The 113,413-nt window shown below is 70.3% G+C and carries 102 protein-coding genes, 2 tRNA genes and 3 pseudogenes (1 of these 107 cut by a window edge); 57 read left to right on the forward strand and 50 right to left on the reverse strand.

Annotation, left to right across the window (positions count from 1 at the left end; translation table 11 throughout):
* Positions 1-865 precede the first annotated feature (865 nt).
* The 3 genes and pseudogenes from ABZ532_RS11315 to ABZ532_RS11325 all read right to left on the reverse strand — a co-directional run.
* A pseudogene (locus ABZ532_RS11315) lies at positions 866-1,013 on the reverse strand (transposase); the annotation flags it as partial.
* Between the two features lie 151 nt (positions 1,014-1,164).
* Positions 1,165-1,554 carry a hypothetical protein gene (locus ABZ532_RS11320; RefSeq protein WP_361281186.1) on the reverse strand — a complete coding sequence of 130 codons (390 nt, stop codon included), beginning with the start codon at positions 1,552-1,554 and terminating at the stop codon, positions 1,165-1,167.
* 135 nt (positions 1,555-1,689) lie between these two features.
* Entirely contained in the window at positions 1,690-2,319 is a 630-nt protein-coding gene (locus ABZ532_RS11325; RefSeq protein ID WP_361281188.1) for a winged helix-turn-helix transcriptional regulator, read from the reverse strand.
* Positions 2,320-2,400: 81 nt separating this feature from the next.
* Between ABZ532_RS11325 and ABZ532_RS11330 the strand changes: the two genes are divergently transcribed.
* Genes ABZ532_RS11330 through ABZ532_RS11340 form a run of 3 tightly spaced genes read left to right on the forward strand, consistent with a single transcriptional unit; the run spans position 2,401 to position 5,090 of the window.
* Positions 2,401-3,153 carry an MBL fold metallo-hydrolase gene (locus ABZ532_RS11330; protein WP_361281190.1) on the forward strand — a complete coding sequence of 251 codons (753 nt, stop codon included), beginning with the start codon at positions 2,401-2,403 and terminating at the stop codon, positions 3,151-3,153.
* A gap of 23 nt (positions 3,154-3,176) precedes the next feature.
* Positions 3,177-3,821: an NAD(P)H-binding protein gene (locus ABZ532_RS11335; RefSeq protein ID WP_244416035.1), complete on the forward strand. Its 645-nt coding sequence runs from the start codon at positions 3,177-3,179 to the stop codon at positions 3,819-3,821.
* A 3-nt stretch (positions 3,822-3,824) separates the two neighbouring features.
* Positions 3,825-5,090 (forward strand): multidrug effflux MFS transporter, encoded by a 1,266-nt coding sequence (locus ABZ532_RS11340; protein ID WP_361281193.1) that lies wholly within the window; start codon positions 3,825-3,827, stop codon positions 5,088-5,090.
* Here the strand turns inward: ABZ532_RS11340 and ABZ532_RS11345 are convergent.
* Both ABZ532_RS11345 and ABZ532_RS11350 read right to left on the reverse strand, forming a co-directional pair.
* Entirely contained in the window at positions 4,981-5,469 is a 489-nt protein-coding gene (locus tag ABZ532_RS11345) for a hypothetical protein (protein WP_361281195.1), read from the reverse strand. The genes ABZ532_RS11340 and ABZ532_RS11345 overlap by 110 nt on opposite strands.
* Positions 5,470-5,684: 215 nt before the next feature.
* Positions 5,685-5,757, reverse strand: a tRNA-Arg gene (locus ABZ532_RS11350).
* 473 nt (positions 5,758-6,230) lie between these two features.
* On the opposite strand from ABZ532_RS11350, the gene ABZ532_RS11355 reads away from it, so the two are divergent.
* Positions 6,231-6,704 (forward strand): redoxin domain-containing protein, encoded by a 474-nt coding sequence (locus tag ABZ532_RS11355; protein WP_361281197.1) that lies wholly within the window; start codon positions 6,231-6,233, stop codon positions 6,702-6,704.
* A gap of 97 nt (positions 6,705-6,801) precedes the next feature.
* A complete protein-coding gene (locus ABZ532_RS11360; protein ID WP_361281199.1) occupies positions 6,802-8,484 on the forward strand; it encodes a class I adenylate-forming enzyme family protein in 1,683 nt (560 codons plus the stop codon).
* Here the strand turns inward: ABZ532_RS11360 and ABZ532_RS11365 are convergent.
* Positions 8,473-9,744 carry a M6 family metalloprotease domain-containing protein gene (locus ABZ532_RS11365; protein ID WP_361281201.1) on the reverse strand — a complete coding sequence of 424 codons (1,272 nt, stop codon included), beginning with the start codon at positions 9,742-9,744 and terminating at the stop codon, positions 8,473-8,475. The genes ABZ532_RS11360 and ABZ532_RS11365 overlap by 12 nt on opposite strands.
* Positions 9,745-10,067: 323 nt before the next feature.
* Between ABZ532_RS11365 and ABZ532_RS11370 the strand changes: the two genes are divergently transcribed.
* Together ABZ532_RS11370 and ABZ532_RS11375 are read left to right on the forward strand one after the other, a co-directional pair.
* Positions 10,068-10,712 (forward strand): helix-turn-helix domain-containing protein, encoded by a 645-nt coding sequence (locus ABZ532_RS11370; RefSeq protein WP_361281203.1) that lies wholly within the window; start codon positions 10,068-10,070, stop codon positions 10,710-10,712.
* A 138-nt stretch (positions 10,713-10,850) separates the two neighbouring features.
* Positions 10,851-12,380 carry an MFS transporter gene (locus ABZ532_RS11375; protein ID WP_361281205.1) on the forward strand — a complete coding sequence of 510 codons (1,530 nt, stop codon included), beginning with the start codon at positions 10,851-10,853 and terminating at the stop codon, positions 12,378-12,380.
* A 226-nt stretch (positions 12,381-12,606) separates the two neighbouring features.
* Here the strand turns inward: ABZ532_RS11375 and ABZ532_RS11380 are convergent, their stop codons facing one another.
* Positions 12,607-13,113, reverse strand: coding sequence for a MarR family transcriptional regulator (locus ABZ532_RS11380; protein WP_361281208.1), 507 nt, complete (start codon positions 13,111-13,113; stop codon positions 12,607-12,609).
* Positions 13,114-13,531: 418 nt separating this feature from the next.
* Here ABZ532_RS11380 and ABZ532_RS11385 point away from each other — a divergent pair, with 418 nt between their 5' ends.
* Complete coding sequence (locus tag ABZ532_RS11385) at positions 13,532-14,536, forward strand: sigma-70 family RNA polymerase sigma factor (RefSeq protein WP_361281210.1); 1,005 nt, start codon at positions 13,532-13,534, stop codon at positions 14,534-14,536.
* 200 nt (positions 14,537-14,736) lie between these two features.
* On the opposite strand, the gene ABZ532_RS11390 is transcribed toward ABZ532_RS11385, so the two are convergent.
* Complete coding sequence (locus ABZ532_RS11390) at positions 14,737-15,723, reverse strand: YafY family protein (protein WP_361281668.1); 987 nt, start codon at positions 15,721-15,723, stop codon at positions 14,737-14,739.
* 63 nt (positions 15,724-15,786) lie between these two features.
* Here ABZ532_RS11390 and ABZ532_RS11395 point away from each other — a divergent pair, with 63 nt between their 5' ends.
* Positions 15,787-17,376, forward strand: coding sequence for an MFS transporter (locus ABZ532_RS11395; RefSeq protein WP_361281212.1), 1,590 nt, complete (start codon positions 15,787-15,789; stop codon positions 17,374-17,376).
* A 116-nt stretch (positions 17,377-17,492) separates the two neighbouring features.
* Here the strand turns inward: ABZ532_RS11395 and ABZ532_RS11400 are convergent, their stop codons facing one another.
* The 3 genes from ABZ532_RS11400 to ABZ532_RS11410 all read right to left on the reverse strand — a co-directional run bounded on the left by ABZ532_RS11400 (position 17,493) and on the right by ABZ532_RS11410 (position 20,946).
* On the reverse strand, positions 17,493-18,371 hold the full coding sequence (locus ABZ532_RS11400; RefSeq protein WP_361281214.1) for a DUF6227 family protein: 879 nt from the start codon (positions 18,369-18,371) through the stop codon (positions 17,493-17,495).
* A 157-nt stretch (positions 18,372-18,528) separates the two neighbouring features.
* A complete protein-coding gene (locus tag ABZ532_RS11405) occupies positions 18,529-19,557 on the reverse strand; it encodes a P1 family peptidase (RefSeq protein ID WP_361281216.1) in 1,029 nt (342 codons plus the stop codon).
* Between the two features lie 162 nt (positions 19,558-19,719).
* Entirely contained in the window at positions 19,720-20,946 is a 1,227-nt protein-coding gene (locus ABZ532_RS11410) for a low temperature requirement protein A (protein ID WP_361281218.1), read from the reverse strand.
* Positions 20,947-21,084: 138 nt separating this feature from the next.
* On the opposite strand from ABZ532_RS11410, the gene ABZ532_RS11415 reads away from it, so the two are divergent.
* Positions 21,085-21,297, forward strand: a complete 213-nt coding sequence (locus ABZ532_RS11415) for a hypothetical protein (RefSeq protein WP_361281220.1) — start codon at positions 21,085-21,087, stop codon at positions 21,295-21,297.
* Positions 21,298-21,301: 4 nt separating this feature from the next.
* Here ABZ532_RS11415 and ABZ532_RS11420 read toward each other — a convergent pair whose 3' ends face one another.
* The 5 genes from ABZ532_RS11420 to ABZ532_RS11440 form a co-directional block, all read right to left on the reverse strand.
* The gene (locus tag ABZ532_RS11420) at positions 21,302-21,811 is read right to left on the reverse strand and encodes an RcpC/CpaB family pilus assembly protein (RefSeq protein WP_361281223.1); all 510 of its coding nucleotides are present in this window, start codon (positions 21,809-21,811) and stop codon (positions 21,302-21,304) included.
* Positions 21,812-22,116: 305 nt separating this feature from the next.
* Positions 22,117-22,995, reverse strand: coding sequence for an S-methyl-5'-thioadenosine phosphorylase (locus tag ABZ532_RS11425; protein WP_361281225.1), 879 nt, complete (start codon positions 22,993-22,995; stop codon positions 22,117-22,119).
* 105 nt (positions 22,996-23,100) lie between these two features.
* Positions 23,101-23,427, reverse strand: coding sequence for an FmdB family zinc ribbon protein (locus tag ABZ532_RS11430; RefSeq protein ID WP_361281227.1), 327 nt, complete (start codon positions 23,425-23,427; stop codon positions 23,101-23,103).
* A 68-nt stretch (positions 23,428-23,495) separates the two neighbouring features.
* Positions 23,496-24,767, reverse strand: a complete 1,272-nt coding sequence (locus ABZ532_RS11435; protein ID WP_361281230.1) for an MFS transporter — start codon at positions 24,765-24,767, stop codon at positions 23,496-23,498.
* A gap of 382 nt (positions 24,768-25,149) precedes the next feature.
* Complete coding sequence (locus ABZ532_RS11440) at positions 25,150-26,664, reverse strand: potassium/proton antiporter (RefSeq protein WP_361281670.1); 1,515 nt, start codon at positions 26,662-26,664, stop codon at positions 25,150-25,152.
* 256 nt (positions 26,665-26,920) lie between these two features.
* Here ABZ532_RS11440 and ABZ532_RS11445 point away from each other — a divergent pair, with 256 nt between their 5' ends.
* Positions 26,921-29,758, forward strand: coding sequence for a penicillin acylase family protein (locus ABZ532_RS11445; protein WP_361281232.1), 2,838 nt, complete (start codon positions 26,921-26,923; stop codon positions 29,756-29,758).
* Between the two features lie 45 nt (positions 29,759-29,803).
* Here the strand turns inward: ABZ532_RS11445 and ABZ532_RS11450 are convergent, their stop codons facing one another.
* Positions 29,804-30,415, reverse strand: coding sequence for a 5-formyltetrahydrofolate cyclo-ligase (locus tag ABZ532_RS11450; protein ID WP_361281234.1), 612 nt, complete (start codon positions 30,413-30,415; stop codon positions 29,804-29,806).
* 95 nt (positions 30,416-30,510) lie between these two features.
* Between ABZ532_RS11450 and galU the strand changes: the two genes are divergently transcribed.
* The 7 genes from galU (at position 30,511) to ABZ532_RS11485 (ending at position 35,894) form a co-directional block, all read left to right on the forward strand.
* Positions 30,511-31,422, forward strand: coding sequence for a UTP--glucose-1-phosphate uridylyltransferase GalU (galU, locus tag ABZ532_RS11455; protein ID WP_361281236.1), 912 nt, complete (start codon positions 30,511-30,513; stop codon positions 31,420-31,422).
* A gap of 79 nt (positions 31,423-31,501) precedes the next feature.
* Positions 31,502-32,845, forward strand: a complete 1,344-nt coding sequence (gene glp, locus ABZ532_RS11460; protein ID WP_361281672.1) for a gephyrin-like molybdotransferase Glp — start codon at positions 31,502-31,504, stop codon at positions 32,843-32,845.
* 55 nt (positions 32,846-32,900) lie between these two features.
* On the forward strand, positions 32,901-33,404 hold the full coding sequence (moaC, locus tag ABZ532_RS11465; protein WP_361281238.1) for a cyclic pyranopterin monophosphate synthase MoaC: 504 nt from the start codon (positions 32,901-32,903) through the stop codon (positions 33,402-33,404).
* Positions 33,401-33,925 carry a MogA/MoaB family molybdenum cofactor biosynthesis protein gene (locus ABZ532_RS11470; protein WP_361281240.1) on the forward strand — a complete coding sequence of 175 codons (525 nt, stop codon included), beginning with the start codon at positions 33,401-33,403 and terminating at the stop codon, positions 33,923-33,925. The genes moaC and ABZ532_RS11470 overlap by 4 nt, the downstream gene beginning before the upstream one ends.
* Positions 33,926-33,942: 17 nt before the next feature.
* Positions 33,943-34,548 (forward strand): GNAT family protein, encoded by a 606-nt coding sequence (locus tag ABZ532_RS11475; protein ID WP_361281243.1) that lies wholly within the window; start codon positions 33,943-33,945, stop codon positions 34,546-34,548.
* Between the two features lie 142 nt (positions 34,549-34,690).
* The gene (gene glpR, locus ABZ532_RS11480) at positions 34,691-35,713 is read left to right on the forward strand and encodes a gephyrin-like molybdotransferase receptor GlpR (protein ID WP_361281246.1); all 1,023 of its coding nucleotides are present in this window, start codon (positions 34,691-34,693) and stop codon (positions 35,711-35,713) included.
* A gap of 107 nt (positions 35,714-35,820) precedes the next feature.
* Positions 35,821-35,894, forward strand: a tRNA-Ala gene (locus ABZ532_RS11485).
* A gap of 170 nt (positions 35,895-36,064) precedes the next feature.
* On the opposite strand, the gene ABZ532_RS11490 is transcribed toward ABZ532_RS11485, so the two are convergent.
* Complete coding sequence (locus tag ABZ532_RS11490; protein ID WP_361281248.1) at positions 36,065-37,003, reverse strand: LysR family transcriptional regulator; 939 nt, start codon at positions 37,001-37,003, stop codon at positions 36,065-36,067.
* 95 nt (positions 37,004-37,098) lie between these two features.
* On the opposite strand from ABZ532_RS11490, the gene ABZ532_RS11495 reads away from it, so the two are divergent.
* From ABZ532_RS11495 to ABZ532_RS11505, 3 genes are all read left to right on the forward strand, one after another.
* Positions 37,099-38,262 (forward strand): nuclear transport factor 2 family protein, encoded by a 1,164-nt coding sequence (locus ABZ532_RS11495; RefSeq protein WP_361281250.1) that lies wholly within the window; start codon positions 37,099-37,101, stop codon positions 38,260-38,262.
* A 282-nt stretch (positions 38,263-38,544) separates the two neighbouring features.
* Entirely contained in the window at positions 38,545-38,949 is a 405-nt protein-coding gene (locus ABZ532_RS11500; protein WP_361281252.1) for a TIGR03618 family F420-dependent PPOX class oxidoreductase, read from the forward strand.
* A 26-nt stretch (positions 38,950-38,975) separates the two neighbouring features.
* Positions 38,976-39,932, forward strand: a complete 957-nt coding sequence (locus ABZ532_RS11505) for an aldo/keto reductase (RefSeq protein WP_361281254.1) — start codon at positions 38,976-38,978, stop codon at positions 39,930-39,932.
* 178 nt (positions 39,933-40,110) lie between these two features.
* On the opposite strand, the gene ABZ532_RS11510 is transcribed toward ABZ532_RS11505, so the two are convergent.
* Positions 40,111-41,097: an NAD(P)-dependent oxidoreductase gene (locus tag ABZ532_RS11510; protein ID WP_361281256.1), complete on the reverse strand. Its 987-nt coding sequence runs from the start codon at positions 41,095-41,097 to the stop codon at positions 40,111-40,113.
* Positions 41,094-42,278, reverse strand: a complete 1,185-nt coding sequence (locus ABZ532_RS11515; protein WP_361281259.1) for a lactate 2-monooxygenase — start codon at positions 42,276-42,278, stop codon at positions 41,094-41,096. The genes ABZ532_RS11510 and ABZ532_RS11515 overlap by 4 nt, the downstream gene beginning before the upstream one ends.
* Before the next feature lie 135 nt (positions 42,279-42,413).
* Between ABZ532_RS11515 and ABZ532_RS11520 the strand changes: the two genes are divergently transcribed.
* Complete coding sequence (locus ABZ532_RS11520; RefSeq protein ID WP_361281261.1) at positions 42,414-43,613, forward strand: helix-turn-helix domain-containing protein; 1,200 nt, start codon at positions 42,414-42,416, stop codon at positions 43,611-43,613.
* A gap of 75 nt (positions 43,614-43,688) precedes the next feature.
* On the opposite strand, the gene ABZ532_RS11525 is transcribed toward ABZ532_RS11520, so the two are convergent.
* The gene (locus ABZ532_RS11525) at positions 43,689-44,666 is read right to left on the reverse strand and encodes a peptidase (protein WP_361281263.1); all 978 of its coding nucleotides are present in this window, start codon (positions 44,664-44,666) and stop codon (positions 43,689-43,691) included.
* Positions 44,667-44,796: 130 nt separating this feature from the next.
* On the reverse strand, positions 44,797-45,273 hold the full coding sequence (locus ABZ532_RS11530; RefSeq protein WP_361281265.1) for a GNAT family N-acetyltransferase: 477 nt from the start codon (positions 45,271-45,273) through the stop codon (positions 44,797-44,799).
* Positions 45,274-45,322: 49 nt separating this feature from the next.
* Here ABZ532_RS11530 and ABZ532_RS11535 point away from each other — a divergent pair, with 49 nt between their 5' ends.
* Positions 45,323-46,132, forward strand: a complete 810-nt coding sequence (locus ABZ532_RS11535; protein WP_361281267.1) for an exodeoxyribonuclease III — start codon at positions 45,323-45,325, stop codon at positions 46,130-46,132.
* A gap of 148 nt (positions 46,133-46,280) precedes the next feature.
* On the opposite strand, the gene ABZ532_RS11540 is transcribed toward ABZ532_RS11535, so the two are convergent.
* Entirely contained in the window at positions 46,281-46,931 is a 651-nt protein-coding gene (locus tag ABZ532_RS11540; RefSeq protein WP_361281674.1) for a MerR family transcriptional regulator, read from the reverse strand.
* Between the two features lie 198 nt (positions 46,932-47,129).
* On the opposite strand from ABZ532_RS11540, the gene ABZ532_RS11545 reads away from it, so the two are divergent.
* The 4 genes from ABZ532_RS11545 (at position 47,130) to ABZ532_RS11560 (ending at position 50,927) form a co-directional block, all read left to right on the forward strand.
* On the forward strand, positions 47,130-48,737 hold the full coding sequence (locus tag ABZ532_RS11545) for an NAD(P)/FAD-dependent oxidoreductase (RefSeq protein ID WP_361281269.1): 1,608 nt from the start codon (positions 47,130-47,132) through the stop codon (positions 48,735-48,737).
* Positions 48,738-48,745: 8 nt separating this feature from the next.
* On the forward strand, positions 48,746-49,684 hold the full coding sequence (locus ABZ532_RS11550; RefSeq protein ID WP_361281677.1) for an alpha/beta hydrolase: 939 nt from the start codon (positions 48,746-48,748) through the stop codon (positions 49,682-49,684).
* Entirely contained in the window at positions 49,681-50,562 is an 882-nt protein-coding gene (locus ABZ532_RS11555) for an SDR family oxidoreductase (protein ID WP_361281271.1), read from the forward strand. The genes ABZ532_RS11550 and ABZ532_RS11555 overlap by 4 nt, the downstream gene beginning before the upstream one ends.
* 128 nt (positions 50,563-50,690) lie before the next feature.
* Complete coding sequence (locus ABZ532_RS11560; RefSeq protein WP_361281274.1) at positions 50,691-50,927, forward strand: hypothetical protein; 237 nt, start codon at positions 50,691-50,693, stop codon at positions 50,925-50,927.
* A gap of 87 nt (positions 50,928-51,014) precedes the next feature.
* Here the strand turns inward: ABZ532_RS11560 and ABZ532_RS11565 are convergent, their stop codons facing one another.
* Positions 51,015-54,296 (reverse strand): S41 family peptidase, encoded by a 3,282-nt coding sequence (locus tag ABZ532_RS11565; RefSeq protein WP_361281276.1) that lies wholly within the window; start codon positions 54,294-54,296, stop codon positions 51,015-51,017.
* 195 nt (positions 54,297-54,491) lie between these two features.
* On the opposite strand from ABZ532_RS11565, the gene ABZ532_RS11570 reads away from it, so the two are divergent.
* Together ABZ532_RS11570 and ABZ532_RS11575 are read left to right on the forward strand one after the other, a co-directional pair.
* Entirely contained in the window at positions 54,492-55,085 is a 594-nt protein-coding gene (locus ABZ532_RS11570) for a TetR/AcrR family transcriptional regulator (protein WP_361281278.1), read from the forward strand.
* A gap of 111 nt (positions 55,086-55,196) precedes the next feature.
* The gene (locus ABZ532_RS11575; RefSeq protein ID WP_361281280.1) at positions 55,197-57,485 is read left to right on the forward strand and encodes an MMPL family transporter; all 2,289 of its coding nucleotides are present in this window, start codon (positions 55,197-55,199) and stop codon (positions 57,483-57,485) included.
* Positions 57,486-57,564: 79 nt separating this feature from the next.
* Here ABZ532_RS11575 and ABZ532_RS11580 read toward each other — a convergent pair whose 3' ends face one another.
* On the reverse strand, positions 57,565-57,930 hold the full coding sequence (locus ABZ532_RS11580; RefSeq protein ID WP_361281282.1) for an SsgA family sporulation/cell division regulator: 366 nt from the start codon (positions 57,928-57,930) through the stop codon (positions 57,565-57,567).
* A gap of 184 nt (positions 57,931-58,114) precedes the next feature.
* Between ABZ532_RS11580 and ABZ532_RS11585 the strand changes: the two genes are divergently transcribed.
* From ABZ532_RS11585 to ABZ532_RS11600, 4 genes are all read left to right on the forward strand, one after another.
* Positions 58,115-59,212 carry an energy-coupling factor ABC transporter permease gene (locus tag ABZ532_RS11585; RefSeq protein ID WP_361281284.1) on the forward strand — a complete coding sequence of 366 codons (1,098 nt, stop codon included), beginning with the start codon at positions 58,115-58,117 and terminating at the stop codon, positions 59,210-59,212.
* A 1-nt stretch (position 59,213) separates the two neighbouring features.
* Positions 59,214-59,975 (forward strand): cobalt ECF transporter T component CbiQ, encoded by a 762-nt coding sequence (gene cbiQ, locus ABZ532_RS11590; RefSeq protein WP_361281287.1) that lies wholly within the window; start codon positions 59,214-59,216, stop codon positions 59,973-59,975.
* Positions 59,972-60,757, forward strand: coding sequence for an ABC transporter ATP-binding protein (locus ABZ532_RS11595; RefSeq protein WP_361281289.1), 786 nt, complete (start codon positions 59,972-59,974; stop codon positions 60,755-60,757). The genes cbiQ and ABZ532_RS11595 overlap by 4 nt, the downstream gene beginning before the upstream one ends.
* An 80-nt stretch (positions 60,758-60,837) precedes the next feature.
* A complete protein-coding gene (locus ABZ532_RS11600) occupies positions 60,838-62,001 on the forward strand; it encodes a serine hydrolase domain-containing protein (RefSeq protein ID WP_361281291.1) in 1,164 nt (387 codons plus the stop codon).
* Between the two features lie 101 nt (positions 62,002-62,102).
* Here ABZ532_RS11600 and ABZ532_RS11605 read toward each other — a convergent pair whose 3' ends face one another.
* The 21 genes and pseudogenes from ABZ532_RS11605 to ABZ532_RS11705 form a co-directional block, all read right to left on the reverse strand.
* Positions 62,103-62,954 carry a DMT family transporter gene (locus ABZ532_RS11605; RefSeq protein ID WP_361281293.1) on the reverse strand — a complete coding sequence of 284 codons (852 nt, stop codon included), beginning with the start codon at positions 62,952-62,954 and terminating at the stop codon, positions 62,103-62,105.
* A 553-nt stretch (positions 62,955-63,507) separates the two neighbouring features.
* The gene (locus tag ABZ532_RS11610) at positions 63,508-65,136 is read right to left on the reverse strand and encodes a penicillin-binding transpeptidase domain-containing protein (protein ID WP_361281295.1); all 1,629 of its coding nucleotides are present in this window, start codon (positions 65,134-65,136) and stop codon (positions 63,508-63,510) included.
* A gap of 225 nt (positions 65,137-65,361) precedes the next feature.
* On the reverse strand, positions 65,362-66,273 hold the full coding sequence (locus tag ABZ532_RS11615) for an LPXTG cell wall anchor domain-containing protein (protein ID WP_361281297.1): 912 nt from the start codon (positions 66,271-66,273) through the stop codon (positions 65,362-65,364).
* A gap of 429 nt (positions 66,274-66,702) precedes the next feature.
* The gene (locus tag ABZ532_RS11620; RefSeq protein WP_361281299.1) at positions 66,703-67,962 is read right to left on the reverse strand and encodes a site-specific integrase; all 1,260 of its coding nucleotides are present in this window, start codon (positions 67,960-67,962) and stop codon (positions 66,703-66,705) included.
* A gap of 68 nt (positions 67,963-68,030) precedes the next feature.
* On the reverse strand, positions 68,031-68,267 hold the full coding sequence (locus ABZ532_RS11625) for a helix-turn-helix domain-containing protein (protein WP_361281301.1): 237 nt from the start codon (positions 68,265-68,267) through the stop codon (positions 68,031-68,033).
* A 238-nt stretch (positions 68,268-68,505) separates the two neighbouring features.
* Positions 68,506-68,592: pseudogene (locus ABZ532_RS11630) on the reverse strand (excisionase); the annotation flags it as partial.
* 308 nt (positions 68,593-68,900) lie between these two features.
* Positions 68,901-70,442 carry a YfjI family protein gene (locus tag ABZ532_RS11635; RefSeq protein ID WP_361281303.1) on the reverse strand — a complete coding sequence of 514 codons (1,542 nt, stop codon included), beginning with the start codon at positions 70,440-70,442 and terminating at the stop codon, positions 68,901-68,903.
* Positions 70,439-70,750, reverse strand: coding sequence for a hypothetical protein (locus tag ABZ532_RS11640; RefSeq protein ID WP_361281305.1), 312 nt, complete (start codon positions 70,748-70,750; stop codon positions 70,439-70,441). The genes ABZ532_RS11635 and ABZ532_RS11640 overlap by 4 nt, the downstream gene beginning before the upstream one ends.
* Positions 70,747-71,646, reverse strand: a complete 900-nt coding sequence (locus tag ABZ532_RS11645; RefSeq protein ID WP_361281308.1) for a bifunctional DNA primase/polymerase — start codon at positions 71,644-71,646, stop codon at positions 70,747-70,749. The genes ABZ532_RS11640 and ABZ532_RS11645 overlap by 4 nt, the downstream gene beginning before the upstream one ends.
* Positions 71,643-71,786, reverse strand: a pseudogene (locus ABZ532_RS11650) (DNA methylase); the annotation flags it as partial. The gene ABZ532_RS11645 and the pseudogene ABZ532_RS11650, both read right to left, overlap by 4 nt.
* 137 nt (positions 71,787-71,923) lie before the next feature.
* Complete coding sequence (locus ABZ532_RS11655; RefSeq protein ID WP_361281310.1) at positions 71,924-72,085, reverse strand: hypothetical protein; 162 nt, start codon at positions 72,083-72,085, stop codon at positions 71,924-71,926.
* Positions 72,086-72,102: 17 nt separating this feature from the next.
* Positions 72,103-72,528 (reverse strand): hypothetical protein, encoded by a 426-nt coding sequence (locus ABZ532_RS11660; RefSeq protein WP_361281312.1) that lies wholly within the window; start codon positions 72,526-72,528, stop codon positions 72,103-72,105.
* Positions 72,525-74,693: a hypothetical protein gene (locus tag ABZ532_RS11665; protein WP_361281314.1), complete on the reverse strand. Its 2,169-nt coding sequence runs from the start codon at positions 74,691-74,693 to the stop codon at positions 72,525-72,527. Before ABZ532_RS11665 ends, ABZ532_RS11660 begins: the two co-directional genes overlap by 4 nt.
* Before the next feature lie 13 nt (positions 74,694-74,706).
* Positions 74,707-75,099 (reverse strand): hypothetical protein, encoded by a 393-nt coding sequence (locus tag ABZ532_RS11670; RefSeq protein WP_361281316.1) that lies wholly within the window; start codon positions 75,097-75,099, stop codon positions 74,707-74,709.
* Positions 75,100-75,116: 17 nt separating this feature from the next.
* Positions 75,117-75,587: a hypothetical protein gene (locus tag ABZ532_RS11675; RefSeq protein ID WP_361281318.1), complete on the reverse strand. Its 471-nt coding sequence runs from the start codon at positions 75,585-75,587 to the stop codon at positions 75,117-75,119.
* Between the two features lie 658 nt (positions 75,588-76,245).
* Positions 76,246-76,461 carry a hypothetical protein gene (locus tag ABZ532_RS11680; RefSeq protein WP_361281321.1) on the reverse strand — a complete coding sequence of 72 codons (216 nt, stop codon included), beginning with the start codon at positions 76,459-76,461 and terminating at the stop codon, positions 76,246-76,248.
* A 2-nt stretch (positions 76,462-76,463) separates the two neighbouring features.
* Positions 76,464-77,072, reverse strand: a complete 609-nt coding sequence (locus ABZ532_RS11685) for a hypothetical protein (protein ID WP_361281323.1) — start codon at positions 77,070-77,072, stop codon at positions 76,464-76,466.
* 35 nt (positions 77,073-77,107) lie between these two features.
* Positions 77,108-77,446 carry an RRQRL motif-containing zinc-binding protein gene (locus ABZ532_RS11690; RefSeq protein WP_361281325.1) on the reverse strand — a complete coding sequence of 113 codons (339 nt, stop codon included), beginning with the start codon at positions 77,444-77,446 and terminating at the stop codon, positions 77,108-77,110.
* Entirely contained in the window at positions 77,443-78,447 is a 1,005-nt protein-coding gene (locus ABZ532_RS11695; RefSeq protein ID WP_361281679.1) for a hypothetical protein, read from the reverse strand. Before ABZ532_RS11695 ends, ABZ532_RS11690 begins: the two co-directional genes overlap by 4 nt.
* A 56-nt stretch (positions 78,448-78,503) precedes the next feature.
* Complete coding sequence (locus tag ABZ532_RS11700; RefSeq protein WP_361281327.1) at positions 78,504-78,776, reverse strand: hypothetical protein; 273 nt, start codon at positions 78,774-78,776, stop codon at positions 78,504-78,506.
* Positions 78,773-79,042 (reverse strand): DUF6284 family protein, encoded by a 270-nt coding sequence (locus ABZ532_RS11705; protein ID WP_361281330.1) that lies wholly within the window; start codon positions 79,040-79,042, stop codon positions 78,773-78,775. The genes ABZ532_RS11700 and ABZ532_RS11705 overlap by 4 nt, the downstream gene beginning before the upstream one ends.
* A 562-nt stretch (positions 79,043-79,604) precedes the next feature.
* On the opposite strand from ABZ532_RS11705, the gene ABZ532_RS11710 reads away from it, so the two are divergent.
* The 5 genes from ABZ532_RS11710 (at position 79,605) to ABZ532_RS11730 (ending at position 84,782) form a co-directional block, all read left to right on the forward strand.
* Entirely contained in the window at positions 79,605-80,438 is an 834-nt protein-coding gene (locus ABZ532_RS11710) for a sigma-70 family RNA polymerase sigma factor (protein ID WP_361281332.1), read from the forward strand.
* A gap of 1 nt (position 80,439) precedes the next feature.
* A complete protein-coding gene (locus tag ABZ532_RS11715; protein WP_361281334.1) occupies positions 80,440-81,270 on the forward strand; it encodes a protein phosphatase 2C domain-containing protein in 831 nt (276 codons plus the stop codon).
* A 1,133-nt stretch (positions 81,271-82,403) separates the two neighbouring features.
* Positions 82,404-82,721 carry a hypothetical protein gene (locus ABZ532_RS11720; RefSeq protein WP_361281337.1) on the forward strand — a complete coding sequence of 106 codons (318 nt, stop codon included), beginning with the start codon at positions 82,404-82,406 and terminating at the stop codon, positions 82,719-82,721.
* 1,018 nt (positions 82,722-83,739) lie between these two features.
* On the forward strand, positions 83,740-83,967 hold the full coding sequence (locus tag ABZ532_RS11725) for a hypothetical protein (RefSeq protein WP_361281339.1): 228 nt from the start codon (positions 83,740-83,742) through the stop codon (positions 83,965-83,967).
* The gene (locus tag ABZ532_RS11730; RefSeq protein ID WP_361281341.1) at positions 83,964-84,782 is read left to right on the forward strand and encodes a Crp/Fnr family transcriptional regulator; all 819 of its coding nucleotides are present in this window, start codon (positions 83,964-83,966) and stop codon (positions 84,780-84,782) included. The genes ABZ532_RS11725 and ABZ532_RS11730 overlap by 4 nt, the downstream gene beginning before the upstream one ends.
* Before the next feature lie 172 nt (positions 84,783-84,954).
* Here ABZ532_RS11730 and ABZ532_RS11735 read toward each other — a convergent pair whose 3' ends face one another.
* Positions 84,955-86,685 carry a phospholipid carrier-dependent glycosyltransferase gene (locus ABZ532_RS11735; RefSeq protein ID WP_361281343.1) on the reverse strand — a complete coding sequence of 577 codons (1,731 nt, stop codon included), beginning with the start codon at positions 86,683-86,685 and terminating at the stop codon, positions 84,955-84,957.
* Positions 86,686-86,787: 102 nt separating this feature from the next.
* Here ABZ532_RS11735 and rsmI point away from each other — a divergent pair, with 102 nt between their 5' ends.
* The 16 genes from rsmI (at position 86,788) to ABZ532_RS11815 (ending at position 107,335) form a co-directional block, all read left to right on the forward strand.
* Complete coding sequence (gene rsmI / locus ABZ532_RS11740) at positions 86,788-87,645, forward strand: 16S rRNA (cytidine(1402)-2'-O)-methyltransferase (RefSeq protein WP_361281346.1); 858 nt, start codon at positions 86,788-86,790, stop codon at positions 87,643-87,645.
* Positions 87,646-87,863: 218 nt separating this feature from the next.
* The gene (locus ABZ532_RS11745) at positions 87,864-88,337 is read left to right on the forward strand and encodes a hypothetical protein (RefSeq protein ID WP_361281348.1); all 474 of its coding nucleotides are present in this window, start codon (positions 87,864-87,866) and stop codon (positions 88,335-88,337) included.
* A gap of 91 nt (positions 88,338-88,428) precedes the next feature.
* Positions 88,429-89,310 carry a TatD family hydrolase gene (locus tag ABZ532_RS11750; protein WP_361281350.1) on the forward strand — a complete coding sequence of 294 codons (882 nt, stop codon included), beginning with the start codon at positions 88,429-88,431 and terminating at the stop codon, positions 89,308-89,310.
* A gap of 111 nt (positions 89,311-89,421) precedes the next feature.
* Entirely contained in the window at positions 89,422-90,747 is a 1,326-nt protein-coding gene (locus ABZ532_RS11755) for a ubiquitin-like domain-containing protein (protein WP_361281352.1), read from the forward strand.
* Positions 90,744-91,610 carry a 16S rRNA (adenine(1518)-N(6)/adenine(1519)-N(6))-dimethyltransferase RsmA gene (gene rsmA / locus ABZ532_RS11760; RefSeq protein WP_361281354.1) on the forward strand — a complete coding sequence of 289 codons (867 nt, stop codon included), beginning with the start codon at positions 90,744-90,746 and terminating at the stop codon, positions 91,608-91,610. The genes ABZ532_RS11755 and rsmA overlap by 4 nt, the downstream gene beginning before the upstream one ends.
* A gap of 2 nt (positions 91,611-91,612) precedes the next feature.
* Positions 91,613-92,512 carry a 4-(cytidine 5'-diphospho)-2-C-methyl-D-erythritol kinase gene (locus tag ABZ532_RS11765; RefSeq protein ID WP_361281356.1) on the forward strand — a complete coding sequence of 300 codons (900 nt, stop codon included), beginning with the start codon at positions 91,613-91,615 and terminating at the stop codon, positions 92,510-92,512.
* Between the two features lie 338 nt (positions 92,513-92,850).
* Complete coding sequence (locus ABZ532_RS11770) at positions 92,851-94,173, forward strand: acyltransferase (protein WP_361281359.1); 1,323 nt, start codon at positions 92,851-92,853, stop codon at positions 94,171-94,173.
* 91 nt (positions 94,174-94,264) lie between these two features.
* Positions 94,265-96,073 (forward strand): ABC-F family ATP-binding cassette domain-containing protein, encoded by a 1,809-nt coding sequence (locus tag ABZ532_RS11775; protein ID WP_361281361.1) that lies wholly within the window; start codon positions 94,265-94,267, stop codon positions 96,071-96,073.
* A gap of 244 nt (positions 96,074-96,317) precedes the next feature.
* Positions 96,318-98,207 (forward strand): PQQ-binding-like beta-propeller repeat protein, encoded by a 1,890-nt coding sequence (locus ABZ532_RS11780; protein ID WP_361281363.1) that lies wholly within the window; start codon positions 96,318-96,320, stop codon positions 98,205-98,207.
* Positions 98,204-99,985: a PQQ-binding-like beta-propeller repeat protein gene (locus ABZ532_RS11785; RefSeq protein ID WP_361281365.1), complete on the forward strand. Its 1,782-nt coding sequence runs from the start codon at positions 98,204-98,206 to the stop codon at positions 99,983-99,985. The genes ABZ532_RS11780 and ABZ532_RS11785 overlap by 4 nt, the downstream gene beginning before the upstream one ends.
* Before the next feature lie 60 nt (positions 99,986-100,045).
* Positions 100,046-101,914 (forward strand): PQQ-binding-like beta-propeller repeat protein, encoded by a 1,869-nt coding sequence (locus tag ABZ532_RS11790; protein ID WP_361281368.1) that lies wholly within the window; start codon positions 100,046-100,048, stop codon positions 101,912-101,914.
* Positions 101,915-102,113: 199 nt separating this feature from the next.
* A complete protein-coding gene (locus ABZ532_RS11795) occupies positions 102,114-102,809 on the forward strand; it encodes a response regulator transcription factor (RefSeq protein WP_361281370.1) in 696 nt (231 codons plus the stop codon).
* A gap of 82 nt (positions 102,810-102,891) precedes the next feature.
* Complete coding sequence (gene galT / locus ABZ532_RS11800) at positions 102,892-103,974, forward strand: galactose-1-phosphate uridylyltransferase (protein WP_361281372.1); 1,083 nt, start codon at positions 102,892-102,894, stop codon at positions 103,972-103,974.
* On the forward strand, positions 103,971-104,936 hold the full coding sequence (gene galE, locus ABZ532_RS11805; protein ID WP_361281374.1) for a UDP-glucose 4-epimerase GalE: 966 nt from the start codon (positions 103,971-103,973) through the stop codon (positions 104,934-104,936). The genes galT and galE overlap by 4 nt, the downstream gene beginning before the upstream one ends.
* 7 nt (positions 104,937-104,943) lie before the next feature.
* Positions 104,944-106,167, forward strand: coding sequence for a galactokinase (galK, locus tag ABZ532_RS11810; protein WP_361281377.1), 1,224 nt, complete (start codon positions 104,944-104,946; stop codon positions 106,165-106,167).
* Positions 106,168-106,543: 376 nt separating this feature from the next.
* Positions 106,544-107,335, forward strand: coding sequence for a response regulator transcription factor (locus ABZ532_RS11815; protein ID WP_361281379.1), 792 nt, complete (start codon positions 106,544-106,546; stop codon positions 107,333-107,335).
* Here the strand turns inward: ABZ532_RS11815 and ABZ532_RS11820 are convergent.
* Positions 107,294-107,791, reverse strand: a complete 498-nt coding sequence (locus ABZ532_RS11820) for a MarR family transcriptional regulator (protein WP_361281382.1) — start codon at positions 107,789-107,791, stop codon at positions 107,294-107,296. The genes ABZ532_RS11815 and ABZ532_RS11820 overlap by 42 nt on opposite strands.
* A gap of 131 nt (positions 107,792-107,922) precedes the next feature.
* On the opposite strand from ABZ532_RS11820, the gene ABZ532_RS11825 reads away from it, so the two are divergent.
* Complete coding sequence (locus ABZ532_RS11825) at positions 107,923-108,750, forward strand: trans-aconitate 2-methyltransferase (RefSeq protein WP_361281384.1); 828 nt, start codon at positions 107,923-107,925, stop codon at positions 108,748-108,750.
* Positions 108,751-108,764: 14 nt separating this feature from the next.
* Positions 108,765-109,127, forward strand: a complete 363-nt coding sequence (locus ABZ532_RS11830; protein ID WP_361281681.1) for a VOC family protein — start codon at positions 108,765-108,767, stop codon at positions 109,125-109,127.
* 124 nt (positions 109,128-109,251) lie between these two features.
* Here the strand turns inward: ABZ532_RS11830 and ABZ532_RS11835 are convergent, their stop codons facing one another.
* Positions 109,252-109,923 (reverse strand): TetR/AcrR family transcriptional regulator, encoded by a 672-nt coding sequence (locus ABZ532_RS11835; protein WP_361281386.1) that lies wholly within the window; start codon positions 109,921-109,923, stop codon positions 109,252-109,254.
* A complete protein-coding gene (locus ABZ532_RS11840; protein ID WP_361281388.1) occupies positions 109,920-110,900 on the reverse strand; it encodes a fatty acid desaturase in 981 nt (326 codons plus the stop codon). The genes ABZ532_RS11835 and ABZ532_RS11840 overlap by 4 nt, the downstream gene beginning before the upstream one ends.
* Before the next feature lie 322 nt (positions 110,901-111,222).
* Between ABZ532_RS11840 and ppc the strand changes: the two genes are divergently transcribed.
* On the forward strand, positions 111,223-113,413 hold the 5' portion of the coding sequence (gene ppc, locus ABZ532_RS11845; RefSeq protein ID WP_361281390.1) for a phosphoenolpyruvate carboxylase. It continues 539 nt past the right edge of the window; the window shows 2,191 of its 2,730 coding nt (coding positions 1-2,191); the start codon lies at positions 111,223-111,225; the stop codon falls past the right edge of the window.

Here is a 113,413-nt window from a genome sequence, read left to right on the forward strand (position 1 = left end):
CCGCCGCGACATCCCCGCGAGTCCGGCCCGCCACCAACGCGGCCACCGCCCGCAGCCGAAGGGCCTCCTGCGCCGACGGCGACAACTGCCGTGCATCCCACACCAGTTCACTCACGCAGAGATCAACGACCCAGAACACCTACCGTTTCGGATCAATAGCAGCGGAAGACGTCTTCCATCTCCCATAATGTGGACGAGATCTTGGCCGCGTCCTCGCCTGCGCTGAGCGCTGCGTTGTTCACTGCCAACAGGGCGTACACGATGGCGCGTTGCCCAGGATCTGTAATCTCTTCCAATTTTCTCGGATGGCGCCCGTAGTCAGGTTGGTGACGGATCAGCCAGTCGAGAGCTTCCGTGACCTTGTGGGCGATCCCGTAGAAGCCCGGGTCTCTGTCGCCCTTGTCGAGCTGTTGCCCGTACGGCGTGCACGAACAGGCCGCCTAAGATCCCTGGATGGCAATCACCAGTTAACTCCTGCAAGGGCCGCGAGTGGTCATACGCCGTGTCCGCCGCCAAGACTACGACGAGCTTACAGCGCTGGCCCAGGAGAGCGCCAAGATGCTTCGCCGCTGGCTGGGCGCCCGTGGGAACACAGTGGAAGCGTTCGAGAGCTACGCGAGGGCTACTCAACTGCCTTCCAATACATCAACGGCGAGTGGAAGGACCACGAGCGATGGGCCATCACTGCAGAGATGGCACGAACAGCAACACAGCTCACGAAATAACCTTCGCGGACACGACGAACTGAGACACAGCCTCAAGTCCGAACCCGGCGGGCACGATGAACTGAGACACCGGCCCCGGTCCGTCTCACCGCACAATGCGTCATGCCTGCTCAGAGAGCTGACCGAGAGCTAGTGCCACATCAGGGAATGTTCGCCCTGTTCACGACCTCGCGGAGCCGTTCATCGGCAACGTATTTGTTCCGACAGATGATGTCGGCGGATGATGCTCCCCTGCTCCTTGTGGCTGGCGTGGTCGGTGCCGTCCAGCGCGGAGTAGCGCAGGGCGGTGACTGGGCCTCGATGCGGTTCAGCTACGAACGATCCGCAGCAAGCGCCGGCCCGCATCGTCATCGTTGTCACGAACGCGTACTTGTCAGCCACTGGCACGGCTTGACGGACACGCGCTCCCAGGACAGGACCGGTGCGCGTCAATCACTACTCAAACCTGCCACTGCCGGTCTGTCAGTGCTCGGGTTAGCTCGGCGTCGTACTGATCGGCCTCGAAATGGAACGCTGGGGGCCGCACCTCGCCAATAGGCACCTGCCAGTCGGACCACTCCACGACCCCACCATGGCGCTGCACCCACACGGACAGGTAGCCACAGCATCCGCCTGTGCACTCAGGCTCGCCCAGCACCACACGTCGACCCTCGCTGGTCGCCCAGAGGGGACCGTAGCCGTCGGCAGGCAGCGCCTCCTCCGCAAACGGGCCGTGGCCTCCCTCTCCGACCGCCTCTGCCACCACTTCCTCGCCGTCGATCCGGAACTGCAACTGGGCACCCCATCGGGCGCCCGGTGGCAACACACTGACCTCAAGCCGATTGAACACTTGAGCACCCTACGTGGTGCTGGCCGCCACAGGCCCTTTCGCACGCCCGACTGCGGACATATGGCCGACTACCAGTCGACGTCGCACGAGGCGAACGTTGCTTGATGCGGCACTAGATCCAATGAGACGGGACAATCAGCGGGGCAGGATGCGCATTACTGCCTCGCGTTCGCCGCTGAGCCGCAGGCCTTGCTGTACTGCGGCGCTCAGATCGAGGTCGCCGAGCAGGGTGGCGGTCAGCAGGTGCGGCGGTCCGGTCAGTGACGCGGTGGGGTGGTCGACCCGGCCGGCGTGTGTGTGCACCGAGCCGTCCTTGACTTCGATGACCAGGTCTTCGTTGCCGTCGGCGTGCAGTTGCAGGGCGATTGCCGGCTGGTCGGGACGGTGGTCGGTCAGTGCCCGGGCGGGCATGTCCAGCCAGTGGGTGCGGAAGGTGTCGTTGCCGCCCGGCTCACGCAACAGCGGCACGCCCCACCGGCTCAGTTCCTGCAGCACCGGCTCGAGCGCGCGGCCACGCTCGGTGAGGGAGAACAGGGTGGTGGCCACCGGCGGCGGGGCGGCCTCGCGGTGGATCAGGCCGGCTTCCTCGAGTTCGCGGAGCCGGTCGACCAGCAGGTTGCTGGCGATCCCGGGCAGCCCGTTGCGCAGGTCGGTGTGCCGGCAAGGACCCAGGGCGAGCAGTTCGCGGACGATCAGTAGGGACCACCGGTCGCCGATGGTGTCCAGTGCTTTCGCGATGCCGCAGTACTGCCCGTAGGTGCGCATGCCACCATCCTACATCGTGGTGTTGAGATTCAAAACTCTCTTGTTGACTTTATCAACAACGTCGGTCTAGCGTCGCTGCCCATGACCCCCACCCTTTCCGTGCGTCGGCTGGCCTGGGCCGGCGTCGAGATCCGTCTTGGCGACACCCGCCTGCTGATCGATCCGCTCGAGAACGTCGCTCCGCTGGCGCCGGTGATGGGGCCGCCGCACTGGCCGGTCGACCCGGTCGATCCCCCGCCCGGCACCCACGCCCTTATCACCCACCTGCACCCCGACCACTACGACCATGACCTGATCGCCCGGATCGCGGCCACCGGCACGATCGGCTGCCACACCCCCAGCGCGGCCGGGCTGCGCGAGGCGGGCATCACCCCCGTTGCCCAGGACCTGGGTCAGTCACGGCGTATCGGAGAGCTGTCCGTCACCCCGGTGACCTCGCTGGACTGGCGCGGCAACGACTGTGACCAGGTCGCCTGGGTCGTCGAAGGCGCCGGCCGGCGGGTCATCCACTGCGGCGACACCCAGTGGCACGGCAGCTGGTGGCAGATCGCCCGCGACCACGGCCCGTTCGACGTCGCGTTCGTCCCGGTCAACGGTGTCATCGCCCACTTCGAGGGCTACGCGGCCAACGTCCCGGCGACCATGACCCCTGAGCAGGGCGTCGAGGCCGCCGTCGCACTCGGCGCCGGCACCGTCTGCGCCATGCACTACGGCCTGTTCCACAACCCGCCGTTCTACACCGAACAACCCGACATCGAGCAGCGCTTCCAGCACGCCGCCGACGAGCGCGGCATCACCGCGGCCATCATCGCCGACGGCCAGCCCGTCCTCTGACCATCAGAAACAAGGAGCAACACATGAAGATCGTCCTGTTCGGTGCCAGCGGCAACATCGGCCGGCCCACCACCGAGGAACTACTGCGTCGCGGCCACACCGTCACCGCGGTCACCCGAGCCGGCCACATCGACGGACTCAAGCACAAGGCCCTGACCGTGACCACCGGTGACGTCACCGACCCCGCGGCGGTCGCCGGCCTCGCCGCCTCCCACGACGCCGTGCTCTCGGCCGTCGGCCCCCGGATCGGCCAGGAAAGCGACCGCGCCACGATCGTCGGTGCCGCCCGTGCGCTGATCGACGGACTCCGCCGAGCCGGCGTCACCCGCCTGGTCACCATCGGCGGTGCCGGTAGCCTACGCACGCCGACCGGCGCCCGGGTCATGGACGACCCGGACTTCCCCGCGCTGTGGAAGGCCAACGCCGAGGCCCAGTCCGAAGCGCTCGACCTCTACCGCGGCGTGCACGACCTCGACTGGACGTACGTGTCGCCCGCCGCAGTCATCGGAGCGGGCGAGCGGACCGGGGCCTACCGCAGCGCCGGGGACACCCTGCTCACCGACGACGACGGCAACAGCCGCATCTCGTACGCCGACTACGCGATCGCCTTGGCCGACACGATCGAGAGCGGCACCGCGATCCGCCGCCGCATCACCGTGGCGTACTGAGCCATGAGCAACGACGCAGCCGGCCGGCAGACCCGATTCATCGTCCTGCTCGCAGCGCTCGTGGCCCTGGGACCACTGTCCATCGACGGCTACCTGCCCGGACTGCCGGACCTCGCCGGCGACCTGCGCGCCAGCGCCGCGGCCACCCAGCTCACCATCACCGCCTGCCTGGCCGGGCTGGCCATCGGGCAGCTGATCGCCGGGCCGCTGAGCGACACCTACGGCCGGCGGCGTCCGTTGCTGGCGGGCCTCGCCCTCTACACGATCGCCAGCGCGCTCTGCGCGGTGGCGCCCGACGTCCGGACCTTCGTCGGCCTACGCCTGGTCCAGGGCATCGGCGGGGCGTTCGGCATCGTCATCGCCAACGCCATGGTCCGTGACCGCAGCTCCGGAACCCGTACCGCACGTCTCTTCTCCGCACTGACCTTGATCACCGGCCTGGCACCGGTGTTCGCGCCGGTCCTCGGCGGCCAGCTACTGCGCGTCACGGCCTGGCCTGGAATCTTCGTGGCCCTGGCCGTACTCGGCGCCGTGATGCTGGCGGCCTCCGCCGCAGGACTGCCGGAGACCCGGTCCTCCGCGTCACGCCAGCCGCTGCTGGCTGTCGTCGGGCAGCTGCTCAGCGACCGGGTCTTCACCGGGTACGTCCTGGCCAACGGCCTGGTCTTCGCGGCGATGTTCGCCTACATCTCCGGCTCGCCGTTCGTCCTGCAGGAAATCCACGGCCTGTCACCGCAGCAGTACAGCGCCGTGTTCGCCGTCAACGCCGCCGGACTCATTGCGGCCGCCCAGATCAGCGGCCGGCTGGTGGCCCGGGCCGGCGCCCGCGTGCTGCTGCTCGCCGGTCTGCTGGGCGCGACAGCCGGTGGCACCACGGTTCTGGCCGCGGTGCTGACACGGGCACCCCTGCCCGCGCTCCTGCTCGGCCTGTTCGTCCTGGTCGCCAGCGTGGGCCTCGTCATGCCGAACGCCGCGGCCCAGGCGCTGGCCGACCACGGCGGACACGCCGGGTCGGCCGCCGCTCTGCTCGGCTTCAGCCAGTTCATGATCGGCGGGGCACTTGCTCCGCTGGCCGGCGCGGGTGGCGCCACCGACGCCTTGCCGATGGGAATCATCGTCGCCGTGCTGCCGGCGCTCGCTCTGCTCACACTCGGCGTCCTCACCCGGTCGATGCCCGGTGAGCGCACTCGCAGGCCGGCTCGCCAAGGACCTGCCGGGCACCGGCGACCGCGCCGGCACATCGATCGCAGACGAGCCGGCATCCAGTGAATATGGTGACCGGCTCACGCCACGGCGAGATGTGCGCCCTGCGCTGGTCGGACATCACGCACGTGTGCCTCTGCTTGGTCTTCGGGTCGGTCTTCCCATTGCGGCGGCCCTCGCACTGCTTTCGGCACTTCCGCAGCCGGGAGTAGAAGAGCTCGAGCATCTCGGCGGTGACCTTGCCAGCCTTCATGTCACCGAAGGTCGGCTTGAGGTAGTTGCGGATGATGCCCTCGGCCCGCTCGTACGAGGTGTCCTCATCGAGCTCGGCGACGCCATGCCAGCGGTCGAGGAGGAACGCCATGGTGACCGCGCGCTTGGGGTGGCGCTGCTCGTCGACCTGGTGGAGGAGTTTTGTGCGGGCCTTCTCCGCTTCGGGGAGCATCGCGACCTGCTCGTAGACGTAGATCTTCTTCTTCGTGAGCGGATCGCGTCCGACGTAGACGCTCGCCTGATAGCCGGATCCGTTGCGCCGGATGCGGCCTCGCTGGGGGCTCGACCTCGGTGTTCGCCATGACTTGGAACCTACTGACGGCTAATGCCACGGCTACGACGAACAGCGCGCCTACCTCTCAGAGGTAAACGCGCTGGTCAGACCTGTGCCCCCGGCAGGATTCGAACCTGCGACACCCGCTTTAGGAGAGCGGTGCTCTATCCCCTGAGCTACGGAGGCGTGGATCTTCAGCCAGGAGGCCGAGCCCACTGGTCAGCACTGCTGCCCGAGAAGAACCCCGCCAACGGCTGACCAGGGAACAGGGTAGCGGATGACCATCCACTAGGAGGCCCGGGTTTCCTTGGCCAGCCGGCGCGGAGGCTTCTACCAGCATGTTTGCCGTCGAGAGGTGTGGACGGTCGTCGTTTGCCGGGGTGGGCCCGTTCGCTTCGTCTCGTCGGCAACGGGTGGCGGTCAGGGGCGGTGTGCGTGAGGTGGCCGGTCGCGGAGGCGCCTCGGGGGGTTGGTGATCTCTTCCGGCATCAGGTCCCGGCCGTGGCGGGGAGGTTGGCGCGACGCGGCGGTCGGTGGGGGTGGGGGCGATGCCGAGGCTGAGGGTCCGGCGGAGGCCTCGTACGAGATTTTGGATCAAGGGGGCAGCTGACCGATGCTGGTGGCCGCCCGAGAGCCGGGCATGAATGAGGGGGGCTTTTGTGCGACGCACCGTTGAGACCACCGAGGGACCTGTCAGCGTTCCCTCGGCCGAGCACCCGTGGACGGTGCTGTTCTTCATCACCGAACCGGGGATCGGAGAGGTGCTTCCGGAGCTCGCGGGGTGCACCACGGGGCTGTGTTCCGTTCGGGACGAGGCCGCTGCCTTTGCCCGCGCGGGGGCCAGGGTGCTCGGGGTGAGTGCGCATGCGCCCGGGCATCTGGCGGAGTTCGCCGCGACCAGGGAGCTCGGCTACCCCCTGGTGGGTGACGAGGATCTGGCGTTCGGGCGGGCGCTGGGTGTGCCGGAGGTGCGGGTGGGGGAGCGACGGCTGTTCGCCCGGGCCGGGGTCGTCCTGGACCGCGAGGGGCGGGTGCGGTCGCTGGTTCATCCGGTGCCCGAACCCGAGCGGCACGCCGCGCTCGTCCTGGAGCGGCTGCGTGACCTCGTGGAGGCCGGACAGCCCGCCAGATAGGTGGGCAATGCATGGACCTTGACCGGGGACGGAGCGGAGCCTAGGGTCGAGCGCCGGGCCAAGCGAGCGCTTGGACGACACGACTGAGGGAGCGGGCGTGGCGCACTCCGATTCCGGAGCCGACTTCGGTTTTCTCACCGCGCCCGGTGCGCCCTTCGCCGTCGTCGACGGTGCCTACGCTTCGGGGCCGCGCACCCTGCGTGAGTTCGTGGAGACCACCTGGGCGTTCGGTGAGCGGCCGTTCCTGGTCGCCGAGAGCCGTACGTATACGTACGGGGAGTTCTTCGCCGCCGCGTCCACCCTGGCCAACCGCCTAGTCGACGGCTACGGGCTGCGGCCCGGCGACCGGGTCGCGGTCGCGATGCGCAACCACCCCGAGTGGCAGGTCGCCTTCTGGGCGACGCAGCTCGCGGGGCTGGTGGCGGTGCCGCTGAACGCCTGGTGGACCGAGGACGAGTTCACGTATGCCCTCGACGACTGCACCCCCGAGGTGCTGCTGGTCGACGGGGAGCGGCTGCCGCGTGTCGGGAAGTGGGCGCGGGGCCGGGCCCGGATCGTCGTGTTCCACCACGAGGGGGCCGCGGCGGACCTCGGCGAGGGTGTCGAGCGGTACGAGGACCTGCCCGCGCCGCCCGACCCCGCCGCGGCGCCCGCGCCCCCGGCCGTGGAGATACGGCCCGAGGACGATGCCACGATCAGCTACACGTCCGGCACCACGGGCCGTCCCAAGGGGGCCGTGGCCACGCAGCTCGCGCAAGCCGGGGCCGTGATGAACCCCCGCTACACCGCCGCCCTGTCCGCGCTCGCGAAGGGCATGGTCCCCGGGCAGGGGCCCACGCCCGTGAACCTCATGACCTTCCCGTTCTTCCATGCGGCGGCCTTCACCACTCTGTACTCGCTGATGTCCGTCGGTGGGACGGTCGTGCTCATGCGGAAGTGGGACGCGGACCAGGCGCTGGCCCTGATCGAGAGGCACCGCGTCACCCACTACTCCGGCGTGCCCACCACCGCGCTCCAGTTGCTCGACGCCGCCGAGCGGCGGGGCGCGGCACTGGAGAGCCTCACGCACCTCAACACGGGTGGCGCCGCCGCTCCGCCCGGCATCGTCGCGCGGCTCATGGCCCGCTACGGGCAGGGCATCGAGCCGCGCAACGGCTACGGGCTCACCGAGACCTGTGGCGGGGTGACGGCGAACTTCGGCGCCGAGTACCGCGAGCACCCCGGAAGCGTCGGGCGGGCCACCCCCGCCACGGAAGTGCGGATCGCCGGGCCGGACGGGCAGGCGCTGACGGAAGGCGAGGTCGGCGAGCTGTGGCTGCGCGGGCAGTCCCTGGTGCGCGGGTACTGGCGGGATGCCGAGGCCACGGCCGCCGCGTTCACCGAGGACGGCTGGTTCAGGACGGGTGACCTCGCGACGGTGCGGGACGGCGGTCTGATCACGATCGTGGACCGCATCAAGGACATGATCATCCGTGGCGGGGAGAACGTGTACTGCGTCGAGGTCGAGGCCGTACTGCACGATCACCCGGGTGTCGCCGACGCGGCCGTGCTCGGTGTGCCGCACCCCGTACTCGGCGAAGAGGTGGCCGCGGTGGTGCGGCTGCGGGACGGGGCGGCGGTCACCGCGGACGAGCTGCGCGCGCATGTGGGCGGGTGCCTTGCCGCGTTCAAGGTACCGGTGCATATCGTCGTACGGGATGAGCCGCTGCCCCGTAACGCCACCGGGAAGATCCTCAAGCGGGAGCTGCGGGCTCAGATGATGCCCGCATCAGGGGCGTGAGACCCGCACCCTGTAGAGGCCCTTCGCGTTCTCGGACATGACCGTGATGCGGATCCCGTTCCGGCTGTCCTCGAACGACTCGCCCGGGCGGTAAGGCGCGTCCGACAGCTCCGCGTGCACGTTGGGACGTCTGGTGCAGCCGCCGCTGTCCTGGTCGCTGTCCGCGACCTGCACCGGTCCCTGTCCCGTGTCCACGTCCGACTCCACGCGGTAGATGAGGACCCCCGGCTCGCAGACCGCCTCGTCGTTGCCGTCCCGGGTGCGGACCTCGACCGCGTACCCGGCTTCGGCGCCGAGCGGTACGAAGACGAGCTTGCGGCCCCCGGTGGTGGCGAGCGGCGTGAGCGCGTAGTCCTTGATCCCGCTCGCGGACGCGCAACTCACCTGGTTGTTGTCGAGCCAGCCCAGTTTCCACTTGTGCCAGCCCAGCAGGTCGTTGTTGGCACCCCAGTCCTCGGACATGATGTCCCAGTGGCCGACCGCGCCGCCGCCCTCCGAGGTGTAGAGGTCTGGCAGGCCGAAGACATGGCCGTTCTCGTGGGGGAGCACCCGGAAGCCGTTCGCGTCGTAGGACCCGGAGCCGTCGTCCTGGCGGCTGTAGACGAACGAGGTGTTGGACAGCGGCACCCCGTCCGCGTACGGCGCCTCATGGTTCCCGGAGAAGGTCACGGACAGCACGGTGTCCAGCGCCGAAGGCCCGGCATTCGGGGTGACCAGTACGTTGACCAGGTCGTATGCGCTGAAGTCCACGTGCGGGTCGGCCATGGTGATGATGTCCTCCACCAGCTGCCTGTAGCCCGGTTCGTACGGTGAACCGCGGTCTATCCCGTACGCGGCGAACGGCATGGGCATCCGCAGCCAGCTCGGCAGCGGGGTTTCCGCGCGATAGCTGAGGCGGCCGTACGAGCTGGTCGCGAACCACTTCTGGGTCGCGGGGAAGAACTCCGCGAACCGGTCCAGCGCCGAGCCCTGCCCCTCCGCGTCCGGGAAGTCGACCATGATGTTGAGGGCGCGAACCTCGCCCGTCGAGCGAACGTATCCCGAGGGCGTCGGCATGCCCTCCGACATCTGCACACCCATGGTGGCGCTGATGCGACAGGGGCCCAGCGCCGCTTCCTCGGCCGTCGTCACCGGGCTGCCGGCGGATGTGCGGTGGGAGCCGGGAAGGTGCGAACTCGCCGTGGCCAGGGCTCCGAGGGTCAGCGCCGCGAGGGCGCCGAGGGTGCTGGACCTGCGTATCCGGCGGCGGGGATGCTGCATGCGATCGCCTTCCGGGGTCCGCGGCAGCCGGCCGGTCCTCGACTGCGCTCCGTTCGATCAGCCTGGGTCGGGTGCGGGGTGGGCGCGCGCCGGGTGGGCCGATCGTGGGACACGCTCAGCAAGGGGAGGTGCGGGGCGCGGTAGAGGGTCTCGGGGAGCGATGTTCGAACACGTGATCTGAATCACAGGAAGAATCCCCGCCTGCGCGAAATAGCCGGGGACTGACTCCCCGTTTGCATCGGTGTCCTCGCGAAACGGGGAGTCAGTCCCCGATTGCGGTGACGGAACGACGAAGTGACGACCAGAGAGGGAGGGGAGGGGCCATGAGTACCGCCACGACAGCGGGTCGCGCCACCCGGCCCAGGGCCGACGCCCTGCGCAACCGGGAGCGGATCGTGACGGCGGCCCGCGAGATGTTCGTCGAGCTGGGGCCGGACGTGCCGCTCGACGAGGTCGCCCGGCGCGCCGGCGTGGGCAACGCCACGCTCTACCGGAACTTCCCCGACCGGGGCGCCCTGGTCCACGAGGTCGTGCTCAGTGTCATGCGGCGCACCACCGCCCGGGTGGAGGAGGCGGCCGCAGCCGAGGCGGACCCCTTCGCCGCGCTGGTGCGCTTCGCCCACGCGGCGGCCGACGAACGGATCGGGGCGCTGTGCCCGGTCCTCTCCGGCGCGTTCGACAAGGACCACCCCGAACTGCTCGCCGAAGGCCACCGGCTCGAAGCGTCCGTAGAGGGACTCGTCGAGCGGGCCCAGGCGGCGGGCAGGCTGCGGCCGGACGTCGCCGTCGGGGATCTGATGGTGGCGCTCTCCCAGCTCACCCGGCCGCTGCCGGGGACGGGGTGCCTGGACATGGACCGCTTCGTCCACCGTCATCTCCAGCTGCTGCTGGACGGGCTCGAAGCGCCCGCGCGCTCCGAACTGCCGGGTTCACCGGCGACGTTGGAGGACCTGAGGACGGCGCCGTGAGTCGCGGCTGCTGAATTCCCTCCCCGGCTCCCTCCCGCCTTCCTCCTCGACCTTCCTTCCGGCCCCCCGCCTGCCCTCCGACCGACTCGTCCGACTTTCGACTTTTGTACGCTCACGCACCCCTAGGTGGCTCCACGCATGTCAAAAACGACCGAGACCCAGCTTCCCGACCCCAGTCGCTGGAAAGCGCTGGTCTTCATAGCCCTCGCCCAGCTGATGGTCGTGCTCGACGCGACCATCGTGAACATCGCACTGCCGTCGGCCCAGACCGCCCTCGGAATATCCGACGGCAACCGGCAGTGGGTCATCACGGCCTATGCCCTCGCCTTCGGCGGACTCCTGCTCTTCGGCGGGCGTATCGCCGACCTGTGGGGCCGTAAGCGCACCTTCGTCGTCGGGCTGCTCGGCTTCGCCGCGGCGTCCGCCATCGGTGGCGCCGCCACGGGCCAGGCGATGCTGCTCGGTTCGCGCGCTCTCCAGGGCGCCTTCGGCGCGCTGCTCGCGCCCGCCGCGCTCTCGCTGCTCGCGGTGATGTTCACCGACGCCAAGGAGCGGGCCAAGGCCTTCGGGATCTACGGGGCGATCGCCGGTGGCGGTGGCGCGGTCGGGCTGATCCTCGGCGGCTTCCTCACCGAGTACCTCGACTGGCGCTGGACGTTCTACGTCAACATCCCCTTCGCGATCGTCGCCGCCGCGGGCGCGTACTTCGTGATCCGCGAGCCGGCCGGTGGCCGCAACCGCTCGCCGCTGGACATCCCCGGCGTCGTGCTGTCGACCCTCGGGCTGGTGGCACTCGTCTACGCCTTCACCCGCGCCGAGTCGGACGGCTGGTCCGACTCGATCACGATCGGCCTGTTCGTCGCCTCGGCGGTGCTGCTCGCGGCGTTCGTGTTCACCGAGTCGCGGGTGCGCTCGCCGCTGATGCCGCTGCGCGTGCTGATGGACCGCAACCGCGGCGGCGTCTACCTCTCGCTCGGTCTCGCCGTCATCGCGATGTTCGGCCTGTTCCTCTTCCTCACGTACTACCTCCAGGTCGTGAAGGGGTACTCCCCGGTCAAGACGGGCTTCGCCTTCCTCCCGATGATCGCGGGCATGATCACGGGCTCCACGCAGATCGGTGCCCGGCTGATGACCCGGGTGCCTGCGCGGCTCCTCATGGGTCCTGGCTTCCTGGTCGCGGCGACGGGCATGCTGCTGCTGACCCAGCTGGAGATCGACTCCTCGTACACGACGCTGATCCTGCCCGCGCAGCTGCTGCTCGGACTCGGTATGGGTACGGCGTTCATGCCCGCCATGTCGCTGTCGACGATCGGCGTCGAGGCGCGTGACGCGGGTGTCGCCTCCGCGATGGTGAACACCTCGCAGCAGGTCGGCGGGGCGATCGGGACGGCCCTGCTGAACACCATCGCCGCATCCGCGACCACCTCGTACATCACCTCGCACGCGGTGGGCGCGACGACCCCGGGGGCCCAGAAGCTGCTCCTGCTCCAGGGCATGGTTCACGGCTACTCCAGCGCCATCTGGTGGGCCGTCGGGATCCTGGCCGGCGCCTCTGCCGTCGCCCTCACGTTCATCAACGCGGGGCGGCCGGATGCCGCGACGCAGGTGGACGTCGCTGCCGGCGGCGGTGTCGAGGACGAGGTGAAGATCCCGGTCGTCGCGCACTGAGGCGGTACGACACGGCGGGTGCTGAGCGGTGTCCGACCCGACCGGCGGCTGGTCCGGCCGGTCGGGTCGGCTTTCACCGGCCCGGCTCTTGCCGGCCCAGCTTTCGCCGGCCCAGTTGAGGCGCTCAGCAAGGGTGTCGCCGGCTTCCGTCCGTTTCCGTCAGCAGGCGCGTCGCCAGTTCTCGTCGGCGCGGTCGGGGCGTCGCCGACTTCGGCGGTCCCTTTCGTCAGCGCAGCCAGGGCAGGTCGGCACCGGTGCCGTCGGGCTGGAGGCCGTCGGTCATGATGCGCGTGATCTCACCGAGTTGGCGCACCTGGTCCGGGGTGAGCCGGTCGAAGATCGCCTGCCGTACGGCGGCCACATGGCCGGGCGCCGCCTTCTTCAGGACCTCGTACCCCTCGTCGGTGAGACAGGCGTGCTGGCCCCGCCGGTCCGACGCGCAGTCCTCGCGGCGCACCCAGCCGTTCCCCTCCATGCGCGCGATCGCATGCGAGAGCCGGGACCTGGTGATCTTGGCGTCCTTGGCGAGCTCGGTCATCCGCATCCGGTGGCGTGGTGCCTCGGAGAGCTGGACGAGCAGACCGTAATAGATGTGCGGCATGCTCGCGTCCCGCTGGAGCTGGCGGTCCAGACTGTCCTCGAGGAGGCGTGTGGCGTGCAGGTAGGAACGCCATACCCGCTGCTCATCGAGGCTGAGCCAGCGGGGGTCGCCCGCGTTGGATGCCGTGGTCATGTATCCACTCTACGAGCCTGTCTTTGAACGTTGAACGAGATCGGGCGCCGGCCTTCGCGCAACCCGGGAGCGGTCGGGGACGTCATTGGGGGTGGGGGTGCAGCCAGGGGCGGTGCTGCTCAGGCGTGAAGGCGGAGCCGTCGAAGGTGATCGCCGTCTTTGCGCGTGGAGTGGCCACAGGGCCCGGTGAGGGCTGGGAGGCCGGTCGTCGTACCTGCTCTGACCTGCGCGTCCGTGTGCTGTTGTGGCATCCGCTCCGCCGCTGGGCGGCGCAGGATACTGCAAGATCACAAAAATTCCTGAGACGCCTGGGAATTCTGTCCGGTTTCCAGTCGTTGTTTCCGTCGGATGCAGGGCACCCGAAAGACTCAAATGGGTGTCGCGACCTACTCAGTACCGACTCAGTAAGGGAGCACGCATGGCAACCCGTGCCGTCGCCCGTCGTCAGTCCGCCAGCAGTGGCGCCAGGGCTGATGGGGCACGCAGCGTTCGCGCCGTGGGCGGGGAGATCGCCGACCGCGACCTGGTCGGCATGTATCTCGACGAGATCGCGCGCACGCCGCTGCTCGACGCCGCCAGGGAGGTCGAGCTCTCCCAGACCATCGAGGCGGGTGTGTACGCCAGGCAGATCCTCGACGGTGAGGCCGAGAGTGACGCGGGCGGTGCCGCACGCGATGAGCTGGAAGCGCTCGTCGACGAGGGAGAGCGCGCCAAGGACGTCTTCATCAGGTCGAACCTGCGCCTGGTGGTAGCCGTGGCGCGGCGCTATCCGCGCAGTGGGCTGCCGCTGCTGGACCTGATCCAGGAGGGCAACGCGGGTCTGGTGCGCGCGGTCGAGAAGTTCGACTACGCCAAGGGCTTCAAGTTCTCCACGTACGCCACGTGGTGGATCCGCCAGGCCATCACCCGTTCCATAGCCGACCAGTCCCGCACGATCCGGCTGCCCGTCCACCTGGTGGAGGAGCTGGGCCGGATCCGCCGTGTGCAGCGCGAGTTCAACCGCGAGCACGGGCGCGATCCGGAGCCGGCCGAGGTGGCGGAGGAGCTGGGTTCGACGCCGGAGCGGGTCACGGACGTGCTCGACTGGGCGCGTGATCCGGTCTCGCTGAACATGTCGGTGGACGACGAGGGCGACACCCAGTTCGGTGATCTGCTCGAGGACACCTCGGCCATCTCGCCGGAGCAGTCCGTGCTGACGCTGCTGCGCAGCGAGGAGCTCGAGGATCTGATCGCCCGGCTCGACCACCGCACGGCCTCGATCATCCGCATGCGCTACGGCATCGAGGACGGCCGCGAGCGCACGCTGACCGAGGTGGGCAAGGAGCACGGTCTGACGCGCGAGCGCATACGCCAGATCGAGAAGCACGCGCTGCTGGAGCTGAAGCGGATGGCCCGGGACACCGGTTTCGACGCGGCGGCGTAGCGCATCGCTGCGACGCGGCGCACCCCATGAGCGGACCCCGGCACCCTCCCCCCGGTGCCGGGGTCCTTCTGTTTCTTGCCGAGCCTGCTGAGTCTTCCCGGTCTTCCCGGTCTTCCCGGTCTTCCCGGTCTTCCCGGTCTTCCCGGTCTTCCCGGTCTTTCTGTGTCCTTCTGGGACCTGCCACGTCTTGCGTCCTGCTCCTACGCCTCCGGCCCTCGCGGACCGCGCTCCGCGGCGCGGGTCAGCCGTGCGCCGAGTCTGGTGAGGTAGCCGGACAGCTCCGCCGGACCGTGCACGGTGAACTCGCAGTCCATCAGGGCGAGTCGTAGCGCCAGCCACTCCAGCGAGTCCTGCGCGCGGGTGCGGAGGCGGCAGCTCTCCGGCCCCGTCGCCTCGGGTGTGCCGAGGTAGTCGGGGAGCTGGGCCGCGACATACTCCGCCGAGGCGTCGAAGCTCACGTCCAGCGCGTGCTCGGGCTGATTGCGGAACATCGAATGCGCCACGAACGTCTTGGCGTCCCAGCCCGCGGGCACCGTGCGCGGTGTGAAGCGGGCGCCCGTCGCGAAGGGCTCGGTGACCCGGTCGACCCGGAAGGTCCGCCAGTCCTCGCGTCCGGTGTCGTACGCGACCAGGTACCAGCGCCGCCCCGTCGAGACCAGCCGGTACGGCTCCACCAGCCGCCTCGTCTCCGTACCGTCCGCGGCGCGGTAGCCGAAGCGCAGTCGCTCCCGGCCGGTGACCGTCGAGGCGATGGCGGTGAGCGTGTGCGGGTCGACGGTGGCGCCGTCCCCGCGGGTGAGCGGGATCATCGCGTTCTGGAGTGTCGAGACCCGGTGGCGCAGGCGGGACGGGAGTACCTGCTCCAGCTTCGCCAGAGCTCGTACGGATGCCTCGTCGACGCCCTCGATGGCATGACCGGCACCGGCACGCAATCCCACCGCGATGGCGACCGCCTCCTCGTCGTCCAGCAGCAGCGGAGGCATGGCCGCCCCCGCGACCAGCCGGTATCCCCCAGCGGCCCCCTTGGACGACTCGACCGGATAGCCGAGGTCGCGCAGCCGGTCGATGTCCCGCCGGATGGTGCGCGGGCTCACCTGGAGACGGTCGGCGAGCTCACTGCCCGGCCATTCGCGCGGCGTCTGGAGGAGGGACAGCAGATTCAGCAGTCGTGCCGGGGTGCCTGTCATATGCGCCACATTGCCAGTCTTCTAGGACATCACCTGACCTATATCCCGCATAGGTTTCTCGGCATGAGCTCCCAAGCCGCCGTGCCCGCTACGGCCTCGCCCAACCCCTTGCCCGCACCTGAACGCTCCCCGGATCAGGTGGCGGACCGGCGCCGCTGGATCGCCCTGGCCATCGTGATGACCGCGGCCTTCATGGACCTGGTCGACGTCACCATCGTCAACATCGCGATCCCGAGTATCGAACGCAGCCTTGAGGCGTCGTTCGGGGCCATCCAGTGGATCACCGCCGGATACGCGCTGGCGTTCGCCGCCGGTCTGATCACGGGCGGCCGGCTCGGCGATATCTTCGGCCGCAGGCGGATGTTCCTCATAGGCATCTCGGGCTTCACGCTCGCCTCCGCGCTGTGCGGCTTCGCGGTGGGCACGGAGATGCTGGTCGGGGCTCGGCTGCTGCAGGGTGCGATGGCGGCGATGATGGTGCCGCAGGTGCTCGCCATCATCCATGTGACCTTCCCGGCGCACGAACGCGGCAAGGTCTTCGGGATGTTCGGTGCGGTCGTCGGGCTCGGCGCGGTGTCCGGACCGCTGCTCGGAGCGCTGCTGACCCAGTGGAACCTCTTCGGTCTCGAGTGGCGGCCGATCTTCCTGATCAATCTCCCGGTCGGTATCGCGGGCATCATCCTGGGCCGGAAGTTCATCACCGAGTCGCGCGCCGAGAAGGCCCTTCGGCTCGATCTGATCGGTGTCGTGCTCGCCACGGCAGCACTGCTGATGCTGATCTATCCGCTGACGCGCGGCCGTGAGCTGGACTGGCCGCTGTGGGGGCATCTCTGCATGGCGGCAAGCCCGGTCATGTTCGCGGTGTTCGTGGCCTACGAGCGGTACAAGACGCGCAAGGACGGCTCGCCGCTGGTCGAGCTGTCTCTGTTCCGGGTGAAGAGCTTCGCCGCGGGTATCGCGGTGCAGCTGACCTTCGGTGTGGTCATGGGCATCTTCTTCCTGGTCTGGACGCTGTACATGCAGATCGGTCTGGGCTGGAGCCCGCTGAGGTCCGGACTGACCGGGGTGCCGTTCTCCATCGCGGTGTCGCTGGCGGCGGGCCTGTCGGTGCAGCAGCTGGTGCCGCGGTTCGGACGCAAGGTGCTCCAGGCGGGCGCGCTGACCATGATGGCGGGGCTGCTGCTCTACATCTGGGAAGCCGACCGGTACGGCACGGGGATCCACTCCTGGCAGATGATCGCCCCGCTGGTGGTCATGGGACTCGGCATGGGGCTCATCGTGGCCCCGCTGACCGATGCGGTGCTGTCCGATGTGCCGCGCGAGCACGCCGGTTCGGCGTCCGGGTTGATCAACACCACCACTCAGACGGGCAACGCGCTGGGCCTCGGCCTGGTCGCGGTGGTCTTCTTCGGCGTGATCGACGATGCGCGGCCGACATCGCCGGCGGCGCGGGGGACGGCGTTCTCCGACGCCTTCGAGCACTCCCTGTGGTGGGTCGCCGGAGTCCTCGGTGTGATCTTCCTGGTGATGTTCGCACTGCCGGCGCGGCCGAAGCAGCACCTGGAAGCCGCGGCGGTCGAAGACGTGGCCGAGGCCGCGACAGGCAGCGGGCTCCCGGAGCAGCGGCAGGAGGAGCCGGTGCCGGCCAAGTAGGGGGCATATGAGGGCAGGCCGTCAGAGCGCGGGTAGGGAGCCCGGCGCCCGGAGCACCGCTCCGGGCGCCGGGCTCCTCCCGTGGTGCGAGCCGAACGCATCCGCTCCGTAGCGGATCAGCGCACCCGGGCGCGAGCACGGAGCTCGATCGCGCCGCGTGCCGTGCGTTCGTCCGTGTACACCTCGCACATATGGCGGCCGTCCGGGGTCGCCGTGTGCTCCACTTCCCACAGACTCAGCTCGGTGCCGTCGAGCAGCAGGAACGCGTGCTCGTAGAGCGTGAAGCCCGATCCCCGGCCGCCTATGAAGCACTGGCGGCCGAACGCCTGACTGATGTGGTGAGCGAAGGCGGCACGCAGCATCCGTGCCGTGTCCTCGCCCGGCCTGTCCGGGTTCTCGGCCCGGCGAAGTAACCGGCGTGCGTGGTCGGGGGAGTTGTCCGGCTCGTAGGTGCGCGGTGGTGCGGCCCCTGGCCCGGCGAGCAGCTTGCCGAGCAGCTCCAGATCGGCGTCCAGATCGTCCACTGCCTCGTCCGCGGCGCCGTCCGTGCCGCCACCACCGCCGTCGACCCCGTCAACGCCGTTCGGGCTGCCCGACCCTGCTTCTCGGCCTGCGCCGACCGCGGGGTGAGCGCTGTCCGCGGTGTCCGTGCCGTCCGCATCGTCCTGCCGGTCCGGACGCATGGCTCTGAGCCGGGACGCGGCGATGCGCGCCTCCATCTCCTCCGCGTACACCTCGTGCTGCTCGACACCGTCCCGCCCGTTGTTGTGCACGAGCTCCCAGAGGGTGAGGGAAGAGCCGTCGGCCAGCAGATATGTATGTCGGTAGGTCGACCGGTGCAGCCCCGCGCTGTGGAGCGAGGAGTGGAGCGAACTGGCGTGCGCCAGCGCGGATTCGAGCCGATCAACCGCGGTGTCGGGAAGGTCGAAGGAGTTGAGTGCCCGACCCAGGAGCCGCTCGAGGTGCGTCTCGGTTGTCTCGTACGGATCGTTCAAGGTGGTTCTCCGGATCTCCAGGCCGTTGCCACACGTCACTTGGTGACTGCTTAACGTAGTCCCTGGGTCGGACATCGCGTCCCGGGTTCGGGAAAACGAACGGGACATGACGCAAAGTTTCCGCGTGTCCTTGTTTGCTCCGTCTCGTTTGTACCTCTCAACATGCGTACAGCTCGCGGTACGACGGGAAGTCGCCCCCTCGGCCGGTCGTCGTCGTAGCGGCCAGCATGGCGCGCACAATTGCCCGCGTCACCACGTCCGCGCCCGCCGCGAGCACGGGGTTGAGCGCGAGCGGGGCGGCATCCAGCGGGCGCGCACCGGTTGCGAGGGTGAACACGGTGTCCCCGTCGTTGAGCAGGTGGACCGGGCGCACGGCGCGCGCGATTCCATCGTGAGCCGTCCCCGCGAGCTTCTGCGCCTGGGCGCGCGTCAGTTCGGCGTCGGTGGCGACGACGGCGAGGGTGGTGTTCAGCGGAGGCGCCCCCTGAGCGTCCGCCGCCTCGGCGAGACGGTGCAGCGCCCCCGCGTGCACCTCCGCGGAAGGGAACACGGGCCGTTCCCCCGTGAAGTACCGCCCGTAGAGCACACCGGTATCCGGATCGACGGCGGAGCCCACTGCGTTGACGACGACGAGCGCGGCGACCACGGTCCCGTCGGGCAGCCGCGTGCTCGCCGTGCCGACACCACCCTTGACGCGCCCCACAACCGCGCCGGTCCCGGCGCCGACACAGCCCTCCTCGACGGGGGCACCCGGCTCCGTGCGCGCTGCCGCCTCCACCGCTGCCCGACCGGTCTCCGCACCGGGCCTTGCGTGCCAGTCACCTCCTCGTCCCAGGTCGTAGACACAGGCGGAGGGGACGACCGGGACGACCTGTCCCGGCTCACGTCCGGCGGGGACACCCCGACCCCGCTCCTCCAGCCACGCCATCACACCGGACGCGGAGTCCAGCCCGAATGCGCTGCCCCCGGTCAGCACGACCGCGTCGACGCGCTGTACGAGGTTGCGTGGGTCGAGTGCGTCGGTCTCGCGTGTGCCCGGCCCGCCGCCGCGTACGTCGACGGCGGCGACCGCCCCGCCTTCGGGAGCCAGGACGACCGTGGTGCCGCTGAGCGCGCCGGGCCCGGGGAGACGGGCATGTCCGACCCGGAGGCCGTGCACATCGGTCAGTGCGTCGTTGAGTGCCATGGCTTCTGCGTATCACGGGAGTGGCCCCAACTACCCGGGCCCTCTTCCTGCTTTGCCGGCCTTCGGCGACCCTTGACCGACCGACCGACCGACCGACCGACCGACCGACCGACCGACCGACCGACCGACCGACCGGACCCCGCCTCACACAGCCGTCATCGGTCATACCTCCATTTCCGGTAGGGCAGGGGACTCCGCTGTCTCCGGGTGCCTGCTCGCCAGGGTCACCCCGACCGCAACGGTGGCCGACGCCACGAGCCCGGTGGCGAGCACGGCCCAGTGCCCGGCGAAGGTGCAGGCGAGGACGAGCGGTACCGAGACCGGCAACAGCAGTTGTTGTGCGGTAGTCCTTTTGAAGTGCCGGGCGTGCAGGTACCAGACGGTGAGCAGGAAGAGCGCCGTGGGTATCGTCACCGCGGCCGAGGCTCCGAGCAGTGAGATGTGTGCTTTGTCCACGGACTGCTCCACGGCCACCTCCAGGCCCGCCCCGATCGCTGCGGCCGAAGCGAAGATCAGGAAGTGCCCGTAACCCCAGGGTATGGACTCGCGGTTGCCTCTCAGCCGTTCGTGCACGGGGACGGAGAAGTAGATCCACCAGGCCGAGAAGATGATGAGGATGCCGCCTGCCGCGATGGGCACCAGCTCACCGAACTCCTCGATCTCACCCAGCACGGACTGGACGCCGATGGTGGCCGCGAACATCGTCTCGCCCAGCACGATGATGGTGAACAGGCCATAGCGCTCCGCGATGTGGTGCGGATGCCAAGGCGTCTGGTGGCCGCGCTCGGCGAACACCGGCACCAGCAGTTCGGCCGCAGCGACGGCCAGGAACAGCCAGCGCTTGGCGCCGTCCGGCACGCTCAGCAGAGCGATCCAGGCCGCCTGGCAGACGACCACGCCCGCGGCGTACTCGAGGGCGGTGCGGCGGGCGGGGCCCGGGGACTCGGACGCGGCCGCCCGCAGCCACTGCGCGGTCAGTGCGATCCGCATCACGACATAACCGATGACGGCGATCGTCCAGTCGTTCTCGTTGAACGCCCGGGGCACGCCCGCCGCATAGATCAGCACTCCGCAGATCTGCACCAGAGTGGCGATCCGGTAGGGCACGTCGTCGCAGTCGTAGGCGGACGCGAACCAGGTGAAGTTCATCCAGGCCCAGAAAACGCCGAAGAAGACGAACAGGTAGCCGACGATGCCCTCGCTGACATGTCCCTCGACGAGCGCGTGCACCAGCTGGACCCCGGCCTGTCCGACGGCCACGACGAAGCACAGGTCGAAGAACAGCTCCAGGGGCGTGGCGGCGCGGTGCTCCTCGTCCCGGGGGCGCGCACGCATACGGCGCACGGGCCTGAACCGGTCGTCTGGTGCCGATGTGGGTGTGGACGTCATATGTCCAGCACAGCAGAAAGGGCTGAGTTCGCACCCTTGCCTGCCGCCCTCCTCAGGTGGTCCCGCCGAGGACGCCCCCGCATCCGCTCGTCATGGCCATGGCGGCAGCTTGGTTCGTGCCCGGCATATTCTGGGCGTATGAGCACCGCCCCCACCTCCGGAGCGCCCGATGCGGACGAGCCCGGGCCCGAGCCCCGTCCCGCAGCTGCGCTGATCTTCGATGATCCGCTGGACCAGCAGTCCTCCGACGACACGGACCGCGGATGGGGTGAGCGGCCTTCGGTGCCAGGCGCCGGCAGTGCCGCGGATCTCGCCCGCTTCCTCGACGAGAAGCCCCCGCACCATCTCTGAGCCCTCAGCACAGCACCACCGCCAGGCGTGAGGTCGTACCGGCGCCCGCCAGTGCCGAGGCGACCGGGCGGGGGACCGACAGGACCACCAGCGCCCCGCCGTCCGGCTGAGCCCCTTCGGGCCGCGGAACCCGCAGCACCCGTGCGCCGGTCGCGATGACACGGGCGGCGGCGTCAGGAGGGGCGCCCGTCCCGAAGCCGGGGGACCCGGCTGCGGCGATCACGTCGACCCGGTCTCCCGGCCGCAGCAGCCGCACGGTCTCCGCGTCCGCGATGCGCACGGGGGCGGAGACGACCTCCACCGGAGGTGGTGGATGCGCCGGCTTCAGTGTGGCCGCGCCCGCGTGAGGTGGCTGCGCGACAGCAGCGCCGAGACCCTCGGGGCCCCAGGCCGCCAGCGTCGCCGCGGTCACCGCGAGCCCGGCGGCCAGTGCACGCCGCCGTCGGCGCAGCGCGTGCCCCAGCCGCGCTCGCTGCCACCCGGTCCGTACGCACAGCGGCGCGAATCGCGGCATGCCCAGCGGATCCGGGGCCGGTGAGGACGGCGGCAGGGCTGGATGTCCCTGCGCCGGCTGATGCGCGAGCTGGTGCCGGCGCGTGTCAGGTCCGCGCGAGAAGTCCTGCTCCCACGGGGCTTCGTGTTCCTGGCGAGAAAGCGGCGACATCTTCGGACCGCCCTTCGTGAGGTGCCTGCGGAGTCGTTCCGCAGGCACCTCACGATCCACGCTCCGCCGCCGTCCTGCGCGGGCCTGTGGAGCAGTCGCCGGTTGTGGAAAACTCGCTCACCCCGCGGAGTGAACGCGGGGTGAGCAGGGGATCGTCAGGGCAGTTCTATGCCGGTGTCCAGCCCGTCCAGGGCCTTCGAGCACAGGCAGGCGCGCTCCCCGGTCGTCTGGAGCCCGGCCACCGCGTCGAAGACGATTCCGCGCAGCCGGTCCACGTTTGCGGCGAAGACCTTCATGACTTCGCCGTGCGAGACGCCGTCGCCCGTCTCGGCCCCCGCGTCGAGGTCCGTCACGAGGGCCATCGACGTGTAGCAGAGCTCCAGCTCACGGGCGAGCGCCGCTTCCGGATGGCCGGTCATGCCGACCACGGACCAGCCCATCGCCGCATGCCAGCGCGACTCTGCGCGCGTACCGAAGCGCGGACCCTCGACCACCACCAGCGTTCCGCCGTCGACGGGCTCCCAGTCCCGCCCGCGGGCCGCCGCGAGCGCCACTTTCCGTCCTTCGGGGCAGTACGGGTCCGCCAGGGACACATGGACCACGTTGGGCGCCGAGCCGCCTGCCAGCGGCTCGCCGTCGTAGTACGTGTCGTGCCGTGACTTCGTCCGGTCCACGAGCTGGTCCGGGACGAGCAGCGTGCCCGGCCCGTACTCGGTCCGCAGACCGCCCACCGCGCAGGGCGCGAGCACCTGGCGGACCCCGACCGAGCGCAGCGCCCACAGGTTGGCCCGGAAGTTGATGCGGTGGGGCGGCAGGTGGTGGCCGCGCCCGTGCCGGGGGAGGAAGGCGACGCGCCGTCCGGCGACCTCACCGAGGAACAGCGAGTCACTGGGGCTGCCGTAGGGAGTCGGTACCTCCACCTCGGTGACGTTCTCCAGGAACGAGTAGAACCCGGAACCGCCGATCACGCCGATCTCGGCGCGAAGGGGTGTCTCGCGGGCGGTCTCGCGCGGTGTGTCCTCTGCGTTGGCCATGGCGATCACAGTAGCCGCGCGGTTGTAGGCCGAAGGCCCCGCCCGCTGCGAACGAACGTTCGGCAAGCGGAGGGGGCCTTGGAAGGACCTTCGGCTGTGCGGCGCCTACGCGGCGGACGAACCGCTGGAAGCGGTCGTGCTGCTGGAGCTGCTGGAACTGCCGGTGGAGCCGGAGTCGCTGGAGGTGCTCGACGAGGCGGGCTTCGCGTCCGACGACGACTTCGCGGACGACGCCGGCGAGCTGCTCGACGACGAACCACGGCTGTCGTTGCGGTAGAAGCCGGAGCCCTTGAACACGATGCCGACCGCCGAGAAGACCTTCTTCAGGCGGCCCTTGCAGTTCGGGCACTCCGTCAGGGCGTCATCAGTGAACTTCTGCACCGCCTCGAGGCCCTCGCCGCACTCGGTGCACTGGTACTGGTAGGTCGGCACTTGTCTTCCTCCTGGCACTCACACTCAATGAGTGCTAACGACGATCCATAGTGACGTATTCCGCCGGATCAGTCCACTGCCACGGGCACGCGGTGACCGACACCACGTGCGACGGTCCGGCTGTGTGCCTGCGGAACGAGCCGCGAACGCAATGCCACCAGGGTGATCAGCGCGAGTGCCGTGCCCACCAGCGGCACCAGGAACGAGGTGCTCGAACCGAACGCGTCCGCAAGACGCCCCGCGACCGTCACCGCGGCTGCCTGCCCGAGGGCCACCGCGCCGGTCAGCCACGTGAACGCCTCGGTACGGGCAGAGGCCGGCACCAGCGGTTCGACCAGGGTGAAGCCGGCGATCAGCGCGGGCGCGATGCACAGGCCGACGAACAGGCCGAGCACGCCGAGGGTGACGACGGAGTCGGCCGTCCACAGCAGGGACGTGGCGGCCGTCAGGCCCAGATACCCGAGCACCAGCCGGCGTCGCGGGCCGGACTTCCAGGCGATGGCACCCACGGCGACGCCGGCCAGCATGTTGCCGGCCGCGAACATCCCATAGAGCAGTCCGCTGATCCCCGGCTGCCCGATCTCTTCTGTGAAGGCGGCGAGCGAAACCTGCATTCCGCCGAAGACGGAGCCGATCCCGAGGAACGTCACGGCGAGCACCCGTACGCCCGGCACGGACAGTGCCGAGGCGCGCTGCACCCGCTCATGGGCGTCCGGGTGGCCGAACGGCGGCTGGGTGCGGCGCTGGGCCGCGAATAGCACTCCGCCGACCAGGGTGAGAGCGGCCTCGGTGAACAGACCGGCAGCGGGGTGGACACCGGTGCACAGGGCCGTGGCCAGCACCGGTCCGACCACGAAGGTGAACTCGTCCGTGACGGACTCGAACGCCGCAGCCGTCGGCATCAGACGCGAGCCGCCGAGCTTCGCCGCCCAGCGGGCCCGCACCATCGGGCTGACCTGGGGCACCGATGCACCAGTGGGCACGGCTGCCGCGAACAGCGCCCACAGGGGCGCGTCCGCCAGTGCCAGAGCGGTCAGCGCCACGCCGGAGACGGCGTGCACGACCACGCCGGGCAGCAACACGGTGCGCTGGCCGAATCGGTCGGCGAGCTTGCCGCTCTGGGGTGCGAACAGCGCCATCGCGACCCCGGTGACGGCGGCCACGGCCCCGGCGGTGCCGTACGAGCCGGTGGTGTGCTGGACCAGCAGCACGATGCTGATCGTGAGCATCGCGAAGGGCTGCCGGGCTGCGAATCCGGGAAGCAGGAATGTCCAGGCTCCGGGGGTGCGGAGCAGCTGCCCGTAACCGGGGCGCTTGTCAGGAGCGACCGTGGACTCCACGGTCCTTGCCTTTCTGCCGCCTGGTAGCGCCACCCGGGATGCCGGGAGGGGCCGAGAGCTGTCCTCTTGCGCGTAACTGCGGTAGATACCGGTGTCCGCTGAAGGGAAGACTCGGTCGCCATACGGTCGCGCCAGCTCTGCGTCAGGCAGAGTTGGTCGTGCTGTGTGCCTTCATGGTACAGGGGTGAGGAGGGATCCCCCTCAGAAATGTGCGACGGACCGTGACGGTTCCCTGGGATTACCCGGGGCACCGGCCCGGAGGCCGCACCTGCACCTTCCATCGGTGGCCCGGCCTCAGAGGGAGACCGGGCGAACGGCCCCGAAGAGGAGGCCGAGCCTGAACGGCGGCCCGGCGAACGGCTCCGAAGCGGGAAGCCGAGCCTCAACGGCGGCCCGGCCCGGAGCCTCCGCGCCCGGTCCCCAGCCAGCCGGCCAGCTTTCCGCCCTGCCCCACCGCCCGCAGCCGCGCCTCCGCCGCATCCCGCACCGGGTCCGTCGCCACGACCAGCAGCTCGTCCCCGCGTCGCAGCACGGTGGACGGCAGCGGTACGAAGCTCTTGCCCTCGCGTACGACGAGGGTGACGGCGGCACCCGCGGGCAGCCGGAGTTCGGCGACCTCGACACCGTGCATCCGCGACTTCGCCGGGATCGCGACCGACAGCAGATGCCCGCGCAGCCGCTCCAGGGGCGCCGACTCGATGCCGAGGTCGGCCGCCTCGCTCCCGTCGCCGAGCCGTAGCGCCTTCGCCAGCCAGGGCAGTGTCGGCCCCTGCACCAGGGTGTAGACGACGACGAGCACGAAGACGATATTGAAGATCCGCCTGCTGTACTCGATCTCGTAGACCATCGGGATGGTCGCCAGGATGATGGGGACCGCTCCGCGCAGACCGGCCCATGACATCAGTGCCTTCTCCTGCCAGGCGATTCTGAACGGGAGCAGACTGAGGAACACCGACATCGGCCGCGCGACCATCGTCAGGGCCAGGCCGATCGTGACGGCCGTCCAGAAGTCGTGCACGAGCTCGTGCGGTGTCACCAGCAGGCCGAGCAGGACGAACATCCCGATCTGGGCGAGCCAGCCGAGGCCCTCGGCGAAGCCCCGGGTGGCGGGCCAGTGCGGGAGCTTCGAGTTGCCGAGCACCACGGCGGCCAGGTAGACGGCGAGGAACCCGCTGCCGTGGGCGATGGCGCCCGCCGCGTACGCCGTCACGGCGATCGCCATCACGGCGATCGGGTAGAGGCCGGAGGCGGGCAGAGCCACATGGCGCAGGGCGTAGGCGCCCAGGAACCCCATGGCGAGGCCGATGGCGGCGCCGATCGCCAGTTCGAGAATGATCTTGCCGATGAGGATGTACCAGTCCTCCACCGGACCGGCCGTCGAGAAGGCCACGACAAGGATGACGACCGGGGCGTCGTTGAAACCCGACTCGGCTTCCAGCGTGCCGGTGATGCGCGAGGGCAGTGGCACCTTGCGCAGCACGGAGAAGACCGCGGCGGCGTCCGTCGAGGAGACGACCGCGCCGATGATGAGAGCCTGGCGCCACTCCAGCCCGACCAGATAGTGCGCACCGGCCGCGGTGATGCCCACGCTCACCGCCACGCCGACGAGCGACAGTGAAGCCGCCGCGGGCAGTGCCGGTTTGACCTCCTTCCACTTGGTGCCCAGGCCGCCCTCGGCCAGGATCACCACGAGTGCGGCATAGCCGATCACCTGCGTCAGTTCGGCGTTGTCGAACTTGACGTGGAAGAACCCGTCCTGCCCTATGGCGATCCCGATGCCCAGGTACAGCAGCAGGCTCGGCAGCCCGCTCCGGGACGAGACACGCACCGCCGCGACGGCGATGAGCAGGACGAGCGAGCAGATGAGCAGGAGTTCATTGAGCTGGTGGACAGTCAGTGGCCGATCCTTCCCTTCATGTCTGCCGCGCCGGAACGTTCCTCCGGGGGCGACACCTCGCCAGACACTTCGTTACCTTACCTAATCGTTAACGTTTTCTTGATGCTCGGTGATCGATTGGATCGCCAGTTCGATAGCTGCGATCTTGCGACGATGTCGACATGGCGTTACTGATACCGCGTCCGGGCCGGTTTCGCGCTGCGCCTATGGTTGCTCCAGCACTCACTTGGACCACCCTGCCCCTCGAAGGACAGCGATGCCCTCCTCCACAGCCGCCCCCGAGGCAGCCGCCCCGGCGGTCGAAGCGCCCGTTAAGAAGAAGGGGCGACGCGCCCGTCTGATCGTGATCGTGCTGGTGCTGGCGCTGATCGGGACCGTCGGCTGGGGCTCTTACTGGGGCCTGAGTACGGTCCGCGCCTCGTTCCCGCAGACGACCGGGACGATCGAACTCCCCGGTCTGTCGGGCCGTGTCGAGGTGAAACGGGACGGCAACGGGATCCCGCAGATCTACGCGAACAGCGACGAGGACCTGTTCCGCGCACAGGGATACGTGCACGCCCAGGACCGCTTCTGGGAGATGGACGTCCGCCGCCATGTCACCGCCGGCCGGCTCTCCGAGATGTTCGGCTCCGGCCAGGTCGACACGGACGCCTACCTGCGGACTCTTGGCTGGCGCAGGGTGGCCCAGCAGGAGTACGACAACGTCCTGTCGAAGGAGACCAAGGAGTACCTCCAGGCGTACGCCGCCGGGGTCAACGCGTATCTCGCCGGGCGGGAGAACGACGACATCTCGGTCGAGTACGCCGCGCTCGGCTTCACGAACGACTACAAGCCGGAGAAGTGGTCACCGGTCGACTCGGTGGCCTGGCTCAAGGCGATGGCCTGGGACCTGCGCGGCAACATGCAGGACGAGATCGACCGGTCGCTGATGAGCAGCAGGCTGAGCGCTCAGCAGATCAAGGAGCTCTACCCGGACTATCCGTACGAGCTGCATCAGCCGATCGTCCAGGGCGGGGCCGTCGACACCGGCAGCGGGAAATGGGACCCGAAGGCGGACCCGGCTTCCCAGCAGCAGTCCTCGCAGCGGGGCGGCAACGGCGGCAGCGACGGGACCGGCACCGATGCCTCGGCCGCGACCGGAAACGACGCCCCGGGTTCGTCCCAGGGCACGCAGTCGCAGATGGACGCCATCGCTTCGCTCTCGTCACTCTCCCGGGTCGCCGACTCCCTCGACAAGGTCCCGACCCCGCTCGGCCCCAACGGCAACGGCATCGGATCCAACTCCTGGGTCGTCTCCGGCGACCTCACCACCACCGGCAAGCCGCTGCTCGCCAACGACCCGCACCTCGCGCCGCAGCTGCCCTCGCTCTGGTCCCAGATGGGGCTGCACTGCCGCGCTGTCTCGGACGACTGCGCCTTCGACGTCGCCGGCTACACCTTCTCGGGTATGCCGGGCGTGATCATCGGACACAACCAGGACATCGCCTGGGGCTTCACCAACCTCGGCGCCGACGTCACCGACCTCTACCTGGAGCGCGTCACCGAGCAGGGCTACACCTCCGGCAGCAAGGTCAAGCCGTTCACGACGCGCGAGGAGACCATCAAGGTCGCGGGCGGTCAGAGCCACACGATCCTGGTCCGCGAGACCCAGCACGGGCCGCTGATCTCCGACCGCAGCGAGGAGCTCGAGACGGTCGGCGAGCGCGCCCCCATCAAGGGCGCCGCCCCGGACCGTGGTGAGGGCTACGCGGTGGCGCTGAAGTGGACCGCGCTGAGTCCGGGCAAGTCCATGGACGCGGTCTTCAGGATCAACCGCGCCAAGGACTGGAAGGGCTTCAGGGCCGCGGCCAAGGACTTCGAGGTTCCGTCCCAGAACCTGATCTACGCCGACACCAAGGGCCACATCGGCTACCAGGCCCCCGGCAGGATCCCCGTACGCTCCAAGAAGTACGACGGCTCGATGCCGACGCCCGGCTGGGATCCGACGTCCGACTGGAAGGGCTACATCCCCTTCGACGAGCTGCCGTACGAGTACGACCCTCAGCGCGGCTACATCGTGACCGCCAACCAGTCCGTCGTGGACGCCAGGAAGTACCCGCACCCGATCACGTCGGACTACGGCTACGGTTCCCGCAGTCAGCGGATCAACGACCTCATCGAGTCGAAGATCAAGGACGGCGGGAAGATCTCGACGGATGACATGCGCACCATGCAGATGGACAACAGCAGCGAGATCGCCAGGCTGCTGACCCCGTACCTGCTGAAGGTCGATGTGTCCGACCCCTATGTCCGCGAGGCCCAGAAGCTTCTCGAGGGCTGGGACTACACACAGGAGCCGGACTCGGGGGCCGCCGCTTACTTCAACGCGGTCTGGCGCAATCTCCTCAAGCTGGCCTTCGGTAACAAGCTGCCCAAGGAGCTCAGGGTCAAGGACGAGTGCCTCAACGTCCGCCCGGCCGACAGTACGGGCCCGGTCGACGACCTGAGCCGCCTGGTGCGCGAGTGCGGGCAGCGCGAGGCCTCGTCGGCCCAGCCGGACGGCGGTGACCGCTGGTACGAGGTGGTACGCGGGCTGCTGAAGAACGAGGCCAGTGAGTGGTGGCAGACCCCGCCGAACCGTCAGGAGACCGCCACCGCGACCCGTGACCAGCTGCTGGCCCGGGCGCTGGACGACGCCCGCTGGGAGCTCACCGCCAAGCTCGGCAAGGACGTCTCGAGCTGGAACTGGGGCCGGTTGCACCAGCTGACCCTGAAGAACCAGACCCTCGGCACCAGCGGCCCGGGTTTCCTTCAGTGGATGCTCAACCGTGGGCCGTGGAACCTCGGCGGCGGCGAGGCCGCGGTCAACGCGACCGGCTGGAACGCGGCGGGCGGCTACGAGGTGATCTGGGTGCCGTCGATGCGGATGATCGTCAACGTCGGAGACTGGGACAAGTCCCGCTGGATCAATCTGGCCGGCGCCTCCGGGCACGCCTACCACGCGCATTACACCGACCAGACGGAGAAGTGGGCCAGGGGCGAGCTCCTGGACTGGGCCTACGGGGATCAGGCGGTCGCCGCAAAGACGGAGGACACGCTGACCCTGAGTCCGTGACCGGCAGGCGCTGACCGGGCAGGCCGCTGAGATCGCCCAGGCCGCTCAGACCGCGAACCTGCGGACGCCCTCCGGCGTCACCACCGCGTGTACGGGGTGGTCGTGCGGTTCCTCCGGGACCCGCGCGACCACCTCGTTCGGGTAGAGGAGCACGACAAGGGCCGGGCGGGCGGACGCGGCTTCGAGCCGGGCGAGGACACGGTCGTACGAGCCCCCGCCGCGGCCGAGGCGCAGACCCCGCTCGTCCACCGCGAGCCCGGGCAGCAGCACGGCCTGCGCATCGAGGACGGCCTCGGGTCCGAGCCGCGGGCCGGCCGGTTCCAGCAGCCCGCGCCCGGCGGCCGCCAGCCGGTTCGCGCCTTCGTACTCCGCCCAGTCGAGGTCGTTGTCGGCCATCAGCACGGGGAGCAGCACGCGTACGCCCCCGGCGCGCAGCGCGTCGAGCAGCGCGCGGGTGCCGGGCTCGCGCCCCACCGACACATAGGCGGCCACGGTGCGGGCGGAGGCGAGCTCAGGGAGTTCGAGCGCGTGCCGGGCGAGAACCGCAGCGGCTTCCCCGGCGTCCTCGGCGGACAGCAGGCGCCGGGCGCCGAGCAGTTCACGACGCAGAGCCTCTTTCGCGCCCTTTCCGGACAGGTCGGACGGATCGCCATCCACAGCAGCCTCGCAAACCTCAGTCAATGCGCCTTTATGAGAGGAAAGTTAACCGGAGGCTCATCCTGCTCCCAAAGCCACCCGATAGGGTGCTCCGCATGACTGAGTCGCACAGGAACAGCCCCAGGATCAGCAAGGCTGTCATCCCCGCCGCGGGCCTGGGAACCCGGTTCCTGCCCGCGACAAAGGCCACTCCCAAGGAGATGCTGCCTGTAGTCGACAAGCCCGCCATCCAGTACGTCGTCGAGGAGGCGGTGGGCGCCGGGCTGTCGGACGTCCTCATGGTCACCGGCCGGAACAAGCGGCCCCTCGAGGACCACTTCGACCGCAACTACGAGCTGGAGGAGGCGCTGCGGCGCAAGGGCGACGCCCAGCGTCTCGGCAAGGTGCAGGAGTCCAGCGACCTCGCCACGATGCACTATGTGCGCCAGGGTGACCCCAGGGGCCTCGGCCACGCCGTGCTGTGCGCGGCGCCGCACGTGGGGGACCAGCCCTTCGCCGTGCTGCTGGGTGACGACCTGATCGATCCGCGCGACCCGCTGCTGTCCCGCATGGTCGACATCCAGGAGCGTGAAGGCGGCAGCGTCATCGCTCTCATGGAGGTCGAGCCCTCCCAGATCGGGCTCTACGGCTGCGCCGCCATCGAGCCCACCGGTGAAGCGGACGTGGTCCGGGTCACCGGTCTGGTCGAGAAGCCCGACCCGGCCGAGGCGCCGAGCAGTTACGCGATCATCGGCCGCTATGTCCTCGACCCCGCGATCTTCGAGATACTCCGCAAGACCGAGCCGGGCCGCGGCGGCGAGATCCAGCTGACCGACGCGCTTCAGAAGCTCGCCGTCGACGAGAAGGTCGGCGGCCCCGTGCACGGCGTCGTCTTCAAGGGCCGGCGTTACGACACCGGTGACCGCGGCGACTACCTGCGTGCCATTGTCAGACTCGCGTGCGAACGTGAAGACCTGGGACCGGACTTCCGGGCCTGGCTCCGCCGTTACGTCACCGAGGAGATGTAGCACTTTGAGCAGTACGGCAACTCCGTCCGCAGGCCAGGGTGGCGGCCGCAAGGACCGTACGGACGCACACGCGGCCGCGGTGTGGTCAGTGGACGAGCACCTGAAGGACATCCTCGCCACGGTCCGCCCGCTGGAGCCGATCGAGCTCCAACTGCTCGACGCCCAGGGCTGCGTCCTGGTCGAGGACGTGACCGTACCCGTCGACCTGCCCCCCTTCGACAACAGCTCGATGGACGGCTACGCGGTCCGGGTGACCGATATCGCGGGTGCGAGCGAGGAGTTCCCCGCGGTCCTCGCCGTCATCGGGGACGTCGCCGCGGGCAGCGGCGGGCTGAGCGGCGGTGGCGAAGTGGGCCCGGGGCAGGCCGCCCGCATCATGACCGGTGCACCGCTGCCGCCCGGTGCCGAGACCGTCGTACCGGTCGAGTGGACCGACGGCGGCGGCGGCGGGGGTGCCGCCACGGCCATGCGCCCGGCCGGGCACGCTCCCGAAGGCGCGAGCGGCGAGGTCAGGGTCCACCGGTCCGCGGGCCCACGGGCCCACGTCAGGGCCCGCGGCAGCGATGTGCGCTCCGGCGACCTCGCCCTGGCGGCGGGCACGGTTCTCGGCCCTCCGCAGATCGGACTGCTCGCCGCGATCGGCCGGGGCACAGTCCGGGTGCGTCCCCGTCCGCGTGTGGTCGTGCTCTCCACCGGCAGTGAGCTGGTCCAGCCGGGGGAGGAGCTCAGCGAGGCCAAGATCTACGACTCCAACAGTTTCGCGCTCACCGCGGCGGCCAGGGACGCGGGGGCCATCGCCTATCGCGTCGGAGCGGTCACCGATGACGCCGCCGAGCTGCGTGCCACGATCGAGGACCAGCTGGTCCGCGCCGATCTGATGGTCACCACCGGTGGGGTCAGCGTCGGTGCGTACGACGTCGTCAAGGAGGCGCTGTCGACGGTCGGCGACGCGCACGGCGATACCGCCGACACGGACACCGAAGAGGAGCGCGACACGGAGGAGCAGGCCACGGGGGTGAGCTTCCGTACGCTCGCCATGCAGCCGGGCAAACCGCAGGGCTTCGGCCCGATCGGTCCCGACCGCACCCCTCTGCTGGCACTGCCGGGCAACCCGGTGTCGTCGTATGTGTCCTTCGAGTTGTTCGTACGCCCCGCCATCCGCGCCCTGATGGGTCTGAAGGACGTCCACCGCCCGCAGGTGCGCGCCGAGCTGCGGGCCGACAAGGCGCTGTTCTCTCCTGCCGGCAAGCGCCAGTTCCTGCGAGGCGCCTACGATGCGGAGAAGGGCACCGTCACCCCGGTCGGCGGCAGCGGATCCCATCTGGTCGCGGCCCTCGCTCAAGCCGACTCGCTCATCGTGGTCCCCGAGGCCGTCACCTCCCTTGAGCCGGGCACCGAGACGGAGGTGATCCTGCTCGGCTGAGCGCCCCGCCGTGGCGGTACGGTGTCTCACCACACAGTGACCGGGAGCCACAGCAATGAGTGCGCAGCAAGGACTCACCCACATCGACGAGGCGGGGGCGGCCCGCATGGTCGATGTCTCCGAGAAGGCCGTCACCGCGCGCACCGCATGCGCGAGCGGCCGGGTCCTCGTCTCGCCGCGCGTCGTCGAGCTGCTGCGCGGTGAGGGCGTACCCAAGGGTGACGCCCTCGCCACCGCCCGTATCGCGGGCATCATGGGCGCCAAGCGCACTCCTGAGCTGATCCCGCTGTGCCATCCGCTTGCGCTCTCCGGTGTGAAGCTGGATCTCGCTGTGGCCGACGACGCCGTGGAGATCCGGGCGACCGTGAAGACCACGGACCGGACGGGGGTCGAGATGGAGGCCCTGACTGCGGTCTCGGTGGCGGCGCTGACCGTCGTCGACATGGTCAAGGCCGTGGACAAGGCCGCGGTCATCACCGATGTACGGGTCGAGGAGAAGACAGGCGGCAAGTCGGGCGACTGGTCGCGCCCGGAGGCCGCTGGGAAGGACGGACGGTGAGCCCCGGCGCCCACCGGTATCGCGCCCTGGTCGTGACCGCGTCGAACCGCGCCTCCGCCGGTGTGTACGAGGACAAGGGCGGTCCCCTGCTCGTCGAGGGGCTCGTCGGGATGGGCTTCGAGACCGACGGCCCCAGGGTCGTTCCCGACGGTGACCCGGTCGAGACCGCCCTCCGCGAAGGTGTCGCCGCGGCGTACGACGTCATCCTCACCACCGGGGGCACGGGCGTCTCACCGACCGACCGCACTCCTGACGCCACCCGCCGGGTGCTGGACTACGAGATCCCCGGCATCCCGGAGGCGATCCGGGCCCACGGGCTGGCCGAAGTCCCCGCGGCGGCCCTCTCCCGTGGTCTCGCCGGTGTCGCGGGTGGCCGCACCCTGATCGTCAACCTGCCGGGATCGACGGGCGGGGTACGGGACGGGCTCGACGTCCTCGCCCGGATCCTGCGGCATGCCGTGGACCAGATCCACGGAGGCGACCACCCGAGAACCTCGGGCCACCCCGGGAGCTCGCTCTGAACACACACAGCTGGCCCGTGGTTCTGACGGACGGTGATGTCACCCTCCGCCCGATAAAGCTGCGCGACCAGCGTGCCTGGCGCGAGGTGAACCAGCGCAACCGGGACTGGCTGCGCCCTTGGGAGGCGACGATCCCGCCCCCGGCCCCCGGTGCGCCCATGGCGCAGCGCCCCACGTACCGCCAGATGGTCCGCCATCTGCGGGCCGAGGCCCACTCCGGCCGGATGCTTCCCTTCGTGGTCGAGTACCAGGGACGGCTGGTCGGTCAGCTGACGGTGGCCGGGATCACCTGGGGTTCGATGTGCTCGGGTCACGTGGGCTACTGGGTCGACCGTGATGTCGCCGGACGCGGGGTCATGCCGACGGCCGTCGCGCTCGCCGTCGACCACTGCTTCCGGGCGGTCGGGCTGCACCGCATCGAGGTGTGCATTCGGCCCGAGAACGGTCCGAGCCGCAGGGTCGTCGAAAAACTCGGATTCCGGGAAGAGGGCATGCGGCCCCGCTATCTCCATATCGACGGCGGATGGCGGGACCATCTGGTCTTCGCGCTCACAGCCGAGGAGGTGCCGGAGGGACTGCTGCGCCGCTGGCACCAGGGACGCGCAGCCCGGCGCGAGAAATGAAAAAGTTGTTCGAATTTATGTGCGACTCGATCGTCGGGCGATCCTAAGAATCACAAAAAAAGTCAGTGATATCAGCCAGATCGTGCGACACACCGGGCCAATTGGCCGATGCCGTCGCGCGAACCCCTCTACGGTGTGAGGCGTGAGCAGCAGCGGCCTCATCTACGCAGTCATCGTCGGGGCCTGGGCCGCCTACTTGGTGCCCATGTGGCTCCGCAGGCAGGACGAGCTCAACGAGGCTCGTCCGACGGAACGCTTCAGCACAGCCATCCGGCTCCTGTCCGGCCGGGCAGGTATGGAGCGCCGGTACGCCAAGGAGCTGCGCGAGCGCACCGCGGAGGAAGAGGCGACCGCCGACGCCGATCCGGACGCCGGGGCGGAACCACCGAGTTCCGTCGACGTCCGGTCCTTCGCCGCGCCCCCGGCCCTTACCGAGGCGCGCATCCGACCCCCGGCGCGTGGACCGCGCCCCAACGGAGCGGCCGCAGCGCGGGCCCGGCGCTCGAAGGCGCTCGCGCGCCGCAGGCGCACCACGGTGCTGCTCTTCCTCGCCTTCACCCTCGGCGCGATCGTCGCCGCGGTCGGCGGGCTCCACCTGCTGTGGGCACCCGCCGCCCCGGCGGTCCTGCTCAGCGCCTACATCGCGCATCTGCGGGCGCAGGAGCGCCGCCGGTTCGTCTACGTCATGGACCGGCGCCGTGCCGAGGCAGCCGCACAGCGCCTGCGGGAGAAGGGCTCCCGTACCCGGCAGCCCGCCGCTGTGGAAGCGGACGAGCAGACCGAGGCGCACCCCGCCCCGGAGCCGGCCCCGAGGATCTCCCGCCAGGAGGCGGGCCGCCGTGCCCTGGTCGAGCAGACCGACCACGCCGAATGGGTCGACCAGCAGCGCGACCCCGGCCCGGCCCGCGGCGACAGCTGGGACCCGGTCCCGGTGCCCCTCCCCACGTATGTCACCGCCCCGGTCGCCCCCCGCGCCGCCGGCGGCATCGATGTCACGGATCCCGACACCTGGAGCGCGTCCCGCTCCTCCACGGCCGAACCGGCCCCCCCGAATCCGCCCCGCCAGCGCACCACCCCACCCCCGCGCCGCACCCGCGACCACGGCCGCACCCCGCTCTTCGACCAGTACGCCGACGACGACCGCCCCCGCGCGGCCAACGAGTGACATTCACCGAGAAGCCCGGAGCGCCTTGGGTACCGTGCCTCGGGTGACCTGCGAGGAACGGATTTCCAAGCACCCCGATCGGGATGCTAGGGTTTCACTCGTTGCAAGGGCCTGTGGCGCAGACTGGTAGCGCACCTCGTTCGCATCGAGGGGGTCAGGGGTTCAAATCCCCTCAGGTCCACAACACGTGAAGCCCCTGCCGGGGAAATCCGGCAGGGGCTTTGACGTGCCCTACAGCAGTGAAATGCAGCAATGGACCTGCGCGTCGCGATGCGCATGGTGCATGTCGGGAGTGGCCAGGAGTGAACCACAGGCTCTCGCGCGCGAGCTCGTTTGCCGTGGCACGGACCTTCACGGTCCCACGGACAGTCCCGGACGGGAGCCACCACGGCGGACCGGTTCGGGAAACGCGGCGAAGGCTGCCGCGAGCCGGTCGCGCAGGGGCGCTGCGCAGGGGTGGGGGGCGCGGCGTGGTGTGATCGTGTAGATGCCGCGGGTCGGGGGGTCTACCAGGCCCACGGTGGTGACGTCCGTTCGCAGCGCGCAGGTCAGCACGCCGGGGATCAGCGCGATCGCATGGCCGGTTGCGACCAGGGCCAGCTTGCCGAGCAGATCGGCCGCGGTGAGGTCTATGCGGACGCTGACTCCGGCGCGGGCGGCGTGCTGGCGCAGGAGCGCTGCCGAGCCGTCGTTGTCCTCGACCCAGATCTCGTCGGCCAGCCTCCGCATGTGCACAGGGCCGCTACCGGCCTGTGGATGGTCGACGGGCAGGGCGACGACCATGTCGTCAAGCCCGAGGAACCACCGTTCGACCCGCAGGTCGTGGGGCAGCCCCGGTGGTGCGTCGGTGACGACGGCGATGTCGAGATCTCCGGCGATCACGCGCTGGTGCAGTTGGGCGCTCAGTCCGGGGCGCAGGCTCCAGCGGATGGATCCGGTCTGCTCCAGCAGGCCACGGATGGCCTCGGGGACGACGCCTGCGGCAAGAGAGGGTGTCGCGCCGACGGTCAACGGCCGGTTGTACGCTCTGCCGCCGGCGTCTCGTGCGGCGCGTACGGCACGGTCGGCCTCATTGAGTGTGGCCACGGCGTGGTGGCGGAACACCTCGCCGGCCGGTGTCGGGCGCACGCCGCGCGCATGGCGCTCCATCAGGGGCACGCCGAGTTGCCGCTCCAGTCCGGCGATCTGGCGGGATACGGCGGACTGCGTGTGATGCAGTTCGGCGGCTGCCGCCGAGAGCGAACCGAGCCGGCAAACCGTCACGAAGGTTCGCCACACGGTCAGTTCCATGGGCTCAGTATGCCTTTTCGGTATGCGCGTCCCGCAGGGCTGTCCTGCGACTTCTGCGCTTGTCGCAGCAGTGGCGATGCACCACGCTGGCGCGTATGACCACTCCAAAGACCATTGCCGTACTCGGCCTGGGGCGGATGGGCACCGCCTTCGCGACCCGACTGTCCGCGCAGGGCTGGGACGTTGTCGGCTGGACACGCTCCGGGCACAGCTCGGACGGAGTCACCACGACGGGGGACCCTAAAGACGCCGTGGCGAAGGCCGACCTCGTACTCCTTGCGTTGTTCGACGGCCCGGCCTGCCGGGAGGTGCTGGACGATGTCCGTGACTCGCTGCGCACGGACGCGATCGTGCTGAACACCAGCACCATCGCTCCTGCCGAAGCATCGGAGCTGGCACGGGAGTTCGGTCCGTCCTACGTGCACGCGCCCGTGGTCGGCTCGGTGCCGGTAGTCGCTGCCGGAACCCTGTCCATCCTCGCCGCCGCCGAGCAGGGCACGCTCGATCGAGCCCGCCCGGTGCTGGAAGCGCTGGGCACCGTGCGACGCGTCGATGACGCGGCCGCCGCCGCCGCGCTCAAGCTGGTCGCCAACAGCAGCCTCGCCGGTGCCGTCCTCGCTCTGCGTGAGTCACTGCGTCAGGCCGACGCCCTCGGCCTGCCCCGTGCCCAGGTGCTGGACGTCCTCGAGCTCGGTCAGCTCGGAGGGCTGGTGGCGCGCAAGCGGGCCTTCCTCGCCGACCAGCCGGCCGCTGCCGCGGCGGAATTCACGATCGGTGCGCTGGCCAAGGACATGGCTCTGCTGGCGGCCGCCTCGGACGCCCCCCTGCGCAGTGCGGCCGATCTGGCCGGCACTTCTGCCGACCCTGAGGCCGACATCGCCTTTGCGGCCACCGCACCCGCAGTGGACGACGCCGTGCTCGAGCCGCTCCGCGCCTACATCCGCGGGCATGCCACGGGCGACTCGAGTCATTTCCGCGACGCCTTCCTGCCGACCGCTCACATCGAGGGAATCCGGGAAGGCGCTTTCGTCTCGTGGCCCTTGGACGAGTACTGCGGTCTTCCTGTCTTCCAGGGGCGGCCGGCCCCGGACGAAGCGACGCGCTCTCGCTGTATCGACGCCATTGACGTTCATGAAACGGTCGCGACCGCGACCATGACGCTCAGGCACGGTGCGGACACGTTCACCGACATCTTCCTGCTGGTCCGCGTCGACGACGGCTGGCGCATCGCCAACAAGGCTTACCACCGGCAAACCTGAGGAGACGTGAGCGGTTTTCCGCGAGCTCTGTCTTCGCGGTGGACCGGGTCTCCGGGCCGGTGAGTGCGGCGCCGGTCCGGCCTTCACGCTGGGAGCCCCGCTCGGACCGAAGCGGACCGTGCGGGGTTTCGGTGTTCACGGGGTCTTCGCGGACCGCGGGTCATGCGGGGGCTTTGGGGCTGATGCTGTCTTGGAGGCAGGTGGGGCGGGAGGCTTGTGCCGTCTGGCGAGTTCTTGCCAAGACCTTGGCAAGTGCAAAGCTGGGCGGACTAATCTGGCGTCATGGCCATCGACCCACGCGCCCCCGGTCCCGAGTACCTCGCATTCTGGAAGGAGCCGCACCTGTGCACGCTGACGACACTGCGCCCGGACGGAAGCCCGCATGTCGTTCCGGTCGGGGTGACGTACGACCCCGCGGCCCGTATCGCCAGGATCATCACGCGCAAGGCGAGCAGGAAGGTCGCCCATCTCGTGGCCTCCGGAGCGAGGCCCGCGCGGGTCGCGGTCTGCCAGGTGGACCGTGGGCGCTGGGCCACCCTGGAAGGCGTCGCCCGTGTCCGCACCGAGCCGGGGGCCGTCGCCGACGCCGTGGCACGGTACGCCGAGAGATACGGCCGCACGCCGGGTCCTGACCCCGATCGCATACTTGTCGAGATCGCTTTGGACCGTGCCATGGGCAACGTCTGAGGGAAATGTGCGAAGGGTGACGTGGGGTGACGGCGAAGAGGACGCCCGAGGACGGGCAACTGCTGTACGGGTGCATGGGACTTGGCGGCACATGGGGTGCCGAGGCCTACGGCGCCGAGGACATCGCCGCGGCTGAGGCCGCTGTCATAGCCGCGCTCGAGATCGGGATCACCACCTTCGACCACGCCGACATCTACCGGCACGGAAAGTCCGAATCCGTCTTCGGGGAGGTGCTCGCCCGCACTCCGGGGCTGCGTGCGCGGATCGTCATTCAGACGAAATGCGGTATCCGGCTCGCCGACGGCGCGAACCCCGGGATCTACGACCTGCGCGGGCAGACCATCATGCGGCGGGTCGAGGAGAGCCTGGAGCGGCTGCGCACCGATGTCATCGACGTGTTGCTGCTGCACCGGCCGGACCCGCTGGCCGACCCCGACGACATCGCCGAAGCGCTGACGTCACTGCACCGGCAGGGCGTGGTGCGGCGGTTCGGGGTGTCCAACATGGGGGCGGCGCAGATAGCTCCGCTCCAGGCGCGCCTGGAAGTGCCCATCGTGGCCAATCAGCTGGAGATGAGTCTGCTGCGTCGCGAGTGGCTCGAGGCCGGGATCGCCGTCAACACGTCCGAGGCGGCGGCGAACGGCTTCCCCTTCGGGACGCTCGAATTCTGCCGGGAGCAGGGGATCGAGCTCCAGGCATGGGGAGCGTTGGCGCAGGGACGGTTCACCGGACGCCAGGACAGCCCGCAGGAGCACGCCACCGGGCGCCTCATATCCTCCCTGGCCGAGGCGAAGGGCACGACTCCGGAGACGATCCTGCTGTGGTGGTTGCAGCGGCACCCCGCGCGGATCGCACCCGTGATCGGCACGGCGAGTCCGGAGCGCATCCGCGCCTGCCGGGGAGCCATGGGCCGGCGACCCGAGCTCAGTCACGAGGAGTGGTACGCGATCTGGCTGGCGGCACGCGGGGTTCCGCTGCCCTGAGGCAGGAGGGGGAGCCAGACGGTAGAGGGGGAGTCAGGCGGTGGCGGGGCAGTGCTCGTGCCCGATGCCGCACGTGCCCGGATCCCGTACAGCCGCCCGCAGTGGCGCCCAGATCAGCTCGCCCCGGACCCGGGTGTCGCTGCTTCCCGGGTGCGTGGCGCGCTGAAGAGGGCAGCCGTCACGGAGTCACATCGCGCGGCGGTTTGCCGTCCAGGTAGTCGACGACGTTCTGGAGCGCTGCCAGGGCGATGCGGACCAGGGTCTCCCGGGTGACGCCGCCGACGTGGGGGGACAGCACCACGTTCGGAGCCTTCAGCAGGCGCAGGGCGGCGGTCGGGGGTTCGGGGTCGAAGACGTCGATGCCCGCGCCCGCCAGGGTGCCCGAGGTCAGGGCGTCGGCGAGGGCGTCCTGGTCGACGAGGGCGCCGCGAGCGGTGTTGACGAGGAAGGAGGTGGGCTTGAGCAGGGCGAGGCGTTCGGCGTTGATCAGATGACGTGTCTCATCGGTCAGTGGCGCATGGAGGCTGATGTAGTCGGAGGTACGCAGCAGATCCTCCAGGGGGACGTGCTGGGCGTCGCCGAGAAGGGCCTCGGTCTCCGGGGCGACCCGGCGTGGACCGGTGTACAGGATGGTCATGTCGAACGCGAGCGCGCGGCGGGCGACTTCCTGGCCGATGTGGCCCAGGCCGACGATGCCGAGGGTCTTGCCGGACAGCTCGGTGATCGACTGCTGGAGTCGCGGCAGAGCCCAGTCTGCGTCCACGAGCGCGGTGTGGGCCGGGACCAGCTGCTTGGCGAGTGCGAGCATCAGGGCGAAGACCTGCTCCGCCACGTTCTGCTTCTCCGCGCCGCTGGAGCCGATGTTGCAGACGGGGATGGCGCGGGCGCGCGCGGCGTCCTTGTCGACGTAGTCGTAGCCGTGGCTCGCGCACTGCACCAGCTCCAGCGAGGGCGCGGCGGCGATGTGGTCCGCGGTGACCGGCCCGAGGCCGGTGATGACGACATGCGCCTCGCGCAGGGCGGCGGGGTCCTCGTCCGTGGCCTCCACCACGGTCACCCGGGCGCCGGGGACGAGCCCGGCGAGCGCGGCCCCGGCGGCACGGCCGCCCATGTGAGGGGGGACCACGGCGAGTATGTGCTTGGCGGCGTCGGCGGGGGCGGTCATGCGGATCCCTCCACAGGGGTGTCGGAGACGAGGTCGTCGGGGCTCAGCGAGGTGGGGCCGGAGTGTCCGGACAGGGCGAGAGTGAGGTCGAGCTCGGCGAGCAGACAGCGGATGACGTGCTCCACGCCCGCCTGGCCGTCGAGGCCGAGTCCGTACGCGTACGGGCGGCCCACCAGCACCCCGCCGGCGCCGAGTGCAAGGGCCTTGACGATGTCGTCACCGGTGCGGATGCCGCTGTCGAAGAGCACAGTGAGCCGGTCGCCGACCGCTTCGGCCACGCGTGGCAGCGCATCGGCCGCGGCCACGGACCCAGCGACCTGCCGGCCGCCGTGGTTGGAGACCACCACGCCGTCCATGCCCGCGTCCGCCGCGAGCCGGGCGTCGTCCGGGTGCAGGATGCCCTTGAGCACGATGGGACCGTCCCAGTGCTCTCGCAGGAAAGCGAGATCCGGCCAGGTCTTGGCCGGGTCGGCGAACATGCCCACGAAGTGCATCACGGCCGCGTTCGGGTCCTCGTGCACCGGCTTGGCGAGACCCGCCCGGAAGGCGGGGTCGCTGAAGTAGTTGGCCGTGCCCACCCCGTGCAGGAACGGCAGATACGCCTGGTCGAGATCGCGGGGGCGCCAGGCCAGCAGGGGGGTGTCCAGGGTGACGAACATCGCGGTGAACCCGGCCGCCTTCGCCCGTGCCAGGAAGCTGGCCGTCACCTCACGGTCCTTGGCCCAGTAGAGCTGGAACCAGCGTTCGCCGTCGCCCATCGCCTCGGCGACCTGCTCCATGGGCGTACTCGACGCCGAGGACAGGATGTACGGCACTCCGCGGGCCGCCGCCGCGCGGGCCGCGGCGCACTCCGCGTCCGGGTGCATGATCGACAGCACCCCCACGGGGGCGAGCGCCAGCGGTGCCGGGACCGACCGTCCCAGTAGCTCGACCGACAGATCCCGCTCGTGCACGTCCCGCAGCACACGCGGCACGATGCGCCAGCGGTCCAGGGCGGCGCGGTTGGCGCGGGCGGTGCTGCCGTTGCCCGCGCTCCCCGCCACATAGCCGAAGGGGCCGGGGCCGAGGCGGTGTTCGGCCAGCTCCTCCAGCCTGCTCAGATCGGTGGGCAGCCGCGGTACGGCTCCGGTCATGCCGTGGAGATAGATCTCGTACTGGAAGTCCGCCCAGTGCGTGGCCATACCTGTGGTCCGCCTCTCGTCCTCGAGACTCGTGGGACTGCGCGCGCTGCACGTGCCGATCCTTGCGACAGTGACAAGGGGCGTCCAGACGCGGCCGTGCTGGTGCGCACATCGGGCCGCTGCGATTATCACCAGGTGACAAGTGAGCGGGACAGGGTCGTGCAGGGGCTGGCCGACGATCCGCGGGTGGTCGAGCGGGTGGTCGAGCGGATCACCGACGTGGTGCACAGACAGGTCCCGGCATACGCCGCGCTCGACGGCAGCAGACTGCCGGAGGTACGCGCCATCGCGGCCTGGGCGCTCGAGCGGCTGCTGCGGCTGTGGGCCGACGACGGTGAGCTGGGGCCCGCGGACCTGCGACGGTTCCGGGGGATCGCGGCCGCGCGCGCCGCGGATGGCCGCCCGGTGCAGGCCGTGCTGCGCGCCTACCGGGTCGCGGCGGCGGTGATCGTGGACGAGATCGCGGCCCACGCTCCCCGGCTCACGGCGCACGATGCCTTCGCGCTCACCCGGCAGCTGCTGGCGGCGCTCGACACGCTCTCCGAGGTGATGGCCACGGCGTACGCGGCGGCCAGCGAGCATCTGGCGGGTGATCGCGACCAGGCTCTGCGGCTGCTGCTCGACGATCTCATCGCGGGGCGGCACGCCTCGGTCGGAGCTCTCACCGACCGGGCGGCCCGGCTCGGGGTCCAGCTCCCCGATCCGTACTGCCTGCTGGTGGCCGAGCCGGTCGACCCGGACGGCGGGCCGTACATCACCCAGGACGCGGCGACCGGTCTGCTCGCCTCGCTCGGGGACACCGCGCCCACCGGTGGAGCGAGCACGCCGATCGCGACGACCCGTGGTCAGCGGGCCGTGCTCCTGCTGCCCGCCGCCGTCGCCGATGTCCCCAAGGCACTGCGGGAGCGCGGCTGGCGGGGCTGCGCCGTCGGGGGCGAGAGTCTGGACCGGATCGCCGTCGCCCACCGCCTCGCCGTGGACGCGCTGGACACCGCGCCCGTGCACGCCCACCACCCGGAGCGGGTGCTCACGGAGGCCGACGCGCATGTACTCGCCCTGCTGGCCGGGCACCCCGTCGCGGCCCCCGACCGGATCGGCCGCCTCGTGCTCGGTCCGCTCGCCCACCCCGGCCAGCGGCATCTGCTGGTGGCCCTGACCGCGTACGTCGACGCCGGCTCGGCCACCGCCGCCGCGCGGGCCCTGCATCTGCACCCGCAGTCCCTGCGCTACCGGCTGCGCCGCATCCGCGAGCTCACGGGCCGCGATCCGCGTGACCCCTGGCAGCGGCTCACGCTCGACATCGCCCGTACGGTGATGACGGGGGCGGGGGGGTGACGCACACGGAAAGGCGAGGCCGGTGGGAACGGAATCCCCACCGGCCCGCCGCGTGTGCCTCAGATGCTCATGTACTCAGGACGCCTGCGCCTTGTCGTACAGCGCCTTCGCGTCATTGCCGAAGTACGGACCGAACATGCGGTTCGGGATGAAGACGTAGCCGAAGCTGTTCACCGACGCCTGGAGGCCGGTGCCGGTCGACTCGTTGAACCCGGCGAACCAGGGGCCGCCGCTGGAGCCACCGGTCATGTTGCACGCGATGCCGTGGTCCTGGGTGAACAGCCAGTCCTTGGAACTGTTGCCGCTGCAGTAGATCAGCTTCGTGCCGTCGTACGGGGCGGCGGCCGGGAAGCCGAACGCGTACATCTTCTGGTTGTAGCCACCGTTGAACTGCACGCCCTGCGCACCGGTCACCGCGGTGAGCTTCTGGCCGTTCAGCGGGGCGACCACCGCGGCGCCGACGTCGTAGTTGATGTCCTCCGTGGCCTCCCACTGCGGGGTGGTCAGCGTCTTGGAGGCGGTCCACTGGCCGTAGGGCGCCTGGCCGTTGTCGTAAGCGGGGACGAATACCCAGTTGGTGTGCCAGCTGCCCTGGTACTTGACGCAGTGCCCGGCCGTGATGACCGTGCTCGCGTTCTGGCTGGTCACGGCGTTTCCGGAGCAGGAGGCCGTACGGCCTTGGAAGGTGAAGAACACCCGTCCCGAGGTTTTCACCACGGCCCCGCCGCCGGTCCAGGCGCCACCCGCCTGTGGGAAGGCGGTGGGGGCGGCGGCCGTTGAGGCGATGGTCGTCGTCGTGGCGCCCTGCTTGGGGGCCTTGAGCTTCTTCGCCTGGCTCGGGGTGAGAAGCAGGTCGAGCGGGGTGGCGCTGCGCATCCGGTCGGCGGTCCAGAAGGTACGGGCCTGCTGCTGCTCGGCGGCCGATGTGCCACGGGCCGGGACGGGCGCCGGGGTGGTGCCGGCGGCGTTGGCCGTGGCGGCGGTGGTCAGGCCGCCCGTGAGCAGGGCGCCGACGGCTAACAGAATGCCTGCGGCTGTGCGATGGCGTCTCACGCATGTCTCCTTCTGCCGGGGCAGGTGGGGGATGAGAGCGGTGCGGAATGCCGTGCGTGAGGCAGAGTGCCATGGCAGCACTGGTTCTGTCAGGAGCGCGTCAGATTCTCCATCGGTGAACGATGCACGTTTACGCGAGCGGCTTCGCGAAGCAGCGGCTGAGGTCGCCATGCCTGTAGTGGCCGAATTTCGCGCATGCCTCGTAGCCGCTGGACGTGTACAGCGCGATCGCCTCCGGCTGTTCCGTGCCGGTCTCCAGCACCATCCGGCTGCGCCCCGCCGCGCGCGCGTCCTCCTCCAGCAGCGCCAGGATCCGGCGGGCGAGACCGAGGCCGCGGGCCGCAGGCGTCACGTACATGCGCTTGATCTCGGCGTCGCCGTCCGAGTACGCCTCGTCATTCTCGTCCTGGGCACGCCAGGCGCCGGTGGCGACCGGCCGCCCCAGCCCGTCGTAGGCGATGAGGTAGAGCCCGCGCGGCGGGACGAACATCGCCGGGTCGAGCACGGTGGCGTCGCCTCCGCCGTAGCGCGCGACGTACTCGAGCTGCACCTCGTCGTTGAGCTTGACGGCGTCGGGATGATCGAAGGTGGTCGGCCGGATTTCCATGCGACCGATCGTACATTTGTGCACTAGGTGTCTCGGATACAGTGCCGGGATGCTCACAGTGACCTCCGTGAATGTGAACGGTCTGCGTGCTGCCGCCAAGAAGGGCTTCGCCGAGTGGCTCGCAGGGACCTCCGCCGACGTCATCTGCCTCCAGGAAGTACGCGCCGAGGCGCACCAGCTCCCTGAGGAGGTACGTGAGCCCGAGGGCTGGCATGTCACCCATGTGCCCTCGGCCGCCAAAGGCCGCGCCGGTGTCGCCGTCTACTCGCGGCGCGAGCCGGACGCGGTACGCGCCGGATTCGGCAGCGAGGAGTTCGACGGCATGGGCCGGTATGTGGAGGTCGACCTCCCCGGTGTCACCGTCGCCAGCCTCTACCTCCCGTCGGGCGAGGTCGGCACCGAGCGGCAGGACGAGAAGTACCGCTTCATGGCCGAATTCCTGCCCTATCTGAAGGCCCTGAAGGAGCGGGCGGCGGCCGAGGGCCGGGATGTGCTGGTCTGCGGCGACTGGAACATCGCCCACCAGGAGGCCGACCTCAAGAACTGGAAGGGCAACAAGAAGAACTCCGGCTTCCTCCCCGAGGAGCGCGACTGGCTCAGCCGGGTCTACGGCTCAGGTGCTGACGACGCCGGTTACGTGGACGTCGTCCGCGCGATGCACCCCGAACAGGAAGGCCCGTACTCGTGGTGGTCCTACCGGGGCCGTGCCTTCGACAACGACACCGGCTGGCGCATCGACCTGCTCGTGGGCACGCCCCGGCTCGCGGGGAAGTGCGTCAAGGCATACGTGGAGCGGGCGGCCAGCCATGCCGAGCGCTGGAGCGACCACGCGCCGGTGACGGCGGTCTTCGAGGTGTAGCGCGCGTAGCGTGCCCGGGGCAGGCGTCCTGCGGCCGGCGCGCCGATACTCCCGGACAGGGACCACGGGACCACGGGACCACGGGACCACGGGACCACGGGACCAAGAGGGCAGAGGGCCGAGGCGCCAAGGGACTGCGCAGCCTGCCTCAGTCGCTCTCGACCGGGGACTGGGCCGGAGGCTCCTCGCGCAGTCGCCGGTCCAGGGCCATGGACAGCTCCGCCTCCACGACGCTCTTCGCCAGCGGGCGCAGCCGCGCGATGTCGGTGCCCGAGGCGTGCGTGCGGAGCAGGTCCGCGAACAGCGCCGCCAGCGACTCCGCGTGGGTGCGCACCTGGCGACCGGCCGCCAGCACCGCGGCGAGCGGCACGCCCTCCTTCACCAGGGCCGATGAGACGTCGAGCAGCCGTCGGCTGATGTGGACGATCTCCTCGCCGTCGGTGGCCAGATAGCCGAGGTCGAGGGCCGCGGCGAGGTTCTCGGGGGTGACCTCGCCGCCCTCGAAGTAGTCCGCGAGGCGTTCCGGGGTGAGCCGCACCGGGGTCTCCTCGGTGGGTTCGCCGAGGCCGAGCACCTCGCCCACGTCGCGGCCGCTGTCGAAGGCCGCGGCCAGATCGGCGATACCGCTCAGAGTGTGGCCCCGTTCCAGCAGGGCCGCGATGGTGCGCAGGCGGGCCAGGTGGCGGTCGTCGTACCAGGCGATGCGGCCCTCCCTGCGGGGCGGCGGTATCAGTCCGCGCTCGCGATAGAAGCGCAGGGTGCGCACCGTGATCCCGGCCTCCTTGGCCAGCTCCGCCATGCGGTATTCGCGGGTCATCCGCGGGTCTCGCTATCCTCGCGCTGCTCGTCCGTCACGTCGCCAAGCGTATGTTGTACCGCGGGTAACTTGTTCGGTCCGCCCCCTACCGCTGGGTATGCCGAGGCTCTACTCTCCCCACCATGCCAGTGATTGCTGGCGGGGTTCGGCGGGTGTTTGCGGGACGGGAGGGGCGGCGGCATGGGCCAGCGACACGAGCGCGCGCGGCATGAGCGGAGCGGGCGGCACGAGCACGCACGGCATGAGCGGAGCGGGCGGCACGAGCACGTACGCGTGGCGGTGATCGGATCCGGATTCGGCGGCCTGGGCGCGGCGGTCCGGCTGCGCCGGGAGGGGATCACCGACTTCGTGGTCCTGGAACGGTCAGGCTCCGTCGGCGGCACCTGGCGCGACAACAGTTATCCGGGCTGCGCCTGCGACGTGCCCTCCCACCTCTACTCGTTCTCTTTCGCCCCCAACCCCGACTGGCCGCGCACCTTTTCCGGGCAGGAGCACATCCGGGCGTATCTGGAGCACGTCACCGACACCTTCCGCCTCCGGCCGCACATCCGCTTCCACCACGAGGTGACGATGATGCGCTGGGACGGCGACGCCCTGCGCTGGGAGATCGAGACCACCGCGGGGACGCTGACCGCCGACGTGGTGGTCTCCGCCACCGGCCCGCTGTCCGACCCCAAGATGCCCGAGATCCCCGGGCTCGCCGAGTTCCCCGGCAGGGTCTTCCACTCCGCCCGCTGGGACCACGACTACGACCTGCGCGGAAAGCGGGTCGCGATGGTCGGGACCGGCGCCTCCGCGATCCAGATCGTGCCGGCGATCCAGCCGAAGGTCGGCCGGCTGACCCTGTTCCAGCGCACCCCGCCGTGGGTGATGCGTCGGATGGACCGGCGGATCACCGGGGTCGAGCGGCTGCTGCACCGCCGGCTTCCGGTCACCCAGTCGGTACGCCGCGGACTGCTCTGGGGCATGCGGGAGTTGCAGGTCAGCGCCTTCACCAAGCGGCCGAACCAGCTCGGCCTGATCGAGTCCCTCGCCAAGGCCAACATGGCGGCGTCCATCAAGGACCCGGAGCTCCGGGCCAAGCTGACCCCGTCCTACCGCATCGGCTGCAAGCGGATCCTGCTGTCCAGCGACTACTACCCGGCGCTGGCCAGGCCCAATGTGGACGTCGTGGCCTCGGGGCTGGCAGAGGTACGCGGGAGCACCGTCGTCGCCGCCGACGGGACCGAGGCCGAGGTCGACGCGATCATCTTCGGCACCGGCTTCCATGTCACCGACATGCCGATCGCCGAGCGGGTCGTGGGCGCCGAGGGCATCACCCTGGCCGACGCGTGGAAGAGCGGGATGCAGTCGCTGCGCGGTGCGACCGCGGCGGGCTTCCCCAACTGGATGACGATCATCGGCCCCAACACCGGACTGGGCAACAGCTCGATGATCCTGATGATCGAGTCCCAGCTCAACTACATGGCCGACTTTCTGCGCCAGTTGGACGTCCTGGGCGGCCGGGTCGCGCTCGCCGCACGCCCCTCGGCCGTCGGAGCCTGGAACCGGCGGGTGCAGACGCGCATGCAGCGCACGGTGTGGAACACCGGGGGCTGCACGAGCTGGTACCTCGACGCGAGCGGTCGCAACACCACCATCTGGCCTGGAACGACAGGGGAGTTCCGGCGGGCGACCCAGGAGGTGGACCTCGCGGAGTACGAGGTGATCCGCCCGCCGGGTACCTCCCGCGACCACCCTGGCCCCACCTCCGGAACAGCCGAACTGCCCGCCGAGGAGGCGAAGTGAGCCGTCTGATGAAGCGCACCGGCCCGGCCGTGCCCCCGCCGGTCGCGGCCCGTGAGCTGACCGCGGTCTCCGCCGACGGTGCCCGCATCCATGTGGAGCTCCACGGCCCCGAGGACGCCCCGGCCGTCGTCCTCTCCCACGGCTGGACCTGTTCCACCCACTTCTGGGCGGCCCAGATACGCGACCTCGCCGCCGATCACCGTGTGATCGCCTACGACCAGCGCGGCCACGGCCGCAGCCCCGCCGCCGCCCGGGGCGGCCACAGCACCGAAGCGCTCGCGGACGACCTGGAGGCGGTGCTCGCCGCCACGCTCGGACGGGGCACCAAGGCGGTGCTCGCCGGGCACTCCATGGGTGGGATGACGATCATGGCGGCTGCCGGACGGCCACGGTTCACCGAGCACACGGCGGCGGTCCTGCTGTGCAGCACCGGCAGCTCGCGGCTGGTGCACGAGTCGCTGGTGCTGCCGATGCGCCCGGGCCGGCTGCGTACCCGGCTGACCGCCGCGATCCTCGGTTCGTCCGCCCCGCTCGGCCCCGTCACTCCGGTCTCCAGGCGGATCCTGCGGTACGCGACCATGGGCCCCGGCTCCGCGCCCGCGCGGGTCGACGAGTGCGCCCGTATCGTGCACGCCTGCCCGAGGGGGACCCGGGTGGCCTGGGCAGGGGTGCTGGAGGAGCTCGATCTCGACGCGGGCGTCCGGCGGTTGACCGTACCGACCGCCGTGATCGCCGGCACCGCCGACCGGCTCACCCCCGTCGTCCACGCCCGGGCGGTGGCCGAGGCGCTGCCGCAGTGCGTGGACCTGACCGAGCTCCCCGGCATGGGGCACATGACGCCGGTGGAGGCACCGGAGGCGGTGACGGCCCTGATCAGGTCGCTCGCGGACGTATACCTGGACGTATGCCAGGACGCATCCCCCAAGGCAGAGGAGCAGGCGGTATGAGCAGGGTCGCTCTCGAAGGACAGGTGGCCGTCGTCACCGGTGCGGCGCGCGGAGTCGGCGAGCTGCTCGCCCGCAAGCTGTCGGCGCGCGGCGCAAGGATCGCGCTGGTCGGCCTCGAACCGGACGAGTTGAAGGGGGTCGCCGCCCGTCTGCACACCGATGCCGACTACTGGCATGCCGATGTCACCGACGAGGCGGCGATGGCTCAGGTCGCCCTGGAGGTCAAGGAGCGGTTCGGGAAGGTCGACATCGTCGTCGCCAACGCGGGTGTGGCGTCCGGCGGTCCGTTCGCCGAGTCCGACCCCGCCTCATGGCGCCGTGTCATCGAGGTCAACCTGATCGGCAGTGCGGTCACCTGCCGTGCCTTCCTGCCGGTGCTGCTGGAGAGCCGCGGCTACTTCCTCCAGATCGCGTCCCTCGCCGCCATCGCCCCGGCGCCGATGATGACGGCGTACTGCGCGTCCAAGGCGGGAGTTGAGGCATTCGCCCACAGCCTGCGCGGTGAGGTCGGCCACCGGGGCGTCGGGGTCGGGGTCGCGTATCTCTCGTGGACCGACACGGACATGGTGCGCGGAGCCGACCAGGACGAGGTGATGCGGGAGTTGAGGCAGCGGCTGCCGTGGCCATCGAACCGCACGTATCCGCTCGGACCAGCCGTGGACCGTATCGTCGCGGGCGTCGAGCGCCGCTCGCCGCACGTCTACGGGCAGTGGTGGCTGCGGGGCATGCAGTCGGTGCGCGGATATCTGCCGGGCCTGATCGCGCTCGCCGGACAGCGGGACATGAAGCACTTCGCGTCCCGGCTCGCCGGGGTGAGGACGGGCCTCGTGGGCGCCGGAGGGGCCGCTGACGAGCAGGAACGTACGCAGCGTAACTGATCGAAATGCGCAGGGTTTCCGTGCGTGCCAGGCTGGTTGAGGCCGGGGCGCCCCGCAAGGGGCTCCCTACAGCCGGGGCACCCCTCAGGGGTCCCCTCACCTCTCAGACCCTTCTAGGAGTGAACCAGATGGGTATTCAGGACCAGTTCAAGGACAAGGCCGCGAAGCTCGCCGACCAGGGCAAGCAGAAGCCGGGCAGCAAGGGCAGGCCGGAAGAGCCGCAGCGCCCCCAGTCGCCGCAGCGCCATGAGCAGCGCTCGCCGCAGTCGCCGCGGGGGAAGCAGACGCCCCGCGAGATGGGCGACCACGACCGTCGCCCCGAGCACGAGGCGCAGAGCCGCATGCACCGGGACCACGACGCCTGACGCGTCGCGGTCACCGCGATGAGCGGTGGAGCGGTACGAGGCTGATGCGAAGGGGCGCACCCTGTGCACGGGGTGCGCCCCCGTTCGTCAGCTTCGCGGAGGCAGCTTCGGGCGGCGCAGGTCGGGCACGTTGTCGTAGCCGGGCGGGGTTGCCGCCGGCTGTTCCTTGAGGCGGTCGAGGGCGACCCGGACCGCGGTGTCCAGGTCGGTGCGGCGGCCTTCGGCCCAGTCGAGCGGGGGGCGTTCGGCGAAGATATCGGGGTCCACGCCGTGGTTCTCGACGCCCCAGCCGTACGCGTCGAACCAGGCCGCGTTCATCGGGACCGTGATCACCGTGCCGTCGCCGAGACGGTGGCGGCCGGTCATGCCCACGACGCCACCCCAGGTGCGCTGGCCGACCACGGGGCCCAGGCCGAGGAGCTTGAAGGCGGCGGTGATCATGTCGCCGTCGGACGAGGTGGCCTCGTCGGCAAGGGCCACGACCGGACCGAGCGGGGCGGTGGAGGTGTACGACACGGGCTGGGCGTTGCGGGTCAGGTCCCAGCCGAGGACCGGGCGGATCAGCTTTTCGACGACCAGTTCGCTGATGTGGCCGCCCGCGTTGCCCCGGACATCCACGATCAGGGCGGGGCGGGACACCTCCATCCGTACGTCGCGGTTGAACTGCGCCCAGCCCGAGCCGCCCATGTCCGGGATGTGCAGGTAGCCGCACAGCCCGCCGCTCACCTCGCGGACCACCTCGCGGCGTTTGGCGACCCAGTCCTGGTAGCGGAGCGGGCGTTCGTCCACCAGGGGCACGATCGCGACGCGCCGCGGGGTGCCTTCGCCGCCCGGTGGCTGGAAGGTCAGCTCCACGGTCGTGCCGCCGGCCGCTGCCAGCAGCGGGAAGGGGCCCGCCACCGGGTCCACGGGGCGGCCGTCGACATGCGTGAGCACCGCGCCTTCGCGGATGCCCGTACCGGCCAGCGGTGAGCGGGCCTTGGAGTCGGAGGAGTCGCCGGGCAGGATCCGGCTGACCGTCCAGCCGTCGTCGCGGCGTACGAGATTGGCGCCGAGCAGGCCCATCGCCCGCTGGTAGTGCTGCGGGCCCTCATTGCGGCGCGCGGGCGTCACGTATGCGTGCGAGGTGCCCAGCTCGCCGAGGACCTCGCGCATCAGATCGGCGAACTCGTCGGGAGACGCGACCCGTTCGACGAGCGGCCGGTACTGGGCGAGCACGCCGTCCCAGTCGATCCCGCACATCTTCGGGTCCCAGAAGTACGCCCGGATCAGCCGCCCTGCCTCCTCGTACGCGGCCCGCCATTCCGCGGTCGGATCCACGTCGTGCAGGATCCGGCGCATGTCGATGTAGACGGTCGAGTCCCCGTCGCCCGGCTCGGTCGCGGGTGCCGCACGCAGATCCCCGTCGTCCATCACCACCAGCCGCGTCCCGTCGCCGCTCACGGAGAACCCGTCCAGATGCGCCACCAGTTCGGTCTTACGGGCCTTGGGGATGTCGAAGTACTCCAGCGTCGGCCGGGTCGAGGGGTCGGCCGGGTTGGCGAAGGTCTCACCCAGGGCCCCCGAGATCGGCCAGCGCAGCCAGACCAGACCGCCACCGCTGACCGGGCACAGCGCCGAGTACTTGGACGCCGACACGGGGAAGGGCGTCACCCGGCTCCCCAGGCCCTCCACCTCCACCATCGCCGTGCCCTCGCCGATGTCGGTGTCGTCCGGGTCGAGCCCGCCCGCCGCGGGGCGGCCGTCCGGCAGCAGTGCGAACGGTGAGGGGGTCGCCGATGACAGAGGGACCAGATAGGGGCGGCAGCCCAGCGGGAAGGACAGGTCGCCGGTGTGCACGTCGTACACCGGGTCGAAGCCACGCCAGGAGAGGAAGGCCAGATAGCGGCCGTCCCGGGTGAAGACCGGATTCTCGTCCTCGAAGCGGCCGTTGGTCACATCCACGATCGTGCGGGGGCTGCTGCCGTCCGTCCTGGCCATCTTGATCTGGCGCAGGGTTCGTCCGATACCGGGATGCGACCAGGTCAGCCAGTTTCCATGAGGGGAGAAGGCGAGGTCGCGGACCGGGCCGTTGTCGGAGCGGATGAGTTCGGTGAGCCGGCCGTCCTCGTCGGTGGCCTCCGCCTCCGCCTGCTCCTCCGTCACATCGAGCACCAGCAGCCGTCCGTCATGCGAGGCGATCGCCAGCCGCTCACCCGACGGGTCGGAATGCATCTCCAGCACCCGGCCGAGCTTCCCCGAGGCCAGCCGCCGCGGCGGCCGGTCCCCGCTCGCCCGCGGCAGGTCCGCGATCTCGATCGCGTCCTCCCCTTCCGCATCGGTGACGTACGCGATCTGCGCGCCGTTGCCGAGCATCTCGGGCAGGCGCACCCGTACCCCCGGAGTGTCCGCGATGGTCCGGGCCGGTCCGTCGCGGTGCGTCAGCCAGTACAGGCTGCCGCGCACCGAGACCGCGCTGGCCCGGCCGGTGGTGTCCACCGCGACCGCCGAGACATGGCTCGCGGCCGGGACCTGGTACGGCCGCCGCCCGGCGCGCTGCCCGCCGAGGCGTACCTCCAGCCTGCGCGGCCCGGTGCCGGGGGACAGGTTCTCGATGATCCACAGCTCGCCCGCGCACTGGTACACGATGCGGCGCCCGTCGCTCGACGCGTGCCGGGCGTAGAAGGCGTCGTGGTCGGTGTGCCGGCGCAGGTCCGTGCCGTCGGGCAGGCAGGAGTACACGTTGCCGACGCCCTCGTGGTCGGAGAGGAAGGCGATCCGGCCGGCCACGAACATGCAGGAGTCCAGGTGGCCCCCGATGTCCGGCAGCAGCCGTTCGCCGTGCAGATACAGCCGTCCCATCGCCCCGCCGCGGTAGCGCTTCCACGAGGCCGGTTCGTGCGGAGGCTTCCCGGTGAGCAGCAGGGTGCGGTGGGATTCGTCCACGTCGGCGACGGCGATGTCGGAGACCGGGCCCCAGGGCAGCCGTTTTCCGGGGGCGCCGTCCGCGGGCACCTTGTAGGCCCAGGAGAAGTACGAGAACGGCTGACCGTGCGAGGAAACGGCGAGGATGTTGCCGTCGGGGTCCCAGCCGCACACCCGCGTGTCGGTCGAGCCCCAGTAGGTCAGCCGCTGCCCGGGCCCGCCGTCGACCGGCACCAGATGGATCTCGGGATCGAGACTGCGCCAGGTCGTGTACGCGATCTGGCTGCCGTCGGCCGAGAAGCGCGGGTGGCCGACCCTGGTCCGGTCCACGGTGAGCCGCCAGGCGCGGTCCGGGCGCACGCCCTCCCGGGCCAGGGGGGCGATCCAGAGATCGTCCTCGGCGGCGAAGCACAGCAAGTCGTCGTGCAGATGCGGATAACGGAGGTACGCGAGGTCTTCGCTCACCCCCCAATGCTTCCCGGCCGCACGGGGCCCGGCAACTCGTGGAAGGGGGCGCGTTCGGGCAACCTCCAGAGCACTGATGTGTGGCCTGGGGTGGGTGCGGGGGTGTGGTCGAGGACACGTACGAAACGGTTTCGTTTCGCTTGATGGTGGGGATATCTTCGTACTGTACGAAACAGTTTCGTTCGGGAGGTCGGTATGGCAACGTCACGCACCAGGCTAACGCCGGAGCGCGAGGCAGAGCTGTACGACGCCGTGCTCGATCTCCTGTGCGAGGTCGGTTACGACGCCCTGACCATGGACGCCGTGGCCGCCCGTACCCACTCCAGCAAGGCCACCCTCTACCGCCAGTGGGGGAGCAAGCCCGAGCTGGTCGCCAGGTCGCTGCGGAACAGCAAGCCGGTCGACGTCTCGGAGATCGACACCGGCAGCCTGCGCGGGGACTTCCACGCCATGGTCGCGCTCTCCGACGACTGCCGGATGGAGCGGGACACCGCGCTGATGCGCGGCCTCGCCCGGGCGGTCCACGAGAACGACGACCTGCTCCAGGCACTGCGCGAACTGTTCATCGAGCCTGAGATCACCGGGCTCGACGGAATGCTGCAACGGGCGATCGACCGCGGGGAGATCTCCGCGGCCAACCCCGCCCTGAAGTTCCTCTCCCACATGCTCGTCGGCGCCTTCGTCGCCCATCCGCTGATCGAGGACCAGCCGATGACCCCGGCCTTCCTCCACAGCTATCTGGACGCCGTGGTGCTGCCCGCCCTGGGTCTCCCCGCCCAGGACGCCTGAGTCACCCGAACACCACAAAGTCCCACCTGACGCGTCACCGCTCACGTCGTCGGCTGGTCATTTCCGCCTGCCCACCCGCTGTCCCAACGACCTGACCGGGAGTCCGTACTCGTGGCCACGTTCCTCTACAAACTCGGGCGGTTCGCCTTCAGGCGCCGCAAACTCGTCGCACTCCTCTGGGTGGCCCTGCTCGCGCTCGCCGGCTTCGCCGCGTCATCCGCGCCCGCCGCCACCTCCAGCTCCTTCTCCATGCCGGGTACGGAGGCCCAGAAGGCCTTCGACCTCATCGACGAGCGCTTCCCCGGAACGAGCGCCGACGGGGCGACCGCTCGGGTCGTCTTCAAGGCGCCCACGGGCGGGAAGATGACCGACAAGGCCAACAAGGCCGAGGTCAGGAAGGTCGTCGCGGAGCTGAAGACCAGCTCCGACCAGGTCGCCGACGTCGTGGACCCGTACCAGGTCAAGTCGATCAGCCAGGACCGCACCATCGCCTACACGCAGGTGTCCTACAAGGTCAGCGGCATGGAGCTGGACGAGAAGGACCGCGAGGCGCTGACCGAGGCCGCCGAGCAGGCCGAGGACTCCGGACTCACCGTCGAGATCGGCGGTGACGCGCTCCAGGCCGCACCCGAGACCGGCGCCAGCGAGGTCATCGGTGTCGCCATCGCCGCGGTCGTGCTGGTCATCACCTTCGGCGCGCTGATCGCCGCCGGGCTCCCGCTGCTCACCGCGCTGATAGGCGTCGGCATCGGGGTCTCCACCATCGCCGCCCTGTCCAGCGTCCTCGACCTGGGCTCCACCACGGCCACCCTGGCGACGATGATCGGCCTGGCCGTCGGTATCGACTACGCGCTGTTCATCGTGTCCCGCTACCGCGCCGAGCTGGCCGAGGGTCGCGACCGCGAGGAGGCCGCGGGCCGGGCCACCGGCACGGCTGGATCCGCCGTCGTCTTCGCCGGGCTCACCGTCGTCATCGCTCTCGTCGGACTCGCCGTCGCCAACATCCCGATGCTCAGCAAGATGGGCTTCGCCGCGGCCGGTACGGTCGTGATCGCGGTACTCATCGCGCTCACCCTGATCCCGGCGCTGCTCGGCTTCGCGGGCAAGCGGGTCGTCGGCCGGAGGGCCCGCAAGGCCGCAGCCGCAGCAAGCGCCGCCGGGAACGGGGCGAGTGGAGGCAACGCGGGGACCGGAGAGAACGCGGAGGCGGGCCGGCAGGGCACGCTCGACAAGCACGGCCACAAGCACGCCGCCGAGAAGCCCAACATGGGCACCCGCTGGGCCAGGTTCGTGCTGCGGCACCCGGTCGCCGTGCTCCTCGTGGGCGTCATGGGCCTCGGCGCCATCGCCGTACCCGCCGCCTCACTCGAGCTGGGTCTGCCGGACGACGGCTCCCAGCCCACCAGCACCACCCAGCGCAAGGCGTACGACCTGCTCTCCGACGGCTTCGGTCCAGGCTTCAACGGCCCCCTGCTGGTGGTCGTCGACGGGGGCAAGGTGGAGGCGGACGGTACCGCCAAGAAGGTCTCCAAGCTCGACGGGGTCGCGGCGGTCACCCCGGCCACGTACAACAAGGCCGGTGACACGGCCATGATCACGGTCATTCCGAAGGACCGGCCGAGCTCCGCCGAGACCGAGGAGCTCGTCCACACCATCCGCGACACCAGTGGTGACAACGTCCAGGTCACCGGGGCCACCGCGATGAACATCGACTTCTCGCAGCGGATGAACGACGCGCTGGTGCCCTACCTCGCGCTCGTCGTGGGCCTCGCGTTCCTGCTGCTGATGGTGGTGTTCCGGTCGGTCCTCGTGCCCCTCAAGGCGGCGCTCGGCTTCCTGCTCTCCGTGGTCGCCGCGCTCGGTGCGGTCGTCGCGGTCTTCCAGTGGGGCTGGCTCGGCTCGCTCTTCGGTGTCGAGCAGACCGGTCCGGTGATGTCGATGATGCCGATCTTCATGGTGGGCGTGGTCTTCGGACTGGCGATGGACTACGAGGTCTTCCTCGTCACGCGGATGCGTGAGGCGTACGTCCACGGCGAGCGGCCGGCCCAGGCCATCGTCACCGGCTTCCGGCACGGGGCGCGGGTCGTCACCGCCGCCGCGGTGATCATGATCGCGGTGTTCGCGGGATTCATCGGCTCGTCCGAGCAGATGGTGAAGATGATCGGCTTCGGTCTGGCCATCGCCGTCCTGTTCGACGCGTTCCTCGTGCGGATGGCGATCGTGCCTGCGGTGCTGGCCCTGCTGGGCGGCAAGGCCTGGTGGCTGCCGCGCTGGCTGGACAAGGCGCTGCCGAGTGTGGACGTGGAGGGCGAGCGGCTGCGCGAGATGGACGGCGAGAAGGCTGCCGGCAGCGACGGCCGCGACGAGGACGACAAGGAGCGTGAGCTCGTGCGCGCCTGAGCAGGCCGCCGCCCCTCAGCGGGCAGCACACACGCGCCTGGGCACACAGCACACAGCACGCAAAAGGTGGCCGCCTCCGTCAGGATCCGCTGACGGGAGCGGCCACCTCCGCGTGGGTCAGGCGCAGGAAGCGCATCAGGGGCCGTGAGTCGAACTGGATCACCGCAACCCCTTCGGGGGAGTGCAGCTCGACCACCACCTGGGCCCGGCCGCACGGCCAGACCGCGACATCCCCGCGCCGGGCGGGGGCCCGCAGCCCGCTCTCCAGAAGATCGCGGCGGAAGGTCCAGTCGCTACCGCTCGGGAAGACGACGTGCACGGCATCCGGATCGTGCGCGCCGTCGTAGCGGAGCGCCACGGGGACCGACCGGAAATGGGGGGCGTCGTTGACGATCCGGGCTTTCGCGTGCTCTTCGACGGAGGGGGGCTCGACTACGGAAGACATCGGTCGGCTCCTCACAAGTGACATTGTTTGTCATTTAATGTCCCGTATTTCCTCTCTGAAACCTCGGGCTCGTCACCTGTTCCTGTCGTTCGGGCGCTCTTGCAAAGAGGTCGCAATAGGGCGCATTATCGGACGGTTGCCCCGGTCAGGACGGCCGGAACCTGTCCCGGAAGCGGAGCCCGCCATGCATGTCCCCGACGGATTCATCGACCTTCCCGTCTCGGCGGCAACCGGCGTCGTCGCCGCAGGTGCCGTGGCCGTCAGTCTGCGCGGCGCCCGCCGGGAGCTCGCCGCCATGAGCCCCGGCACCGACCTCGGAGCGGACCGCACCGCCCCGCTCGCCGGCCTCGTCGCCGCCTTCATCTTCGCCGTCCAGATGCTGAACTTCCCGGTCGCGGCGGGCACCAGCGGACATCTGCTGGGCGGCGCCCTGGCGGCGATCCTCGTCGGGCCCTACACGGGCATCGTGTGCATGTCCGTCGTCCTGCTGCTCCAGAGCGTCCTGTTCGCCGACGGCGGCCTCAGCGCGCTCGGCGTCAACATCACGGTCATGGGCGGTGTCACGGTCGTCGTCGCGTACGCGCTCTTCCGCGGCCTGCTGAAGGTGCTGCCCAGGAGGCGCAGCTCGGTGACCGCGGCCTCCTTCGTCGCCGCGCTGGTCTCCGTGCCCGCCGCCGCTGCCGCCTTCACTCTGATCTACGCGATCGGTGGCACCACCGACGTCCCGGTCGGCACCGTGCTGACCGCCATGGTCGGCGTCCATGTGCTGATCGGCCTCGGCGAGGCGCTGATCACCGCCGCGACGGTCGGCGCCGTGCTCGCCGTGCGCCCGGACCTCGTCTACGGGGCCCGCGGGATGTCCGCCCCGCTCAAGCTGCGGGTGGGCGGCGAGCTGGTGGACGCCGCCCCCGCCACGGCGACGCCCGCCGCGTCCCCCCGCCCGGTGTGGATCGCGGGCCTGGTGGCCTCCCTCGTCCTGGCCGGCTTCGTGTCCTTCTACGCCTCGGCCAACCCGGACGGCCTGGAGAAGGTCGCCGCCGACCAGGGCATCGACAGGAACGTCGAGGAGCATGCGGCGGCCGACTCCCCGCTGGCCGACTACGGGTTCAAGGACGTCGAGAACGTTCGGCTCTCCGGAGGCCTCGCCGGGGTGATCGGCGTCGGCGCCACCGCCGCGGTCGGCAGCGGCCTGGTCTGGGCGGTCAAGCGCCGCCGGCAGGGCGGCGCGGAGGTCGGTGACGCGCAGGCGCGGGCGGGAGCCGCTCAGAAGGAATCCGTCTGACATGGGTGCGGGTCACAGCCACAAGCTGTATCGCCACGGGGACTCGCCGGTGCACCGGCTGCCCCCGCACTGCAAGATCGCGGCCGCTCTCGGTTTTGTGATCGTGGTGGTCTCCACCCCGCGAGAGGCGATCTGGGCCTTCGCCCTCTACGCCGTGCTGCTGGGCGCGGTCACGGCCCTGGCCCGTATCCCCGTGGGTCTGGTGCTGCGCCGGCTGCTGGTCGAGATCCCGTTCGTGGCGTTCGCCCTGCTCATGCCTTTCGTGGTGCCGGGCGAGCACACCGAGCTGCTCGGGATCTCCCTCTCCGTGCCCGGACTGTGGGGTGCCTGGAACATCCTCGCCAAGGCGACCCTGGGCGTCGCCACCTCCGTTCTGCTCGCTTCGACCACCGAGCTGCGCTCGCTGCTCCTCGGGCTCCAGCGGCTCAAGCTGCCGCCGCTGATGGTGCAGATCGCCTCCTTCATGATCCGCTACGGCGACGTCATCACGGACGAGATGCGGCGTATGTCGATCGCCCGCCGCTCACGCGGCTTCGAGGCGCGCGGAGTGAGCCACTGGGGCGTGCTCGCCAAGTCCGCGGGAGCGCTGTTCATCCGCTCCTACGAGCGCGGCGAACGGGTGCACCTGGCCATGCTCAGCCGTGGCTACCGGGGCACCATGCCGGTGATCGACGAGGTGGTGGCGTCCCGGGCGCAGTGGGCGTACGCAGCCGCACTCCCCTGCGCGGCGCTCGCGGTGTGTCTGCTTGGGTGGACCCTATGACCTCCCCGTCCCCGTCAGACGCACGGCCCGCGTCCTCGCCGTCCCTCGAGGTGCGCGGGCTCGCGTACGCCTACCCCGACGGCCACCAGGCGCTGTTCGGCGTCGACCTGACCCTCGCCCGCGGTGAGCGGGTGGCCCTGCTCGGGCCGAACGGGGCGGGCAAGACGACTCTCGTGCTGCACCTCAACGGCATCCTCGGCGGTGGTGTGGGCAGCGTCAGCGTCGCCGGACTGCCGGTCGGCAAGCAGCACATGGCCGAGATCCGCCGCAAGGTCGGCATCGTCTTCCAGGACCCGGACGACCAGCTCTTCATGCCGACGGTCAGGGAGGACGTGGCCTTCGGCCCGGCCGCGTCGGGACTGCGCGGCGCGGAGCTGGAGGCGCGGGTACGGGGAGCACTCGACCGGGTCGGCATGACCGAGCACATCGAACGCCCGCCGCACCACCTGTCCTTCGGCCAACGCCGCCGGGTCGCCGTGGCGACCGTGCTCGCGATGGAGCCGGAGATCCTGGTCCTGGACGAGCCCTCGTCCAACCTCGACCCGGCCTCGCGCCGCGAGCTCGCCGACATCCTGCGCTCGCTGGACGTCACCGTGCTGATGGTCACGCACGATCTGCCGTACGCCCTGGAGCTGTGCCCGCGTTCGGTGATCCTCGGCGACGGGGTGATCGTGGCGGACGGTACGACGCGGGAGCTGCTCGGAGACCCGGAGCTGATGCGGGCGCACCGGCTCGAGCTGCCGTTCGGCTTCGACCCGCGATCGGTGCCGGCGGAGGCGTAACCGACCCGGAACCCACGCATGGCCGTGCACGTTGCACCATGGTGCTGTGTAGTACGCCGGAACAGCGGGGAGCGTGGCACGTGGACGTCCAGGGCACGGTGGCGGACGGCTTCGAGCCGCTCCGGGAGGCGTTCGTGCGCAACTTCGATCAGCGAGGGGAGCGCGGGGCGGCCCTCGCCGTCTACCGCGACGGCCGGAAGGTCGTGGACCTCTGGGGCGGCACCCGCGATGTCGACGGCACCGCCCCGTGGGCCGTCGACACCGCCCAGGTCGTCCGCTCGGCGACCAAGGGCGTCGCCGCCTCCGTGCCGCTGCTGCTGCACCAGCGGGGGCAGCTCGACCTGGACGCCCCGGTGGGCACGTACTGGCCCGAGTTCAAGGCCGCCGGCAAGGACCGGGCCCTCGTACGGCATCTGCTGGCACACCGGGCCGGGGTCCCCGTGCTCGACCGGCCCCTCACCGCGGCCGAAGCCGTCGACGGCACGTCGGGCGCGCTCGCGGTCGCCGCGCAGGCACCGGTCTGGGAGCCCGGAACGGATCACGGCTACCACGCCCAGACGTACAGCTGGCTGCTGTCCGAACTCGTGCGCAGGGTCACCGGACGCACCATCGGCCGCTGGATCGCCGAGGAGATAGCCCGCCCCCTCGACCTGGACTTCTGGGTGGGCCTGCCCTCCGAGGAGGCGCACCGCGCGGGCCGCATCGGCCCGGTGGACGAACCGCCCACGGCCGCGGGCGGCGGGCTGAAGCTGCGGCCCAAGCGGTCCGTCACGGACGCCTACCGCGACCCGGAGTCGCTGACCCGTCGCGCCTTCGGCGCGATCGACCCGCTGCCGGACGAGAACGCCCCCCGCTACCGCGCCGCCGAACTCCCCGCGTCGGGCGGGATTTCCACGGCCCGCGCCCTGGCCCGCTTCTACGCGGCCACCATCGGCGCCGTCGACGACGGCCACCGCCTGTTCGCCCCGGCGACCCTCACCCTCGCCCGCACCGAGGAGTCGGCCGGCCTCGACCGGGTCCTCGTCATCGGCACCCGCTTCGGCCTCGGCTTCATGCTCCACGGCCCGGCCTCCCCACTGCTGGGCCCCGGCTCCTTCGGCCACCCGGGCCGAGGGGGCTCCCTCGGCTTCGCGGACCCCGAGTCGGGCATCGCCTTCGGCTATGTCACCAACGGCATGCGCAAGGGCGTCACGGCGGACCCGCGAGCCCAGGCACTGGTGCGGGCGGTGCGGGCGGCGCTCTGACCGTCGCGACGGTCTCCCACGTCCGTCCCACCGCGGGACGACGAGCCGACGGTCCCGGTACTCCCGCGACGCCCGCGCGGCGAGGCGTGTGACCGCCGCCGTCAGCCCGCCCTCAGCATCAGCCCGATGCCCACCACCATCAGCCCCGCCGCCACGATGCGCGGACCCCCGAAGCGTTCCTTGAAGAAAAGGGCGCCTATCGCCGCGCCGACGATGATCGACGACTCCCGCAGGGCGGCGATCGGGGCCAGTGCGGCGCGTGTCTGGGCCCAGAGCACCAGGGAGTACGCGACGAGGGACAGCACCGCCCCGAGGAAGCCGCGGGCCGCGTGGGGGCGCAGGCGGGCCAGGAGGGTGCCGCGGAAGCGGTACCCGGCGTAGGCCGGGATCGCCAGGCCCTGCATCAGCATCAGCCAGGCGATATAGCCGATGGGGGTGCCCGAGGCGCGCACACCGACGCCGTCGACGACCGTGTACGCGGCGATCGAGAGCCCGGTCGCGAGCGCGGCCAGCAGCGCGGGCCAGTGCGGACGGGTGCCCGCGCCGCGGAAGCCCCACAGGGCCACGCCGACCAGGCCGGCGGAGGCGACCGCGACGCCGGTGAGCTGCCAGGTCGTCAGGCTCTCCCCGACGAAGACCGCGGCGAGCACGGTCACCACCAGCGGGGCCGTGCCCCGGGCGATCGGGTACATCTGGCCGAAGTCACCGAGCGTGAACGACCGCATCAGCAGCACCTGGTAACCGACGTGCAGCAGGGCGGACACCACCAGGCAGGGCCAGGCCCCGGCCTGCGGCAGCGGGGTGAAGCAGGCGGCCACCGCGGCGATCGCCGTCGAGCAGCCCCCGATCAGGGTGAACGCGACGAGCTGGTCCCTGATGGTGTGCGCGAGCGCGTTCCAGGTGGCGTGGGTGAAGGCGGCCAGCAGCACAGCCGCCGCGACGAGCGGGGTCACGTGCCGGTCACCCCGCACCCGGTGGCGGCTAGGCCGTGTTCTGGAACTCCCGCCTGGCACGCGCCTCTCCCAGCGCTTCGCCTGGGAGGTGCCCCCGGCACGCTCACTCGCTGCGTTGTCGAGATCGTCCAAGTACGCCCGGTACGAGGACGTCCCCCGTCCTTCGGTGGGGGTACCCCCACCGCCTTGCGATTGCACGCACCAGACGCCGCGAGCCCTTCCCTCCGGGCGGACGGCGCTAGGGCGTGTTTCGAAAGTCCCGCCTGCCCCGCGACGCCTGGCACGCACGCTCGCAGCGTTGTCGGAATCGCCCAAGTACGCCCAGTACGAGGGCGACCCTCCGCCTTGCGATCGCACGCACCAGACGCCGCGGTGCCCGCCCTTCGGGCGGACGGCGCTACTTTCGAAACACGCCCTAGCTCCAAAACACCGCCCAGCGGCAAGCGGGCGGGGAACTCCGGAGCACTCATGGTCCGCACGCTAACCGTCAGCTGTACGGGCCATGCGCCCGGGTGCCCGCCTCCGTCGACCGTTATGTCCGCCCGGTCCTCGTTCAGTCCGCGTTCAGCACCGACGCGACCAGTGGGCCGGCCGCGTCGCCGCCGTGTCCGCCCGAGTCCACGACGGCGGCTGCCGCGAGGTCGTCCGCGAAGCCGGTGAACCAGCTGTTGGACGTGGCGTTCCCGTCCACTTCCGCAGAACCGGTCTTCGCTCCCTTGTCCCCGCCGACCTGCGCCATGGCCTTTGCGGCGGTGCCGCTGGTCGCGGTGCGGCGCATCATCTCCCTCAACTGCCCGGCCACGGAGCCGGGCAGGCTGCGTGCGGCGGTGGCCCGCTCGCGGCCGTCGAGGTCCAGAGGCACGATGATGGGCTGCTTGAACGTGCCGTTCTTCGCGGTCGCGGTGATGGACGCCATGTTCAGGGCGTTCATCTGCACGGTGCCCTGCCCGATGTACTGGGCCGCCGCCTCGCCCTGGGTCTCCTCCGGCACGCTTCCGTCGAAGGACGTGATGCCGGTCTGCCACTCGAGCCCGATGCCGAACACCTCGCGCGCCTCCTTCGGCAGCGCGGAGTCGTCGTTCGCCTCGTCGATCAGCTTGATGAAGGCGGTGTTGCAGGAGCGCGCGAAGCTCTCGGCGAAGGACTTGCCCTCGATGGCGAAGTTGTCCAGATTGTGGAAGGTCCGGCTGTAGTAGACGGCGTCCTTGGGGCACTCGACGGTGCGTCCCGCGTCCACGAGGCCCTTCTCCATCAGCATCGCCGAGGTGGCGATCTTCAGGGTCGAGCCGGGGGCCTGCTTGCCCTGGAAGGCCGCGTTCCAGCGCCCGTCGCGGTTGTTGGCGACCGCCCGCACCTCCCCGGTGCTCGGCTTGATCGCCACCACCGAGGAGTTGCCGAACCGCATCACCGCCTTCTCGGCCGCCGCCTGCACGCCGGCGTCGAGCGTGGTCGGCAGCTCGCCGGGCTCCCCCTTGGACAGGGTGAGCAGCGTCCGGTCCGGCGCGTCCGCCTGGCCGCTCTCCACGACCAGCTCCACTCCCGCCTTGCCGCCCGCCTTGTCGCCGTAGCGCTCGCGCAGCTCCTCCAGGACCGGCCCGAGCGAGGGGTACTTCTCCTTGGTCAGCTCCTCGCCGTTGCGGTCGACCGCCTTGATCGGCGGCGCGGTCGCGGTCCCGGTCCGCAGCGACTCCCCCTTGCGCAGCTCCGGGTGCAGCACCCCCGGCTGCCAGTCCACCAGCGGCCTGCCCGTGGTCAGTCCACGTACGACGGTGAGCGAGGAGCTGTAGGCCAGCGGCTTGCTCTGCCCCTGGTAGGAGAGCACCGCCCTCACGGTGAACGGCACCTTCGTGCCCGCCGGCCGGCCCGGCGTCAGCTTCACCTCGCCTATGTGCGCGGTGCTGCCGTACCCCGTGAGCGCGGGCCGCGCCTCGGCCGCGTTGTTGGTCAGATCGGCGGCCGCCTCCGCGTCACCCCGCGCCCATGCCGCGAGGAAATCCTTCGCGGTCGCCTGGATCTCCTCGGAGCTGGGCGGCCCGCTTCTCTCCGACGCGGACAGGGTCCCGGTGCCGTCTTTGCCGCCGTCCCCGTCGTCCGTCACCAAGTCGTACGCGCCGTACGCCACCCCCGCTGTGAAAACGGCGAACACTCCGCCGACTATGGCGATTTTCGCTCCACTGCGCATTGCGTGGTCCCTCCCCGTGGCGACCACCGGGTCCGATGGTCACCTGGCCATGATGTGAACGCGTTCAAGTGGTCGGGCTCACCCTAAGTGGCCTACGTGGCAACGGGGATGGTCGTTACCGGACCGGAATCGGGGGCCGGAGCGAGTGGCGCGTCACGTCACCGGCACCGGACAAGCGAGGAGCCGGGGCCGTCAGGACGGCCCCGGCTGCCTTCATCTCACGGGTCAGGCGTCGGCGGTGGCCTTGCGGCGGCGAGTGACGACCACGGCCCCGGCGCCGAGCGCGAGAGCCACGCCACCCGCAAGCGCGATCGCGGGCATGGCGCTGCTCGAACCGGTCGTGGCGAGCGCGCCGCCGGATCCGGTCACCGCGGTCTCGGACGAACCTCCCTGGGCGCTGGGGGCGGGGGAGTCGGGGGTGCTCGTCTTCCCCTTGGTGCCGGCGGCTCCCGTCTGCCCCTTGGAGCCGGCAGTCTCGTCGGGCTTGCCCGGACCGCCGGCCTCGCCGGGCTTTCCGCTCTCCTGCCCCGGTCCCTCGCCGCCGGCGAGTGCCTTCTCGGCCTCCACGAGCGCCTTCTTGGCGTCCTCCAGCTTCTGCTTCGCCGCGTCCCGCGTCTGCTGGAGGCCGTAGATCACCCGGGCCTGGGCCACAAGGGCGTCGTCGTGGGCGTTGGAGGCCTCTCGGGCCTTGGCGTCGGCGGCAGTCTTCGCCGCGGCGGCGGTCTCGGCGGCCTTCCTGGCCTCGTCGAGCGCCTGCTGCGCGGCGGCCTTGTCCTCGTCGGTGGTGGCGTTGTCCAGCTTGGACTGCGCCTCCACGACGGCGGCGTCCGCCTCGGCCTTGGCCGTGGCGGCGGCCTTCGCCGCCTCCCACGCCTGCCGCCTGGCGGCCGCCAGGGGGAAGGTGTCCTCGTTCATGGAGTCGAAGACGTCTTCGGCGTCCTTCTCCGCGATGACGGCGGCGTCGTACTCCTTCTGCGCGAGGTCGACAGCCTGCTTCAGCTCTTCGACGGTCGGCGTCGCCTTCTGCGTCCAGGCGGCCGGCTTCTCCTGGGCGAAGGCGGGCGTGGCGGAGAGGAGTACGACCGGCGTGGTCACGGTGGCGGCGATGGCGGTCACGAGAGCGCGGCGCAGTTTCAAGAGGTTCCCCCTGGTCGGTGGTCGTGAGGCGGCCACGCCTGCGGAGTGTTCACGCAGCGCGTGGCGCCCCGGCGATGCTATGGCCCGAAATGAGCCTGACCGCGCCGGATTTCCCGCGCCCCCACCGGAGTCACCGCTTCCCCTGGTGGACATACCTTGAGAAAAAGGATAGTTGCCCATGGAGGTCGCGGCTGATCTGTGAATCACCTCATGGTCACGAAACGGGTGGTACGGCCGTCAGCCGTACCACCCCTGCTCCCCGGAACCCCCCGGCGCTAGACCCAGGTGTCCAGCCACATCCTGTTGCGCCAGTCGTCCATCGGGATCGCCTGCCCCGTGTAGATCGGCCAGAAGTAGATGAAGTCCCGATGGCCCTGCCCCGCAGAGCCCTGACCAGCCTGAACGCCACCGGTCCGGGTGCTGAGGAGGTCACTGGGCCGTCTCTGGGCCGTGATCATGGTCCGGTGAGGTCGCGAATATCCCGTCGACGGCCTTCCGGGTCCGGCCCTCGCTGCTGGGCATCAGGTGCGTGTACGTCCGCAGGGTGAAGCCCGGATCGGCGTGGCCGAGGTACTGACTCAAGGCCCGGATGTTCTCGCCGGCGTCGAGCAGAACGGACGCGTAAAAGTGCCGCAGCGCGTGCATCCCGTGCTGGGGAGCGGAGGCGTACCGCTCGCCCTCTCTCGGCGGCGGGATGATGCCTGCGAGCGTGAGGGCGGGTTTCCACATGTGGTCGTTGAAGTGGCTGACCCGGACGAAGCTGCCGCGCAGGCTCGGAAAGACGAGTGACTTCGTCACGGGCGGACCGTCCGGTGTCCGCCAGGGCAGGGTGACCGTAACGGCGGGGTGGAGCTTGGAGTGAGCGCGCAGGGCCGCCACAACGGACCGGGGCAACGGCACGGAGCGCGCTTTGGCGCCCTTTGGCGGGGCGAAGACATACTTGCCCCGGATGCGCTTCAGCTGGTGCTCCACACGGAGCCACTCGCCTTCATAGTCGATCTCCTCTTCAGACAACCCGAACACCTCGCCCTGCCGCAGGCCGCAGCCACTGGCGATGTCGACGGTGGTCCGCAGATGCCGAGGCAGCGCGGCCCGCACCGCCAGCACCTGCGCGGTGCTCCACGGCGTGACGCGCGGTGGGGCAGGCTTGGGCACCTGCACAGACCGGGCTCGGCACGGATTCTTGGACAGGAGTCCGTCATCCACTGCGGCGGCAAACGCGGCGTTGACCGTGCCGAAGATGATCCGGCGGTGCGAGGAGGCAGGGACGTTCTCCTCCAGCTCTCCCAGCCACGTCCTGATGTGGCCAGGCTGGAACGACGGCATGGGGCGGGTGCCGATGTAGGGATAGGCATGCAGCCTCAGCCGCCGTTCCGCAGCCTCGCGGCTGTTGATCTCCGTGGTGTGGGTCTTCACCCACTTCTCGGCGAACTGCCGGAAGGTGACGCGGTTGGCGCGCGGGTCCACGTATTGGCCTCTGGACATGTCGGCCGCGGTCTCGTTCAGCCACAGCTCGGCGAGACGCTTCCGCTTGTCCGGGAAGGACTTGCTCTTCTCGGTGCCGTCGGGACCGACGTACCGCGCGCGGTAGCGAGCACCGGCGCCGTGCCGATCGGTCTTGACCCGCCGGGTCTTGCCGTCGGGCCCGGTCTCGGTCTTGTACCAGCGGTCTTGGATGTGGCCTGCCACGTGAGGGCTCCTCTGGGGAAGCGCTGAGGGCGGGCCCTGTTGGGCCCGCCCTCGAGGTCGGGTGGAGGTTAGGCAGCTTGGCTGAGGTCCGCGCTCTTCTGCTCGGCGATCCAGGCGTAGACGTCGGCGGGGTCGTAGCGGAGATGTTTACCGACGCGGAATCCGGGCGGACCGGTGCGCTTCTTGCGCCACTGGTAGACGGTCTCCACGGGAACGTCGAGGAGTTCGGCGATGTCGTCGGGGTTCAGATATCGGTCGGGGAGGCCGGCGCGCAGGATGGCGCGTGGGCTGCTCTGGGCGGGCATTGCTCCTCCGGCGGTTGGTTGGGGCGAGTGTCTGTCCGAGGTTCGGATTTCTGCGCCATCGCGTCACCTACGTCATTCGTGGCCCTGACCTGCGTTTTTGGGTGACGCAAGGGGTGGGGTGCGCCTCGCGCGTGAAGGCGGGGCCGCTGCGCAGCGCGACCTCTTGCTGCGGCGGCAAGCCGCCGAACAAGCAAGAAGAGCACCGGGGCTTCCCGTACGAGGTGCTCTTCTTGCTCGTGCGGGCGCGCATCCGGTAGAAGGCGGCTCGGCTCATGCCGAGTTCGGCGAGGACTTCGGCGAGCTTGAGCAACTGCGGGCGTGGCATCGGGCTCCTTCAGCCCGGTCCGGGGCGCGAAAACCCCGGAAAGTACTGACAGAACTGACAGAACCTCGCCATGTGGCCTCTGACCTGGGCTTTTGGCCGGTTTGGGCTGCGTGACAAAACCTCAAAAAACTCTGACAGAACCTCGAAAACCTCGGTTCTGTCAGACCGGACGGCTCGCCCTCGGCGAGGTTTTTGGAGTTCTGTCAGAGTTTTCGGAGGTTTTGTCAGAGCTCCGAAAGTGCCCGTTTCCGCAGTTCAGAGGCCTAGTCGGGAGGTTCTGTCAGTTCTGTCAGAGGTTTCGGGGGTTTTCAGGCAGCGGGGGTGAGGCGGGGATGGGTCTCGTAGCGGGGGGAAGGCGGCCGGCCGCCGCGTGTGGTGCGGGGTGGCGGGGGCTGCTGGCGGATCCAGCCGTGTTCCTCGAGGAGGTCCAGGGCGGGGTCGAGATCGCCCATGGCGAGGAACTCGCTGCGGGGCACCGCGCGAAAGAGGTCGCGCTTGGTGAAGGTGGCGGTGCGGGTCTCGGTCAGGTGGGTCAGGACGGTGTGGGCGGCTTCCTGAGCGGGGTCGGCCTTCATGGCGTTGAAGACGTCGAGGGCGTGGGCGGTGAAGTAGTCCCCGAGGCGGGTGGCGGCGGCCATGGTGGCGGCGGCGATCGGACGGATCCAGGCGTCCTCGGGGTGGGCGGCGAGGTGGAGGAGCCCGGCGATGCGGGCTACAGCGCCGTCGCGCTTGCTGGCCCAGTTCACGATCGGCGCGAGGGTCCCGTCCTTGCGGAGGCGGGATTCCGTGACGCGCTGGTAGGCCAGCAGGACCGCGTCGGCCTCGGAGGTGAGGGTGAGCTCGGCGGTCTCGGTCCAGCCCGCGAGGGTCATGGCGAGGCACCCGAGCTTCTGTGCGTAGGTGCCGGCGGTGTCGGGACTGAGGAGTTCGGGAGTGAGGTTGCGGTAGCCGACGAGGGATTCGGGCTTGGAGTAGAGGAACCTGGCGAGCAGGCCGCGCCCCTCGGCGCCCTTGATCTGCCCGATGGAGTCCAGGACATCCGGCTGGACGGCCAGGCCCATGGTGATGGCGGGGTTCTCGATGTACTGGGCGTCGCGGGCCTGGCGGTTGACGCGGGCCATGTCTCCGGCGTGGCCCTTGAGGAAGATCCCCATGTTCGGGACGCCGGAGTACCGTCCGGCGATGATCTCGAAGATCTCACCTTCCGGGGACAGGATCGAGATCCTTCCGTCCTGCTGGGCGAGGAGGCTGGTCAGACTCTCGGCGGTAACGTCGTCAGCCACAAGCTGCGGCTCCGCCGGGACGACGGCCCGCTCGGCGGCCTCGGAGAGAGAGACGGCCTGGGCGGTCAGATCGGCCAGCTTCTCAACGTCGGCGTTGGCCGCCAGCTTCTCGGCCTTCTCGGCCGCAGCCTTCGCGATCCGGGCCGACGCTGCCGCCTCGGCACGCTGCGGCGCCGTGAGGTCGATGAGGGCCTTCTCGGCGGCGAGGAGGGGCTTGGTCATGAGCCCGAACACGGCGCTCTTGCGGTTGCCGGGCGGGAGAGCGACGGCGGTGTAGAGGTTGACCGGCTCGCTCCACTGCCCGCGCACGGTCACGGTGAGGCGCCCGCCGGCGGCCGTGCCGATCACGGCGAGCGCGAGACACCCGGCGAGGTCGACGGGCGTCTGCGTCTCCTCCGCGACACCGGCCGTCATGGCGGCAAGCCAGTCGGGCAGGGCGTCCACGGGGAAGGTCGGGAGCTGCCCGCGCGGGTTGAGCGGTACGGGCTCGTCCCACACCGGCCCGGCGACATCCTCGGCAGTCATTTCGTCGAATCCGGCCCACAGCTCGGGGTCATGCGGAGTCATGCGGCTTCCCTTCGCGGGGTGAGGCGGGAGCAAGCTGCGCGGTGCTCTGCGTGGTCGGCGATCAGCGCGAGGACGCGGGCGCGACCTGCGGCGAAGATGTCCCGGCCGCAGGAACACCAGGAGCGCACGCTCGGGCTGGCGCCGTACGAGGGCGGGGCGACGATGTGGAGCCAGGCCACCGGCCGGCGCCCGTCATTGGCGCGGGGGTCAGGGCGAACCGATGAAGGGACGCCTTCGGCGACGACTTTTGGCGCGCTACTGCCGTCCGTGGTGGGGGTCGGTTCGGCGGGGCGAGGGCGGGTGCTCATGTTGTCCTCACCAGGACGGCGCCGAATCCGTTGGTGACGGCCCGCTCGGCGTAGGCCTCGGGGACGTCTACGGACACGGCCGCGTCGATGACGTGCCGGGCGAGGATCTCCAGGCCGCAGGGGCCGGGGCAGGTGGTGTGCTGGTTGGCGAGGAAGCGGGCGACTCCGTACGCCTTGGATCCGGCGCCCTCGTTGCGGCAGGCGGTGATCCTGGCGAGCCCGCGCTGCAGCCCGGTACGGACGAAGGTGTTGTTGTGGCGGCAGCCGGTGGCGACCGATCGGTCCCAGGTGGCGCGGGCCGGTGAGGAAGAGTCCACCTCCCCTCCCCGGGAGCGGGTGGACTCTTCCCTGCCGACCAGGGCGCGCACGGTATCGGGCAGGACGGTCATGGCGCCGGTGCCGGTGTTGATCCAGCGGGCGTAGGACATCAGGGACTTGATGTCCACGCCGGGTCGGACCCCATTGGCGGACTGCATGGTGCCCCGGTAGACCCAGTGCTCGCCGCGGGTGGTCGCCACGCTCTTGGTCACGGGGAGGGCCTGGCGGGCCCAGGCCACTGCGTCGGCGTTGTCGAGGTCCACGACGGTGAGGCCGGCTCCGCCGGGGTGGTAGGCGACCCCTCCGGCCTGCTGCCAGGCGCGGGCCCACGCCGGGGAGGTGAGGACTGCCGGGTCGGTGGTGGCGGCAGCCCAGGCGTGGCAGGGGGCGGGGCACTGGCAGGGCCCGGCGAACTTCATGTTCGGGCGGTCCCCGCACCGGCAGGGCCCGGCGCCCTTGCTGCTGGTGCAGGCGACACAGTTCCCGACGGGGAGCTTGCTCGCGCGCAGGGGCAGGACGGGCAGGCCGATCTCGGCGAGCCACAGTGCGGTACGCAGGTGCCCGGTCGCGGTCCTCATGCGGCCACCGCTCCGGCCGGGGTACGGGCGAGGAACGCGCGGCCGAGCCAGTGAGCGAAGGCCGGCGGGATGGCCTCGGTGAGTTTCTCGCGGACGTCGGTCCAGTCGATGCCCATCGCCTGCTGCAAAAGCAACGGCCGGTCGGCGTTCGATGCTCGCCGAATGTCGGCGGTGTGAGTCATGCTGGAGTCCTCCAGTTCAGTGGAATGTGCTGGTTGACGAGGGCGGCCCCGGTCTTTGGCGAGAGGGGGGCCGCCCTCGTTGTGTCTGCTGGCGCTCAGTTGTTGATCTGCCTGCGTACCTCGGCGATGAGGCGGAGGGTTTCGTGTGCCATGTCGGCGATTGTGCGGAGCTTCTCTTCGACGTCGGCCAGGTTCGGCTCGGTGAAGGAGAAGGACGGTTCGCGGTTCGGTTGGGGGTCGGTGAACGAGAACGACACGGGGTGGCTCCAGCCGGTCAGATGTTCATGTGGTGTGCGCGTTGGATGGCCGCCTCCCACACGCCGCGTACCTGTGCGCCGGTGTGGGAGTCGTTCCAGGAGGGGATCGCCTGCCACTGTTTGCCGTGCTGGTGGCGGGCTTCGACCAGGAGGAGGTTCCCTGCGTCCTGGTAGGCGTTGTTGCGGGTGCCGGCGGCTGCTCGCAGGGCGCCGATGGAGCAGCGGGCGCCTTCGGGGTGGATCAGGTGGTGCTTGGCCCAGCCGTGGGTGTCGAGGAAGGCGAGGGCGTCGGTGAGGGTCTTCTCGACCGGCCCGGGCCTGTGCACGGGCGGGGCGGGGGCCGCGGGGACGCTGGGCTCTGGGGCGGGGTCGAGGAGTTGGAATGCCTTCGTGTACAGGTCGGGGTCGATGGGGGTGAAGCTGGTCTTGGTACGGGTGTTCATGCTGCCCTCCACAGTCCGTTTTCGTTGGTGACCTCGTCGCGCTTCTTCAGCTCGGACAGGCGCGGTTTGATGTGTTTCGCGGACGTGCCGAGCTTTCGGGCGATGGTCTCGGCGGTCATGGGGATGGATTCCTGTCGCAGGAGTTCGAGGATTCGTGGCTTGATCAGCTCCTGTCCGTCCGAAGGGCCGGCGGGGGTGGCGGGGCCGGTTTGGGCCCGCTGTGGTGGCCGTTCGGGCGGGCCATGCTGTGCTGCGGTGAGGAGGTCGGCGAGGCTTCCGATCAGGTTCTTGCCGCGCTGGTCGACCGTCGCGGTCTGCGTGATGGCCTCCCGGTGCTGCCAGGAGTCGCAGTCCTCGACGGCGACGGGCGGCATGGTTCCGGTGAGGGATGCGGGGGCTACGTCCAGGTGCAGGGAGCGGAACTGAACGGCCTGTGAGCCGGGGGTGAGGAGGTAGCCGAGGCCGAACGTGCCGTCCTCGGGACCAGCGGCAGCCGCGGTCGCCAGGCCGGTCATGTCCCGCTCGGCGACCTTGGCGTACTGGCCCGGCCACGAGGAAGGGATCGACGACAGGTCGATGCCCTCGGCGCCCTCGACCGCGTTCGCGCCGACTAGGGAGCCCTGTCCCCTGGCGCACCGCAGGAACACCGCGCCGCCACCGATGAGGAGTTGGGAGCGGATGACCGTGGAGTTGCCGAGGTCTTCGGCCAGCGGGGTCTGGGTGGCCAGGACCACGCCGATGCCCCGCTTGAGGGACCGGCGGGTCAGCTGCTCCACGATCGCTTTGGCCTCCAGGTGGTACGGGGAGGAGACCGACAGCAGCATGTGTGCTTCGTCGATGACGGTCAGGATCAGTGGGTCGGTGAAGGGGAAGGACGGGGAGCGGTAGCGGGCTTCGCGGTCGAGCATCATCGCGTAGGCCAGGCGAAGGGCGCCCATCGCTTCGTCCAGGCCGTCGCCGCAGTACGCGGAGAGAGGGGCTCCGGCGATGGTTCCGGCCTGCGGGGACGCCAGGATCACGCCGATGCGTGAGCGGTGGGCGGAGAGCAGGACTTGTTCCAGGCATCCGGACTTGCCGGAGCGGGAGCCGCCGACCAGGTAGAGGTGGCGGGCCCCGGAGCCCGGCTGGGCCAGGGGGACGAGGGCGGGGCGTGCGTCGATGTAGGTGCCCAGGCGGATGTATCCGCGTGCGTCCATGGCCAGTTCGTCCACGACCGAGGAGAGCATCGTGCCGTGCATCAGCGCGTGTTCCTTCATCACGCGCACCCCCATCTGCGAGGGCTTGTCGGTGGGGGCGAGAGCGATCTGGATGGTCTCCAGGTCGAGGTTGCCGGCGAGGTCTTGGATGTTGACGGTCCCGATCGCCTTGCGGTCGCGGGTGGCGATCCCTTCCCAGTCCAGGGGCCCGTCGTAGCGGGTGAGAGCCAGGGTTGTGCCGGGCATCGCTCCCTCCGGCACGGCGACGTGCGCGGCCCACACCTGCTCGGGAGTCGTGGGCGTGCCGGTCGCCGTGATCTGCGGTTGTTCCGCTGCCTTGGTGAGGTGGACGGTGATGGGCAGGGCGTTCGGTGCGTAGTGCTTGGCGTCGCCCATCTCCACCTGGGAGACGGGGATCTGGTAGACGGCGGCGATGTCCGCAGCCTTCACCCTCACCTGCTGGCCCTGGGGCAGCGTGATGACCCCGGTGAACGACACGTGCTCGTCCCCGACGTCGAGGGCGAGGTGGGCGAGGTCGGCCCCGGGCTGGATCAGCTTGCGGCCCTCGGTCTGGGTCGGGCCGGAGATGAACTCCGCCCACCAGGCGGTGATCAGCTGCACCTGCGAGGTCTGCCCCGGCGCGGCCGTGGCCGTGGCGGGGAGCGTGGGGAGTTCGCTGGTGGTGTTGCGGTGGTGGGCGAGGGCTGCTGCTCCGGCCGGTACGGCGAGGCCGAGGGCGATCAGCGGGTTCATGCCGCTGGTGATGATTTGGTGTGCGGCGATGCCGGACCCGGTGGCGGTGATACCGCAGGCGATCAGGGAGCGCAGGGCCGGGGCGGAGGCATTAACGGCCCACGCTCCCACTCCGGCCGCCGCTGCGGCGAGGGCGGACCAGGGGCCGACCGTGAGCGCTCCTACGGCGAGGGCTGCGGGCGCGTACTGGATGAACTGTGCTCGAGTCGGCCCCATGGTCCTGGTCTCCTTACTGCTGGGTGTAGAAGGCGGCTTCGGCCATGTCGACGGGGGAGGTGTCCACGGCGTCGGCGATGCCCCCGTGGTCGGACTCGACAGCGGTCTTGGCGTCGTCGGCGGCCGCGGCCGCGCTGTCCGCCGCGGCGGTGTAGGCGCCGGCCGCTTCCTTGGCGCCGGTCATGGTCAGGGCGGCGTCGGCGAACTCGGCGGTGGTGGCCGCGTCCACGGCCAGCGCCTTCATCGTTTCGGAGGCGTCCTGCATCTGCTCCGCGGTCTCGTCCACGGTGGCGGTGAGGTTGGTGACGGTCTCGGCGTGGGCGTGAACCTGGTGGGTGAGCCAGGCGAGCTTCGTCCGCAGGGCCGCATACGTCGCGGCGTCCTTCAGCGATTCGGTGACAGACATGCGGGATTCCTCCTCTGCTATCGGGCGTTGTAGAAGTCGCGTTCGGCGGGCTTGGTCAGCGGGGAGTCAGCGACGGCCCTAAAGATCTGGCCGTGGCGGACCTCGGCGTTCGCGGACGCGGTCCGGCACGCTTCCTCGCCGCCCTGGATCTGGTCGTGAAGCGTCTTCGCGGCGGCGGCCTGGAGGTCGAGCTGCTCCTTGAGGTGCTCGCACTTGCCGATGAGGTTCTCGCCGACACCCTGCTCCGTGATCTCGGCGATGAGCACGTCGCAGTCCGCGGCCAGCTGCGCGGAATCGTCCACGAGTTCCAGACAGGTCTCCGTGCTGGACTGGCACAGGGTCGCGGCGCCTTCGGCGAGGTCGATGACCTGCGTGAGGGTGAGGACCTCACCACCGCTGTAGGTACGGGACTTCCCCGCGGCCGTGGTGACGTGAACACCCGTCTCGTCGACGGTCGCTGTGTGCGGGATAGGCGGGTTGGGCTGCATCGCAGGGTCCTTCCAGATCTGCTCGGGGATCGTGACGGCAGGCGGGGCAGGGACAGCGCCGGGCGGCGGGATCGTCGGCCCCGGCACAGGCGTCGGAGGAGCAGCGCCAGACGGCGGCGCAGTATGCGGCGGCGTTGGGGGCTTCGGCGGCGGAGCGGTCGGCGGCGTTGGGGGCTTCGGCGGCACGGTGGTCCCCGAGGCAGGCGCAGAGGGACCCGGCGGAGCCGCGGTAGGAGGCGAACCGGAAGGCACGGTGCCCGGTTTCTTCAGGTAGGCGGACCGCCATCCATCACGCAGACCCCCGGCCCAATGGGCACCCGCGAGAAGCCCGTAATGCGCTTTCGCCGCCGCGTTGTAGGAGGCGTTTCGGAAGGTGTCCGGTGCCCGGGTCGGCTCCCATTTGGCTTTCGGTTTCGGCGGAGGTTTCTTGATTCCCGCCTGCTCGTATTGGCCGTGGGTGTTGTCGACGCCGACGAGGTAGGTGATGGCCAGCAGGATGAGGAGTTCCACGAGCCTCCTTCCATGACGCTGTGTAGTTGTCGGGGGTTACGAGTTACCGGTTACAGACCCTGCGGACACCGGTTCGGGCCGCCCAGGGCGGGGACGGGGTGGCGTCTGCGGCCTGTAACCGGTAACCAGTAACCGGCGCGGAGCGGGCCTAGCGTGACGTTCCGATGTTGCTGACCGTGTCGTTGGCCGTGTTGAAGACCGATTCGAGCGTGCTGCGGATCTCGTCACTGAACGGCGTGTACGGCAGGAAGATCCCGGAGACGACCAGCATCAGACAGATCGCCATCTGCTTTCCCTTGGTCTTCTTGAAGGTGAAGAACAGGGCCCAGCAGAACAGGGCCAGGGCGAAAAACTGGAGCGTCATTCTCATGCACCCTTCTCGAAGGTGAATCCCTTGTTGTCCGCGGGGGTTACCGCACCGGAAGCGGAGGGCGTGGAGAGCTTCTTGAAGGCGATGAGTCCCCCGCCGCCGACGAGCGCCACCCACAGCCAGGGGCTGGAGGTGATGGAGTCGCCGGCCCCGGTGGGCTCCTGCGCCTTGTGGGTCGCGCCGCCGAGGGTCGGGGCGGCGCAGGCGGGGATGTCCGCGACGTCGTAGGAGGCGGCCTTGGCCACCGCCGCCGCCCGGACCTTGCTGCACTCCAGGTAGACGGCCATCTCCCGCTCGTACAGGGCCTTGGCCGCGGCTTCCTCGGTCTGCGCCCGTTGCTTGTCGGCCTCTACCTCGACCAGAGTGTTCGCGGCCTTCTCCCCGGCCCGCGCACGGTCCTGGGCGGCCTGCTCGCCCTGCAAACTGGTGACGGCCACGACCGTGCCGCACACCGCGAGGACAGCGATCGTGCCGCATACGGCGAGAGCGGCGGTATTACGACGGACCCCGCCAAACTTGGCGGAGAACTTGGACGACGTGCTGGGCTTCTGGGGGGCCGCGGGGTTCATGCGGGTGAACTCCTCGTCCCAGTCGATGCCGGACATGACGGCTCCTCCTTCCAATGCTTGAGCGGTGCAGGTCAGACGTGCTGATCGGATGCGGGGTAGGCACACGGGGTGCACATGCCGAGCGACGCCGGAATCACGTATCCGGCATCGCGTCGGCAGGTAGGGCACCAACGGCGGGCCGCATTGGCCTTCGCCAGAGCTGCGGCCCGGCGGGCGGTCATCGGCCTCACCGGCCGGGCCAGGTCGATCCGGTACAGATAGGCCACCAGCGGCCCCCGCCGCCGGCGGGGCCGCTCGGCTTGGGCGACGACGTCTTGCCCGCCTGGCCGCAGGCCGAGGGCGCGGAGCTGCCGGCGAGTGGCCAGCCCGTCGGGGGCGAGGCGCCACCGGTAGACGGGGAGGGTGGTCACCGGGGGCTCTCTTCCTGGGCCATGAGGGTGGCCCAGGCGCCCCGGATTCGGGCTTCGCCGCCGGTGAATCCGGACTCGCGGAAGGTGGCGGCGGTCTGCCGGTAGGACAGTGGCGGGTCGGCGGAGTAGCGCAGGTACCTGAGGACGACCACGATCTGCTCGTCGGTCAGCGGTTCACCGATCAGCGGTGTGGAGACCCCGGCGATGGCGGCGACTTGGTCGAGAGTCACGGGCGTGACGGCAGGCGTGACGCCCTCCCCTTCTGGGCCAGTCAGAGGGTCGTTGACGTGCGTGTCTTCCCCGTCACGCCCACCCGTGACGGGACCCTCCCAGCCTTCCCGTTCGGGTGCCGGGGGGAGGGCGGGAGTCACGGCCGCCGTGACGGCGTCACGCCCTGCTGTGACGGGGTCGGCAGGGGATGTGACGGTGATGGCGAACATATCGCCGAGGGCGACGGCCGCGCCGGTGGTGATCCGCTCCCGCTGGACGTCCAGCAGCCGGGCCCCGAGCGTGGTGTCACCTGTGCCGACCTTGCGGGCCAGGCGCCACGATGCCCGGTCCGAACGCTCTCGGATCTTCTTGTCGGGGTGGTTGGCGGCGCGGGCGCGGTGGTAGGCGAGGGCTTGGACGACGTCTGCCGCCCGTGCTTCGGCCTCGGCGTCCCGGCCGTCGACATGGACCACGATCCGGCGGGCCAGGAACGCCATCCCCTCCGCCGAGATCGACATGCCCAGTGGGGTGATCGCGTAGATGACCGTGCGGGGCCCGTCCGGGGCGGCGACGGCGGACATGGCCGACGCTGCGGCTGGTAGGGCCCACAGGCCGGCGCGGACCACGGCTGGGGAGGACTGGCCCAGCATGGTCAGCCCCAGCAGCACCAGGGCCAGGACGGCGGTGGCGCCTTCACCGGCGGCGACCGCGCCGAGCGCGGTACCGCTGTTGTAGGCGCCCCGGATGTTGGAGTAGGTGCCGTACCCGCCGGCCGCGCCCGTGGCGAGCATGGGGGCGAACCCGAGGCCGAGGACGAACTTCTGGGCTCCCGTCAGCGGGCGGCCGGTCACCGGTCTTCCCCGTTCTTCTCGGCCTTGTACGGGGTGTAGGTGACGGGTTCCTCGGCAGTCCGGGTGCGGATCGCGTCCGCGGCCAGCCGGGGGTCCCGGCTGACGGCGCGGTTCGTTTCGATGATGATCCGCACAGCGAGTGCCCGGCGCTCCAGCAGCCGGAGGTAGAGCCGCTCGTCCGCCTCCGCGATCGAGGGCAGCGGCAGGTTCAGCGCTTCCACGATCGCGCCCAGTAGGTCGACGTGGGCCGCTTCGGTGCGCTCGGTCATGCCGCGTCCCCCGAGACCTGCGTGCTGGCGGCGCGGTTGGCCGCGTCCCGGCGGACGGTCAGCACGCGGTGGTGGGCCCGCCGGATCCGGCGGGCGTCGAACTCCGATGCCGGCCGGTCCAGCAGGACGATCAGCGTGTCCAGCAACTCGACCTCGGCCAGGACCACGTCCATCTCGGCCTCGATCTCGTTCAACTCCGCGTCCGTCGGCTCAAGGTCGACCGGAAGCGGGATAACACCCGTATGACGTGCAACGATGGACATCATTGGGTCGTACTCCCTTCTCAGAGGAACGGCCCGGAAAGAGGCCCTGGAGTAGCCGCTCCGGGGCCTCACGCCGTCAGAACCAGGAATCTCCGGCTCCCCTCGACCCCGCCCGTACGAGACGGGCGAGGCAGGCAACCGACCGCAGCCAGGCAGCCGCGGAAGCGATGGGGTGTTGCGTCGGACCTCCGACTCGCGTGGTGCCGCTGACCCCGGGGAGGTCCGATTCCCGGAGCGCGTCGCGGCGTCAATGTCGGCCACGCGGTTCTTTAGAGCCGACTGCGTGTCCCGTTGGGTGGGGCCCGGTTGTGACGCGGGCCCGGTCTCGGTCGGCTGGTCTCCACTCGCCTCGGTCGGCGCTGTCACGGCCGTGGTGCTGCGGTGGATCGCACTATTGAGTTGGTCCAGGTGGCAAGGGGGGATTAACACCTCTGCCCTCCGGCGCCCTTTCCTGTTAAGGGGGGGTTGCCACCCAGCATGGACGTAACTGGCGGAAGGTGTCAAGCCCCCCTTAACATGGGTCCAAGGAGTAGTTCGCTGAGCCGGATAACGCGAGGGCGGGACATTGATCGAGGAAGTGCGACGAGTCTCGGCGATGCAGGATCACGCCCTGCGCGTCAAAGCGGCTGTTGATCTCATGACAGAGCTCCAGTCCGCTGTCATCGAGACCTCACGCATGCGCAAGGAGAGCATCGCGTGGCTGCGGAAGAACGGTCACTCGATGGCCGACGTTGCCAAACTCATGGGCGTGAGTCGCGCTCGCGTGGCCCAACTCCGGGACGCCGGTCCGCCGCCGGAACGAGCATTCCTCGGGACTCAGCTGGTCCAGGTTGCTGTGCCGCTTCGTCCCGGCGAGCGCGAGTACGTAGCCGTAGAGGACAGCTCAACTGGGCAGAAGCTGCTGGCACTCGCCCAGAGCCTCCAGCTGAATGGCGAGCTCCAGTACATCCCGGTGACAGGCGAGATCGACCTCAACCGCGACGACCTGGTGATCGTCTGCGGACCGAAGACCTCTCCCGAGGCTGCGGCCGCGCTCAGCCAGGATCCTCGGCTCTCGTTCGAGCCTCTGCCCGACGGGCGGTGGGCCCTCACCGAGCGCGAGAGCGGCAAGATCTACACGTCGCCGAGCGATGACCCAGACCCGGCGCCGACGGATGTGGCCTATCTCGGAAGGCTTCCCCGCCCGGATGGTCAGGGGACCTTCATCCTGATTGCCGGAGTCCACGCAGTCGGGTCGCTCGGCGTTGCGCACTACCTGACGGAGAACCTCGCGGCCCTGTACGAGGATGCTGGCACCTCCCCGTTCTCCATGGTCGTGGCATGCGATTTCGCCCCAGACGACAAGTCGGTGACGGCGAGTCGATCCGCGAGCGGTGTGCTCCTCCACGAGGACCCCTGACGTGGAGGTGTCAGCGTTCAGCAGGGCGTGCCCGGGCCGTACCAACGAGGACTTCGCGACCTGGGACGACCAGGTGGCCATTGTCGTGGACGGCGCGGGCATGCCCGACTCACTGACACCGCCGTGCATCCACGGGGTCTCCTGGTACGCCAGGACCCTGGGCACTGCGCTGCGTGCCGCGGCCAGCGGCGGCGGGACGCTCAGGGACGCCCTCGCGGAAGCCATCGCGAGCACGGCGGACGCGCACCGAGACACGTGCTCCGTCGACGACCCGCTGTCGCCGTCGGCGACCCTCGCTCTCCTCCGCTTCCGGGACGACGCCGTGGAGTGGCTCGTCCTAGGTGACTGCACTCTCGTCCTGGACCACGGCGGAACAGTGGAAGCAATCTCGGACACCCGTCTCGCGACGGTGGCCCCGAGCGAGCGGGCGGCCATGAAGAGCGCGCCTCGAGGTTCCAGCGAGCGCCGGCAACTCCACACCCGACTGGTGCGGGCTGAAAGGGAGCTTCGGAACCAACCGGGCGGATACTGGGTTGCGGCCTCAGATCCGCAGGCAGCCGACGCAGCGCTGGCTGGCTCTTTCCCCGCAGGGGGCGTGGCTCGGGCAGTACTCATGACTGACGGCGCCGCGCGGCTAGTGACCACGTTCGCCCTAGCCGACTGGTCGACCTGCCTCGACATCCTTCAAGGCCAGGGCCCGGAAATTTTGATCGGCCGGGTGCGCGAAGCGGAACTGACTGACGTCGCGATGAGTCGCTGGCCTCGTAGTAAGAACCATGACGATGCCACGGTCGTCTACGTCCACAGGGACTGTGGACGGCCCGCCGCGTGAAAGGTCTCCTCTACGGCCGCACCCACACAGCTCCCCTGGTATGTCTCCCGGCTGATCGTGGCGACGTGCCCGCCGGCCGGATGGTCGAGCCGGGGTGCCAGTGACTGGTGCTCACCGGGACCTGGGGTCCCGGTGAGGGCTCACGTAGACATGGCTTTGTCCGGAGTGGTGCAGGGAAAGGTGGGCATTGCCGAGCTTCGCGTCGGCCACGTTCGCTGCGTGACTAGGACAGCCGACATTCCCTATCTGGTGCGACGCGTTCGAGCTGCCGTGACCGCCCGCGATAGCGGGGTCACGGCCTACCTGGAGCATGGCGTGGAAGCCTAGGGCTTCTGTGGGTACCGTCCTGCCCCGATGGGCAGTTCTCACGGGCAGGCGGGCCAAAGACGGCTCGCGGCGCGCGATGCCAGAGAGGTGCCAGTTGCCTGAGTCCCGGAGTAAGAAGACCGCAGTCCCGCCAAGTGTCAGGCGAACAGCGGAGAACATCCAGCGCATCACCGTCAAGGCTTCCGTCCGCCATCAACGGCTTGCCGACGGGCGCGAGCTTGGAAGCACGCTGATCGACATGGTGCGCGAGTGGCACGACATAGGCGGGGGTGTCCTTGAGATCACTGGCGCCGGGCCCAAGTGGTGCCATATGTCTGATGACTCAATGGTGATAGGTGATTCGCGACCTATGGGCCTGAGTACGGACCTATGCGCTGTTGCCGACCATGCGGCGGCCCGAGCCTTTGCGGCAGGCTTTCGAGACTCAATTGTCACCAGTGGACCTCTGGTGAGCTACTGGTGTGCCGGGTGGCCCACCCGTCTGCGGGTCAGGGAATTGCGCTACCGCCTCTCCGAGGACCCCATGCGACTGTGCGTGCGAGGGCGCCAATCATGGGATGGGCGAGGATGCGTTTCGGATCCCGCGACCGGAACAACCCGACTGGAGTGCTGCGCCAGCACCTGTCTGGCGGGCGGGTGCCGGAAGCGTCGAAGTCGATCGAGAGCATCGCAGGGTGGTAGGCCGTGATCCCTTCAGTCGGCACGGGGGCCGCGTACGTCCACCTTCACTGGCTTGGGCAACGCCAAGGGTGATCGACTAGCCAGACGGGGCTGCTCGCACCTCCGAATCGAGCTGCCTTTGGGGCATGTGGGCCAAGAACCCGGATGAAGCGGAGTTGCGGTGCAGCACAGCAGGTCAACCGCGAAAGGTCCCTGCAACCGGAGCACTCCTCAAAGCCGTCACGGGTGCACTTGCCGAAGAAGACGACCAAGGCCGCGTAGAAGACCGCGGACAAGAAGGTCACCGGCGGCCGGAAGCCGCGCAGCGCCTGACCGGCACGGGCGGGTTACTCAAGGATCCTCAGTTCCGAGTCCGGCACGCCACCCAGCAGACGATCACCGAGACCGCGCCGCTCTTCGAACTGTGCCTCGACGCTCCGGTTTTCCCGCGCTTTCACAGCTGAAGCCATGTGACCGTGCTGGCGGCGCCGACCGCCGCGCCGAACGCGGGACTGAGGACGCGGGGCGGCATGCGCAGTGTGATGTGTACGCAGCCGAGGCAGCCGCGCGCAATCGTGAAGACCCCATCCAGGCGTGATCTCAGGCCCTGTCAGGTGAGACCCCGTGCACGGTACGAATCCCGTGCTCGTGCGCTGTCTTGCCGGTCCCAGGTCGACGGTTCGCCCGAGGTACTGCTCGGCTGGTTCGTTCTCGGAGTGGGGGATGTACGAGTTCTCGACCGTGCGTACGGCGGCGTGTCAGGCGGTCCTCGGTGCGTCTGGCTGGCACCGCGGCACCGACGCCTGCACTACATGACCGCTGGTCAGAAACGTTAAAGCGCAACGGATTCAGCGGGTGTGATCCATCTCTCGCGGGACCGGCGAATGCAGGGAAAGCGTGACGCCGGTAGGAGGTGCAGGCACTTTCGGTCCTTACCGAGGTACGGAATCCGAACAGCCCTCTTCGATCGTCCCCAAAAACGAGGAGAGTGGCGATGCCCGCACCTTGACAGGGGCATTGCCACTTCTCGTGACAAGACGATCATCTTGCGTAACCGCCGGGAGGGTGAATTCGTAAGGCGTCGGGCGGCTCCGAGGGCACCACCCCCCGGAGCTCATGCCCGACTACTGGCGCCATACCGGTCAAGGCTCAACGTCAGCTGCATCAATCTAACGGCCTGGGCCGCCTGAAGAGTCCCCAGGACTGGGGGGTTACTCAATAGTAGGGCCTCTTCTCCCAAGCGCTGGGGTGTTTCCCCCCATCGGACGCCTGCGACGCGCCGCACGCCGACCATGCGGCCGTCTGGGTGAAGCGACTGTCCCGCGAGTGGGCTAGTGTCGATGCCCACCCGATCTGAATAGCAGTCAAGAGACGTAGGGCAGAACGGAACTCACCATTCCGGCACCTCTTCGCCAGAACAACAACTGAATGCGCCATACCGGTCAAAAATCCACAGGTTCCGTCAACGCAAAAGGACAGAGCGTGTCATACCTTGTTGCTGCAGTCCTGATCGTCGCGATCACCGCAGCCACCTTCGCGTTCGCCATCCGAACGCTCCGCCTCACTCCCGCGCGTATCGCGGTCGTGATCAGCGCGATCATCGGCTTCATCGTCGTGCTCCCCCCGGTCATCGAGGCCCTCCGGGACCAGAACCCGCCCGCCCCCACGGCCCCCGCGAACCCCAACAACAGCTCGGCGGTGCAGCGATGACGTTCTGGAAGCGCAACGAGCCGCTCCAGATCGGCTCGCAGTTCTACGCGATCGACGTGACCACTGGCCGCATCGACCGCGACAAGCGCCCCATCCGGCTCAGCAGCGTCTTCGAGCGCAACCCCTTCCTGCGCGAACTCCCCGCCGAACTGCGGGCCAACTTCCAGGAGATGGCTCAGTCGAGCTCCCGCGAGCACCGTCGGGGCACCGAGCTGCGCGGCCCCGTCGGCGGGATGGCCGTCCACATACTGCTCCGCGGGTGCGTAGCGGAGAAGACCAAGATCGGCAGCACCGCCACCACGGTGCGCATCCTGGGCGCCGGCGCGGTCCTGGGGTGCATGGAGGTCTTCGACGAGAAGATGGCGCCTCCGGCCGCGACCTGTCTGAACGACACCTGGACCATGTCCGTGCCGATGGACCGCATGCGCATGCTGGCCGAGAGCTACCCCAGCCTGATGAAGGCGATCGGCATATCCGTCACCGACCGCGTCGAGGCCACCGAGCGGATCTATCACCGCAACACCGCGAAGGCCGAGCAGCGGCTGGCCGGCCTCCTCGCCCACCTCGTCATGCACTGCGCCGTGCCGAGCAGCAAGTGCGACTTCAAGGTCGAGGGCCCCGCCCAGAGCGACCTCGCCGAAGCCCTCAGCCTCAGCAGCGGGTCCATCGAGGCGGCTCTGCTCTCCCTCAGGAAGAAGGAGATCGTGATCACCGGCTACCGCTCTTACGAGTTCCCCTCGCTCCGTCGGCTCCTGGACGCCAGCGGGATGAGCTTTCCGCCCGAGTCCCTCGCCGGCGCCCTGGCCAGCTTCTGAATCTCTGAGGCATAAACGACGACGTGCCGGGCCGCGCAGGGAGGAGATCCCGCCGGGGCCATCGCCGGGCCGTCTGCGGGCCGTCGAGGGGCGGCCCAGGACGGCCGGCGACCACCGGCAACAACCACGACGGGCCCGGCACCATCAGGTGCCGGGCCCGTCGTTTTACCTGCTAGACCCAGGTGTCCAGCCACATCCTGTTGCGCCAGTCGTCCATCGGGATCGCCTGCCCCGTGTAGATCGGCCAGAAGTAGATGAAGTTCCAGACGATGAGCAGGACCAGCACCCCCGCCCCCACCGCGCCGATCGTCCTGCGCCGTTCGTCCGAGCCGGGCGGGCCGATGATCGCGCCGATCATCATCGCCAGCGCGAGGCACAGGAACGGCACGAAGACGACCGCGTAGAACAGGAAGATCGTGCGCTCCTGGTACAGGAACCACGGCACCCAGCCCGCCACCACCCCGCACAGGATCCCGCCCGCCCGCCAGTCGCGGCGGAAGAGCCAGCGCCACAGCACGTACGCCAGCGCGAAGCAGGCCGCCCACCACAGCAGGGGTGTGCCCATGGCGAGGACCTCGCGGGCGCACTTGTCCGCCGCGGTCGCGGGGCAGCCGGACCGGCCCGCGGACGGGTCCTCGTAGAAGTACGAGACCGGGCGGCCAAGGACGATCCAGCTCCAGGGGTTGGACTGGTATGTGTGACCGGACGTCAGGCTGACATGGAAGTCGTACACCACGGTCTCGTAGTGCCACAGGCTCCGCAGCCAGTCGGGCAGCCAGGACCAGGCCCCGTCGCCGCCCTCGGTACGCGCCCAGTCGCGGAAGTAGCCCTTGTCCGTGGCGATCCAGCCGGTCCAGGAGGCCACGTAGGTGACGATCGCGACCGGAATCGTGGACAGGAAGGCCGGGAGTGCGTCGCGACGCAGCACCGTCCGGTACGGCCGCACCCCGCCGGCCGTGCGGCGGGCCCCCACGTCCCACAGGACCGTCAGCAGGCCGAAGGCGGCCAGGAAGTAGAGGCCGTTCCACTTGGTGGCGCAGGCGAGGCCCAGCATCAGCCCGGCCGTGAGCCGCCAGGGCCGCCAACCGAGCCGGAGGCCGTCGGCGACGCGGGCGTCGGGGCGCAGCACTCCCTCCGCGTCCACCGGCAGCGCGGCGGCCAGCCGGGCCCGGGCCCGGTCGCGGTCGATGAGGAGGCAACCGAAGGCGGCCAGGACGAAGAACATCAGCACCAGGTCGAGCAGCGCCGTGCGGCTCATCACGAAGTGCAGTCCGTCCACGGCGAGCAGCGCGCCCGCCAGGCACCCCAGGAACGTCGAGCGCAGCAGCCGCCGCCCGATCCGGCAGAGCATCAGCACCGACAGCGTGCCGAGCAGTGCCACCATGAACCGCCAGCCGAACGGCGTGAAGCCGAAGAGCTGCTCACCCAGGCCGATGACCCACTTGCCGACAGGCGGGTGCACCACGTAGCCGGGCTCCACCGGCACGGGCACCGCGTCGGGGTTCGCCAGGATCGACTTGTCGATGTCCTTGGGCCAGGACGCCTCGTACCCCTGCTTGACCAGGGCCCAGGCGTCCTTCGCGTAGTAGGTCTCGTCGAATATCACCGCCTTCGGGCTGCCCAGGTGCCAGAACCGCAGCACCCCGGCGACCAGCGCCACCAGCAGCGGACCGGCCCAGGCCATCAGCCGTCCGACGGCCGGCGCGGCCGTCGGCGGGACACCGAGCTGCGCCCACACCCGCCCCGACGGCCGGGTGTACGGCGGCACAAGACGCTCCCGCAGTCCGATGACGGGCCGCGGGACATAGCCGAATCCGCGTAGGCGCTGCTGCCAGGAGTGTGGCTGCGCTGGTTGTTCCACGGCTTCCTTTCCCGGCAGGGCGCGTGGGGCAGTACTGGTCACCGCGCCATCGTAGGGAACGCGGCTGTGCGCGCGGGTGGCGCACACGGCGCGGGAGGAGGTGTGCCGTCCTGCGAGGATGGGCCCGTGACTGGGACTGGATCGGTGACTGGAACGCTCGTACTGGCGGGGACGCCCATCGGCGATGTGGCGGACGCGCCGCCGCGGCTGGCGGCTGAGCTGGAGACCGCCGACGTGATCGCCGCCGAGGACACCCGGCGGCTGCGCCGGCTGACCCAGGCGCTCGGGGTGCAGACACGCGGCCGGGTCGTGTCGTACTTCGAGGGCAACGAGTCGGCCCGTACGCCCGAGCTGGTCGAGGCCCTGGAGGGCGGGGCGCGGGTGCTGCTGGTGACCGACGCGGGCATGCCCTCGGTGTCCGACCCCGGCTACCGGCTGGTCGCCGCGGCCGTCGAGAAGGACATCAGGGTCACCGCCGTGCCGGGCCCCTCCGCGGTGCTCACGGCGCTCGCACTGTCCGGACTGCCCGTGGACCGCTTCTGCTTCGAGGGCTTCCTGCCGCGCAAGGCCGGTGAACGGCTCGGCCGGCTGCGTGAGGTCGCCGGCGAGCGGCGCACCCTCGTCTACTTCGAGGCCCCGCACCGGCTGGACGACACCCTCGCCGCCATGGCGGAGGTGTTCGGCGCCGAGCGCAGGGCCGCCGTCTGCCGCGAGCTGACGAAGACGTACGAGGAGGTCAAGCGGGGCGGTCTCGCCGATCTCGCGGCCTGGGCGGCGGAGGGCGTACGCGGCGAGATCACCGTCGTCGTCGCCGGTGCCCCGGACACCGGGCCCGCCGAACTGAGTGCGGAGGAACTGGTGCGCAGGGTGCGGGTGCGTGAGGAGGCGGGGGAGCGCCGCAAGGAGGCGATCGCCGCCGTGGCCGCGGAAGCGGGGCTGCCCAAGCGGGAGGTGTTCGACGCCGTCGTCGCGGCGAAGACCGCGGCCGGTGGCCCGCGGTGACGGAGGGCGTCCAAGTGAACACCGAGAGAAACCGTCAAGGGTGCGCCACGGGGACAGCAAGGTAAAGAGACTAACCTGAAAGGCAAAGCGCAGACCGTGTGGTGGGCCTTTCTGGCATGGGAAGGCTAAATCTCCTCCTCCTTCCTTCCATCAATCGACGGGCGCTGGTGCGCTTCCGTCGAAAAGGGCGTCCACTGGTCCGGTGGAGAGGAGCTCACATGAGCGACATCGCGGGTATCCGGATCGTGGGCGAAGCCTATGCCTTCGCCTGTATGCGCTGCGGCTACGGCTGGGAGCAGGCGTACGAGATAGAACACCACACCGACGCCTCGGGAAACGACTTCGTCATCTACAAGGCGGACGGCATGCGCGTTCCCTCGCCGCTCAACCGCCCCACCTGCCTCAACTGCGAGGGGCACACGGTGCGCATCATGCGCGCGGGCCAGGTCTCTTCGGTGGTGAACCCCCTGAACGAGCACTACCACTACCCCGTCGCGCCCGGTATCGCCGGTCCCGTGCCCGCGACATACACCTCGTCCAAGAAGGCGGCGCGGGAAGCCGCCCGACCCGTCACCGCCCAACCGGCTGCCGCCCAGGCCGCCGCGGGGTCCGCCCGCGAGCCCAGGCCCGCCAAGCGCAGGCGGCTGGCCGCGCTGTTCCGCTCCTCCCGCCACGGCCAGCGCGACAAGTAGCCCCGCAGCGAGTGGTAGCCCGCAGTAGTCAACTGATGACAGGCGGCGGGCGGTTCGGGGCCGTCTCCGTGGCACGCCTAGGATCGCGGTCATGAGCCCCCGGAACGACAGCACCACCCCTCCGCCGCCACCGGCACCCCTGCGGGTGCCGGTCGCCGACTCGCACACCCATCTGGACATGCAGAGCGGGACCGTCGAAGAGGGCCTCGCGAAGGCCGCGTCGGTCGGTGTGACGACCGTCGTGCAGGTGGGCTGCGACATCAAGGGCTCGCGCTGGGCGGCGGAGACCGCGGCCACGTACGAGAACGTGCACGCCGCCGTCGCCCTGCACCCCAACGAGGCCCCGCGCATCGTGCTGGGCGATCCCGGGGGAAGTCCGTCCCGGCAGGGGGCCCGTGAAGCGGGTGGGGCCTCCGCGCTCGACGAGGCGCTCGCCGAGATCGACCGGCTCGCCGGGCTCCACCAGGTGCGGGCCGTCGGAGAAACGGGGCTCGACTATTTCCGCACCGGCCCCGAAGGCATCGCGGCACAAGAAGCGTCGTTCCGCGCCCATATCGAGATCGCCAAACGGCACGGAAAAGCACTCGTCATTCACGACCGGGACGCGCACGATGATGTTCTGCGCATTCTCGCCGAGGAAGGCGCCCCCGAACGGACCGTGTTCCACTGCTATTCGGGTGACGCAGATATGGCCCGGATCTGCGCGGAAGCCGGCTACTACATGTCATTCGCGGGCAACGTGACGTTCAAGAACGCCCAGCCGCTTCGCGACGCGCTTGCCGCCGCCCCGCTGGAGCTCGTTCTGGTGGAGACCGACGCCCCTTATCTGACCCCCGCGCCCTACCGCGGGCGGCCCAACGCGCCGTATCTGATTCCGGTCACGCTCCGTGCCATGGCGGGGGTCCGGGGGATCGACGAGGACGCCATGGCAGAGGCCATCGCAGCCAACACGGCCTGCGCTTTCGGCTACTGAGCGGGTGCCCGCACCCGCTCTCGGAGGCCGCTCGCGGTCGCATACGGCCCGCGACACCACGTAGCCGGGTTGCTTGGGAGAGTGACCGTCCTCGGCTAGGGTCCCGGCGTCGTGAGCACTTCGCAGGGTAGTCACCGCACCGCGGCCGGCGCCCGCGCCGCCTCCGAACCCGATACGGGGACGGGCGGCGCCCGCACCGGTGAGCACTGTGCCGCCCGGCGCCGCACGGCGGCGGGCCGCAGAGGTCTCCGGCAGGGTCAGGGCCTCCACCTGGGCCGGAACCTGAATCTGAGCCTGAATCTGAATCTGCGCCGCCTTCTCCCGCAGGCCCTCGTGATCGCCCTGCTCGCCGGTGGCACCTCCGCCTTCGTCGCCGCCGACAAGGCCGTGCTGCTCACTGTCGACGGTGTGCCGCGCAGCCTGCACACCTTCGCCGGTGACGTGGCCGGGCTGCTCGGTGAGGAGGGCGTGGCCTTCGGCGACCACGACATCGTGGCCCCGGCTCCCGGCACGTCCCTGGCCGACGGGGACGAGATCGTGGTCCGCTACGGCCGCCCCGTCACCCTCAGCCTCGACGGCCACCGCCGCCGGGTGTGGACCACGGCCCACACGGTCGAGGACGCCCTGGACCAGCTCGGGGTGCGGGCCGACGGCGCGTACCTGTCCGTGTCCCGTTCGCGGCCGATCTCGCGCAAGGGCCTCAGCCTCGACGTACGCACCGAGCGTGAGATCACCGTGCGGGCCGACGGCCGGGAACGTACGGTCCACACCAACGCGGCCACCGTCCGGGAGGCCGTCGGTGCGGCCGGTGTCCGCCTCGGTGGTGAGGACGCCACGTCCGTGCCGCCGGGCAGCTTCCCGCGCGACGGCCAGACGATCACCGTCCTGCGGATCGCCACCGGCGAGGAGGCCCGCGAGGAGCGCGTCCCGTACGCCACCGTCAGGGTGGAGGACCCCGCTCTGGCCTCCGGCACCCAGCGCGTCGAGCAGCGGGGACGGCACGGTGTGCGCCGGACCACCTTCGCCGTGCGCACCGTCAACGGGGTCCGGGAGGGCCGGCCGCGGAAGATCGCGGAGGAACTGGTGCGGAAGCCGCGCGCCGAGCGGGTCAGGGTCGGCACCAGGCCCGGAAGGCTCCCTGACCAGCGGATCAGGGCCGGCTTCAGTGCCGGGTCCGGCGGCAGGGTGAGTGGCGCCGAGGGCCTCGACTGGGACGGTCTGGCCGCCTGCGAGTCCGGGGGCAGGCCGGGGGCGGTCGATCCGTCGGGGACGTACGGCGGGCTCTACCAGTTCGACAACCGCACCTGGCGCTCGATGGGCGGCCGGGGACGGCCCCAGGACGCCCCTGCCACCGAGCAGACGTACCGGGCGAAGAAGCTCTACTCGCAGCGGGGGTCGAACCCGTGGCCGCACTGCGGCCGTAGGCTGTACCGGTGAGCACCACCGATCCCGATGCCCTCCTCGGCCCCGCCGACATCCGAGAACTGGCCGCAGCGCTTGGCGTACGCCCCACCAAGCAGCGCGGCCAGAACTTCGTCATCGATGCCAACACCGTCCGCAGGATCGTCCGCACCGCCGGGGTGCGGCCCGACGACGTGGTGGTGGAGGTCGGCCCCGGGCTGGGCTCGCTCACCCTCGCGCTGCTGGAGGCCGCGGACCGGGTGACGGCCGTCGAGATCGACGATGTGCTCGCCGCCGCGCTGCCCACGACGATCGCCGCGCGGATGCCGGAGAAGAAGGACCGTTTCGCGCTGGTCCACTCCGACGCCCTGCACATACGGGAGCTGCCGGGCCCGTCGCCGACCGCGCTCGTCGCGAACCTCCCGTACAACGTGGCCGTGCCCGTGCTGCTGCACATGCTGGACCGCTTCCCGACCATCGAGCGCACCCTCGTGATGGTGCAGTCGGAGGTCGCCGACCGGCTCGCCGCCGGACCGGGCAACAAGGTGTACGGCGTCCCGTCCGTGAAGGCCAACTGGTACGCGGAGGTCAAGCGGGCGGGGGCCATCGGCCGCAACGTCTTCTGGCCCGCGCCGAACGTCGACTCGGGGCTCGTGTCCCTGGTCCGGCGCACCGAGCCGCTGAGGACGACCGCCACGAGGGCCGAGGTCTTCGCCGTGGTCGACGCCGCCTTCGCCCAGCGCCGCAAGACCCTGCGCGCAGCTCTCGCCGGATGGGCCGGCTCTCCGGCCGCCGCGGAGGCCGCGCTGGTCGCGGCCGGGATCTCGCCGCAGGCACGGGGCGAGTCGCTGACGGTGGAAGAATTCGCCCGTATCGCGGAGCACAAGGGAGCCGAGTGAGCGTGAGCGCAGGCGTCACCGTACGGGTACCGGCCAAGGTCAACGTCCAGCTGTCGGTGGGCGGGGTGCGCCCCGACGGCTACCACGACCTGGCCAATGTCTTCCTTGCCGTCGGCCTCCACGACGAGGTCACGGTCACCCCGGCCGACACCCTGACCATCAGCTGCTCGGGCCCGGACGCCGGCCAAGTGCCCCTGGACCGCAGCAACCTCGCCGCCCGCGCGGCGGAGCTGCTCGCAGCCCGGCACGGCATCGAGCCGAACGTCCATATCCACATCGCCAAGGACATTCCCGTCGCGGGCGGTATGGCGGGCGGCAGCGCCGACGGCGCGGGTGCGCTGCTGGCCTGCGACACGCTGTGGGGACTCGGTTCGCCGCAGTCCGAACTCCTCCGCATCTGCGCCGAGCTCGGCAGCGATGTGCCCTTCAGCCTGGTCGGCGGGGCGGCACTCGGCACCGGCCGCGGTGAGCGGCTCACCGTCCTGCCGGTCGGCGGGGACCTCCACTGGGTGTTCGCGGTCGCCGACGGCGGCCTGTCGACGCCCGCCGTCTACAGGGAGTTCGACCGCCTGAACGAGGGCGTGGACGTCCCCGCCCCGGTGGCGTCGCCCGACCTCCTCGACGCCCTGCGCACGGGCGACGCGGGTGCGCTGGCGGGCGCGCTGGTGAACGACCTCCAGCCCGCGGCGCTTTCGCTGCGTCCCTCGCTCGCGGCCACGCTGACGGCGGGCACGGATGCGGGGGCACTGGCCGCGCTGGTGTCCGGGTCCGGGCCCACCACGGCGTTTCTCGCCAAGGACGCGGACACGGCGGAGCACATCGCGGTGGCCCTGCTGGCCTCGGGGAGCTGCCGCACGGCCCGCGTGGCCGAGTCGCCGGCGCGCGGCGCGACGGTGATCTAGGGCGTGTTGCGAAAGTAGCGCCGTCCGCCCGGAGGGCGGGGCTCGCGGCGTCTGGTGCGTGCGATCGCAAGGCGGAGGGTCGTCCTCGTACTGGACGTACTTGGATGAGTCCGACAACGCAGTGAGTGTGCGTGCCAGGCGGGACTTTCGCAACACGCCCTAGTCGCGGCAGGCGACGTCTGCCCGTCGAGGAGCGGCGAGGGTGCGTGCCGGCGTCGCGACGGGGTGGACGTCGCCTGATGTCCGCCGGGATCGCGGCACTCGGTTCCGCGTACTCACAAGGAAGTTGAGTATCTGAGCGCTGATGCCGCGGGGCCCGGTGACGCGACCGTGCAGGCATGGGATCAAGCGTTCGTGAGCTCGCCGAAGCCACCCCGGACACCCGGGACCGCTACGTCGACCTGCTGAGGGTCGCCTCGCTCGGCACGGTCGTGCTCGGCCACTGGCTGATGGCCGCCGTCACCGCCGACGGCGTGGGCAACCTGCTCGCCATCGTGCCGCAGCTCCAGCTGCTGACGTGGGCCTTGCAGATCATGCCGGTGTTCTTCTTCGTCGGCGGCTTCTCGCACGCGCTCTCCTACCGCTCGCTGCGCCGCAACCGGCAGGACGGGCCGGAGGGTTCCGTGTACGCGGCGTTCCTGCGTGCCCGGCTGCGGCGACTGCTGCGGCCCACGATGGTCTTCATCGGGGTGTGGGGAGCCGCCGCGCTGATCATCCAGCTGCTCGGCGGCGGCAGCGGGCTCACCGGAGTCACGCTGCGCCTGGTGACCCAGCCGCTGTGGTTCATCGGCATCTACCTCGCCATGGTCGCCTTCACCCCGCCGCTGCTCAGGCTCCACGAGCGCTACGGCTGGGCCGCGTTCGGCGCGCTCGCCGCGGGCGCGGTCGCGGTGGACGCGCTGCGGTTCGGCCTCGGGGTCCCGTATGTGGAGTTCCTGAACTTCGCCTTCGTCTGGCTCGCCGTCCACCAGCTCGGCTTCCTCCGCGCCGACGGCCGCCTGCGCCTCCCCGCCGCCCTCGCCGTGACCGGACTCGCCGGAGCGGTCGCGCTCGTCGCCCTCGGCCCGTATCCGCTGTCCATGGTCGGCATGCCGGGCGAGAAGGTCTCCAACATGGCCCCGCCGACCCTGGCCCTGCTGTGCCACGGCCTGTGGCTGGTGGGCGCGGTGGAGCTGCTGCGCGGCCCCGGCGCCCGTTTCGTGGGCCGCCCCCGGGTGTGGCGCACGGTCGTCGCCGCCAACGGCATCGCCATGACCGCCTTCCTCTGGCACCTCACCGCCATGCTCGGCGTCTACGGAGTCCTGCTCGCCACCGGCGCCACGCTCCCCGACCCGGCCTCGCCCGCCTGGTTGGCCCAGACCCCGCTGCGGATCGCCGCGGCGGCAGTGCTCACGGCAGCGCTGGTGGCCGCCTTCCGCACCTTCGAGCGCCCCTCCACCGCACCCGCCGCCCCGGGGTCGGGCCCCCTGGCCGCGCTCGGCGTCACCTGCTGCCTGCTCGGCGTCCTCGGCCTGTCGACGGTCGGCTTCGCCGGTCTCCTGGAGGGCCGCTCGGCGATGCTGATCGCCTTCCCGGTGACGGCTCCGGTGGCGGTCGCCATGACGCTGGTGGGGTGGCTGCTGGTGGAGCGTGGCGGCCGACTCCGGGGTGCGCCGGCCTGAACCCACCAGCCCCGCGATACGGGCGGCTGAAACCGAGGGTGCCCCCGACGACTAGGCTGGGAGGTCGATCGATTCCCCTGTCAGGAGAGAAATGGCCGTCAACCTGGTCAATGTCGAGGCAGTCAGCAAGGTGTACGGCACCCGTGCCCTGCTCGACGGCGTGTCGCTCGGCGTGTCCGAGGGGGACCGTATCGGCGTCGTCGGGCGCAACGGAGACGGGAAGACCACCCTGATCCGGATGCTCGCCAAGCTGGAGGAGGCCGACACCGGGCGGGTCACCCACAGCGGTGGGCTGCGGCTCGGAGTGCTGACGCAGCACGACTCGCTGGACCCCGGCGCCACCATCAGGCACGAGGTCATCGGTGATCTCGCCGACCACGAGTGGGCCGGGAACGCCAAGATCCGCGACGTGCTCACGGGGCTGTTCGGCGGGCTTGACCTGCCGGGGTTCCCGCAGGGTCTCGACACCGTGATCGCGCCGCTGTCCGGTGGGGAGCGGCGCCGGATCGCGCTGGCCAAGCTGCTGATCGCCGAGCCCGACCTGATCGTCCTGGACGAGCCCACCAACCACCTCGACGTGGAGGGCATCGCCTGGCTCGCCCAGCACCTGCGGACGCGGCGCTCGGCGCTTGTGTGCGTCACGCACGACCGGTGGTTCCTCGACCAGGTCTGCACCCGCATGTGGGACGTGCAGCGCGGCACGGTGTACGAGTACGAGGGCGGCTACTCCGACTACGTCTTCGCCCGTGCCGAGCGTGAGCGCATCGCCGCCACCGAAGAGGTCAAGCGGCAGAACCTGGTCCGCAAGGAGCTGGCCTGGCTGCGTCGCGGAGCGCCGGCGCGGACGTCGAAGCCCCGCTTCCGGGTGGAGGCGGCCAATGAGCTGATCAAGGACGTGCCGCCGCCGCGGGACAGGTCCGAGCTGATGAAGTTCGCCACCACCCGGCTCGGCAGGACCGTGTTCGAGCTGGAGAACGTGACCGTCCAGGCGGGCCCCAAGGTGCTGCTGAAGCATCTGACCTGGCAGCTCGGGCCGGGCGACCGGATCGGGCTGGTCGGGGTCAACGGCGCGGGGAAGACCTCGCTGCTGCGGGCGATGGCCGAGGCCGCCCGCAGCGAGGGGGAGCGGCAGCCCAGTGCCGGGCGGATCGTCAGCGGCAAGACCGTGAAACTGGCCTACCTCTCTCAGGAGGTCGTCGAGCTCGACCCGGCTCTGCGGGTGCTGGAGGCCGTGCAGCAGGTGCGGGACCGCGTCGACCTCGGCAAGGGGCGGGAGATGACGGCGGGGCAGCTCTGCGAGCAGTTCGGCTTCTCCAAGGACAAGCAGTGGACTCCGGTCGGCGACCTCTCCGGTGGAGAGCGGCGCAGGCTCCAGCTCCTGCGGCTGCTGATGGACGAGCCCAACGTCCTCTTCCTCGACGAGCCCACCAACGACCTCGACATCGAGACCCTGACCCAGCTCGAGGACGTCCTCGACGGCTGGCCCGGATCGATGATCGTGATCTCTCACGACCGTTTCTTCGTCGAGCGCACCACCGACCAGGTGTACGCGCTGCTCGGTGACGCCGCGCTGCGGATGCTGCCGCGCGGGATCGACGAGTACCTGGAGCGGCGCCAGAAGATGATCGAGGCCGCCGTCCCGCCCCCGGGTCCGGCCGCCGAGCGGTCCGCCGCCCCGGAGAGGTCCGCGGCCGAACTGCGCGCCGCCAAGAAGGAACTCCAGAAGATCGAGCGGCAATTGGACAAGCTCTCCGAGAACGAGACGAAGCTGCACTCGCAAATCGCCGAAAACGCCACCAACTTTGAAAAGGTGGCCGAACTCGACGCGAAGCTGCGTGAATTGGCGGCAGAGCGCGAAGAGTTGGAAATGCGCTGGCTGGAGCTCGCCGAAGAGGCCTGAACCGCGGTCGTGAAGCCGGTGTGCCGAGCCGGTAACAGGGGCATCACGGGCCGGTCCGCCCTTGGGTACAGGCGAGGACCGGCCCCGTTTTGCGCGCCCTCCGGGTGATACAAAGAAGGCCCGCTCGACTGACGCAACGCTGCGCCATCCATGTCCGATTCGCTCCTTTCCGCAGGCAACTGCCGTGCGGAATCGCGGGGGAGGCCGATCGGGCGCTGGACCGCATGAAGGGGGAAGCGCTGATATGTCTCAGCCGCCCAGCCAGCCACTGCCGCAAGGTGGTTCCGGGGATCCCCAGGACCCTCCCGCGGGCTCACCGGGCCAGGGGCACGCGCAGCCGCAGGTCCCCCCGCCGCCCGCGCAGCCGCCCCTGATACCCGAGGCCCCGGTACAGCCTCCGCCGGCGGGTGCAGCGGGTGCGTCCGAGGCCTCCCCGTCCGGTTACGGCTATCCGCAGCAACCCGGTCCGTATGGCGCGCAGCCCGGTCCGTACGGTGCGCAGCCGGGCCCGTACGGCCAGCCGCAGGGCGCCGGTTACGGCTATCCGCAGCAGCCCGGCCCCTATGGCGCGCAGCCCGGTCCGTACGGTGCGCAGCCGGGCCCGTACGGCCAGCCGCAGGGCGCCGGTTACGGCTACCCCCAGCAGCCGCAGCACCCCGGCGCGCCCACGCCCCCGGGCGGCAGTGGCGGTGGCAACCGCTTCAAGGGCAAGCCCGCCGTCGTCATCGGCGCTGCCGTGGCCGCGCTCCTCGTCATCGGCACCGGCACCTGGTTCGCGCTCAGCCGTGATGACGGCGACAGCAACACCAAGCCCGAAGCCAAGCAGAGCACCGGACCCAAGCCTTCGGGTTCGCCGTCCGTGGACCAGGGCGACGGCAACGGCAACGGCGACGAGGAGGACCTCAACGCGGGCCGCAAGCCCGGCGAGGCGAAGGTCCTGTGGCTCGCCACGAACGATGTCGACCTGCCGCGCAACGGCGCCGAGACATACGGCCCCTGGGTCGTCGGCGACACCGTCGTCAAGGGTCTCTACAAGCAGCTCGTGGGCTACTCGGCGGCCGACGGCAAGAAGAAGTGGACCGTTCCCTTCCCGGCCGAGCTCTGCGCCGCCAGCCCCCGGGCAACGGACGGCGGAAAGCTCGTCGTCGCCTACAAGGACGGGGCGAGCGACCGTTCCAAGTGCACCCAGGTCCAGCAGGTCGACCTCACCACCGGCAAGGCGGGCTGGAAGCAGGTCATCAAGAAGAAGGCCGCTTTCGACCTCATCGGCAAGATCACCCTGGCCGTCAGCGGCGACACGGTGGCCGCGGGCCGCACCGGCTACTTCGACACCTTCCGGCTCAGCGACGGCAAGCCCGGCTTCGCCAAGGTCGCGGGTGACTGCCAGCCGAGCGGCTTCGCAGGCGGACCCAGGCTGATCGCCTCCGAGAGCTGCCCGAGCGGAGACGGCAAGGCCCGCTACCAGCTCCAGGAGCTCGACCCGGTCACCGGCAAGGCCAGGTGGACCTACAAGCTGCCGCTCAACTGGACGGTCTCCAAGGTCTACTCGGTCTCCCCGCTCGTGCTGTCGATGAGGGAGCGGGAGACCGACAAGTCGCAGCTCATCGCCCTCAACGCCAACGGCACCCTGCGTTCACAGATCGACGGCGGCGGAAAGAGCTACCAGGCGGGGTGCGGCAACTCGTTCAGCGTCTTCGGTGACGCACTCGAGGGCTGCGGCGGCACGGCGGCCGACGCGAACACCTTCTACATGGCCACCTCTGCCGGCACTTCCAGCGCCTCCCGCACCAACGAGGTCGTCGCCTTCGACCTCGCCACCGGCAAGCCGAAGTGGCGTGCCGCGGCTCCGGACGGCCACGAGATGATTCCGATGCGACTGGAGGGCTCCGAGGTCGTGGTCTACGTCAAGCCCACGTACAACAGCGGCGGCGCGGTGGCGACGCTCGCGCCCACGGGCGGCAAGCCCAAGGTGATCCTCCAGCACCCCGCGTCCACGGCCCAGATCGAGAACACCTTCTGGTCCCCGCTGACCGCGTACCAGGACGGGCGTTTCTACATCGCGAGCGGCCGGGTGAGCGGTTCCAACGACGAGCAAGAGATGAAGACGAAGACCATGATGGCCTTCGGTAAGTGACGGCTGTGACAGAGCGAATGCATCACCACCCCGAACAACCGTCGTCGTCCCCGTTCCCGGGCCGGTTCCCCGGGCCGGACGAGACGGCGCCGCAGCAACCCGGACCGTACGGCCCCGCCCAGGCGGGTCCCTACGCGAGCCTCAACCCCCACGGTGGCGGCGGCGCCCCCGCGCCCGGGCAGGCGCCCCCGGGGCCCGGCGGACCGTACGGCCCGCAGGACCCCGCAGGAGCGTACGGCCCGCAAGGCCCCGTCGGACCGTACGACCCGGCCCAGGCCCACCCCGCCGACGGGCCGGCAGGACTGGGGCAGTTCCCCACAGCCGGTGGCGGCCGCCGCCGGTTCGGGCGGCCCGCCGTGCTGCTCGCCGCGGGTCTGGCCGCGCTGCTGCTGATCGGCGGCGGCACCTGGCTGGCCCTGTCGGGGGACGGTGGCGGCGGGAAGACCAGCACCGGCGGGACGTCCGGTTCGTCGTCCGCCAAGGACAAGCCGGCCAAGAAGAGCGGGCCCGGCTCGTCCGACCCGGACACGGCAGAGACCGCCCGGATGAACGCCGGCGGCAAGCCCGGCGACGCCAAGGTCCTGTGGCTGCGCAACAACGACGTGGACGTGCCCGGGAGCGGCGCCGATGTGTTCGGCCCGTGGGTGGTCGGGGACACCATCGTCACCGCCATGTACCGGACCGTCACGGCCCATTCGGTGAAGGACGGCACTCTGCGGTGGAGCCTGCCCCTGGGTAGTGACATCTGCAAGGCGCCCGAACACGCCTCCTCCGGCGGGAAGATCGTCATCGCCGTGCAGGAGAAGGCCGGCGACAAGATGGACGAGTGCCGGTCGCTGCGGATGATCGACCTGAAGACGGGCAAGGAGGGCTGGCGCCAGCACATCGCCGAGAAGGGCAACTTCGACTTCTTCCAGGACTACTCGATCGCCATCTCCGGGAACACCGTCGCGGTCGGCCGCATCAACCACCCCGTCGGCTACCGGCTCACCGACGGCAAGGAGCTGTTCGGCGAGTGGAAGGGTGAGAACTGCCAGCCGTACGCGTACGCGGCGGAGGGCCGCAGGCTCGTCGCCGCCGCCTCCTGCCCCGCGAAGGACCAGGACCACCCGCAAGAGGAGGTGCACGGGATCGATCCGGACACCGGCGCATCGCTCTGGAAGTACCGGATCAAGACCGGCTACCGGGTCGACCACGTGTACTCCGTCCGGCCGCTGGTCGTCTCGGTGACCAACCTGAAGGAGCAGAAGCACGCCGTCTTCGCCCTGGACGAGATGGGCAAGATGCGCTCGACGCTCCAGAGCAAGGACGACTTCATGTTCGGGTGCAGCGACAAGGTCTCGGACGAGGGCAACCTGCAGACCTGCCAGGTCGTCGTGGACGGCAACACCCTCTACGCCGCCACCCAGACCGGTACGGGAGGCAAGGCCGCGATCGCCGCCTTCGACCTCCGCACCGGGAAGGTGGTCCGTCGCATCCCTGCTCCCGGGAAGCAGGTCCTCATGCCGCTGCGTATGAACCTCAAGGGGGAGAAGCTCATCGTCAGGGTCAGTGCCACGGACGGTGAAGGGGGTTCGCTCGCCCTCGTCGGGTCCCGCGGGACAAAGCTCGCCGAGCTCCTGCGCTTCCCCGCGTCGACCGCCAAGACGCAGCAGAGTTTCCCGGAGGCCGGCGGGACCTACGAGGACGGCCGCTTCTTCCTGGTGCACGACGTGGTCGTGGGCGCGAACGACGCGGAGGAGAAGACCAGGAAGACGATGATGGCCTTCGGCGAGTGAGCACGTACGGATGACAACACCCGAGTTCGGTCAACTCCCCTTTCCCAGAGGTATGTACGCATGACACAGCCGCCGAGCCAGCCTCCGCAGCCCCCCAACCAGCCTCCGCAGCCGCCGAGCCAGCCCCCGCAGCCGCCGGGTCAGCCTCCGCAGCCCCCCAGCCAGCCGCCGCAGCCGCCGGGTCACCCTCCGGCCCAGCAGCCCGCGCCGGGCGGTTTCGGTGCGCCCGTCCCGCCGCCGCAGAACTCGGGTTACGGATACCCCCACACCCCACCGCCCGGAGGCGCGGCAGGATCCCCCGGCTACGGCTACCCGCAGGCACCGGGGCACGTGCCCGGTCAGCAGCCGATGGACGGGCCGCCGCACGCCTACGGATACCCGGCCCAGCCCGCGCAGCCGCACCAGCAGTTCGCCTACGTCCCTCCCACGCAGCCCATTCCCCCCGCATCCGCCGCGCCGGCCAGGAAGCTCAGCGCCCCGGCGCTGATCATCATCGCCGCGGCCGTCGCGATCGTCCTGATCGTCGGCACCGGGGTCTGGTTCACGATGAGCGACGATGGCGGCAAGAACCGCGACGAGACCGAGGTCTCGACACAGGGCCCCACTGGCGGAACAGCCGGCCCCGACGGCTCCACCGGGGCGGAAGCGGGTCCCGCCAAGGAGAAGGTTCCCGCCGACCCCGCGGCCAAGATGGCGTTCCAGGTGGCGCAGCCCAAGGTGACCGGCAACGACCTGGTCAACGTGCCGGGTTCCTGGGTGACCGACACCACGTACGTCAAGTCGGGCCCGTCCTCCATCGTCGGATACGACGCCGTCAAGGGCACCGTGCTGTGGACGATTCCGCTGCCCGGCCAGGTGTGCGCGGCGTCCCGGCACCAGTCCGCGGACAACAAGACGGCGATCGCGTACGAGCCCACCAAGCGCACCGCCCAGAAGAAGTACGCCCCGTGCACCCAGGCCGCCGCCGTCGACCTCGGGACCGGCAAGCTGCTGTGGACCAAGTCGGCCAAGGGCACCGGGGACGACGACCTCGCGATCCGCGAGGTCACGCTGAGCGGCGACACCGTCGCCGTGGGCGGCACGGACGGCGGCGCGGCCTTCGACCTCGCCACCGGTGCGCAGCGCTGGAAGCCCCAGAGCGATGCCGAGGGCTGCTACGACATGGGCTACGGCGGCGGTCCGGCGCTGGCCGTGGCGCGCAAGTGCGGTGAATACGGCAGCCAGTACGTCGTCGTCCAGGCGCTCAACGCGAAGACCGGCGCGCCGCTGTCCTCGTACAAGATGCCCGCGGGTGTGAAGTACGTGGGCATCGTGTCCACCCAGCCGCTGGTCGTGGCGGCCAATGTCGGCGACACCGCCGAAGACGGCAGTGCCGTGTCGGACTTCTTCTCCATCGACGAGAAGACCGGCAAGCTCAAGGCCAAGATCTCCGCGGACGCCGAGCGGTACGCGGCGGAGTGCGGTTCCACCGAGGTGGAGTCCTGCACCCGGGCGGTCGTCGGCAACGGCAGGCTCTACCTCCCGACCGAGAACCACGAAGTCAGCGGGGAAGGCCTCGACGAGACCAACGAGATCGTCTCCTTCGACCTCACCACCGGCAAGGCCACCTCCGACCGGGCCGACGCGGGCGAGGGATACGAGCTGGTCCCGCTGCGCATGGACGGCGGCAACCTCCTCGCCTACAAGTCGCCCCCCTACGACAAGGGCGGACAGATCATCAGCATCGACGGGAGCGGCTTCAAGCCGTCGGTGCTGCTGGAGGTGGACAAGTCGGCACAGGAGGTGGCGGACACCTTCTCCGTGGACTCCGACGAGATCCTCTTCTCGGGCGGCCGGCTGTACCTCTCCCAGGCGATGGTGTCCGCGCCGCTGAGCAGCGACCGCAAGGACTACCTGGCCGCCGCCTTCGTCACCGGCAGCAGCGGCTGACCGGTAGACACTCCGCGAACGAGCCCGGCGCCCCGATCCCTTGATCGGGGCGCCGGGCCGTTTTGGCGAAGAATTCGACAATCTGGGGGGCTTCTGGCAGGTAACAGGCACACAACGTCGAACAAGCGTGTAGCTTGCCGGGTCAACAGGGCTGGTGTGGCCGGGGGGCCGACTCCAGGGGTAATGGGGGGTTTGCTCGATGGGTGTGCGGCTCATGGTGGTCGACGACCACCGACTGCTCGCGGAAGCGCTCGCATCTGCGCTCAAGCTGCGCGGGCACCGGGTGCTCGCCGCGGCGGCGCCGACGGCGGGAGCGGCCGAGCTGGTGGTGAGCAGGGCACCGGAGGTGTGTCTGCTGGGTACGGCGACACCCGCGGAGCCGGGGGTCTTCGACCCGATCGCGCGGATCAAACGGGAGCGCCCGCAGGTCGCCGTGGTGGTGCTCGGGCCCGTGCCCTCGCCGCGCGGGATCGCCGCGGCGTTCGCGGCGGGCGCGTCGGGTTACGTACGCCATGACGAGCGCATCGAAGGCGTCGAGCGGGCCATGATGAAGGCACGCGCGGGGGAGACGGCGGTGGCGCCGCAGCTGCTCCAGGGCGCTTTCACCGAGCTGCTGAACCCAGCGGTCCAGCCGGATGACGAGGGACAGCGGCTGCTGCGGATGCTCACCCCCCGGGAGGTGGAGGTGCTGGTCCGGGTGGCCGATGGCGAGGACACCCGGCTGATCGCCGCGGGCATGGGCATAGCCCCCAGCACGGCCCGCACCCATGTCCAGCGGGTGCTGATGAAGCTCGGTGTGGGCTCCAGGCTGGAGGCGGCGGCCCTCGCGGCCCGCACCGGTCTGCTCGACCGCGCCCCGGAGGTGCCCCGCCGCGCCCATCCCCCCGCTCATTGACGGAGGGTGCCCGGGGGTGTTTCGTTGTGCGGGCTTCTGTCCGGTGAGTTGAGCGCACTGATGCTGCGAGCGGGGAGCGCCGGTGAGGAAGACGGTGACCAGGCTCGCCGATGGCCGTGAGCTGCTCTACTACGACCGCCGGGACGACGTCGTCCGCGAGGCGGTCGACCGGCGCTCACCGCACTCCTCAGGGTCTGGGCAGGATCGTGCCGGCCCGACCGTCGGCGCCGCCGTCTCCGAGGTCCGCCGCGACCCGCTGCTCGGCGACGCGGTGATCGTCGCCGCCCACCGCCAGGGCCGCACCCACCATCCGCCCGCGGGGGAATGCCCCCTGTGCCCGTCACGCGACGGACGGCTCAGCGAGATCCCGGACCACGACTACGAGGTGGTGGTGTTCGAGAACCGCTTTCCCTCCCTCTCCGGGGACACCGGCCGCTGTGAGGTGGTCTGCTTCACCCCCGACCACGACGCCTCCTTCGCCGACCTCAGCGAGGACCAGGCCGCCCTCGTCCTGGCCGCCTGGACCGACCGCACCTCCGCACTCGCCGAACTCCCGGGGGTCAGGCAGGTGTTCTGCTTCGAGAACAGGGGCGCGGAGGTCGGTGTGACCCTCGCCCATCCGCACGGGCAGATCTACGCTTATCCCTTCGTCACCCCCCGCACCGCCCTGATGCAGCGGGCGGTCGCCGCCCATCTCGCCACCACCGGCCGCAACCTCTTCGACGACACCGTCGAGCGCGAGCTCGCCGACGGCGCACGGGTCGTTCTGACGGGAGCGCACTGGGTGGCGTTCGTGCCGTATGCCGCGCACTGGCCGTACGAGGTCCATCTCTACCCCCGGCGCAGGGTGCCCGACCTGCGGGGACTCTCTGACGGCGCGCGCACAGCGTTCCCACAGACCTATCTGGAACTCTTGAGGCGCTTCGACCGGGTTTTCGGCCCCGACGCGCCACCGACGCCCTACGTCGCCGCGTGGCACCAGGCGCCGTACGACGATGAGCGGCGCGGTGACTTCGCCCTGCATCTGGAGCTTTTCACCGTCCGCCGCTCGCCCGGCAAGCTGAAGTTCCTCGCCGGGTCCGAGTCCGGCATGAGCGTGTTCACGAACGACGTGCGGCCCGAGGCCGCGGCCGAACGACTGCGAGAGGTGGCGACGACCACATGAGCGAGTACCTGGTGACGGGCGGGGCCGGCTATGTCGGCAGTGTCGTGGTGGCACACCTGCTGGAGGCGGGCCACCGGGTGACGGTGCTGGACGATCTGTCGACCGGCTTTCGCGCGGGCGTGCCGGACGGGGCGGCGTTCATCGAGGGCCGGGTGCAGGACGCCGCGCGCTGGCTGACCTCCGACTTCGACGGTGTGTTCCACTTCGCCGCGTACTCCCAGGTCGGCGAGTCGGTCGCGGACCCCGAGAAGTACTGGACGAACAACGTCGGCGGGACGATGGCCCTGCTGGCCGCCATGCGCTCGGCGGGGGTGGACAGGCTGGTGTTCTCCTCCACCGCGGCCACGTACGGCGAGCCGGTCTCGATGCCGATCACCGAGACCGACCCGACCGCCCCGACCAACCCGTACGGCGCCGGCAAGCTGGCCGTCGACCATATGATCAGCGGTCAGTGCGCCGCGTACGGACTGGGCGCGGCCTCGCTGCGCTACTTCAACGTGGCCGGTGCGTACGGCGACTGCGGAGAGCGTCACGACCCGGAGTCGCATCTGATCCCGCTCGTCCTCCAGGTGGCCCTCGGCGCCCGCGAGGAGATCTCCGTCTACGGCGACGACTACCCGACGCCCGACGGCACCTGTGTGCGGGACTACATCCACGTCGCCGACCTGGCCGAGGCGCATCTGCTCGCCATGGACCGGATCACCCCCGGCGAGCACCTTGTCTGCAACCTAGGCAACGGCAACGGATTCTCCGTGCGCGAAGTCATCGAGACGGTCCGCAAGGTCACCGGCCGCCCCGTGCCCGAGACCGTCGCCCCCCGCCGCCCGGGTGACCCGGCTGTGCTCGTCGCCTCTGCCGCCGCGGCCCACGAGCGCCTCGGCTGGAGCCCCTCCCGGGCCGACCTCGCGGGGATCATCGCCGACGCCTGGGAGTTCGCACGGGCCGGGGCGGCGCGAGGGTGACACCGGAGTGACCGCGGGCGTGGGCGTGCGGGCGGGGTTCGAGGAGCTGTACGGGTACCTGCCCGAGGGTGTCTGGGCCGCTCCCGGCAGGGTCAATCTGATCGGCGAGTACACCGACGTCAACGACGGCTTCGTGCTGCCCTTCGCCCTGCCGCAGGCGGCGGTCGCGGCCGTGGCCCGCCGCACCGACGGCGTCCTGCGGCTCCACTCGGCGGACCAGGGCCGGAGCCGGCACGGGGACGCAGCCCGTGGCCGCGTCGGGGACGTGGTCGAGCTGGCGGTCGAGGGTCTCGCGCCCGGCTCGGTCCCGGGCTGGGCCGCATACCCGGCGGCCGTGGTCTGGGCGCTGCGCGAAGCCGGGCACAGGGTGGCGGCCGGCGGCGCCGATGTGCACCTGGCCTCGGCCGTACCCATGGGCGCGGGGCTCTCCTCGTCCGCCGCCCTGGAGGTCGTGCTCGCGCTCGCCCTGGCCGAGCTGCACGGACTGGGCCTCGGGCGGGAACAGCTGGCCCTGCTCGCCCAGCGCGGCGAGAACGACTTCGTCGGCGTGCCCTGCGGGGTGATGGACCAGATGGCGTCGGTCTGCGGCACCTCGGGCCATGCGCTCCTCCTCGACACCCGCGATCTGTCCCACCGGCAGATCCCCTTCGATCCGGCCGCCCACGGGCTGGCTCTTCTGCTGGTCGACACCCGTGTGCGGCACATGCTCGGGGACGGCGCGTACGTGAGCCGGCGCGCCGGGTGCGAGGCGGGAGCGCGGGCGCTGGGTGTGCGGGCGCTGCGCGAGATCTCCCCGGTGCAACTGCCCGATGCACTGCGGAGCCTCGGCGACATGGAGCTGCCCGGCGCCGCCGATGCGGACGGGATCCGCCGCTGTGTGCGTCATGTCGTCACCGACAACGCCCGGGTGCTGCGTACCGTCGAGCTCCTCGACGCCGGTGATCTCCCCGCCGTCGGGCCGGTCCTGACCGAGGGCCATGCCTCGCTACGGGACGATCTGCGGGTCTCCTGCGCGGAGCTGGACCTGGCGGTCGCGTCGGCGAACGCGGCGGGTGCCCTCGGTGCCCGGATGACGGGCGGCGGCTTCGGCGGCTCGGCGATCGTCCTGGCCGGCCGGGACACGGCAGGCGCGGTGGGTGACGCGGTCGCCCGTGCCTTCGCGGCGGCCGGGTACGCCGCACCGGGGATCTTGCCGGTGACTCCGTCGAGCGGCGCCCGGCGCCTCGTATAGGTGCGCTCGTGCCGGTCCGGGCCTCGGCTGACGACTGCCTATGACCCGGTGTCATGTCAGCACGATATGACCGCGAAACATGCTGATCCCTGTCTACTTCTGTCTCAGAACGAAACATCAGGCACACGCCAAACACGCTGGCCAAACAGTTCTGTCAATGTGCTTCCGCTTCCCGCGCCCAGCCTTACTCTGATGCACAGCACCGGTGGGGGCCGGTGGTGATCAGGGGGCGAGACGGTCGGGTACGCCGCCCCGGGCGGGGTAAGCAGTCAGAGCGCGGCGGCGGCCGTGGGGGCCGCACAGCACTCCTTCCGGGTGGCGTACGTGCGCGACAGAGTCCGTCGGAATTCGCCGTTATCTGCAGCTTGGGGGTGTCGTGGTTCGAATTCGGGTCCTGGTGGTGGATGACCACCGAATCTTCGCCGAGTCGCTGGCCGCGGCGCTCGCCGCGGAGCCGGACGTGGAGGTGGCCGCGGCCGGAAGCGGCCCCGCCGCGGTGCGCTGCATGGAGCGCGCGGCGGCGGACGGCCGCAGATTCGACGTGATGCTCGTGGACGCGGACCTCGGTACGGCGGTCGCCGGCACCGCGGCCCCGGTGGTCGCCCGTGCCGTACCGGACAGCGGCGAAGGTGGCTTCGTGGACGGCATATCCCTGGTGGCCGCGGTCCGTTCCGCCCGGCCGGCGGTGCGTTCCATCGTGCTCGCGGAGAAGGACGACCCCCGTCGTGCCGCACTCGCGCTGCAGGCCGGGGCCTCGGGCTGGCTGGCGAAGGACTGCTCGTTGCAGCGGCTGCTCACGGTGATCCGCGGGGTGCTCCGCGAGGAGACCCATCTGCCTCCCGCGCTGCTCACCGCCGTGCTGCGGGAACTGACGGCCGCACGCAAGCACCGTACGGAGAGCGAGCAGCTCGTGGAGTCCCTCACCCCGCGCGAACGCGAGGTTCTGCGCTGCATGGTGGCGGGGCTCGGCCGCAAGGCGGTCGCGGAGCGCCTCTTCCTCTCCCCGCACACCGTCCGCACCCATATGCAGAACGTGCTGGGCAAGCTGGGGGTGCATTCCACCCTGGCCGCAGTGGCGCTGGCGCGCCGGGCCGGTGTCGGTCCCGTGGAGCTGGGTCCGGCGGGCCTAGCCGGGGACGTTGTCGAACGGGGCGGTCAGCTGGCGTAGCAGCCCGGCCAGTTCGCCGCGCTGGGTCCGGGAGAGCTCGGCCAGGATCGCCCGCTCCTGGTCCAGCAGCCCGGCAAGCGCCTGATCGGCGCGGTCCCGCCCCTCCGGTGTGAGCCGGACGAGCACACCGCGCCGGTCGCTCGGATCGGGAAGCCGCTCCACCAGGCCCTTCTTCGCGAGCCGGTCGATGCGGTTGGTCATCGTGCCCGAGGTCACCAGTGTCTGCGTCAGCAGCTGACCCGGGGAGAGCTGGTAGGGCGCGCCCGCGCGCCGCAGGGACGTCAGCACGTCGAATTCCCAGGGCTCCAGGCCGTGCTCGGAGAACGCCAGTCTGCGCGCACGGTCGAGGTGCCGGGCCAGCCTGGAGATACGGCTGAGCACCTCGAGTGGTTCCACGTCGAGGTCGGGGCGCTCACGACGCCATGCAGCAACCAGTCGGTCGACCTCGTCCTCCATGACGATCAGTGTAGAGGGTCCCTCGATATGAAGTCTCTTGACGTCAAGATATATTCTGGTGGACTATGGGGCATGGTCGGGCCGGAACCCTGTTCCGCTTGGCTGCTACGTTCCAGCAAGGGGGCTCGAACATGCATTCCGTACCAACCTGGGATCCCCAGCAGTACCTCAGGCACTCCGGACACCGCACCCGCCCGTTCCTCGATCTCCTCGCCCGCATACCCGAGCTGCCGCACGGCAGCCGTCCCGCCCGTATCGCGGACATCGGCTGCGGACCCGGCAATGTCACCGCCCTGCTCGCCGACCGCTGGCCCGACGCCCGGATCACCGGATTCGACCTCTCCCCGCAGATGCTCGCCCGCGCCGAGAAGGAGCACGCCGGGCCCACCCCCGGCGGCGGCTCGATCGACTTCCACCTCGCCGACGCCGCGCACTGGGTTCCCGACGCGCCCTACGACCTGATCGTCTCCAACGCCGCCCTGCAATGGGTGCCAGGGCACCCCGAGTCCTTCCCCGCCTGGATCGACGGCCTCGCGCCCGGGGGAACTCTTGCCTTCCAGGTCCCCGGCAACTTCACCTCACCCAGCCACGCCCTGCTCGGTGAGCTGTGCGACTCACCCCAGTGGCGCGACCGCCTCCGCGACCAGGGCCGCCGCTTCGTCCACGTCCTGGAGCCCGCCGACTACCTGCTCAGACTCGCCGACCTCGGCTGTGCGACGGACGTCTGGGAGACCACGTACTCCCAGCTCCTCAGCGGCGAGGACCCCGTACTCGACTGGGTGAAGGGCACAGCCCTGCGGCCGGTCCTCACCGCGCTCGACGGGGACGGGCACGCGGCGGGCGAATTCCTCGACCAGTACCGCGATCTGCTCCGCAAGGCCTACCCGCCGGGTCCGCACGGCACGGTCTTCCCGTTCCGGAGGATCTTCGCGACAGCCCGGAAATCCGCAACCGTATGAACGCAGGGGGAACCATGCTGACCGCCGTCGACCACGTCCAGCTCGCCGCGCCTTCCGGCAGTGAGGACGAGCTGCGCGCCTACTACACCGATGTCCTCGGGATGACCGAGATCCCCAAGCCACCGGTGCTGGCCGCGCGCGGCGGCTGCTGGTTCCAGGCGGGGTCCGTGGTGCTGCACCTCGGCATCGAGCAGGACTTCCGTCCGGCCCGCAAGGCTCACCCCGGCCTGCGCGTCAGCGGCATCGACGCCTACGCGGACCGTCTCGCCTCCCGTGGCGCCAAGGTCGTCTGGGACGACAACCTCCCCGGCCACCGTCGCTTCTACTCCGAGGACCCGGTGGGCAACCGCCTGGAGTTCCTGGAACCCGTGGCCTGACCGCCCTGCCCGCCCGGCCGGCCGCGCACCCGCCGGCCGGGACACCGGCAGTACCGCGCTCCAGGGTCCGGAAGAGGCCGTGTCCCCGGAGGGCCGCACAGCCCGGGGCGGGCCTGAAGCGCGCTCAGCTCTTGCGGTGCCCTATCAGCCGCGGCTTCTGCTCAAGCCCGTCCAGGCCGTGCCACGCCAGATTCACCAGATGTGCCGCGACCTCCGCCTTCTTCGGCTTGCGGACGTCCAGCCACCACTGGCCGGTAAGGGCCACCATCCCCACCAGCGCCTGCGCGTACAGCGGCGCCAGCTTCTGGTCGAAGCCGCGGTTCTTGAACTCCATGCCCAGGATGTCCTCGACCTGCGTGGCGATATCGCTGATCAGCGAGGCGAAGGTGCCGGTCGACTGGGCGACCGGCGAGTCACGCACCAGGATGCGGAAGCCGTCGGTGTACGTCTCGATGTAGTCGAGCAGCGCGAACGCCGCCTGCTCCAGCAGCTCACGCGGGTGACCCGCGGTGAGCGCCCCCGTCACCATGTCCAGGAGCTGACGCATCTCGCGGTCCACGACCACCGCGTACAGGCCCTCCTTGCCGCCGAAGTGCTCGTACACCACCGGCTTGGAGACCCCGGCCTTCGCCGCGATCTCCTCCACCGACGTGCCCTCGAAGCCCCGCTCGGCGAACAGCGCCCGGCCGATGTCGAGCAGTTGCTGGCGGCGCTCCGCCCCGGTCATCCGGACCCGGCGCGCCCGCCGGGGCCTTTCGCTGCTGCTACTGCCGTCAATCGCCACGTCGTCAATCATGCCGTCTTCGCGGTCCTGCTCTGCCGCCGGGAGTCGATCCGGTCCGCGCTCGGCCAGCGCACGTCGTAGGCCCAGCCCAGCTGCTCGAACCAGCGGATCAGCCGGGCGCTGGAGTCGATCTGCCCGCGCATCACACCGTGCCGGGCGCTCGTCGGGTCGGCATGGTGCAGGTTGTGCCAGGACTCGCCGCAGGACAGCACCGCCAGCCACCACACGTTGCCCGAGCGGTCACGGGACTTGAACGGCCGCTTGCCGACCGCGTGGCAGATCGAGTTGATCGACCAGGTCACGTGGTGCAGCAGCGCCACCCGCACCAGCGAGCCCCAGAAGAACGCGGTGAACGCGCCCCACCACGACATCGTCACCAGGCCGCCGACCAGCGGCGGGATCAGCAGCGACACCAGCGTCCACAGCGCGAACTGGCGGGACACCGCCCGCAGCGCCGGGTCCTTGATCAGGTCGGGGGCGTACTTGTGCTGCGAGGTCTGCTCCTGGTCGAACATCCAGCCGATATGGGCCCACCACAGGCCCTTCATCAGAGCCGGGACGGTCTCTCCGTAGCGCCAGGGCGAGTGCGGGTCACCCTCGGCGTCCGAGAACCGGTGGTGCTTGCGGTGGTCCGCCACCCAGCGCACCAGCGGGCCCTCCACGGCCAGCGAGCCCATGACCGCCAGCGCGATCCGCAGCGGACGCTTCGCCTTGAAGGAGCCGTGGGTGAAGTAGCGGTGGTAGCCGATCGTGATGCCGTGGCAGCTGATGTAGTACATCGCCACCATCAGCCCGAGATCGAGCCAGCTCACGCCCCAGCCCCAGGCCAGCGGCACAGCCGCCAGCAGGGCGAGGAAGGGCACCGTGATGAACATCAGCAGGGCGATCTGCTCGACCGAACGCTTCTTGTCACCGCCGAGAGTGGCGAGGGGGAGATCGGGGTCGTCGGGCTTTCGGGCGTCGTCGATCACGTCGGGGCTTGTGGTCATGGGGGTCCCCTGGGGGGTGAGATGTGCGAATGGTCCGCGGCGAGGACTGACTGCGGCTGTCCACGCCGTCGGTGGCTGTCTGTAGCTGTGTGTGGCCGCTTGTGGTGTCTGGTGCCGTTGTGACCGCCTATGGCGGCCTGTGTCCGTCTACGGTTCCGTAACCTACGGCGTCGTAAGTATGGCAGCGCGCAGCCTCGCGGCAAGAGGGCCCTGGACAACGCCGAGTGAACGGCCACCTATCCTGTTCCCCGTCGGACAGCGCGGTCCGCAAGACTCCGGAAAACCCTCCAGACGTGCTCAAACGCTGCAAGGAGCCGCACCTGTGAGCAGTGCCGACCACACCTCAACCGCCAGCGCCGAACTGCGCTCCGACATCCGCCGACTGGGCGATCTCCTCGGCGAGACCCTCGTACGCCAGGAGGGCCCCGACCTCCTGGAGCTCGTCGAGCGGGTCCGCGCCCTCACCCGTACGGACGGTGAGGCAGCCGCCGAGCTGCTCGGGGACACCGACCTGGACACCGCCGCCAAGCTCGTACGCGCGTTCTCCACGTACTTCCACCTGGCGAACGTCACCGAACAGGTGCACCGCGGCCGTGAGCTGCGCGAACGGCGCGCCGCCGAGGGCGGGCTGCTCTCCCGTACCGCCGACATGCTCAAGGACGCCGACCCCGAGCACCTGCGCGACACCGTGCGCAACCTGAACGTCAGGCCCGTGTTCACGGCGCACCCCACCGAGGCCGCACGCCGGTCCGTGCTCAACAAGCTCCGGCGCATCGCCGAGCTCCTGGAAACCCCGGTCATCGCCGCCGACCGGCGCCGCCACGACCTCAGGCTCGCCGAGAACATCGACCTGGTCTGGCAGACCGACGAGCTCCGGGTGGTCCGCCCCGAGCCCGCCGACGAGGCCCGCAACGCCATCTACTACCTCGACGAGCTCCACGCGGGCGCCGTCGGCGACGTCCTCGAGGACCTCGCCGCCGAGCTGGAACGCGTCGGCGTCGAGCTGCCCCCCGGCACCCGCCCGCTGACCTTCGGCACCTGGATCGGCGGCGACCGCGACGGCAACCCCAACGTCACCCCCGACGTCACCCGCGAGGTGCTGATCCTCCAGCACGAGCACGGCATCACCGACGCGCTCGAATCCGTCGACCAGCTCCGCGCCCTGCTGTCGAACTCCATCCGCTACACCGGGGCCACCGAGGAGCTGCTCGAATCCCTCCAGACCGACCTGGAGCGCCTCCCCGAGATCAGCCCCCGCTACAAGCGGCTGAACGCCGAGGAGCCCTACCGCCTCAAGGCCACCTGCATCCGGCAGAAGCTCGTCAACACCCGCAAGCGCCTCGCCAAGGGCAGGGCGCACGAAGCGGGCCGCGACTACCTCGGCAGCGCGGAACTGCTGCACGATCTGGCACTCATCCAGACCTCGCTGCGCGCACACCGCGGCGCGCTGTTCGCCGAGGGCCACCTCGACCGCACCATCCGCACCCTCGCCGCCTTCGGGCTCCAGCTCGCCACCATGGACGTACGCGAGCACGCCGACGCCCACCACCACGCCCTCGGCCAGCTCTTCGACCGGCTCGGCGAGGAGACCTGGCGCTACGCCGACATGCCCCGCGACTACCGGCAGAAGCTGCTCGCGAAGGAACTGCGCTCCCGCCGGCCGCTCGCGTCCACCCCGGCACCCCTCGACGCCGCCGGAGCCAAGACCCTCGGCGTGTTCCACGCCGTCAAGGAAGCCTTCGAACGCTTCGGGCCCGAGGTCGTCGAGTCGTACATCATCTCGATGTGCCAGGGCGCCGACGACGTGTTCGCCGCCGCCGTGCTCGCCCGCGAAGCCGGACTGATCGACCTGCACGCCGGCTGGGCGAAGATCGGCATCGTGCCGCTGCTGGAGACCACCGACGAGCTCAAGGCCGCGGACGTCATCCTCGACGGCATGCTCGCCGACCCCTCCTACCGCCGGCTCGTCGCCCTGCGCGGCGACGTCCAGGAGGTCATGCTCGGCTACTCCGACTCGTCCAAGTTCGGCGGCATCACCACCTCCCAGTGGGAGATCCACCGCGCCCAGCGCAGGCTGCGCGACGTCGCCCACCGCTACGGGGTCAGGCTGCGGCTCTTCCACGGCCGCGGCGGCACCGTCGGCCGCGGCGGCGGCCCCACCCACGAGGCCATCCTCGCCCAGCCCTGGGGCACCCTCGAAGGCGAGATCAAGGTGACCGAGCAGGGCGAGGTCATCTCCGACAAGTACCTCATCCCCTCCCTGGCCAGGGAGAACCTGGAGCTGACGGTCGCCGCCACCCTCCAGGCTTCCGCCCTGCACACCGCCCCGCGCCAGTCCGACGAGGCACTCGCCCGCTGGGACGCCGCGATGGACACCGCCTCCGACGCCGCACACGACGCCTACCGGCGCCTCGTCGAGGACCCGGACCTGCCCGCGTACTTCTTCGCCTCCACCCCCGTCGACCAGCTCGCCGAACTGCACCTGGGCTCGCGCCCCTCGCGCCGCCCCGACA

This window comes from Streptomyces sp. NPDC019396 (assembly GCF_040632375.1).
GTDB lineage: Bacteria > Actinomycetota > Actinomycetes > Streptomycetales > Streptomycetaceae > Streptomyces.

Coding starts and splice junctions, on each gene's coding strand:
- ABZ532_RS11325 (WP_361281188.1), bottom strand. CDS start 2,319: ATGCGCACCTACGGGCAGTACTGCGGCATCGCGAAAGCACTGGACACC.
- ABZ532_RS11330 (WP_361281190.1), top strand. CDS start 2,401: ATGACCCCCACCCTTTCCGTGCGTCGGCTGGCCTGGGCCGGCGTCGAG.
- ABZ532_RS11335 (WP_244416035.1), top strand. CDS start 3,177: ATGAAGATCGTCCTGTTCGGTGCCAGCGGCAACATCGGCCGGCCCACC.
- ABZ532_RS11340 (WP_361281193.1), top strand. CDS start 3,825: ATGAGCAACGACGCAGCCGGCCGGCAGACCCGATTCATCGTCCTGCTC.
- ABZ532_RS11345 (WP_361281195.1), bottom strand. CDS start 5,469: ATGCTCCCCGAAGCGGAGAAGGCCCGCACAAAACTCCTCCACCAGGTC.
- ABZ532_RS11365 (WP_361281201.1), bottom strand. CDS start 9,744: ATGCAGCATCCCCGCCGCCGGATACGCAGGTCCAGCACCCTCGGCGCC.
- ABZ532_RS11370 (WP_361281203.1), top strand. CDS start 10,068: ATGAGTACCGCCACGACAGCGGGTCGCGCCACCCGGCCCAGGGCCGAC.
- ABZ532_RS11375 (WP_361281205.1), top strand. CDS start 10,851: ATGTCAAAAACGACCGAGACCCAGCTTCCCGACCCCAGTCGCTGGAAA.
- ABZ532_RS11380 (WP_361281208.1), bottom strand. CDS start 13,113: ATGACCACGGCATCCAACGCGGGCGACCCCCGCTGGCTCAGCCTCGAT.
- ABZ532_RS11385 (WP_361281210.1), top strand. CDS start 13,532: ATGGCAACCCGTGCCGTCGCCCGTCGTCAGTCCGCCAGCAGTGGCGCC.
- ABZ532_RS11390 (WP_361281668.1), bottom strand. CDS start 15,723: ATGACAGGCACCCCGGCACGACTGCTGAATCTGCTGTCCCTCCTCCAG.
- ABZ532_RS11395 (WP_361281212.1), top strand. CDS start 15,787: ATGAGCTCCCAAGCCGCCGTGCCCGCTACGGCCTCGCCCAACCCCTTG.
- ABZ532_RS11405 (WP_361281216.1), bottom strand. CDS start 19,557: ATGGCACTCAACGACGCACTGACCGATGTGCACGGCCTCCGGGTCGGA.
- ABZ532_RS11410 (WP_361281218.1), bottom strand. CDS start 20,946: ATGACGTCCACACCCACATCGGCACCAGACGACCGGTTCAGGCCCGTG.
- ABZ532_RS11415 (WP_361281220.1), top strand. CDS start 21,085: ATGAGCACCGCCCCCACCTCCGGAGCGCCCGATGCGGACGAGCCCGGG.
- ABZ532_RS11420 (WP_361281223.1), bottom strand. CDS start 21,811: ATGCCGCGATTCGCGCCGCTGTGCGTACGGACCGGGTGGCAGCGAGCG.
- ABZ532_RS11425 (WP_361281225.1), bottom strand. CDS start 22,995: ATGGCCAACGCAGAGGACACACCGCGCGAGACCGCCCGCGAGACACCC.
- ABZ532_RS11445 (WP_361281232.1), top strand. CDS start 26,921: ATGCCCTCCTCCACAGCCGCCCCCGAGGCAGCCGCCCCGGCGGTCGAA.
- galU (WP_361281236.1), top strand. CDS start 30,511: ATGACTGAGTCGCACAGGAACAGCCCCAGGATCAGCAAGGCTGTCATC.
- moaC (WP_361281238.1), top strand. CDS start 32,901: ATGAGTGCGCAGCAAGGACTCACCCACATCGACGAGGCGGGGGCGGCC.
- ABZ532_RS11490 (WP_361281248.1), bottom strand. CDS start 37,003: ATGGAACTGACCGTGTGGCGAACCTTCGTGACGGTTTGCCGGCTCGGT.
- ABZ532_RS11495 (WP_361281250.1), top strand. CDS start 37,099: ATGACCACTCCAAAGACCATTGCCGTACTCGGCCTGGGGCGGATGGGC.
- ABZ532_RS11500 (WP_361281252.1), top strand. CDS start 38,545: ATGGCCATCGACCCACGCGCCCCCGGTCCCGAGTACCTCGCATTCTGG.
- ABZ532_RS11510 (WP_361281256.1), bottom strand. CDS start 41,097: ATGACCGCCCCCGCCGACGCCGCCAAGCACATACTCGCCGTGGTCCCC.
- ABZ532_RS11515 (WP_361281259.1), bottom strand. CDS start 42,278: ATGGCCACGCACTGGGCGGACTTCCAGTACGAGATCTATCTCCACGGC.
- ABZ532_RS11530 (WP_361281265.1), bottom strand. CDS start 45,273: ATGGAAATCCGGCCGACCACCTTCGATCATCCCGACGCCGTCAAGCTC.
- ABZ532_RS11535 (WP_361281267.1), top strand. CDS start 45,323: ATGCTCACAGTGACCTCCGTGAATGTGAACGGTCTGCGTGCTGCCGCC.
- ABZ532_RS11540 (WP_361281674.1), bottom strand. CDS start 46,931: ATGGCGGAGCTGGCCAAGGAGGCCGGGATCACGGTGCGCACCCTGCGC.
- ABZ532_RS11545 (WP_361281269.1), top strand. CDS start 47,130: ATGGGCCAGCGACACGAGCGCGCGCGGCATGAGCGGAGCGGGCGGCAC.
- ABZ532_RS11550 (WP_361281677.1), top strand. CDS start 48,746: ATGAAGCGCACCGGCCCGGCCGTGCCCCCGCCGGTCGCGGCCCGTGAG.
- ABZ532_RS11555 (WP_361281271.1), top strand. CDS start 49,681: ATGAGCAGGGTCGCTCTCGAAGGACAGGTGGCCGTCGTCACCGGTGCG.
- ABZ532_RS11560 (WP_361281274.1), top strand. CDS start 50,691: ATGGGTATTCAGGACCAGTTCAAGGACAAGGCCGCGAAGCTCGCCGAC.
- ABZ532_RS11570 (WP_361281278.1), top strand. CDS start 54,492: ATGGCAACGTCACGCACCAGGCTAACGCCGGAGCGCGAGGCAGAGCTG.
- ABZ532_RS11580 (WP_361281282.1), bottom strand. CDS start 57,930: ATGTCTTCCGTAGTCGAGCCCCCCTCCGTCGAAGAGCACGCGAAAGCC.
- ABZ532_RS11585 (WP_361281284.1), top strand. CDS start 58,115: ATGCATGTCCCCGACGGATTCATCGACCTTCCCGTCTCGGCGGCAACC.
- cbiQ (WP_361281287.1), top strand. CDS start 59,214: ATGGGTGCGGGTCACAGCCACAAGCTGTATCGCCACGGGGACTCGCCG.
- ABZ532_RS11595 (WP_361281289.1), top strand. CDS start 59,972: ATGACCTCCCCGTCCCCGTCAGACGCACGGCCCGCGTCCTCGCCGTCC.
- ABZ532_RS11610 (WP_361281295.1), bottom strand. CDS start 65,136: ATGCGCAGTGGAGCGAAAATCGCCATAGTCGGCGGAGTGTTCGCCGTT.
- ABZ532_RS11625 (WP_361281301.1), bottom strand. CDS start 68,267: ATGCCCGCCCAGAGCAGCCCACGCGCCATCCTGCGCGCCGGCCTCCCC.
- ABZ532_RS11635 (WP_361281303.1), bottom strand. CDS start 70,442: ATGACTCCGCATGACCCCGAGCTGTGGGCCGGATTCGACGAAATGACT.
- ABZ532_RS11640 (WP_361281305.1), bottom strand. CDS start 70,750: ATGAGCACCCGCCCTCGCCCCGCCGAACCGACCCCCACCACGGACGGC.
- ABZ532_RS11645 (WP_361281308.1), bottom strand. CDS start 71,646: ATGAGGACCGCGACCGGGCACCTGCGTACCGCACTGTGGCTCGCCGAG.
- ABZ532_RS11660 (WP_361281312.1), bottom strand. CDS start 72,528: ATGAACACCCGTACCAAGACCAGCTTCACCCCCATCGACCCCGACCTG.
- ABZ532_RS11665 (WP_361281314.1), bottom strand. CDS start 74,693: ATGGGGCCGACTCGAGCACAGTTCATCCAGTACGCGCCCGCAGCCCTC.
- ABZ532_RS11670 (WP_361281316.1), bottom strand. CDS start 75,099: ATGTCTGTCACCGAATCGCTGAAGGACGCCGCGACGTATGCGGCCCTG.
- ABZ532_RS11675 (WP_361281318.1), bottom strand. CDS start 75,587: ATGCAGCCCAACCCGCCTATCCCGCACACAGCGACCGTCGACGAGACG.
- ABZ532_RS11680 (WP_361281321.1), bottom strand. CDS start 76,461: ATGACGCTCCAGTTTTTCGCCCTGGCCCTGTTCTGCTGGGCCCTGTTC.
- ABZ532_RS11685 (WP_361281323.1), bottom strand. CDS start 77,072: ATGTCCGGCATCGACTGGGACGAGGAGTTCACCCGCATGAACCCCGCG.
- ABZ532_RS11695 (WP_361281679.1), bottom strand. CDS start 78,447: ATGCTCGCCACGGGCGCGGCCGGCGGGTACGGCACCTACTCCAACATC.
- ABZ532_RS11700 (WP_361281327.1), bottom strand. CDS start 78,776: ATGACCGAGCGCACCGAAGCGGCCCACGTCGACCTACTGGGCGCGATC.
- ABZ532_RS11705 (WP_361281330.1), bottom strand. CDS start 79,042: ATGATGTCCATCGTTGCACGTCATACGGGTGTTATCCCGCTTCCGGTC.
- ABZ532_RS11720 (WP_361281337.1), top strand. CDS start 82,404: ATGTGGGCCAAGAACCCGGATGAAGCGGAGTTGCGGTGCAGCACAGCA.
- ABZ532_RS11730 (WP_361281341.1), top strand. CDS start 83,964: ATGACGTTCTGGAAGCGCAACGAGCCGCTCCAGATCGGCTCGCAGTTC.
- ABZ532_RS11745 (WP_361281348.1), top strand. CDS start 87,864: ATGAGCGACATCGCGGGTATCCGGATCGTGGGCGAAGCCTATGCCTTC.
- ABZ532_RS11750 (WP_361281350.1), top strand. CDS start 88,429: ATGAGCCCCCGGAACGACAGCACCACCCCTCCGCCGCCACCGGCACCC.
- ABZ532_RS11770 (WP_361281359.1), top strand. CDS start 92,851: ATGGGATCAAGCGTTCGTGAGCTCGCCGAAGCCACCCCGGACACCCGG.
- ABZ532_RS11775 (WP_361281361.1), top strand. CDS start 94,265: ATGGCCGTCAACCTGGTCAATGTCGAGGCAGTCAGCAAGGTGTACGGC.
- ABZ532_RS11780 (WP_361281363.1), top strand. CDS start 96,318: ATGTCTCAGCCGCCCAGCCAGCCACTGCCGCAAGGTGGTTCCGGGGAT.
- ABZ532_RS11790 (WP_361281368.1), top strand. CDS start 100,046: ATGACACAGCCGCCGAGCCAGCCTCCGCAGCCCCCCAACCAGCCTCCG.
- ABZ532_RS11795 (WP_361281370.1), top strand. CDS start 102,114: ATGGGTGTGCGGCTCATGGTGGTCGACGACCACCGACTGCTCGCGGAA.
- galE (WP_361281374.1), top strand. CDS start 103,971: ATGAGCGAGTACCTGGTGACGGGCGGGGCCGGCTATGTCGGCAGTGTC.
- ABZ532_RS11820 (WP_361281382.1), bottom strand. CDS start 107,791: ATGGAGGACGAGGTCGACCGACTGGTTGCTGCATGGCGTCGTGAGCGC.
- ABZ532_RS11825 (WP_361281384.1), top strand. CDS start 107,923: ATGCATTCCGTACCAACCTGGGATCCCCAGCAGTACCTCAGGCACTCC.
- ABZ532_RS11830 (WP_361281681.1), top strand. CDS start 108,765: ATGCTGACCGCCGTCGACCACGTCCAGCTCGCCGCGCCTTCCGGCAGT.
- ABZ532_RS11835 (WP_361281386.1), bottom strand. CDS start 109,923: ATGATTGACGACGTGGCGATTGACGGCAGTAGCAGCAGCGAAAGGCCC.
- ABZ532_RS11840 (WP_361281388.1), bottom strand. CDS start 110,900: ATGACCACAAGCCCCGACGTGATCGACGACGCCCGAAAGCCCGACGAC.